Raw genomic sequence first — 114,749 nt, 5'->3', positions numbered from 1 at the left:
GAAACGACGGCAGCCGGACGATGACGCTGGACGACGGGACGACCGGTCTGCGAGAAAACTCCGGGTGGGACCCGCTCGATGCGAACACTTGCGAAGGGCTCGGATAGAGGCCGTGACGGCCTCAAGGCCGGGGCGGCACCGGCCTGTCCAGCGGTGACGTGCAGAGCCGACGGTCGCGTCCGACTCTGACCGGCGACAGCCGAGTCGGAGCGGCACAGGAGCGGGGTCGGCCGCAGTGGCAGCCCAGGTGAGCGGCTCCGACAGAGAAGTCACCCTCTGCTTGGCAGCCACCCGCGCCACATGGACTCGAACCCCGTTCCTGGCCTCTCCTGCGTGATCACCCCGCCGACGGCCCGGCCGGGTGATCACGCTGCGTTCGCCCGCCGTCAGCAGGCGCTCAGAACTCGATGCAGACCGGGCCCTCGTTGACGTTGATCAGGCCGTACTGCTCCACGAAGGAGTTGCAGGAGACAGTGCTCCGGCCTTCGTCGTCGTCCGCGCTGCCGGTGGCCCGGGCGCCGGCGTCCGCTGAGCCGAAGTTGATGCACACGGGGCCCTGATTGACGTTGATCAGGCCCTCCTGAGTGGTGAAGTCGTTGCACTGCGCGTCCAGCGCCTGCTGGACCATGTCGTCTCCGGAACCGTCGCCGGCGCAGGCCACGCCGGCCCCGGCCAGAACCGCAGCGGCAGCCAGCGCGGTGGCCGCAACGGCCTTACGTATACCCATCATGATCTCTCTCCAGAGTGTGTGCGGGGGACTTGAACAGTGATCACTCCAGCAACCCCTGGAGCCGGCCGCACGCTGGGCTGCGCCATCCGGGCCATCACTCGCTCAGCGGAGATCCCGAGGTTGCGGGCCTCCTGTTCGTTCACCTGCCGGGCCCGACCGCCGGTGACCGCACCGGCCCGGCCGGTACGCCCCGTCCCCGGTTCGGCAGCACCCGGCGTGCGCGTTCCGGCCACGGGCGGTCCACGGTTTCCCCGGATCTGGTTCGCCGTGGACTGCACCGCTCAACGCAGCTGTAGAGCAACGCAGCTGTAGAGCAACACACCTGATCAACCGTCAGCTCGGCAAAGACCCCGACACCTTCCGCGACCTGTCGGGCGAACCAGACCCGCCACCGGGCAGGTACCGGCGTCGACAGTAAGAAGGACCCGGAGGAAACGAAGCCTCAGCGCCCGGCGGGAGGCAGGCATGAACCGGCGGCAGCTCGAAGCGCTGACCGCTGCCGAAATTCTGCATGTGCGCCTGGCGCTGATCCTGGATCAACGTGGATGGCCAGCGGGCGTGTTCGCGAGGCGCGGGCGAGCTCAGGCGAGAGGCAGGGGCCCATGGAAGATTCAGGCTGAGGCGCTCTGTGGACGGCGGGCGGCCCCGAGCCGGGCGCGGAGGGTGGCGGCGAAGTCTTCGGCGCGGGCCAGTTGGAGGCGCAGATCCTCGATCTTCTGGGCGGCGGCCTGCTCGTAGGCCCCGATCCGCTCCAGGAGTGCTTCCCGCTCGTCGATGTCATCCGGCTCGTGGGAGTCCAGGTGGTCGGTGACGTCGAGGAGGTCGCGCATCTCGTCCAGGGTGAAGCCGAGCGGCTTCATGCGGCGGATGACCATGAGGCGGGCGATGTCGGCCTCGGTGTAGAGGCGGAAGCCGCCTTGGGAGCGGGCGGAGGGGATGACCAGGCCGGTCTCTTCGTAGTGGCGGATGGTGCGCAGGGACAGTTCGGTCCGTGCGGCGACCTCGCCGATCTGCATGTGCTTGCTGTCCACGCCCGTGGTCCTCACCGTTGTCGTCGCTGGTGCCGCAGCGTTCCGCCGGCCCCGCCAACCTCTACTCTAACGTTAGGGTAGAGTTGCTGATGTTGGGGGACGGCCGCCCGCCGCCTTCCGTTGTGCGGTGCGGGCTCCGTGTCCGGCCCGCTGCGATGCCGGGGCCGACGGTGCCCCCGGCGAAGATCTTCGATCCTTGCGGGAGAAACGCGTGCGCGTGTCCATGCTGCTCGGCGCCGCTGCCTGCCCGCCGTGATGCTTCGCCCTTGACGAGAGTCCCGGCCGTGTGAGAGACCGCGCTTGCCGATTCCGTCGTCACAGACTTCCGGCCCGCTGAGCGAGCCTCCCGTGAGAGGCCGGCCCGGCCTTCCGCGCCCTGCCGCACATCCCCGCCCGTCGGTGGGGCGTGCCCGAGCCCGACAGGTACCCGCTTTCTTGTCCACTTCCGCTTCCGCACTCTCCCCGGCCGCGCGCGTGCGCAGGCTGCGTCCCGACTGGCTGAACGATCCGACGGTCTGGCGCACCGAGGTCCTGGCCGGACTGGTCGTCGCCCTCGCCCTGATCCCCGAGGCGATCTCCTTCTCCATCATCGCCGGTGTCGACCCCGCGATCGGCCTGTTCGCCTCGTTCACCATGGCCGTGACCATCTCGGTCGTGGGCGGCCGACGCGCGATGATCTCCGCCGCCACCGGCGCGGTCGCCCTGGTCATCGCCCCGCTCAACCGCGAGCACGGTTTCGGCTGCCTCGTGGCCGCGGTCATCCTGGCCGGCGTCTTCCAGGTGGTCCTGGGCGCGCTCGGTGTGGCGAAACTGATGCGGTTCGTGCCGCGCAGCGTGATGGTCGGCTTCGTCAACGCCCTCGCCATCCTGATCTTCATGGCCCAGGTCCCCGAGATGCACGACGTGCCCTGGCCCGTCTATCCGCTGATCATCGGCGGTCTCGCGCTCATGGTGTTCTTCCCGAAGGTCACCACCGTGATTCCGGCCCCGCTCGTGTCGATCGTCATTCTCACGGTCATCACGGTCGCCGCCGCCATCGCGGTGCCGACCGTCGGCGACAAGGGTGAACTGCCCTCGTCCCTGCCGGTGCCGGGCCTGCCGGACGTGCCGTTCACCATGGACACCCTGACCACCATCGCCCCCTACGCGCTCGCAATGGCGCTGGTGGGCCTGATGGAGTCGCTGATGACGGCCAAGCTCGTCGACGACATCACCGACACCCACTCCTCCAAGACCCGGGAGTCGATCGGCCAGGGCATCGCCAACATCGTCACCGGCTTCTTCGGCGGCATGGGCGGTTGCGCCATGATCGGCCAGACCATGATCAACGTGAAGGTGTCCGGAGCCCGCACCCGCCTGTCCACCTTCCTGGCGGGATCGTTCCTGATGGTGCTGTGCATCGTCTTCGGCCCGGTCGTCTCCGACATCCCCATGGCGGCCCTGGTCGCGGTGATGGTGATGGTGTCCTTCGCGACCTTCGACTGGCACTCCATCGCCCCGAAGACCCTCAAGCGGATGCCGGCGGGCGAGATCGCCGTCATGGTCATCACCGTGGCCTGCGTGGTCGCCACCTCCAACCTCGCCATCGGCGTCGTCGTCGGCTCCGTCACCGCCATGGTCATCTTCGCCCGGCGCGTCGCCCACCTCGCCGACGTCACCTCCGTCACCGACCCCGGCCACACCACGGTGGTGTATTCGGTGACCGGTGAGCTGTTCTTCGCCTCCTCCAACGACCTCGTCGGCCAGTTCAACTACGCCACCGACCCCGACGAGATCGTCATCGACCTGAGCGCGGCGCACGTCTGGGACGCCTCCTCCGTCGCCGCCCTGGACGCGATCGAGACCAAGTACGCCCAACGGGGCAAGACGGTGAAGATCATCGGCCTCAACGACCCCAGCGCCGACCTCCACGGCAAGCTCACCGGCGAACTCGCCAGCCACTGACCTCACCGCCGTGACGGCCGCCCGGAAACATCGGCTCCCCTCGGGCGGCCGTCACTGTCCTGAACAGTTCGGTGCGCGAGTCGTGGCCGACGGCGATGAACAGGCCCGTCACGTCCAGGTCGCGGGTGGCGCCGGTGAGGACGTCGCGCAGCACGAGTCCGGCGAGCGTGACGACGGCCTCGGGTGCGTCGTCTCTGCCGGTCACGCTGCTCACTCCTCCTGCCTGGCGTCGATCTCGGCGATCAGCGCCTCGACGCGGGCCTTGATCTCGTCGCGGATGGGGCGCACGGCGTCGACGCCCTGGCCGGCCGGGTCATCGAGGGCCCAGTCGAGGTACTTCTTGGCGGGGAAGACCGGGCAGACATCGCCGCAGCCCATGGTGATGACGTAGTCGGACGCCTCGACGGCCTCGGTGGTGAGGATCTTCGGCTCGGCCTCGGCGATGTCCACGCCGACTTCCTTCATCGCCTCGACGGCGGCCGGATTGACCTGGTCGCCGGGGAGGGAGCCGGCGGAGCGGACGTCGATCCGGTCGCCCGCGAGGTGGTCCAGGAATCCGGCGGCCATCTGGGAACGGCCGGCGTTGTGGACGCAGACGAAGAGCACGGAGGCGAGCGGGGCGGTGGACATGCGTTCTTCCTTCAGGATCAGCGGGTGGTTCAGGCGGTCCCGGAGGTCAGCCGTCAAGGGCGAGTAGCTGGTGCGCTGCTGCCCGTCCGCGCTCCCGTCGACCGGCGCCGGGTGGTGTGGTGATCGCTCAGGTGCGCAGGTCGAGCATGGCGGACATCGCCGCGACCGCGGACGGGGCGACTCGGTAGTAGACCCACGTTCCGCGCCGCTCGGAGGTGAGCAGTCCGGCCTCGCGGAGCTTCTTCAGGTGGTGGGAGACGGTCGGCTGGGAGACGCCGACGTCGGAGATGTCGCACACGCACGCCTCGCCGCCCGCATACGAGGCGACCTTCGAGAACAGCCGCAGCCGTACCGGGTCGGCGAGCGCCTTGAACATCGCGGCCATTTTCTCCGCGTCGGCCTGCGACAGTTCCCCTGCCGTGATCGGAGGGCAGCACGGCACCGCGGCCGCAGCGTCCAGGACGGGCAGCTCCACAACCTCTGATTTCGACATGCGTCTATGTTGACACCCGTCGATACGGGTGGCAAGCTCCAGACATAGACAGGCATCGAAATAAGGGGGCGTCGTGGTCGCACTGATCCGCACCGCTCCCACCGCTGCCCGAGTTCGAGGCAGGGCTCGCCACCTGGCCGGCGTCAGCTTCCGCGTCGACTGCGCACAGGTCCGCGACGCCTCCTGCCGGGCAACGGCCCACCAGCGGCGCACCCGGTCCGCACTCTTTCATCGCCCACTGAACACGCCCCCTTCACTCAGGGAGACCGACCACCATGAGCCAGCAGCAGCTCCCCGTCGTCGTCATCGGAGCCGGCCCCACCGGCCTGGCCGCAGCCGCCCACCTCGTCGAGCGCGGCATCGGAGCCCTGGTCCTGGAAGCCGGACCGGCAGCCGCCTCCGCCGTGCGCGAGTGGAGCCACGTGCGCCTGTTCTCCACCTGGGGCGAGCTCACCGACCCGGCCGCCGAAAAGCTCCTCGCCCCGACGGGCTGGACCAAGCCCGACGCCGCCGGCTACCCCACCGGCGGCGACTGGGCCGAGCAGTACCTGCAGCCGCTGGCCGACGCCCTGGGCGACCGCGTCCGCTACGGGGCGCGCGTCACCGGAGTCTCCCGTGCCGGACGCGACCGCATCGTCGACGTCGACCGCGAAGCCCAGCCCTTCGTCCTGCACCTCACCACCGCCGACGGCCGCGAGGAGCGGGTCTACGCCCGCGCCGTCATCGATGCCTCCGGCACCTGGACCATCCCCAGCCCCGCCGGCGCCAGCGGCCTTTCCGCCCTCGGGGAGAACGCCGCCGCCGACCGCATCACCTACCGCGTGCCCGACCTCAAGGACCCGGCGGTCCGCGCCCGCTACGCCGGCAAGCGCACCGCCGTCGTCGGCTCCGGCGCCTCCGCCTTCACCGCTCTCGCCACCCTCGCCGACGTCGCCAGGGACGAACCCGGCACCCACGCGGTCTGGGTACTGCGGCGCGGGATCTCCGGCTCCACGTTCGGCGGCGGCGAAGCCGATCAGCTACCCGCTCGTGGCGCCCTGGGCCTGGCGGCGAAGGCCGCCGTCGACAACGGCTACGCCGACGCGGTCACCGGCTTCCGCACCGAAGCCATCGAGCGGACCGGCGATGGACGGCTGGTCCTGGTCGGCGAGGACGGCCGACGCCTCGAGCCCGTCGACGAAGTCATCGTGCTCACCGGCCTGCGCCCCGACCTCTCGTTCCTCTCCGAGATCCGCCTCGGTCTGGACGAGCGCCTCCAGGCGCCCACCGGGCTGGCCCCGCTGATCGACCCCAACCAGCACTCCTGCGGCACCGTCTACCCGCACGGTCACCGCGAGCTCTCCCACCCCGAGCAGGGCGTCTACCTGGTCGGCATGAAGTCCTACGGCCGCGCCCCCACCTTCCTCGCCATGACGGGCTACGAGCAGGTCCGCTCCGTCGCCGCCGCCATCGCCGGCGACCTCGACGCGGCCGACCGCGTGGAGCTCACCCTGCCCGAGACCGGAGTCTGCGGCGGCGCCGGCCTCTTCGACGCCCCCGACGCCCAGGAAGCCGGCAGCGGCGGCTGCTGCGCGCCCGCCCCGCAACTCGTCCAGATCGGCACCCCCGCCGCGGTCGCCCCGGCTGCCGAGCAGGCCCCGGCGGGTGGCTGCTGCGGCTCGTGACCGACCTCGGCCCCCGGAGGTGCCAGGCCGCGACCGGAACGGGGGACCGGTCGCGGCCCAGCGCGACCCTGCCGTCCGCGCACCACGACGGCCCGCGCCCCCTGGCCTACCGGCTGATGGACGCCGTCGGCCTGCCCCGCGGCCGCCTCACCGGCCTGGCGCCGAAAGGTGAGGACCTGGTCGAAAATGCGCGTCGAGCGAACGACGTCCGCGGCCAAAGAGCCGACCCTCATGCGTTATCGGAGATGCTTGTTCAGCGCCGCCGTGAGTGCCGCCATCGCCACCGCGGCCAGCGCGAAGCAGCCGCAGACCAAGGTCAGGGACAGCAACCAGTCAGCCGGCGCGGTGAACAACGAGACGGTGAACCGGCATCCGGCAGCGCATGCGGCTGATCCGGCCGCGCACAGCCACGTGCCGGGAGTGAGCGCCCGCCAGGCGTCGCCCGCGGCGGCGGAGCGTGCAACACGCAAGGCGACGCGTCCGGCGAGGAGCAGGCAGACAACGGGCGCGGCGATCGCCGCTCCCAGTAGGAACACCACGGGCAGGATCCAGATACCGGCGTCTTCGGACGAGAGGATCATGAAGACAGGACCCGCCTCGTGGCGGAAAGGTTGCTTCACCGATGGCGCGAGTGCGAACGAGCCTTCCTCTGTGAATGACCGACCATCCGCAGAGCGCCCGTTCCCGCCTCGGCAGAGTTGATGATCACCGGGTCGGGTCGTCGAGGGACTTGCGCCTGTCAAGGTGAACGAAACGGGTTCCCACTCGGGCCGAGGCGCCACGTGTCCACTGAAGCCAACAAAGCGCTCGTGCGTCGGTTGTACGAGGAAGTCCTCAACGGCCGGCACGTGGAAGTGGTCGACGAGCTGGCCGGCCCGGACTACGAAGAACACGATCCCCTCCCCGGCCAGGGACCGGGCCGCGAGGGTCTGAAAACCCGCGTCACCATGCTCCTGGAAGGGCTGTCTCCCAGGTTCAGGTGGCTCTGCGGACTCGTCCGATGGAGACGCTCGCCCGGGTCGCTGCGGACCGAGACACAGACGAAGACGTCCGGTTCGGCGTCTGTGCGGCTTTCGGCGGCGCGTCGGAGCCGCGGCACGGTCTGCTGCCGACGTCTTCCTGGGCACTGATGTCGCCTGCCATGCGGGCCGCGATCGGCGAAGCTGTCAGCAGGGCGCACGGGCCCGGGGCGGAGGCGAAGGCGCCGGTCGTGGTCACCCAGCGCAAGAAGCGCCGTGGTCCGGGTGGTCGTGATGGTGGTCGGTCGCGGGCCCGGGCGTCCCGCACCCGCGCACGGCCGCCTCGTGCAGCTTCTCCATCGCCCGGCAACCGGCGCCGTCCGGCTCGTTCCCCGGGAACACGACGACCACGCTGCCGTCCCGCGCCATGACGGTTGTGCGAGTTCCCCAGTCGGCACTCTCCCCGCTCCCGCTCCGCCATTTCTCGCGGCGAATGGTGAGTTCGGTCCAGCGAAACGCGCGCAGGACGTCGCCAGTGGCCACCACGACTCCGAGCTGGAAGCAGTACAGCCGGGGGGTGGGGCCGCCCGCGCGCCGCTCGTACCGGGACACGAAACAGCAGCCGATCATGAACACGGTCCAGAGTCCGCTGAGCGGGGCGAACCAGCCGTGCAACCAGCCGCCTTCTCCCTTGAAGATGTGCACGAGATCGACCGTGGTGACCCACCCCTGCAGAACGCCGAGGGGCCCGAAGAAGACCCAGGCGTGCGAATAGGCCGGGCACGCGAACCTCACATAGCTGCCGTACCCGGCGTCGTTCCCCATGGCCAACGCCTTGACCCGTTCGCGCACGACATTTCCCCCGGTCGTCGAAGCCCTGGACGGTTCCATGCCCGGAGACAGGAGCCCTCAAGCTCAGGGCATCCTTGCAGGCCTTTGCATACGTTCGGATCAGCCCTGGTGGCGGCGGGGCCGGGCTCCGGCGAGGGTGGGTGGTGTGCGGCGTCTTTGTCGGCACCCGTCCCGTCCCCTGATCCAAGGAGCATTGTCATGTCCGATCGCCACACCCTGATCCGAAGCTTGCACGACGTGGGTCTCGCAGCGTGGTTCGGGGGCTCGCTCATGGGAGCGGTCGGTCTCAACGGGGCAGCGAGGGATGAAAGCGAGACGCCCCGGGCCAGGGCGCGGATCGCCTCGTCGGGGTGGGCGAAGTGGACGCCGGTCAACGCCGCGGCGATCGGCGCGCACCTCTTCGGCGGCGGCGGACTGCTGGTGATGAACGCTCACCGGGTCGCCGCCCAGAAGGGCGTGGGGGCCTCCACCACGGCCAAAACCCTCGTCACCGCAGCGGCGCTGGCCGCCACCGCCTACGCCCGCGTTCTGGGCAAGAAGGTGGAGCTGGCTTCCTCCTCCGACCCGCAGGACGCCGAAAAGGCCGCTAAGCACCCCGTCGATCTCGACGACGCCCAGCGGCAGTTGGCCTTCGCGCAGTGGGCCGTGCCGGTCCTGACCGGGGGCCTGGTGGTGCTCAACGCCCTGCACGGTGAGCAGCAGCGTCCCGAGGAGCAGTTGCCCGGCATGTGGGAGCGGGCCCGCTCCGCGGCCACCCCCTTCATCTCGCAGCACTCTTGAGGAATCTGCTCGCGCCGCTGGGGCGGTCGTGTACGAGTCAGTTCTGCCTCTTCCGCCGCCACCTCGCGCCGGCCTCTCGGGCCCGGTCGTTCCAGTGGTCCCGCACCCATCCCCAAAACAGCGCCACCGGCGCTGCGACCAGGGCGACCAGTAGCGACTTGTCCCAGGCCATGCCGCCGCGCCCGTACCGGAACATCAACACGAGCAGCGCATAGACGCCGACGCCGAGTAAAAGAGCCTTGACCGGTTTCGAAAGATTCATGCGGTGCGGATACCCCGGTGTCCACGGATGGATCCGGCCCATTCTTCGCAGCCGTCTGACAACCGGGCCGTCGACATCTGTCGCGCGAGCGGAGGCAGGGATGGCCCGAAGTGACGTCGGTGGTGGTGGCGTTCATCGCCGACGCCGCAGGTCTCTGCGACGAGGCTGCCCGCACACAGGACGGTGATCGCGCCGCACACCAGGTGCGACCAGGTGTCGGCGCCGTCGAAGGACAGCGCCACGTCGGCGAGCGCGCCGGCCACCACCGCCATCCCGAGCAGGGTGCAGGCGATGTCTCCGGAGCTGAGCCGGGCGGCGGGTTCGGGGATCGTCCTGTGCTGCATGGTGGCTGCTACCGGGGTCTCGTGCCGGTACTTGACCCTGCAGTCGCCATAACGTTGAAGATGAAGTCATGTTGTCGATCGGTGATTTCAGCGAGATGTGCAATCTGCCGCCGCAGACGCTGCGGTACTACCACTCCGAGGGTCTGCTCGTTCCGGCGGACGTCGATGAGCGGACCGGCTATCGCTCGTACACGTTCACACAGGTCGAGCAGGCCATGCTGATCACTGTCCTGCGCGGCACGGGAATGAGCGTGAAGATGGTGGAGCGTGCCCTCAACGAGCCGGAGGCCGCTCTCGACCTGCTGCGGCAGCACACGCGGGCGGTGCAGCGGCAGCGGCAGGCCCAGGACGAGGCGATCGAGGACGCGAGGGAGTTCTTCACCTCGCCTCCCGAGGTGAGTCTGCGCCGAGTGGACCGGACGACCGTGGTGTCCAAGCCGGTGCCGAGAGCGTCGACCGGGGGCGGACGGTTCGACTGGGACGCGGCCGACGTCGCCGTGGCCGCAACAGTTGAGGACATGATCGGGGCGGTGGAGTCGTGTGGAGCCTTGGTGTCGGGAAGGCCGTGGCGGACCCTGGCCGCCGAGACCCCGGAGCAGAAGAGCCGGACGCTTGCCGGTGAGGGACCGCACTGGCTGGTGAAGATTCCCGTCACGGCGGACGAGGAAGCGCGGGCGTCCTTGCCGCGCGACGTCGAGGTGCAGACCTTCGAGGCCCGGGACGAACTGTCGATCTTCATCCCGGGCAAGAGCTCCCTGGTCAAGTACGCCACCGCGCTCTCACGTCTGTTCGCCCATCCCCTCGACGCGGCCTACGTCGACGCCTCCCGCATGCGCCAGGTGCTGCACGACGACGGCGTCGAGACCGCCGCGGCGATCCGTGGACTCGACGAGCCGGTCGCGCCGGAATGACAGGGGAGTGGCAGGATCATGCGAAACCTCCATGACGTCCCGGTGCGACGGGCGGCCTGAGACGCGGCCGCGGGAACCGCGACCCGCCCGGTACGCAACGGACGGTTCGCCGCCGCGCCGTGGCTACCCCGCGAGGACGCCCTGCTTCTCCAGTGCCCTGCGCAGTGCCCGCACGGCGTAGAAGGCGCGGCTCTTCACGGTGCCGGGTGGCACGCCGAGGTGCTCGGCCGCCTGGGCCACGCTGCATTCGAGGTAGTACATGAGACGGATGACGGTCCGCTGCTGCTCGTTCAGCTCCCGCAGGGCCGTCAGCACCGCATGGGAAGTGATCGTGGATTCCGTGCTGTCCCGGGATGCGTCCAGGTCCTCGACCGCCATCAGCTCCAGCGGTCGGTTCCGCCGGGACCGATGGTGGTCGATGACGAGGTTCCTCGCCACGGTGAACAGCCAGGGCCGAATGTGATCACCGCGGGCGCCCAGGTACCGGCCGTGCTTCCAGGCACGGGCCGCGGTCTCCTGGAGGATGTCCTCCGCCTTGTGCCAGTCACCGTCGAGCATTCGCGCGGCGTACCGCACCAGCAGAGGCCCGTACCGGTCGTAGACCTCTCGCACGAAGGCATCGCAGTCGGCGTCCGACATGTCGTGCGGGGTGTGCGTCCGAGGCGGAGCGAGGGTGGGGGTACCCGCTTCCATGGTTCCGTTCATGGGTGATGCCCGTTCCTGTCCAAGTGTTCCGTGGCCTGCTCTCCCGCGTGCGCGGTCGAGTGGCTCAACACTCGTCGGGGACCCTTGACCGAACCTTGTCGTCTTCTTGTCGTGCCCCTCGGTGTCTTCCGCCGGCCGCCCGGGCCGGGGGATGCCGCCAGCGCGACGGAGGTGAACCGCCGCGCCGTTCCGGGCGTTCACGACACAGGGGCGCACACGCACCTTCGGCGTTCCTGGCGCACGAGTGACAGCCGACGCTGCTCCGAGCCGTGCAGGGAGTGCATCCCGCCTGCGCCATGTCCCGTCGCCGCCGTCGCCGCCGTCGCCGCCGTCGAAACGAAGGAGAACGTCTGTGATCGGTTCACGGCTTCGCCGCGCCGTGCCGGACGGTACGGCGCCCGTCGGCGAGTCGGTGTCGTTCGTCGCCCCGGCGGCGCGGGTCCGCTACGGATGCGCGGACGAGCGACCCTGTGCGGAAGCGTCCCGGTGGGGGTCCTGATGCGCCGGACCACCGCTGCGGGGAACCGGGAGACGATGGTTTCCGGCCGCCCTCTCCGGCACGGGGGGCGTGGGGTTCCCATCCATGTCCAGGGCGGTGAGCCGGTCGCGGACCTGCTGAGCGCTGTGCCGCATGGCTCGCTCGCCGGCGTTCTCGAGGGCCCTGCCCCAGTCCGCTCGTGCGCCTTCGCGGTCGCCCTGGGCCAGCCGGGTGTCTCCGAGACGCATCAGTGTGCCGATGGCGTTCCTGTGGTCGCCCAGTTCCTCGAACGCCCGCGTCGCCCGCTGGTAGGTGGCCACCGACTCCTCGTAGCGGCCGAGCGCGCGGAGGGTGTAGCCCACTATGTCCCACCCCTGGGCCAGTTGCCACGGCGCGTCCAGGCGCTGGAACAAGGCGATGCCCTCCTCGCTGTACTGAAGGCTCTTCTCCAGGTGGCCCAGGTTGGAGTGGAACCAGGCGAGTTCGAGAAGGCACTCGGCCAGCCACAACTCCTCGCCGGTCTGCCGGGACAGCTCCAGTCCCCGCTCGGAGAACTCCACGGCCTCCTGGATCCGGCCGAACAGGAACAGCGCGCACGCTCTGACGTAGTGGGCTCGCGCCTGTTCGCCGGTCGCACCCAGTTCCTTGAAGATCGCGGAAGCGCGTCGCAGGTGCAGCAGGGCTTCTTCCTCGTGGCCCAGATAGCCGTGGATGCTGCCGAGATGGCGCAGGCAACGGCCCTCTTCGAGCCGGTCGCCCTTGCGTCGGGCCACTGCGAGGGCGGGGGTCAGCGCCGTGATGGCTTCGGGCCAGAACTCCTGGCGTTGGAGATGCTCCTTGAGCGACCAGGCCAGCCCGCTGCTGTGGTGGTCGAGCTTCTGGCTCACGGCCGTGTGGAGCAGGCCGTCCAGTACCCGGTGCTCGGCGGTGAACCACCGGGCTGCCTGCTTGGCGCCGGTGAACTTTTCCGGGGCGGCGCCCGGGGCGGGCGTCCCGAGATCGAGTTCGGCCGTCGTGTCCTGCTTGAGGATTTGGTTGGCCTCGTAGGCGGTGAACATGTAGTGGTCAAGGACCCGCAGGGTGGCGTCGTGGCGCTCGGGGGCCGTGTCGCTGATCTGGGTGAGTTCGCCCGCGTAGCAGCGCAGGAGGTCGTGCAGGCTGTAGCGGCCGGGCAGTGGTTGTTCCACGAGGCAGGAACTGGTCAGGGCGGCGAGTGCGCGCCGGGTCCGGGTGAGGGGGAGGCCGACCAGGCCGGCCGCGGCGGGGGCCGTGATGTGGGGGCCGGGGTGCAGGGCGAGGAAACGGAAGAGTCGGGCGGCATGCTCGTCCAGGGACCGGTAGGACCAGGAGAAGACGGTGCGCACGTCGGTGCCGGCGTCGAAGCCGGTGAAGGCGTCGAGGTCGCCGTGGGTGTGCCGCAGGTCGTCGACTATCGCCTCAAGGGGGAAGGACGGGTCGAGTTCGGCGCGGGCGGCGACCACGGCCATGGCCAGGGGGAGTCGTCCGCACAGGCGGATGATCTCGTGTGCGGCGGCGGGCTCGGCGGCCAGTCTCTCGCTGCCCAGCCGTCGTTCGAGGGCTTGGTGGGCCTCGGTCCGTGAGGGCAGCGCGAGGGTGAGGGGTTTGGCGCCGTCGGTGGTGATCAGTCCGGGAAGCTGATTGCGGCTCGTGACCAGGGTGAGGCAGCCCGCCCCCGCCGGGAGCAGGGGGCGTACCTGTTGCTCGTCACGGGCGTTGTCCAGGACCAGGAGGATCCGGCGTTCGGCGAGGAGGCTGCGGAAGAGCGTGCTGCGGGCCGGAGTGTCTTCGGGGATGCGCTGCGGGGGAACGCCGAGGGCGGTGAGAAAGCCGTGCAGAGCGGCGCCGGGGTCCACGGCGGGTGCGTGAGGGTGGAAGCCGCACAGGTTCACGAAAAGCTGCCCGTCGGGGAAAGACGAGGCGATGCCGTGGGCGTGGTGGACGGCGAAGGCGGTCTTGCCGACACCGGGAGTACCGCTGATGACGACGACCGAAGCAGTCGTCGGTCCGGGCCGGTCGGGTGCACCGCTCACAGCCGACAGCCACGCACCCTCTGCGGCCCGGCCGACGAACACCGGCAGGCTGCCGGGCAGTTGAGCCGGACGTGTCAGGGGCGACGGCGCGGTCGCCTCCTCGGCGGCCGGGGCGCGTGGTGCCTCGGAGCGGTCGGCCCCGTCGTCGGCCGCCGGTCCGGTGGGCCCCCCTGCGTCGCCCCCCTCCGGTTCCCTGGACCCGGACGGCTCGATCGGATCACGGTCCCGGTCGGCGCCCCCGCCGGGGGCGGATGCCATCCGGGATCCGTTCGGCTCACCGGACGGGTGAAGGGGTGGCAGGTCGTGGTGGAGGATGCCCTGGTGCAGGGCGCGCAGGGGCGGACCGGGTTCGAGGCCGAGTTCGTCGGCCAGGTGCCGGCGCAGTTCGGTGTAGCGCTGAAGGGCTTCGGGGTGCCTGCCGGCGAGGTAGAGGGCACGCAGCAGCAGGGCCCAGCCGGTCTCCCGCAGGGGATGCGACGTGGTCAACTCCTGTGCGACGTCCAGGGCTTCGGCGGTGCGTCCTTGCAGGAGCAGCGCGGTGGCGCGGATCTCGCGTGCGGTCAGGCGCAGTTCTTCCAGGCGGGCTGTCTCATGGATGGCGAACAGGTGGTGCGCCGCGTCGGCGAACGCGGTGCCCCGCCACAACTCCAGGGCGTTCCCGGTCTCTTCGACGACACGTTCGGGCCGCCCCTGGTCCATGAGCCGGCGCGCCCGGGCAAGGGATTGCTCGAATCGTACGGTGTCGCGGCTCTCGGGCGGCACGTGCAGGGCGTAGCCCAAAGGCTCGGTGACCAGGAGTTCGAAGCTGCCGTGCCGACGCAGGCGCTGGGGTTCCAGGACCGCGCGCACCTTGCTGATATGGGCGTGCAGCGAGTTCATCGCCGCGCCCGGGGTCCGGTCCGGCTGCTGCGGCCACAGTTCCTCGCACAGCGTCTGGGGCGCGACCGCCCGGCCGTCGGCGAGCAGCAGGCGGATCAGCAGCAGCCGCTGCCTGCGTCGACCCGGATCGAGCACCGTTCCCGCCCGCCGTACCACCAGCGGACCCAGCAGCCCGAAGTCGAGCCCCTGCCCCACAGCTGTCATCGCATCCACCCGGAATCCCGCTCGACGGCGCCACCATCGGGGGCACACACATGACCTGGCTCGCGGACATGTGCGCGACTGCTCCCGCGGAGACGGAAACCCGGCGCCGGACCCCTGCCGGACATCCGCGCGACCTTCGTCGCGCTGAGCCGTCCGCCGATGCACGGGGTGGCCGGAGGGGGTGTCCGGAGCGGCGAGGACCCCGTCGTCCGCTGCCCGCATTCCGGACACGACATTAGCAGGAGCCCGTTGGCGCGATGACTCGCAGGCGGCCGTCCTGTGACGCTGTGCGGCCCTGCGGCCTCACGCGGCGTGCGGCTCCATGCCGCGCACCGAGGGGCTGCCGCCCCCTGCCGCAGGAGCCGCTCACCCGCCGCCACGGCTCCGGTCCTCCGCCGGCCGAAGCGGCGGCCGACGCCCCTGCTGCCGGCTCGCGAGCACCCTGCACCGGACGGCGGCCCGGCCATCCGGCAAGCGGTATGAACCGACGCGAGCTCCCTGCCGTTGTGTGACCGAACGGTCGTCGTCACGAGTGGGGAAGAGCCATGGTCACTGTCGAGGGAACGAACACCGCACGGTTCGAACCGGTCCGAGCGGCGCTGGCAGCGCACCTGGAGTCCGGCCAGGAGCTGGGGGCGTCGATCGCCGTCGACGTGGACGGAGTCATGGAGGTCGATCTGTGGGGTGGGCATACCGACGTGGCGCGGACCGTTCCGTGGCGCCGGGACACGTTGGTCAGCCTGTGGTCGACCACCAAGACGCTGACGAGTCTGGCGGCCCTCGTCCTCGTCGACCGGGGTGCACTCGATCTCCACCGCCCGGTCGCGCACTACTGGCCCGAGTTCGCCGCCGAGGGCAAGCAGGACATCGAGGTACGGCATGTCCTGGCCCACACCTCGGGGCTCTCCGGCTGGCAGCAGCCCTTCACGATGGACGACCTCTACGACTGGCCCACCGCGAGCGCCCGGCTGGCCGCGCAGGCGCCCTGGTGGGAGCCGGGCAGTGCCTCGGGCTACCACGTGCAGACGCAGGGACAGCTGATAGGCGAGCTCGTCCGGCGGGTCAGCGGCCGGACCCTGACCGAGTTCGTCGACACCGAGATCGCCAGGCCGTCACAGGCAGACGTCCAGATCGGCGCACGGCAGGCCGACTGGCCGTGTATCGCCGGACTGGTGGCCCCGTCGCAGCCCTCCGGGATGCCCGCCGGCCTGGACCCCGAGGGGATCTTCACCAAGACGCTGCTCGGCAGTCCCGCCCGGGACGAGCACGTCGACACCCCCCAGTGGCGTCGTGCCGAACTGGGAGCCGTCAACGGACACGGCAACGCACGGGGTCTGGCCCGCGCGCTCTCCGTGATCTCACGACGGGGCCGGGTGAACGGCCGCCGGCTCCTCTCCGCGGACACGGTGGACAAGGTCTTCGACGTACAGGCCGACGGAGTCGACCTGTTCCTGGGCGTTCCCGTGCGCTGGGGCATCGGCTTCGCGCTCGCCGACGCGAGGACGATGCCGCACATGCCCACCGGAAGGGTCTGCTTCTGGGTCGGCCGGGGCGGATCGATCGTGATGATGGACCTCGACCGGCGCGTCACGTTCTCGTACACGATGAACCTGCTGGGTGAGGGCCTCCTCGGCTCGGAGCGCACCCACAGCTACATGAGGCAGGTCTACGAAGCCCTGGACTCCACGGACTGAACACGGACCGAGGTCCGCCCGGTCGGCCGGTCCGCGCCGGGGGCCACCGCGGAAAGCGCGTCCTGCCCGCGATCAGAGGCTCGATCACCTCGGGGGGCGGCCCGACGGTGCCTTCCTGTCTTCCCGCACCACCAGGCGACGCCCGCGAACGAAGAGCCGCGTTCTGGGGGTGAACCGAGCCGGTCCTGCCGTCGTAGGACAGAACGAAGGACACGCCCCCGACACCCGGGGGCGATGGTGGGCCGCAACCGAAGAGCCGCCCTTCTGGCCGCTGCGACGCGTCGCCCACCTCCCTCCGGTCCGCGCCGACCACTCGGCGCCGACCGAACCCACCAACTCAGTTCGTCGACACGAGAACTCGGTGCTTCTCCTCGCGAGCGCACCGCCCCATCTCGCCGGGGTCCGGTCAGGGCCCACGGCCAAGGAAAAGGATCCACCCATGCGCACCACCGCCCTCAGCCGCAGATCCGCCGTTCTCGGTGTCACCACGGCCGTAGGACTGTCCGTGGCCGCCGTCACCCTGCCCGGTGCGGCCGATGCGGCGCCCGTCCGCCCGCAGCGACCGACGATCGTCCTGGAGCACGGGGCGTTCGCCGACGCCGCGAGCTGGGACGGTGTGGTCACGCGGCTCCGGCGCGCGGGCTACCCCGTCGTGTCCGCCGCCAACCCGCTGCGCGGCCCGGCGACCGATGCCGCCTACCTGCGCAGCGTCGTCGACCACATCGACGGGCCCGTGGTCCTGGTCGGCCATTCCTATGGCGGCACCGTGATCAGCCAGGCCGCCGCGGGCCTTGAGGGCAAGGTGAGGGCGCTGGTCTACATCGCCGCATTCCTGCCCGACATCGGCGAGAGCTCGCTCGGGCTGACGAACAAGTTCCCCGGCAGCACCCTCGGACAGGCCGTCGAGTCCGTCAACTACACACTGCCCGACGGCAGTCAGGGCGTGGACGTGTACATCAAGGCGGAGAGGTTCCGCGGCCAGTTCGCCGCGGACGTGCCGGCGGACAAGGCTGCGCTCATGGCGGCGGGACAGCGTCCCATCGCCGCCGCCGCGCTGGAGGAGAAGTCGACGAAGGCCGCCTGGAAGACGATCCCCTCCTGGTCCCTGGTGACCACGGAGGACCTCAACATCCCCGTCGCCGCCCAGCGTTACATGTCGGCCCGCGCCGGGGCCCGCACCACCGTCATCGACGCGTCGCACGCGGTACCGGTGTCCCGGCCCGATGCCGTCACCCACATCGTGGAGTGCGCGGCCCGCACGGTCCGCTGAGGCACGCGACCGTCCCCGTCAGGGCCTCGGTGACCTCCGAAGCCACGCCCAGCCGCACGCCACCGACGAACCCACCCGGGCACGTCACCACCGACCGCACCTCGCGAACCGGGCAGTTCACCCACCATCGCATTTCATGGAAAGGCAGCAACACCATGGCGTTCATCACCGTCGGCCAAGAGAACTCGACCAGCATCGAGTTGTTCTACGAGGACCACGGAACCGGGCAGCCGGTCGTGCTGATTCACGGCTACCCGCTCGACGGCCACTCCTGGGAGAAGCAGTCCGCAGCTCTGCTGTCGGCAGGCTATCGCGTGATCACCTACGACCGGCGCGGCTTCGGCCGCTCCAGCCGGCCCACCACCGGTTACGACTACGACACCTTCGCCGCCGACCTGAACACGGTCCTCGAAACCCTCGACCTCGAAGACGTCGTCCTGGTCGGTTTCTCCATGGGAACCGGCGAGGTCGGCCGCTACCTGGGCACCTACGGCTCCGCCCGGATAGCCAAGGCCGCCTTCCTCGCCTCTCTCGAGCCCTTCCTCCTCAAGACCGACGACAACCCCGGCGGTGTCGACGGCGCCGTCTTCAAGGACATCGAAGGCGCCGTCACCGCCGATCGCTACGCCTACTTCACCGCGTTCTACGAGGACTTCTACAACCTCGACGAGAACCTCGGCACCCGCATCAGCGAGGAAGCGGTCCGCAACAGCTGGAACGTCGCCGCAGGATCCTCCGCGTACGCCTCCTTGGCCTGCGTGGCGACCTGGTCCACCGATTTCCGCGCCGACCTTCCCAAGATCGATGTCCCGGCCCTGATCCTGCACGGCACTGCCGACCGCATCCTGCCCATCGAGGCGACCGGCGCCCTCTTCCACCAGGCGCTTCCGCAGGCGGACTACGTCGTCATCGACGGCGCGCCCCACGGCCTGCTGTGGACCCACGCCCAGGAAGTCACCGAGGCCCTCCTGGCTTTCCTGGCCAAGTGACCGACGTCCGACGGCCTTCCCCACCGCGAGTGGGCACGCGCCCCGTCGCGCGGGGGAGGCGAGGCTGAAGCCGCTCGTCCGTGCACAGGCCGCCCGTCGGCAGGACCGTGAACCGTGCGCATCCCGCAGCGGGCTCCACGACGGCGGAATGCACGGGCGTGCGTGCGTGCGCGCGCTCGTTGCCTGGACGGTGCGATCACGGCAGGTGATCGACGAAGGTAGGGGGCGGCCGTCGGTCGGGCTGGGCTGCCGGAGGTGGACTCGTCGGGTGACCCCGACGAGTCCACCGCAGCAGCCTTTTGGCGTCGACCGGGCGGACCGAGGGCCAGGCCTACCCCCCTGACCTGCCAAGATGCGGGGCCTCGCCGGGGACCCGCCGTCGGCGGTCACCGGAACAGGTGGTCCAGGTAGTAGTCGATGGCAGCGGTGGCTTGTTCGGGCGTGCGCAGGCCCAGGACGACGGGTGGACCCTGCGAGTCGGCGAGACCGAAGAGCAGTTCCGCTTCCCTGTCGGGGTCGCGGTCGGGCGCGATGTCACCGGCTTCCTGAGCCACTCGGACGAGGTCGGCGAGGAGCCGGTAGAGGCGGGGCAGCCCGTCGACGTAGAGGGCCCGCAGTTTGGGGTTCGCGAGCATGCGGATGAGGTACGCGACGCCTACGAGCCACTCGCGGCGACGCCGGTCGTCCCTGGGGATCGTCTCCAGCAGCACCCAGCGCAGGGCCTCCCGGGGGGTGGGCTCGCCCTCCGGCCATGCCTGCTCGTTCCAGCGCTGCTGGACAAGCCAGTCCTGGTACTCGATGGCATAGGCGAGCAGTTCGTCCTTGTTGGCGAAGTAGTGCTGGATGCGGCCGGTCGAGACGCCCGCCTGCGCCGCCACGGCCCGCACGGAGATCGCTTCCAGTCCATGGTCGGCGACGATGTCCAGCAGCGCCTCGGCGATCTGGTCCCGGCGGGCCTTGTGGTCTACCTGTCGCGGCACGTCGACGGGCACCTTCCTTCTCGTGTTCGCCCCCTGGGGCGAATCAGCCTAATCTCGTTTTTGCAATACGAATGTATTGCGAAAGTGGATGGGCCGCCTGCACACTGCAGGCCATGGGGGGAGAGGACCGGACCATGCCGAAGCGACGTTCCATCGCCGGTGCCGCACTGATCGCGGCCCTCCTCGTGGCGGTGACGGGAGCGGATGCCGTGCGGACCTCGCCGGCGCCGGCCGGGCAGGACCCGTACCGGCAGCCTGCCCACGGCCGGCACCCCGGGGCCCGGCCGCACACCGCCCGTACTCGGCAGGGCCGCCTGGAAGGGGTGAGCGCCGACGGCGTCACCACCTATCGGGGGATCCCCTACGCGGCGCCTCCGGTGGGCGCGCTGCGCTGGCGGCCCCCGGCCGCGCCGCCCACCTGGACCGGCACGCGGACGGCGACCGAGCCCGGACCGGCCTGCGCGCAGCCCGAGGTGGCGGACTCCGCGGAGGACTGTCTGTACCTCAACGTCACCACGCCCGCTGACGGAGCGGGCCGCGCGGCTGCGAGACCGGTCGTGGTCTGGCTGCACGGCGGGGCCTTCAGCTCGGGATCCGGGGACCAGTACGACGCCACCCGGATGGCCCGTCAGGGCGACGTGACGGTCGTGACGGTCAACTCGCGCCTGGGCGCACTGGGCTTCTTCGCCCACCCCGACCTGCCTGACTCCGGGGCCTTCGGGCTGCAGGACCAACAGGCGGCGCTGCGCTGGGTGCGGGACAACGCAGCCGCGTTCGGCGGCGATCCCGGCAATGTCACGCTCATGGGAGAGTCCTCCGGAGGCGCGAGCGTGTGCGCCCAGCTCGCCTCGCCCAAGGCCGCCGGACTCTTCCACCGGGCCGTCATCCAGAGCGGCTCCTGCCTGCAGAACTGGCCCAAGAACACGCTCGCGCCCGGCGACCCCGCCGCCGTCTATTTCGCCTCCCGGGACGAACTGGCCGCCAAGGGCCGCGGCGCGCTGGGCTGTCACACCCTGAAGTGCCTGCGTGCCAAGTCCGTCAAAGACGTGTTGTCCCTCAACGGACGCTTCCACCAGCCCGCCTACGGGACGAGTGTCCTGCCCGAGTCCCCGGCCCGCGTGCTCGCCGTCGGCAACTTCCACCGCGTGCCCGTCATGCAGGGCAACACCCGCGATGAACACCGACTGTTCACCGCCCTGTTCACGCTGGACGGGCCGATGACGGCAGCGGACTACCGTCGCCTGCTCACCGAGACGTACGGCCGACGGCGAGCGGCCCGCATCGCCCGCGTGTACCCGCCGGGCGCCACGCCGACACTGACCTGGGCCGAAGTCGGCACCGACCGCAGCTGGGTGTGCCCCACGCTGGCCGCCGACCGGCTGCTGGCAAGGCATGTCCCGGTGTACAGCTACGAATTCGCCGACCGTCACCCACCCGCGCCCGACCTCCACCCCGACTTCCCGTTGGGCGCCTACCACAGCGCAGAGCTGCCCTACCTGTTCGGCATGGGCGACCTGCGCCTCGACGACGGGCAGTCCGCCCTCTCCCGACGCATGATCGCCGTGTGGACGACGTTCGCCAGAACCGGCGCGCCCGGCGACGACTGGCCGCTCTTCCCGCACACCCGGCGGCTGACGCGGAACAAGTTCTCCGGCGTGGACGCGGCGGCCGGACACCACTGCTCCTTCTGGTCGCGCAACTCCTGACACCCGTCACGCGCACGTCTCCCACGGACCGTACGAGCGTACGAACGAAACCCTCTGGAGGACCCCATGAACGACATCGGCACTCCGCTCGCCGAGGCCGACTACATCGGCGCCACCGCCCACGAGTTGGGCGAGAAGCGAGCAGCGGCGAAGATCGCCGCCGGCATCAGCCAAAGGACTCTCTTCCCGCGCCGCGGCCGGATCGTCCTGCACCCCGACCGGCTCGTCCTCACCGGCTGGTCCCACAACGGAGATCTCACCCTCACCCGCGCGGACGTCACCGCGGCAGAGACCCGTTTCACCCACCTCTACGGCCGTTTCCTCGGTGGCCTGCTGAACGCGGGCCGGCCCCTCATCCTCAGCACCGCCGACGTATCGGCCGGCGAGGTGTACCTGCTCATCAACCACCGTGGCTTTCTGGAGACCACGGACGACCGGGCCTGGGCGCAGCGCATCGAGCACTGGCGCCGCGGCTGAGCCGTCGGGCTGCTCGATCGATCGGGTGCCGACTCGTCTGCGGGAGGCGTGCAGCGTGTCGTCGCGAGGCCTGTCGGCCTCGGCCGGAGGTCAGCCCTCAGGGGGTCAGGCGGTCAGGCGGTGAGTGCGGTGCGCAGGCTGACGGCCATCAAATCGATGGCTTCCTTTCCGGCCTGGACCGGGCCCGTGTGGGTGAAGTAGTGGTCGACACCCTCGAAGCAACGATGCGTGACCGGAACGCCTGCGGCCTCCAAGGCTTTGGCGTAGGCGTCGCCCTCGTCGCGCAGGCGGTCGTTCTCCGCGGTGATGACCAGGGCGGGCGGCAGTCCGGCGAGATCGTCGGCCAGTCCGGGCGACACCAGCGGATGAGCGAGGTCGGCGGGGTCAGGAACGTAGGCGGCGGTGAAGACCCGCATGAGCTGAGGGGTGAGCAGGGGCTTGGCGAGCGGTGACTGCTTGGTGGCCGGGTCGGCGAGCTGGTCGAGCGGCGCCGAGTCGATGATCTGGAGACGGGGCGTGAAGGTGCCGCGGTCCCGGGCGGTGCGGCAGACCGCGGCGGTCAGGTTGGCCCCGGCGCTGTGTCCGCCCACGGCGAGTCGCGAGCCGTCCCAGTTGTTGGCAGTGCCGTTCTCGGCCACCCAAGCGGTCACGTCGTACGCCTGGGTGACGGGTACGGGGTAGGGCTGCTGCGGGGCGACGGCGTAGTCCACGTTGATCACGACGCAGCCGGCTGCGGCCGCTATGTAGCGGCAGATGTGGTCGTCCTGCTGCGGGCGGGCGACCACGAACCCCCCACCGTGGAAGTTGACGTACACAGGGGCAGGGGCAGGGGCGGCAGAGGTAGGGGCGGCGGCCGACGGACGGTAGACGGTGCAGTTCACCGGTCCGGCAGCGGTCTCCACCCGAATGGATTCCGTGTGCTTGGGGATGTCGGCGAAGCGTAGATCCTCGTGTACGCGGCTCATCATTCTGCCGAGCAGGAGCTGGACTCCTCTGGCCTGCATTCTGGGCCTGAACGGCATGAGCGGCCTCCATCACTACAAGTTTAAAGTAACAGGATTCCTGATGATGGAGGCTCGTCTCTCATCACGCAAGAGGAACCGCGAGCCGATGGCGAGGCAGACGGATGTTCCGGCAGTCGATCAGGGCGGCCTACGACGGGGTCGTCGACTTCTGTGCCTCGATGTTCACCAGTGGCTTGGAGCCGCGGCCGCTCGCGCGGAACATGATCGGCACCTTCACGGCGGGACGGCGTGAGTGAATAGGGGGCATGCTCTTCGACTTCACGCACGACCACGACGGTGAACGACTCAGCGGTGTGTACGGCGGTGACCTCTCCGGGGTCACCGCCGTAGTGCTGCATGGCGCGGGCACCAGCAGCATGGAGCGATTGCTTCCACTGGTGCGGGAGTTCGTGGCCCACGGCTGTGGCGGAATCGCCTTCGACTTCTCCGGGCACGGCGAAAGCACCGGCAAACTGACGGAGTTGAGCCTGCGACGACGGTTCGAGCAGGCCGTAGCGGTGATCGACGCGTACACGCCGGCGAGCGGGCCGCTGGTCCTGGTGGGATTCAGCATGAGCGGGCAGACGGTGGCGGATCTCGTCCGGCACTACGGGGATCGGGTGGCGGCGCTGGGGCTGTGCGCGCCCGCCGTTTACACCTCCGAGGCGTGGGACGTGCCCTTCGGGGACGGGAACGGCCGGTTCAGCGGGATCATCCGGCGGCCTGACAGCTGGCGGCAGGCGTCCGCGCTTGAGGTGCTACGGGCGTACGAGGGCCGGGCGGTACTCGCCGTTCCGGGCACGGACACGGTGATCCCGTCCGCGGTGACCGAGGCCGTACAGGATGCGCTGGCCGCGCGCGCCCAGTACACGGGGTTCGGCCTTCCGGACGCGCAGCATCAATTGGGGGTGTGGTTCCGCGACCACGGCGACGACCGGCGGGCGTTCGTGGAAGCGGTGCTGGCCGGAGTCGACGACCGCGGCTGGACGGCCACGCGTGCGTGAGTGGGCGAGCAGACTCGGCGACGGCTGCTCGGTCGCCGACGTGCTTCTGTGGCGATCCGGCCGACCGGCTCCGGACTCCGTCCCACACCGACCCCTGACGACGTCGGGTGTACTCCCGTCCGGGCGGCTCTGATGTGCGGAGTGAGGTGGTGAAGGCGGCGGGCAGGCCCGAGAGCGTGCCCGCCGCAGCAGTGGGTCATGGCGCTGCGGGCGTCACAGCGCCGTGAAGATCCACTGCAGGTTGGTGCTGGTGCCGTAGGTCCACTGCTTGGTGACCGAGCCCGAGGTGACGTTGCCGCCGCCGTCGAGGACCAGGCCGGTGGTGCGGTTGGCGATCGTGTAGCTGTTGCCGCCCCGGGTGGTGATTTTCCATGGCTGGTTGGGGCCGCCGTTCCAGGGCGCCTGCTGGGCCGGGGAGCCGTCGGCGGTGTTGCCCCAGCCGTCGGCGACCATGCCGTTGGTGCGGTTGACCAGCTTGTAGTAGCCGCCGCCCACGTCGACCGCCTGCCACTGGAGGTTGGTGCTGGAGTCCCAGCTCCACTGCTTGAGGTTGGACCCGGAGGCGACATTGCCGCCGCTGTCCAGAGCGAGACCGTCGGTGACGTTGCTGATCCGGAAATACCTCGACGGATTGAACTGCACCCTGAGCGAGGCGATCTGGTCGTTGTTGCCGGTGACCCTGAGGTCCGGGGTGTCGGCGGTGAAGGTCCAGGCGGTGCCGGTGAAGTTGTCGCCGGAGTAGCCGGTCACCTGGTAGCCGGGGGCGGGACGCAGGCTGGAGATGGTGCGGGTGCCCAGTCCGGCCGCGCTCAGGTCGGCCGCGGTGTAGTCGCCGACGGGCAACGGGGCTGAGCCGCCCGCGTAGTTGACGTCGGTGAAGGCGGAGGCGCCGGCGAGCGGGAGAAGACCGGGGATGGTGCCGGAGAAGGCCAGCTTGAGGACGTAGGCGCCCGCGCTGTACGGCGCCGAGGAGGGCAGGGTGACCGTCAGGCCGGAGGAAGTCTGCGTGGGATCGGGCAGGTCGATGTAGGTGCCGGCGGTGGAGCCGAGCAGCTTCACCGAGGTCAGCGAGGAGAGGTTGATGCGGTCCGAGCTGAGCGTCTTGATCGTCACTGAGCTGCCGGGCCAGCCCAGGACGGTGGCGTACAGGACGTTGGCCGCCTTGTTGCGGGTGAAGCGGATGTCCTGCGCGGTGCCGGCCGTCGGAGTGGTGAAGGCGCCGCCGCCCATCTTCGTCGGGCCCTCGCCGTACACGGCCCAGGCGCGTGTCGAGTACACCGACTCGCCGAAGCGCTTCAGGTGATCGCCCATGCCGAGAAGGATGTCCTTCTGCGCCTGAGGGATGGTGCCGTCGGCCATCGGCGCGATGTTGAGCAGCACGTTGCCGTTCTTGCTGACCCGGTCGAGGAACGAGTGCAGCATCTGCTTGCCGCTGTAGTAGCCGATGCCCTGCGTGTAGCACCAGCTGGAGCTGGAGATGCTGTCGTCGGTCAGCCAGTACGGGCTGGTGAGGTCGCCGGGCCCGCCGCGCTCGTAGTCGAAGACCTCGCCCTTTCCGTTGAACCCGTCCTTGTAGGTGGCGACGACCTCACGGCCCCAGGCGTTGGCCTGGTTGTAGTAGTAGGACAGGAAGTTCAGGCGCTGCGTCTCGTCGACCGCGTCCAGTTTGAAGTCCTGCCACAGGATGTCCGGTTGCGCGAGGTCGATGACTTCCTTGAGCTTGTCGTACCAGAGCTGGTTCTCCGCGGCCGCACCGAGCTGGCCGTAGAGCTTCTTGAGGCTGGGGTCGGTCTGGGCGGGGGCGAACTCGTAGAAGCCGTTGTAGTGGTACGCGTGGTGCATGGCGACCAGCAGCTTGAGGCCCTTGGCCCGGATCGCCGTGGCGAACAGCTGCAGGAGGTTGAGTTTCGGGCCCTTGGCGACCGAGTTCCACTCGTTGACCCGGCTGTTCCACATGGAGAAGCCGTCGTGGTGCTCGGCGACCGGCCCCGCGAACCTCGCACCCGCGTCGACGAACAGCTGCGCCCACTCGTCGGGGTCGAAGTTCCCGCCGGCCGACTTCAGCTTGGGCGCGAACTGCACGAAGTTGCCCGCCAGGTCCTTCGCCCCGTTGATGAAGTTGTGGTACGGCCATGCCGAGGGCTGGCCGTAGGTCGCGATGTGGTGCTGGTTGACGCTGTCGCCCGTGTGATACATGGACCGCGGATACCACTCGTTGCCGTAGGCGGGAACGCTGAAGACGCCCCAGTGGAAGTAGACCCCGAACTTCGCGTCCTGGAACCACTCCGGAGCCGGCGGGTGCTGGTCGACCGAGTTCCAGTCCGGCGTGTAGGTGCTCGGTGCCGCCTGGGCGACGCCGGCGCCCAGGCCGCCCCCGGCTATGGCTGCCGCCGCCACACAGGTGGCGGCGGACAGGAACTGGCGTCTGTTGAGCGAACGCGACATGAGGACATCCCTGAGGTAGGGGCAACGGGGACAAGACAAGGGGCAGGTGACGTGAGGGGAGGGGCAGGGCGGGGGCGGGGAGAGAGGCGGGGCGCCGACGGTTGTGGAGCGTCGGAGGTCACGCATGAAGTTCGACCATGTGACGCACTGATGTCAACGGGTGTGCAGGGATGAAAACCCGTAAGGACATTGGCTTTTGTCCATAGACAGGCGCTATCAGCGCATTGCAGTGGCGGCAAACATGGAATGTCTAGGCGCCCGACACAGGGTGCGCCACCACACGGGCAACAGCAGCTCTGCGTAAGCGACGTTGCGCGCCTCCAAGCGGCAGAGCGGCGAGGGAGGGCGGCGTCAGGAGGGGATGATCTGCCATTGCTGCCGCGTCGGTGACGCGTACGGCTGTTGCTCGATGTTGGCTCCGTCGGCGGTGCTGCCCTCGTCGACGGCGAGGCAGAGTCCGCTGTAGCGGTTGATGAGGACGTAGTAGCCGTCACCGGTGGGCGTGACGGCCCAGTGCTGCTGGGGGACGTTGGCGTCCGACCAGATGGCCACGTTGCCGCCGTCCACGCGGGACAGTCCCGCGACCTCCATGAGCTTGCCGCTGCCCATACCCTTGATCTCGTAGTAGCCGTCGCCGGTCTTGGCGAAGGTCCACTTCTGGTTCGCCTTGTCGAGCCATGGCCACTGCTGGATGTTGGTGCCGTTGGCGGTGCCCCCGCTCTGCACGTCGGCCGTCTTGCCGCTGTGCCGGGCGACCAGCCGGTAGACGGTGCCGTCGCCGGGCAGCGTGGTGGACACCAGTGCCGGTTTGGCCGTCCGGCCACCGATCCTGACCCCGCCCATGTTGGCGTAGCCGCCGGTGGCCGCGTTGGCCCGGATCCGTACGAAACCCACGTCACGGGCGGGCCATTCGGCCACCTCGGTGGCGCGGTCGCCGGCCCAGGTGCCGGTGGCCACCTGGGTGAAGTTCGTGCCGTCGGTGCTGGTGGAGATGGTGTACGAGGTGATGTCGCCGTCGGTGGTGTTGCTGCGGTTCCACTGCTTGGGCAGATACTCCAGGGTGGAGACGTTGCTCCACACCCCGCCCAGGTCGATGGTGATCGAGTGGGGCAGGGCCGAGGGCAGTCCCCACGTCGACCAGCAGGTCTCGTAGTTCCTGTCGCTGAGTCCGTCGATGGCGTTGAGCGGTCCCTCACCCGTGCGGAACGCGGTGGCGTACGCGTTGACCGGTGTGACGGGGTGCTCGGCTCGCAGCATCTGGGTCGGCAGTGGCGGCCTGGAGGTGTCGGGGCTCCATGCCGCGCCTACTTCGGCGAGCCGGTTGACGATGTTGGTGTCCAGCCTGCCGTTGCGGTTGGGCGGGCAGTTGAGGATGAACGAGGTGTACTTCGGTTCGAGGTCCGCCAGGTGGGAGAGGATCGCGTCCTTGCTCATCAGGCTCTCGGTCGGCGTGGTCGGATGCCAGAACCAGCCGTTGCTGATCGTCTGCCCCTGGGTGGCGGCGCAGGTGTTCCCGGTCGGCGAGGTGATGCCCAGCGGCTCCTCGAAGTAGATCGCGTCGCCGAGCCACGGCACGGACAGTCCACCGTGGTCGATCATGATGATGTCCGGCTGGAGCGACTTCACGTGCTCGCGGATGCGCTGGTAGGAGACTGCCTGCTGGCCCATCTGCCACGCGTAGCCGTCGGTGATGAACATGTCGATGGTGCCGTAGTCGGTGAGCAGCTCGGTGATCTGCCCGAGTATGAAGGTCATGTCGCTGGGCTGGATGGCGTCGGTGATCTCGAGGCCGGACACCTTGTGCCGGCTCTCCCACGCCTCGACGCCGAAGGTGCGGTCCCAGATCGAGTAGTAGAACGCGACCTTCAGCCCCTTCGCCCGGAAGGCGTCGCAGTACGCCTTCACCACGTCCTGCTTGTAGGAGCTGTTCGCGACGTTCTGGGTGCCGTAGGCGCTCGGCCACAGGGCGAAGCCGTCATGGTGCTTGGTCGTGAGGATGCCGTAGCTCATCTTCGCCGCCGCGGCGGCCGCCGCCCACTGGGCACAGTCCACGGCCGTGGGGGCGAACAGAGCGGGGTCCTGGTTCGGCTCAGCCCACTCCTGATTGGTGAACGTCCCCAGGTTGAAGTGGTTGAACATGCCGAACCGCATGTTCGCCAGGTTCTCCAGGTTGGTCCGGGGGTCCGCGGCGGCGGCCTGCGCCAGCAGGGGTGACAGTGCGGGGATCACGGGCAGCGCGGTCGCGGCGGCAGCAGCGCCCACGGCACCCAGCAGCGCGCGTCGGGACAGTCTTCCTGACGACATGTGGGTACTCCCGGTTCGAGGTGGGTGTGATGCTCGGGCTTGAGACAGGCGGGGGCAGCCCGCGGACGTCCCGTCTCCAGACCTTCAGGGGCGGACTCGTCAGGGCTGCAAGCCGGCCGGACGTCACGCATGAAGGTCGGTGACGTAACTGGCCCGTGTCAACAGTTGAGCGGATGAAAGTGGTCCAGCGAGGAGCAGATAGTGCGGTTTTATCCGCATAAGTGACTGTTCGTTCTGCCGTAGACCTGCCATGTTTGTGCGAGGTCGCGGACCGTCCACCGGTGCGGCACGTTGCGAGCGGACGTACGGGACACCGGTACGAGCGCGGTATGAGCGCAAGGGTCAGTGCATCACGAATGCGCATCATTGATGGGATGGATCATCCGTCCAGAAAGCCCAATGGCGACCCGGCGAGATCATCCAGTGGTCATCTCCAGCAGTTTCGCCGCGCCCACTAGACAGCCTCGCTGCCCCCGCTCTATAAACATCCCATCTCTCCGCCGACGACACGCAGCCGTCGCATCGGCGTAACAACCCGCTTCGGGACCAGCGCGAGGAAGTACCCATGAGACTCAGAACCGCACTCGGCTCCACCGCCTCCGTCGTCTGCGCACTGACGCTGCTCAGCGCCTGCAGCAGCGGCTCCGGCACCTCCGCCTCGTCGAGCGGCAAGCCGCTCGTGGGCGTCGACTACCCGCGGTCCGACACCGACTTCTGGAACTCGTACATCAGGTACACGCCCCAGTCGGCCAAGGAGCTGGGGCTGGACCTGAAGACCACGAACTCCCAGAACGACGTCGCCAAGCTGACCGCCAACGCGCAGACGTTCATCAGTCAGGGCGTCAAGGGCATCGCGATGGCGCCGCAGGACACCGCCGCCATCGCGCCGACGCTGGCGCAGCTGGAGGCGAAGAAGATCCCTGTCGTCACCGTCGACACCCGGCCCGACACCGGCACGGTGTTCATGGTGGTGCGGGCCGACAACCGCGCCTACGGCGAGAAGGCCTGCCAGTACCTCGGCACCAAGCTCGGCGGCAAGGGCAAGGTCGTGATGCTGGAGGGCGGCCTCGACTCCATCAACGGCCGTGACCGCACCGAGGCGTTCAACGACTGCATGAAGAAGGACTACCCCGGCATCAAGGTGTTCGGCGAGGCCACCAACTGGGACGGCGCGGTCGCCGCGCAGAAGCTCCAGACCGATCTGACCGCCAACCCGGACATCAAGGGCGTCTACATGCAGTCCAGCTTCGCCCTGGCCGGAACGCTCCAAGTCCTGAAGCAGAAGGGCCTGCTGGTCGACCCGAAGGACAAGAAGCACGTCTTCGTCGTGTCCAACGACGGCATCCCCGAGGAGCTCAAGGACATCGCCGCCGGCCACATCGACGCCACCGTCTCCCAGCCCGCGGACCTGTACGCCAAGTACGCCCTTTACTACCTCAAGGCCGCGATCGACGGGAAGACGTTCAAGCCCGGCAAGACCGACCACGACAGCACCATCATCCAGGTGCGCGACGGACTGCTGGAGGACCAGCTCTCCGCCCCCCTGGTCACCGTCGACGGCGGCACCTACGGCGGCGTGCCCAGCGTCAAGAGTGACGACAAGTCGCTCTGGGGCAACAACCTCGGCTGACCGACCCTCTCAGACATCCAACGGCTCACCACTACAAGGCGGTTGAAATGAGAGACGGGGAGCGAGCAGTCACCCCCGCACCCGCCCCGGCGGACGACGGACAGGCCCCCGCGACACCGCCCGTCGTCGAGGCGACGGGCATAGTCAAACGATTCGGCCCGACCGTGGCCCTGAACGGCGCCCGCATCACCATCCGGCCGGGCGAGACCCACGCACTCGTCGGCCGCAACGGAGCCGGCAAGTCGACCCTGGTCTCCGTCCTGACGGGCCTGCACGCCCCCGACGAGGGAACGGTCACCTTCGGCGGCGGCCCCGCCCCCCGGCTCAGCGACCGCGACGCCTGGCGACAGCGCGTGGCCTGCGTCTACCAGAAGTCGACGATCATCCCCACGCTGACCGTCGCCGAGAACCTCTTCCTGAACCGCCACCACCACGGCCCCCACAGGCTGATCAGCTGGACCGGAGTACGCCGCCGGGCCCAGGAGCTGCTGTCGACCTGGTCGGTGGACGTCGACCCGCAGTCCTCGGCCCGCGAACTCAGCGTCGAACAGCGGCAGTTCGTGGAGATCGCCCGGGCGCTGTCCTTCGGGGCCCGGTTCATCATCCTCGACGAGCCCACCGCACAGCTCGACGCGGCCGCGATCAACCGCCTCTTCGACCGCATTCGCGACCTGCAACGCCAGGGCGTGACCTTCCTGTTCATCAGTCACCACCTCCAGGAGGTCTACGAGATCTGCGACATGGTCACGGTGTTCCGCGACGCCCGGCACATCGTCACCGCCCCCGTCGCGGACCTCCCCCGCACCGAGCTGGTCGCCGCCATGACCGGCGAGGCGGCGGCCGACCGGCAGCAGGTGCGCTCGAGCACCCTCGACCCCGCCGCGGCCCCCGCGCTGTCCGTGCGGGGCCTGGGCAGGGACGGCACGTACGAAGACATCACCTTCCAGGTGGGCGCCGGCGAGGTCGTCGGCCTCGCCGGCGCCGCCGCCAGCGGACGCACCGAGGTCGCCGAGACCGTCGTAGGGCTGTGGGCGGCCGCCACCGGCGAGGTGGAGATCGCCGGACGGCGGCCCCGGCCGGGAAGCGTGCCCGCCGCGCTCGTCTCCGGCGCCGGGTTCGTCCCCCAGGACCGGCACCACCAGGGCTTCGTGCCCGACATGTCGATCGCCGACAACGCCACCCTGTCCGTGCCCCACCGGCTCGGCAGGAACGGCCTCCTCAGCCGTGACCGACGCGACCGCCTCGCCGACAACATGATCGAGAAGCTGGCGATCAAGACGCCGGGCCCCGAACTGCCCGTCTCCTCCCTGTCCGGAGGCAACCAGCAGAAGGTCGTCATGGCCCGCGCCCTGGCCGACGACCCGCGGCTGCTGGTCCTGATCAACCCGACCGCGGGCGTGGACGTGCGCTCCAAGGAGTTCCTCCTCGGCAAGGTCGAGGAGACCGCGGAAACCGGCACCGGAGTGCTCATCGCCTCCGACGAACTCGACGACCTGCGCATGTGCGACCGGATCCTGGTGATGTTCCAGGGCCGGGTCACGACAGAGATGGCCCGCGGCTGGCACGACCACGAACTCGTGGCCGCGATGGAAGGAGTGGACCTCGATGCCTGAAACCGTCCTCGCGGACACAGCCGCCAAGGCCGCGGAACCGAAGCAGAGGCGCACCGCGCTGCTCGGCGGCCGGATCCCCCTCGCCCGGCTGCGCGACCTCGCCCTCGTTCCCGCGATCGTCGTCATCGCGATCGTCGGCCAGATCGTCAACCCGGTCTTCCTGCAGACGGACAACCTCATCAACGTCCTGCAGACCATGTCCGAGATGGCCCTGCTGGTCCTCGCCCAGACGATGATCCTGATCGTCAAGAAGATGGACCTGTCGCTGGAGTCCACCATGGGCCTCGCGCCCGGTGTCGCGGCCTGGCTGGTCGTGCCGGCCGGCGCCGGACACGGACTCGGCCTTCTCCCCGGCGCCTGGGCGATCCCGGTCACCCTGGCCGTGGGCGTGCTCGTCGGCGTGATCAACTCAACTCTGATCATCCGCTTCGGCCTCAACGGCTTCATCGTCACCCTGGGCATGCTGATCGTGCTCCGCGGCATCCTCACCGGCATCTCCGGCGGCCAGACGTTCTTCCAGCTGCCGCAGTCGATGCTCTACCCCGGCACCGCGCAGTGGTTCGGGATGCCCGCCTCCATCTGGATCTGCCTGGCCCTGTTCGCGATCGCGATCGTGGTCCTCGGCTGGACCAGCTTCGGCCGCTCGCTGTACGCCATCGGCGGCAACGTCGACGCGGCGAAGGCGGCCGGCATCCGCACCGACCGGGTGCTGTGGATCGTCATCGTCACCGGCAGCGTGCTCGCCGCACTCGCCGGACTGCTGCTCTCCGGACGGCTGGCCTCCGTCGCCTCCGCGCAGGGCAACGGCTACATCTTCACCGTGTTCGCCGCCGCCGTCATCGGCGGGATCAGCCTCAACGGCGGCAAGGGCACCATGTTCGGCGCGTTCTGCGGCATCCTGCTGCTCTTCATGATCCAGAACGTGCTCACGCTCGGCGGCGTCCCCGCCCAGTGGATCGGCGCCCTCAACGGCCTGATCATCCTGGTCGCCCTCGCCATCTCCCGCATCACCGGCGGCAAGGTCCAGGACTGACGCGGGCGGCCGTCGCCGGCCGCCCGCCCCGCGCCGCGTTCACCGTTCGTCGCAAGGGGCCCGATTCCCCCCTTGCTCTCACAGGAGTTGCCGCCATGTCCTCCACCCTGCCCGCAACCGCCCGCATCACCGCCCTGGACGTCCTGGACGTGCGGTTCCCCACCTCCGAACACCTCGACGGCTCGGACGCCATGAACCCCGAGCCCGACTACTCCGCCGCCTACGTCGTCCTGCGCACCGACGCCGGCGACGGACTGGAGGGCCACGCCCTCGCCTTCACCACCGGCCGCGGCAACGATGTCCAGGCCGCCGCCATCGCGGCCCTCGCCCCGCACGTGGTCGGGCTCTCGGTCGAGGAGGTCTGCGCCGACCTCGGGGCCTTCTCCCGCTCCCTCGTGCACGATCCCCAACTGCGCTGGCTGGGCCCGGAGAAGGGCGCCATCCACATGGCCACCGGCGCGGTCGTCAACGCCGCCTGGGACCTGGCCGCCAAGCGCGCGGGCCGGCCCGTGTGGCGCTTCCTCGGCGAGATGTCGCCCGAGGACCTGGTCGCACAGGTCGACTTCCGCTGGCTGTCCGACGCCCTCACCCCCGAGGAGGCGCTGGAGATCCTGCGCCGTGCCGAGCCCGGCCGCGAGGAGCGCGTCGCCCGTCTGCTGGAGCGCGGCTACCCCGCCTACACCACCACCCCCGGCTGGCTCGGCTACTCCGACGAGAAGCTGGCCCGCCTCGCCCGCGAGGCCGTCGCCGACGGCTTCACCCAGATCAAGCTCAAGGTCGGCGCGGACCTGGAGGACGACGTACGGCGCATGCGCACCGCCCGCGAGACGGTCGGCCCGGACATCCGCATCGCCGTCGACGCCAACCAGAGATGGGACGTCCAGCCCGCCGTCGACTGGATGCGCGCCCTCGCCCCCTACGACCCGTACTGGATCGAGGAGCCCACCTCTCCCGACGACATCCTCGGCCACGCCGCCGTCCGCAAGGCCGTCAGCCCGATCAAAGTCGCCACCGGCGAGCACATCGCCAACCGGGTCGTCTTCAAGCAGCTCCTCCAGGCCGGCGCGGTGGACATCGTGCAGATCGACTCCGCCCGGGTCGGCGGCGTCAACGAGAACATCGCGATCCTGCTGCTCGCCGCGAAGTTCGGCGTGCCGGTCTGCCCGCACGCCGGGGGAGTGGGCCTGTGCGAGATGGTGCAGCACCTGTCGATGTTCGACTACGTCGCCCTCTCCGGCACCACCGAGGACCGCGTCATCGAGTACGTCGACCACCTGCACGAGCACTTCGTCGACCCGGTCCGCATCGCCGACGGCCACTACCTCGCGCCGGCCCTGCCGGGGCTGAGCGCGCAGATGCACCCCGAGGCCCTCAAGGAGTACACCTACCCCGACGGCCCGGTCTGGTCCGCCCGTGTCTGACGCCCAGGTCCTCGTCGACGCCCACCACCACGTGTGGGACCCGGACATCCGGCCGCAGTCCTGGCTCGACGCGCCCGGCCACGAGCCCCTGCGCCGCAGCTTCGGCGCCGACGACCTGCGCACGGCCGCGACCAGGCCGATCGCGGGCCGGCGGCTGGAGTGCACGGTGCTCGTCCAGTGCGTGGCGTCGGTCGAGGAGACCCGCGAGTTCCTCGCCCTCGCCGACGGCGACCCGCTCGTCGGCGCGGTCGTGGGCTGGGCGGACCTCACGTCCCCGGCGATCGGCGACGTCCTCGACGCGCTGCGCGCCGGGCCCGGCGGCACGTACCTGCGCGCCGTACGTCACCTCGTCCAGGACGAGTCCGACGCCGACTGGCTCCAACGGCCCTCGGTGGAGCGGGGACTGCGGGCGGTGGCCGAACGCGGCCTCGGGTACGACCTGCTGATCCGCGACCATCAGTTCCCCCAGGCGATCCGCCTGGCCGAACGCCTCCCCGGCCTTCCCCTGGTCCTCGATCACGCCGGCAAACCGCCCATCGTCCGAGGCGACCTCGGCGACTGGGAGCGGGGCGTGCGACGGCTGGCCGCGCACCCCCACGTGCGATGCAAGGTGTCGGGACTGATCACCGAGGCCGACCACGACAAGTGGACCGTCGACGACATCCGGCCGGTGTGGGAGGTCCTGCTTGAGGCCTTCGGCCCGGACCGGCTGATGTTCGGCTCGGACTGGCCTGTCTGCGTCCTGGCCGGCGGCTGGAACCACTGGGCCGCCGCCGTCGGGGAACTCCTCGCCGACTGCTCCGCCGCCGAGACCGAGGCGGTCCTCGCCGGAACCGCCACCACGTTCTACGGCCTCGACCCCGCTCCAAGGAAGGAGCGCACCGCATGCTGCTGACCGAACTCCTGCACCCGGGCATCCTCGAAGCCCTGGCGGGCGCCGGGCACGGCGCCCGGGTCCTGCTCGCCGACGGCCACTATCCGGCGAGCACCGCCACCGGCCCGCGCGCCAGGACCGTCCACCTCAACCTGGCGCCGGGTCTGCTGGACGTCACCACCGTGCTCGACGTCCTGCTGCGGGCTCTGCCCGTCGAGTCGGCGCACGTGATGGTGCCGCCCGAGGGCGAGCCGGAGCCGCCCGCCATCGCCGAGTACCGCTCGATGCTGGCGCCCGTCCCCGTCGAGACGCTCGGCCGCTTCGCGTTCTACGACGCCGCCCGCTCGCCCGACCTCGCCCTCGCCGTCGTCACCGCCGACATCCGCACCTACGCCAACCTGCTGCTCACGATCGGCGTCCGCGCCGAAGGGACCCTGAGATGACACTCGCCGTCCGCTACCTCGCCGCCCGCACCCTGGACACCGCGCCCGCCGAGAACCCGCCCCCCGGCCCCGGCCAGGTGGAGATCGCCCCCGCCTACGTCGGTATCTGCGGCACCGATCTGCACATCTTCCACGGCGACATGGACGCCCGGGTCGCCGCGCCCGCCGTCCTCGGCCACGAGATGTCCGGCCGGATCGTGCGGGTGGGCGCGGGCGTGGATGACTGGTCGCCCGGTGACGCCGTCACCGTGATGCCGCTGCGCTGGGACGACACCTGCCCGGCCTGCCGTGCCGGCCACCAGCACATCTGCCGGCACCTCGACTTCATCGGCATCGACTCGCCCGGTGCGATGCAGCAGCGCTGGACCGTGCCCGCCACGACCCTCGTACGGCTGCCCGGCTCCCTCCCGCTCGACCACGCGGCCCTCGTGGAGCCCACCGCGGTCGCGGTGCACGACGTCGGCCGGGCCCAGGTCCGCGCGGGCGAGAAGGCCGTCGTGGTCGGCGGCGGTCCGGTCGGCGTCCTCATCGCCCTGGTCGCCCGCGCCGCCGGAGCCGAAGTCCGGGTCGTGGAGCCGAGCGCCCACCGGCGGCGGCTCGCCGAGAAGTCGGGGCTGACGACCTGGGATCCGGCGGCCGACGACCTGCCCGAACTGGTCCGTGAGTGGACCGGCGACGCCGGTGCGGACGTGGCCTTCGAGGTCTCGGGCGCGCAAGGCGGGGTGGACACGGCGGTCGACGTGCTGGGGGTGCGCGGGCGGCTGTGCCTCGTGGCCATCCACCCCCGGCCCCGCGAGGTGAACCTGCACCGCTTCTTCTGGCGCGAACTCACCCTCGTCGGCGCCCGGTTGTACGACCGCACCGACTTCGAGAAGGCGGTGACCCTGGTGGCCGACGGCACCGTTCCGGCCGAGCAGCTGATCAGCAGGGTCGTCCCCATGGCGCAGGCGCCCGCCGCGTTCGAGGCCCTGGAGGGCGGCGGTGACGTGATGAAGATCCTCGTGGACTGCACCGAAGACTCGCAGGGAGCCATCCAGTGAACGCCTTCGACCTGACCGGCAGGCTCGCCGTCGTCACCGGGGCCCGGCGCGGCATCGGCCGTGCGATGGCCCGCGCCCTCGCCGAGGCCGGCGCGGACGTCATCGGCGTCAGCGCCCAGCTGGAGGACACCGGCAGCGACGTGGAGAAGGACGTCCTGGCCGCGGGCCGCACCTTCGAGGCGATCCGCACCGACTTCGCCGACCCCGAAGCCGTCCGCGCCCTCGGCGCAGACCTGGCGGGACGGGAGCGCCCGGTGGACATCCTGGTCAACAACGCGGGCACCATCCGCCGCGCCCCGGCGGCCGAACATGCCGACGAAGACTGGGAGTTGGTGCTCCAGGTCAACCTCAACGCGCAGTTCGCCCTGTCCCGCGCGGTGGGCGCGGCGATGGTGGCCCGCGGCCAAGGAAAGATCGTCTTCACGGCGTCGCTGCTCAGCTTCCAGGGCGGTATCACCGTCCCCGGCTACACCGCCGCCAAGCACGGCATCGCCGGACTGACCAAGGCCCTGGCCAACGAGTGGGCCCCGCACGGCGTCAACGTCAACGCCATCGCCCCCGGCTACATCGCCACCGACAACACCCAGGCCCTTCAGGACGACCCGGTACGCAGCAAGGCGATCCTGGACCGCATCCCGGCCGCCCGCTGGGGCGGCGCCGACGACCTCGCGGGCGCCACCGTGTTCCTCGCCTCGGACGCCGCCGCCTACGTCCACGGCGTCGTCCTGCCCGTCGACGGCGGATGGCTCGGCCGATGAGTGACACCGACCTGGCCGCCGTGCTGGACGGCGCCCGCGTGCTGCCGGTGCTGACGGTGCCCTCCGCCGCGACCGCCGGCCCGCTGGCCGACGCGCTCGTGGCGGGCGGCGCCCGGTGCGCCGAGGTCACGTTCCGCACCCCAGACGCCGAGCAGGTGCTCAAGACGATGGCCGCCCACGGAGGGCTGACCGTCGGCGCCGGTACGGTCCTCACGCCCGAGCAGGTGGACCGTGCCGTGGCGGCGGGAGCCCGTTTCGTGGTCTCGCCCGGCTTCGCCGAGGACGTCGTCGCCAGGTGCCGTGAGCTGGGCGTGCCCTTGGTGCCCGGCATCGCCTCCGCGACCGAGCTGATGCGCGCCCTGCGGTCCGGCCTCGACACCGTCAAGCTCTTCCCCGCCGAACCCCTCGGCGGCATCACGATGCTGCGCGCCCTCGCGGCTCCCTTCCCCCGGGCACGGTTCGTGCCCACGGGCGGCGTCGACGCCGCGCGCCTGCCCGCCTACCTCGCCGTCCCGGCGGTCCTCGCCGTCGGCGGCAGCTGGATGGCCACCCCCGCCCGTCTGGAGCGCGGCGAGTACGGCGAGATCCGCCGCCTGACCGCCGAGGCCGTGCACGGGAGCGCGACGTGAGCGACGTGGTGGCCCTCGGCGAGGTGATGCTCCGTCTCGACCCGGGCGAGGGCAGGATCCGCACCGCCCGCACCTTTCAGGTCTGGGAAGGCGGCGGTGAGTACAACGTCGTCCGCGGACTGCGGCGCTGCTTCGGCCTGCGTACGGCCGTCGTGACCGCCCTCGCCGACAACCAGGTGGGGCGCCTCGTCGAGGACCTGATCCTCCAGGGCGGCGTCGACACCTCCCTCATCCGCTGGGTGCCCGACGACGGCATCGGCCGTACCGCCCGCAACGGCCTCAACTTCGTCGAGCGCGGCTATGGCATCCGGGGCGCGGTGGGCGTCAGCGACCGCGCGAACACCGCCGTCTCCCAGCTGCGCAAGGGGGACGTCGACTGGGACGCGGTCTTCTCCACGGGGCCGCGCTGGTTCCACACCGGCGGCGTCTTCGCAGGTCTGTCGGACACCACCGCGGACGTCGCGGACGAGGCCATGGCGGCCGCTCGACGGCACGGTGTCGGGGTCTCCTACGACCCCAACCACCGCCCCAGTCTCTGGGCCGGCAGGGGCGGCGCCGACGCCGCCCGCGAGGTCGACCTGCGGCTCGCCCGCCACGCCGACGTCGTCGTGGGCGCCCTGGGGCTGGCGGGACCGTACCCGGGCGCGGTACGCGTCGCTGCGGACGAGGTGCGGGACGTCCTCGTGGAAGTGGCCGCGCTGCTGCCGCAGGCCGCGGTGCTCGCGACCACTCTGCGGGACGTGCCCTCGGCCGGCGTCAACGACTGGTCCTCGGCCGCCTGGTCGCCCCGTACCGGCTTCGTCCGCGGCCCGGAACTGCCCGGCCTGCACGTCCTGGACCGCATCGGCTCGGGCGACGGCTTCGCGGCCGGCCTGATCTACGCACTGCTGACCCCCGGCGGCGACGCGGCCGGACCGGCGGGCCGTGCCGCACCCGTGGCCGACCTCGACACCGCCGGACTGAGCCGTGCCCTGGCCTACGGCACCGCGCACGGCGCCCTCACCATGACCACCCCCGGCGATGTGTCCATGGCCTCGCTCGCCGAGGTCGAGGCACTCATGGCAGGCGGCTCGGCCGCCGTCAGACGGTGACAGACCCATGAGCGATCACGCCGTCGCCGCTTCCCAAGGAGCACAGTTGACACCGCACAGCATCGGGCGCCGCCAGGTCGCGAGCACCCCTGTCGAGCTCACCGGACTCGGCTTCGGGGCCTCCGTCATCGGCAACCTCTACAGAGTCACCCCGGCCCACGACGCGCAAGCAGCAATCGAGGCGGCCTGGGAAGAGGGCATCCGGTACTTCGACACAGCACCGCACTACGGGCTCGGGCTGTCCGAGCGCCGCCTGGGCGCGGCGCTGGCGGGCCGGCCACGTGACGCGTACGTCGTCTCCTCCAAGGTCGGCCGCCTGCTCCTGCCCAACGAGCACCCGCGCGGCACCGACACCGAGGGCTTCGTGGTGCGCGACGACCTGCGCCGGCAGTGGGACTTCAGCCGGGACGGAGTGCTCCGCTCCATCGAGGACACGCTGGAGCGCACCGGCCTGGACCGCCTGGACGTCGTCTACCTGCACGATCCCGACGACCACTGGAGGCAGGCGGCGGAGGAGGCCATGCCGGCCCTGGCGGAGCTCCGGGACCAGGGAGTGATCGGCGCGATCGGCGCCGGAATGAACCAGTCGGCCATGCTCGCCCGCTTCCTGCGCGAGACCGCGGCCGACGTGGTGATGCTGGCCGGCCGGTACACCCTCCTCGACCAGTCGGCCCTGGACGACGTCCTGCCCGCCGCCGAGGAACTCGGCAAAAGCGTGGTGGCCGTCGGCGTGTTCAACTCGGGACTGCTCTCCCGCGACCACCCCGCCGAGGGCATGAAGTACGACTACCAGGAGGCCCCGCCGGCGCTGCTCGACCGCGCTCGGGCGATCGCCGACGTCTGCGCGGCGCACGGCACCACCCTGCCCGCCGCCGCGATCGCCTTTCCCTCCACCCACCGCAGCATCGTCAACGTCACCCTCGGTATGCGAAGCCCGCAGCAGGTCGTACGGAACGTGGAACTCCACCGCCGGTACGTCCCCGACGGGCTCTGGGACGATCTCCGCGCCCGGGGACTCATCAGGGCGGACGTGCCCTCGGCGCACGGGCCCGGAAGGAGCGCACGGTGTCTCTGACGGACAAGGCCATCGTGCAGATCCGGGAGCTGATCCGCAGCGGAGCGCTGCCGCCGGGCTCGAAGCTCCCGCCGGAACCGGAGCTGGCCGCTCAGCTGGGCCTGTCCCGCAACCTCGCCCGGGAAGCCGTGAAGGCGTTGGCCGTCGCCCGGGTCCTGGAGGTCCGGCGGGGCGACGGCACCTACGTGACCAGCCTGCAGCCGAGCCTGCTCCTGGAAGGGCTCGGCGGCGCGGTGGAACTGCTGCAGGGCGATTCCGCCGCGCTCCAGGACCTCATCGAGGTACGGCGGCTCCTGGAACCGGTCGCCACCGCACTGGCCGCCACCCGGATCTCCGACGAGCAGCTGGCCGAGGTCGAGCAGCACCTGAACGCCATGCGCGAAGCCCAGGACGACGTGGAACGGCTCAACGCTCACGACGCCGCGTTCCACCGCGCCGTCATCTCGGCCACCGGCAACGAAACGCTCCTCACGCTCCTGGAAAGCATCTCCGGGCGCACCCTGCGCGCCCGCATCTGGCGCGGCCTGGTCGACACCCAGGCCTCCGGCCGGACCCTCGCCGAACACGAGGCGATCTTCCGGGCGCTGTCCGCCCGCGACGCCTCCCTCAGCCGGGCCGCCGCCCTGCTGCACGTCAGCAACACCGAGCTCTGGCTCAAGGCCCACCTGCGTTCGGGGGAGGCCCTTCCGTGGGGCGTGACCACAGGGCTCTGACCAGCCATTCCCGAGACGCTCTTGCGTCCGGCAGAAGCCGCCTTGCGTGCCACCGACGGCGGCCGGAACCTGTCCACCACCACGGCACGCGGGGCGAAGACGCCCCGGAGACAGGGACGTCAACCCCGTTCACACGACCGTCTTGTCCCCGATGACCAGCGACGTGCGGGCGCCTACAACCCCCGGAGGGATGTTGCCGAGTTCGGAGAACGCCCCCGCCCCGTGTCGGTGCGTCAGGACCATGACGGTGCAGCGCTGGAACGTCTGATCGATAGCATCGCGTCGCGACGTTGTGGTGGTCGACGACCTGATGAAGTGGGGGAGTTATGAGCGATGACGTTCTGTCGATCATTCCGAGTGATCCGCAGTGGCAGCCGGACCGCGACGCGGCCGATCGTGTCGCCGCGCTCGTCGGGGACCTGGCCCCTGGTGGGGTCGACGGCGTGGATGTGGAGATCGAGGTGGCGTGGCACGACGTGGTGACGGCCGTCGACTGCGGGGCGAACCTGGAGAGGATCGGCTGCCCCTTGTGCCAGGCGGCCATCGACACGGAGTGGTGGGGCGACCTACTTGACGCTCAAGGTGACGACGGGTTCACCACGCTCGCGGTCGACGTTCCGTGTTGTGGAGGCTCGACCACTCTCGACGCGCTGGATTACGACTGGCCCTGCGGTTTCGCCCGGTTCGAGATCGCCATCTGGAACCCGGAACGGATCTGGTTCAGCGAGGACGAACTGACGGCCCTGGGAGACCGGCTGGGCCATCCGGTGAAGCAGATCCGGGCCCACATCTGAACCTTCGCAGCCCAGGCGGTTGCCTGCTGCTCCGCCCGGGCCATCGTGGCGGCGCCGGTGGGCCGGACATCGCCCCTGCTGCGCGGCCGCTGGCCGGGACACGGAGCCGAACAGGGCGTCTCGGCGTGTGGCGGCGACCGAACGGCAGTTCCGGCCCGGCAGCACGCGTGGCCGCCGCCGACCGGGGGCGGTCGACGGCGGCGGCTTGTGCTGTCACCCGAGCCGTTCCGGGCGGCGGGACTCAGAAGTCGTCGGCCCCGTTGCGCAGTTCGGGAGTCCAGTAACCGGTGAGGGCCTTCGCCGGGTCGACGGCGATGCCCTCGCTGCCGGGCGCGGTGACCGCGACGACGGTGGAGTCGCCCTCCAGCGTCACGGAGAACGCCGACACGGGCTCGTTGTCCTCGTCGACCCCGCCGTCCGACAGCTTCACCAGCGCGTAGGCCGGGGCGCCCGGCGCCAGCACGACCGGCGCGGCCGGCTTGCTCTTGGCGACGGCCGGCACGTCCTGCTTGTGGCTCTCCAGGAACTGCACGTGCGGGAAGCCCGGCAGCCGGCAGGAGTGGCCGGAGGTGTTCTTCGCGGTCAGGACGATGTGGGTGGTGGGCGGACCGTCCTGTCCGGCGGCGGTGACGCGGACGTCCCGCGCGGTGCACACAGGAGTGGAGGCGGCCGCCTGCCGACCGCTCCCGCCGGCCGAACCGGCGGAGGCGGTGGAGCCCGTCGGACCCTTCGACCCCGCCGATCCCGTGGAGCCTGCCGTGCCGGCCGATCCTGCCGGACCGGAGCCGTCCGTGCCGGCGGCGGCCGTCGCCCCGGACGTCGTAGAGGTCGAGGCGACCGTGGCCGCGGGGGTCGCCGCGGGCGAGGACTTGACGCCCGAGCCGTTCTGACAGGCGGTCAGGGACAGGGCGAGGGCCGTGCCGGCGAGGGCGAGCAGGGTGGAGCGGTTACGTGCGGTGTTCATGAAACGTTCCCCGTGAGCGGTAGAGGGCCGCGGTTCGGCGCCGTCGGCCGTTGTGATGGTGTCTGTCCGGTGATCGCGGTGATCGCGGTGATCGCGGTGACCGTGGTGCTGCCGGTGGTCCCGGTGGTCAGTTGGCCTTGCCCGGCCGGTAGTCGGAGGGCAAGGTGTGGACGAATTCGCGCGGGTCGGCGTGCGCGGCTTCCAGCAGTTCCGGGACGCTGTGATAGCCGAGCGCGTAGAGGTTCCGGGAGGGGTCCCAGGTGTTGTAGGCGTACATCGCGTTGCGCTTGATCTTCATGTGCGAGCTGGGGATGTCCAGTACGTAGGCGGCGCCGTCCGCACGGTCCTGCCGGGGACGTTTGTAGGCGTAGACGTCGTTGAACCGCACATCGGAGATCGTGCCGTCGTTCATCAGCCGGTAGGCCACGTCGCTGCCCGCCTTGTGCGTCTCGGTGTGCTCCAGCCAGCCGGCGGTGAACTTGTGCGAGGCGCCGGGGTACTGCGCCGCGAGCGCCCTGACCTTCGCCTCGATCCGGTCGACCAGCTTGTTGTAGGCCGAGGTGCTGGAGAACCCGTCGTCCACGACCTTGAAGTTGATGACCTTGTCCACGCCCAGTGCCTTCGCGGACGCCATGAACTCGGCCGTCCGCGCGGCGACGATCTTGGTGGTCCCGTCGGTCGGCCAGGACAGGTTGTGCCGGCCGCCCGCGGCGCACGGATGCGGGGTGGACCACTGGGTCAGCGGGCACGGGTCGGAGTTCATCCGCACGGCAAGGTCGGGATTGCGGCCGTTGCTCACCAGGACGAGGTAGACGGGCCGGCCCGCCGCCTTGTGCTCCAGGATCGACCCGGCCAGCCCGATCGCGTCGTCGTCCTGGTGCGGGGCGTAGAAGATGGCGGGCTTGGCGGCGGCCGACGCCGCGGGGGCCCGGCCCGTCTGGTAGGCCAGGGCGGCGGCGGTCAGCGCGCCGGCGGTCAGCACGCTGCGCCTTGACGGGCCCGCGGAGTCTGCGGTGTCGCTGTTCATGTGAGAGGTCCCCGTTCGGTGATCCGACGGCACGACTGCGCGACGGCTGTCGGTGGTCGGTGGTCGGTGGTCGTCAGTCGGTGGTTGTCAGTCGTTGGTCGGTGGTACGGGCAGTCGCTCGTGGTCGGCGACGGGCGCGGGGGAGCGGGGTGGTCGGCGCCGCTTCCCTGACCGCGCCGGATCCGCCCCCAGCGGCCGTCCGGCCGGGAGGTGCCGGGCGGACGGCCGCTGGGGGCGGCGCCCCGCGTTCGTCTTCAGTCGATCACTCCCGGCGCCCCGCGCCCAGGCGGTTCTCCCGGCAGAAGTACCGTCGGCCATACTTCTGCCGGTGGCTCGCATCCGGACGAGCCGGACGATCGGGGACATCGACGGTGCGCGTCGGCACGCCTTCCACGGGGGACTTCGGGCAGCAGCTGCGGAATCTGCGGGTCCGCGCCGGATACAGCCAGGAGGCGCTGTCGCAGGCGGCCGGGGTGAGCGTCAGGGCGCTGGCCGACATGGAACGCGGACGCACCCGCGGGCCGCAGCGTCTCACCGTGCAGGCTCTGGCCGAGGCGCTGACACTGGACGACGCCGAGGCGGCGAGCCTGGAGAGGTCCGCTGCCGCCGGACGCCCGCGCCCACGTGCGGCGGCGAGCTCCGCGGGCTCCGGCAACCTGGCCCTTCCGCGCGACATCCGCGACTTCACCGCGCGGGGCCCGGCCCTGACCCGACTGATGGAACTGGCACAGGAGGCCGATGCGCACGCGGGGACGGTCACCGTCGTCGCCGGGCAACCCGGCCTCGGCAAGACCGCGTTCGCGGTGCACGCCGCGCACCGGCTCGCCCCGCACTTCCCCGACGGCCGGTTCGCCCTGGATCTGCACGGCATGGATGCCGAACCGACCACACCGCGCGATGCGCTGGCCCGGCTACTGGGGGCCGTGGGCGTCGCCGACGCGGCGATGCCCGCCGACACCGACGACCGTGCCGGCCTGTGGCGGTCCCTGGCAGGCGAGCGGCGCATGCTCCTGCTGCTGGACAACGCCGCCGCAGAGTCTCAGGTCGCCCCGCTGCTGCCGGGGGCCGGTCCGTCGCTGACGATCGTCACGAGCCGCCACGCCCTGGCGGGCCTGGAGTCCGTCCACCGCACCGACCTGGCGCTGCTGCGCCGCGAGGAGGCCGTGGAACTTCTCACCCGCATCGTCGGCCCGGACCGGGTGCGGGCCGAGGCCCAGGCCGCACGCGACCTCGCCGACCTGTGCGGGCACCTGCCGCTCGCCGTGCGGATCGCCGGCCAGCGGCTCCTGAGCCGGCCGCATGAACGCCTCGGCAAGCTCGTCGCCCGGCTGGCCGCCGAAAGCCGCAGACTGGACGGCCTCCAGGCCGGAAACCTGCAGGTTCGGGCCGCGTTCGCGCTCTCCTACCGCCAACTGGCCCCCGACGCGCGGATCCTGCTCCGGCGCGCCGCGCTGGCCGCCGGAGGGGACTTCAGTCCCGAGACCGCCGCCGTCCTGGCCGGCCTGGCCCACGACGAGGCGGTCGCCTGCGCCGAGGAACTGACCGATGCCGGACTGCTCCAGAGCGATCCCGACGCCGAGCGGTACCGCTTCCACGACCTGCTCCGGCTGTACGCCGCAGAACAGGTCGACAGCGAGGACGGCCCCGACGTCCGCGACGCCGTCCTCGACCGGACCGCGGACTGGATGCTGCGCCGGGCCACCGCCGCCGCCCTGCACTTCGACGTCGACCACGAGCGCACCGCGCCGCAGAGCGACCCCGACCCCGGCCGAGCGCCCACCGGCCGGGACGAGTCACGGGCCTGGCTGGAGGCCGAGCGGGCCCAGTGGCTCGCCGCGCTGCGCCGGGCCCATGACGCGGGCCGGCACCGGCAGGTCCTGGACACGGCCCAGGCCATGCACTGGTTCTCCGACCTCAACCAGCACTGGGAGCAGTGGGTGGAGGTCTTCCGGCGCTCCGCGGACGCCGCCCGCCGACTGGGCAGCAGGCAGGAGGAGGCCGTACACCTCAACTACCTCGCCTGGGCGCACAACCTCTGCGTGCACGACCCCCACGCCGCCCTCACCGCGGCCGACGGCGCGCTGGCGGCGGCCGGCGAGTGCGGGGACGGGCTCCAGCAGGGCTGGGCCCTCGGGTACGGCGCCGGCGCCCTGCACCGGCTGGGCCGCACCGAGGAGGCGGAGGAGCGGCTGCGCGAGGCGGCCCGCTGCCTCGCCCCGCAGGAGTCCCCCCAGGCCCGGCTGGCCGAGCTGACCATTCTCAACACCCTCGGCACCCTTCTGCGCCAGAGCGGCCGGGCAGCCGAGGCGCTCGAGATCCACCGCCGCAGCGAGCGCATCTGCCGCGCGGGGGTCCCCGGCCGCACGGACGAGGTCATCGCCCTGTACTACGCCGTCGCCCGGCAGCAGATCGGCAACGACCTCGCGGCCCTGGAACGCTGGCACGAAGCCGAGGCGCCCCTGCGGCAGGCCCTCGCCGCCTTCGACGCCGCACAGATGCCGGCCTGGTCCGGGCAGGCCCGGCTCGACCTGGGCCGGGTACTCGGCGCCACAGGACACCCGGAGGCCCGTCAGACCCTCCTCACCGCCCGCGACACCCTCGCCGCCATGCGAAGCCCCCGCCAGGCGGAGGCCGCCGAGGCCCTCACGGCTCTCGACGCACGCGACGCATGAGAGGCGCGCCGCCTTCGAGCCGTCGCCCTCCCGCCCTCAGCGACGGAATCCAACCGGTAACTGACGAAACGTCATGTGCCTTTGACCATCACGGCATTGGCGACGGTGGTCGTGGCGGTCATGGCGGTCACAGCTCGACGGAAGCGGCCGTGGAGCGGTAGCGCTGCCGAGCGCCGAAGTCCTGGTAGTCGTCGCCCAGCCATCCGGCACTGTGGTTGAGGAGCTGGCGCACGGTGACCTGCGACGACGCGAACGGGTCGGCCACGGCGAAGCCGGGGAGATATCGGCGTACCGGGGCATCCAGCGCGACCTTGCCGCGCTCGGCCAGGCGACAGGTCAGCTGAGCGGTGCGCCCAGGTCAGGACGGCCACGCGCTGGGCGCCGAGGGCGTCGTCGAGGCCCGACACGTCGAAGAAGCCCGTCGGGGTGGAACGCGGCGATCGCAGCCGCCCCGGTGGGACCGCCCCGGCGGCGTGCAGGATTCCCGGGCCGGTCACAGGCACGGCGGAGCCGAGGGGATCGAGCAGGCCGCCAGGTCGGCCGCGTCGGTCAAGGCACAGAAGGCTGTGCCACGTTCTGGCTGACTCCGGGAGCTGGTCGCCCCGTTACTGCCGGGGTGCGCTGCTCGACCGCAAGGCGGCGGGACCGCTCCGCGTGACGAGCAGGTCGTGTTCACCGCAGTGGTGTACGTGGCGACCAGCGGCTGTGCCTGGAGTTCATGATTATCGCGACGGGATGCGGATGCCGTCGCTGAACTCGCCTGGCACGTCTCATAAGGTCTCATGGGACGGCCCGTTCACCGGGACAGTGGACGGGCCGTGGGGCTGGGTGTGCAGACCTCGGGTCAGCGGGGGCCGAAGCCGCCGTAGGGCCGCAGCGGAATGATCTGGAAGCTCGACATCTCCTTTTGTGCCAGCGGAAGTGCAGCCACAGCTGTTTCGGCGTCGTGCAGCGAGTCAGCTTCGAGCAGGAAGCAGGCGCCTCGGGTATCCCCGCGGAGCCAGATCTGACGGAGTGCCCCATCGGCATAGAGCTCTCGAACCGTCTCGGTTTCCTGCGGCAGGACCGCCGCGAAGTCCTCGTCGCTGAACCGGTCGCTGTAGCGCTGTGTGATCACCATGAATTGCACATGCCGAAACTATCAAGGCATGAGAAAGCCATCGAACACAGCGACGGCTGGCAGGCTTCCCCTGGACACCTCGGCGATGCGGGCTTCGAGGGCTGCTGCGCGCCGCCCCTGGAACCGGAGTTCGCAGCTGGCGGCTTCGTGTCGTCCGTCGAGGGGAGGGCGGTGGTCGGCGGTGAGCCGGCGGACGCGCTGCTTGAGCGTGGCGTTCTCGGTGGTGATGCGTCGGATGGCTTCCTCTGCGAGGCGACCTGGCGCGAACGCGCGCTGAACGCCGAGGAGGCACTCGACACCGCCCGCTCCGACATCCTCACCCAGCCGCACCCCCATCGGCGAACTGCATGCGGTTGGCTGATGCGGACGGCGCAAGCACGGTGCCGTGTGCATCGAGCCTGCCTTGTCAGGGCTTCGGGTCGATGGCGTGGGTGCGCCGGTGGTGGTCGTAGTGGCTGGTGTGCATTTCGGCCCAGTTCTGCAGGTGTTGCAGTGCCGGGGTGGCGCTGCGGGCGAGGTCGGTCAGGTCGTACTGCACCGTGGGTGGGCGGCTGGTGTGCACGGTGCGGGTGATCAGCCCGCCGGCTTCGAGGTCGCGCAGGGTCTGCGCGAGCATCTTGTCGCTGACGCCGCCGGCCCGCCGGCGCAGCTCGGACCAGCGTTGCGGGCCGTCCATGAGGTCGACCAGGACCAGGGCGGCCCAACGAGCCGTGACCAGGTCGAACAGCTGCCTGCCGGGGCAGGCGGGATTGCGGACGTTTCCTCGCGCGCTTTCCTGCACGTGCTCACCTCACCTGAAGGTATGTACTTCCCAGAAGAAAGTAACTCGGCGAGAGTGAGTGAGCCAACCCCTGATCGTCAAGGAGTACCTGTGGTAACCGACGTTGCCGTGACCCGCGCCGTGAACACCGTGACGGTGCTCGGCGGTCCCACCGCGCTGATCCGCCTGGCCGGCTGGACGCTGCTGACCGACCCGACCTTCGACGCCGCCGGCACCGAGTACCGAGACGGCCCGGTCCTGGTGCGCAAGACCGCTGACCCGGCGCTGAAGCCCGCACAACTGCCCGCTCTGGACGCTGTCGTGGTCAGCCACACCGGGCATCAGGACAACCTCGACACCGCCGGGCGTACGGTGGTTTCCGGCGCCTCGGAGGTGTTCACCACGGTCGCCGGCGCCACCGATCTCGGGGGCGCAGCCGTCGGCCTGGAGCCCTGGCAGACCCGGACCCTGTCGAAGCCGGGCCGCACGCCGCTGAACGTCACCGCGGTCCCCGCCCGCCACGGGCCCGTCGGCACCGAGGACATCACCGGTCCGGTCACCGGCTTCCTCCTGCACACCGACGACGGCTCGGCACCGAGCGTGTACGTCTCCGGTGACACCGTCGACCTGGACGCGATGAGCGCGCTGGCCGGCCGGTACCGCGTCGACGTGGCGCTGCTGCACCTGGGTGCGGCCGGCTTCGAGGAACTCGGTGACGTACGGCTGTCGCTGACCGCGACCCAGGCCGTCGAGGCCCGCCGCCTGCTCGGCGACCCCCTCGTGGTGGCCGTGCACGCCGAGGGCTGGGCGCACTACACCGAAGACCGCGGCCACGTCCAGCAGGTCTTCGACGCCGCCGGCGTCCCGCTGCACTGGCCCACCCCGGGCGAGCCCGTCAGCCTGCCCGACCCGCACACCCGCTGACACCTCAGCCTGGGCCGCCGCCGGCGCACCGGCCCGCTCCTTCCAGGGCGCCGGTGACACGGGGGCGGCTGCGGCCACCGCACTGCATGAGGGCCTCGCCACTGTGCCGGAAAGATCATCGGTGCGCACGACGGCGCCCAGCTGTTTGTGGGGCTGAGGCCGCGCACCACCGGTCAATGGCTTACGTGGATCGACCGTTCGCGGACGGGCCCGTCCGCGAACGAAGGAAAGAAACGGAAAGAAGATGAAACCGGAAGCCGTACACGAGCGCTTCGCCCGGTACCTCAAGGACCGCGACCTCGACGGACTGGGTTCCCTGTTCGACGAGGACGCCATGTTCGTGCCGGGACCGGGACAGGAGCCCGTCCACGGAAGGGCAGGCATCAAGGAAGCGCTGAAGCCCTACCTCGCGTCGCCCAGCACCATGGAGGTGGGGGCCAGGTCGGTCCATCAGAACGGCGACTTGGCGATGGTCCAGGCGTCCTGGCGGATCACGGGCGAGAGCGGCGTCGTGGAAGGAAACGCGGTCGAGGTGATGAGGAGGACGAGCGAAGGGGACTGGGTCTACATCATCGACAACCCCTACGGGGTCTGACTCTCGTCATCCCGGCATCACCGTCGGCCGACGGAACCTCGCCCCGGCAGCGGCGGCCGTATCAACTTCAGCACCACGATCGCCCGCCGCAGTCGGGACCGGATCCTTCGCAGTCCGACTCATCCGTCCGAGCCTGGATCCAGTACCCAACCGTCGCTGCCTGATCGGCTACCCGAGCGGTTTCACGGGCAGCGGTTTGCTCGCCTTTATCGGGCGAGGGGCGACTTGTCGCGCGCAGTCAGATGACGGGCCAACACGCGGGTGGTGCTGCCGTCGTCCTCCGTGAGGTCCCGGACATGCTCGAAACCGATTCCGTCCAGCAGGGTCAGTGAGGCCTTGTTCAGTGCAGCTACGGTGGCGTAAACCTCGGTCAGCCCGAGGGTGTCGAAGCCATGAGCGACGATCGCCTCTGCCACCTCGGTCCCCAGGCCAGACCCCCATGCCACCGGAGCCAGAGCGTAGATGATCTCGTGGCCTCCGACGACGTCGGTCGGCTTGATCTCGGCATGCCCGACCAGGAGTCCCTCCCGACGGACAGCCCAGACATCGAACAGTTCCTGGGCGTAGACCTTCGTGAAGATCCGCCCGAACAGGGCCCGGTCTGCTGCTTCGGAAGCGGGGCCGTCACCCATCCACTGCGACACCCTGGTGTCCTGGAACAGGGCGACGAAGTCCTCTTCGTCCTCAGGGATGTACGGCTCCAGCAGCAGCCGCTCGGTGCGCAGAGTTGGGGTCACGGACGACGACGTTACCCACGCGGCATCCAGGTCGGCCAACCACGTTCCCCTGCGCAGAGATCGCGCTTCCCGTCGCCATGCCGCACAGCGCGGCCGGTGCCGCAGGCCGAGCCATCATGCGGAGCCACTTACATGGCCGACCAGCCGAGTCCGGACCCCTCGCGCCCTTTCGACGGGGATTCATTTCTGCCGCGGGTCGGTGAGGGCCGGCGCGCGGTTCCCCGCGCCCGTTCCGGGGCGGTGCACCGCCCGCGGATTACTCCCCAGGGAGTAATCCGCACCCGACGTCGCCCCCGGAAGTACGCGCCACCTCGCCCTCCCGCCCGACGAAAGCCGTGGCTCTCACCGGAAGTCTGGGGATCGAAGCAGACACCACCCGGAGGGAGATCGGTCAATGAGGGCCGGAAAGACAACCACGACGAGAACGGGGCGCGGGCGAGCCGTTCCATGGGCGGTGCTCGGGCTGTGGATCGCCGTGATCGCGCTCGTCGGGCCGTTCGCGGCGAAGCTCGCCGACGTGCAGCACGACAAGGTCACCGACTACCTGCCGGCGAGCGCGGACTCGACGCAAGTGGCGAAGATCGAGGAGAAGTTGCCCGGTGGCGAGACCACCGAGATGGTGCTCGTCTATCACCGCGACGGCGGGCTCAGCGCCGCCGACCGGGAGACCGCGGCCGGGCAGGTCGCGGAGATCACCCGGCAGCACGAGCTGATCGGCGGTGCTCCCCAGGGGATTCCGTCCAAGGACGGCACGACCCTGATGTACCCGATCGCCAGCAACGAGCCCGGGGCGGACGAGGAGAAGCAGAACCAGCTCGTGACCGACGTTCGCAAAGTCGCCCGGGGCGAAGGCGGGTTGAGCGTCGATGTGGGCGGCACGGGCGCGCTGGCCACCGACTCCGGCGCGGTCTACGACTCGCTCGGCGGACCGCTGCTCTACACCACCGTCGCCGTCGTCGCCATACTGCTGATCCTGATCTACCGCAGCCCCGTGCTGTGGCTCGTGCCCCTCGTCGTCGCCGGGATCGCCGACTACATGTCGATGGGCGTCGCCTACGGCCTCAACCAGGCCTTCGGCACGACCGTCTCGGGGCAGAGCTCGGGTGTGATGACCATCCTCGTGTTCGGGGCGGGCACGGACTACGCGCTGCTGCTCGTCTCGCGCTACCGGGAGGAGCTGCGGCGCGTCGAGCGACCGTACGAGGCCATGGTCGCCGCCCTGCGCGGCTGCGGGCCCGCCGTGCTCGCCTCCTCCGGCACCGTCGCCGCCGGACTGCTGTGCCTGCTCGCCGCCGACCTCAACAGCAGCCGGGGCATGGGCCCGCTCGGCGCCGTCGGTGTGCTGTGCGCGCTGATCGCGATGATCACCCTGCTCCCCGCCGTCCTCGTACTGGTCGGACGGCGGGTGTTCTGGCCGCTCGTGCCCGCCTTCGGGAGCACAACCAAGCAGCGGCGGAGCCTGTTCTCGGCGATGGGCAGCTCTGCCGGACGCAGGCCGCTGACCGTACTCGCGAGCGGTGCCGTACTGCTCGGCGCCCTCGCCCTCGGCTCACTCAACCTGCCGGGACCGCTCAAGCAGGAGGACTCCTTCGTCAAGAAGCCGGAGGCCGTCGTCGCGATGGAGACCCTTGCCAAGGCCTATCCCGGACAGGGCAGCCAGCCCATCGACGTGATCACCCCGCAGGGGCGTGCCGACGAGACCCTCGCGACCGTCCGCGGCACACCAGGCGTGGGCAGCGCGGAGAAGGAGCGTACGGGAGACGGCTGGACCGAGATCGCCGTCTTCGCGAAGAGCGCACCCCAGTCGGCGGAGGAGACCGCCACCATCAAGTCCCTGCGGCACGAACTGAAGGGCTCCTACGTCGGCGGGGACAGCGCCCAGCAGATCGACCTGGAGGTCACCAACGCCCGCGACACGAAGATCGTCGTACCGCTCGTCCTCGTCTTCGTGATGCTCATCCTCATCGGGCTGCTGCGGAGTCTGGTCGCACCGCTGCTCCTGGTGGTCGCGGTCGTCGCGGTGTGGGGCGCCTCCCTCGGGATCGGCGGACTCGTCTTCGAACCGCTCCTCGGCCTCAAGGGCACCGATCCGGGGCTCGGACTGCTGTCCTTCGTGTTCCTGGTCGCCCTCGGCGTCGACTACGGCATCTTCCTCATGCACCGGATGAGGGAGGAGTCCCTGGCGGGAGCGGAACCGGCCACGGCGGCACTCACCGCACTGCGCACCACCGGCGGCGTCATCGCCTCCGCCGGACTCGTCCTCGCCGCGACCTTCGCCGTGCTGACGAACATGGGCCTGGTCCAGCTGGTCCAGCTCGGCTTCGTGATCGCCGTCGGCGTCCTGCTCGACACCTTCCTCGTACGGACGTATCTGGTGACCAGTGCCAGCGTCGCCCTGGGCCGGAAGGTGTGGTGGCCGGGCGCGCTCTCACGGCAACCCGGGCCGGCCGAACCGGCCGGGTCGAACGGAAGGGGCGGACCGACCGAGCCGCCCCGGCAGCCGGAACCCCTCGGCGCACCCTGAACACGCTGATCGTTCACCTTGATCCGGCGAACCCGCCCGCCCAGGCGCCTCTGCTTCCGCAGGGGCGCCCGGGTTCCCGTACGAGTACTGGAAGATGGAGCCGTGGAAGAACGGGGAACGACCACAGGGGTACGCGACCGGTCGGCGGCGGAGACGGCGGCCGGTGGCGGCGGGTGGTCCCGCTGCGCCGAGCGCGTCATGTCCGCCATCAACCGCGAACCGCTGACCGCACCGCACCGCACCCGCAACGACGCGGTCCTCGCCGTGTGCGTCGCCGTGCTGGCCGTAGCCATCGCCTGTACGGGCGGCGAAGGGATCCGGCCCGACCCTCTCGGCTGGACGCTGCTGCTCGCCGGGCACGTACCCCTCGTATGGCGGCGCCGCCGTCCGGTGATGGCCCTGCTCGGGATGGCAGCCTGCATAGCTCCGTACCAGGCCCTCGACTACAACCCCGCCCCACCCATCCCCGCGACCGTCCTGGCGCTCTACACCGTCGCGGCGACGGGCGCCGTACGCCGCACGCTGCTCACCGGCGTCGCCGTCCTCGGTGCGACAGCGATCGGCAACGGCCTCGTCAACCCGATGGGGGCGCTGGAGTCCCTGGAGATCTCCGGCTGGATCATCGCGGTCCTGTTCATCGGGATCGACGTCCGTTACTACCGCCGGTACGTCGCCTCCATCGTCGAGCGGGCCGAACGGGCCGAACACACCCGGGAGGAGGAGGCCAGGCGCCGCGTCGCCGAGGAACGGCTGCGGATGGCCCGTGACCTGCACGACCTGCTCGCCCACAGCATCACGCTCATCGGCGTGCAGACGTCCGTGGCGGCCCACGTCCTCACCGCCGACCCCGAGCGCCTCGACCGCAAGGCCGTCGCCCGGGCACTGGACGACATCGCGGGGACCTGCCGGACCGCCCGAGGGGAACTGCGTACGACGCTGGAGGTGCTGCGGGCGCATGACACGGTCGTGGGAGTGGGCGCGGACCCGGGGCCCGGTTCCGCGTCCGGTTCTGTCTCCGGGGCCGAGGACATGCGGGGGCCGCTGCCCGGGATCGACGGACTGGCCGATCTCGCGGAGACCGGCCGGGTGGCCGGGGCCAAGGTCGAACTCTCCGTCCGCGCGGACGACATCCCGCCCTCCGTGGGCGCCGCCGCGTACCGGATCGTGCAGGAGGCGCTCACCAACGCCGTACGTCACGGCGGCCGCGAGGACCTCACCGTGCGAGTGGGTCTGTGGACCGCGGACGGCGCACTGCGGGTGAGCGTCAGAGACGACGGGACGGGCGGGGACGAGGGCTCGGGCGGCGGGATGGGCCCGTCCGACGGCAGGCCGGGGTTCGGGCTCATCGGAATGCGGGAGCGGGCCCGTTGCCTGGGCGGCACACTGGACGCCGGCCCGGGGCCCGCCGAGGGCTTCGAGGTGACCGCCACACTGCCGCTGTCCCGGGAGGACGAGATCCGATGACCATCCGCGTACTGCTGGCCGACGACCAGAACCTCGTCCGGGCCTCCTTCGCGATGCTCGTCTCGTCGGCAGGTGACATGGAGGTCGTCGCCGAGGCGGGCACCGGGCGGGAGGCCGTGGCGCTGGCCCGGTCCGCGCGGGCCGATCTCATCGTGATGGACATCCGCATGCCCGACCTCGACGGGATCGAGGCGACCCGGCTCATCGCCGCCGACGAGGATCTCGCGGGGGTGAAGGTGCTCGTCCTGACGACGTACGAGACCGACGAGAACATCGTCGAGGCACTGCGGGCCGGGGCGTCCGGCTTCCTCGTGAAGGACATCAGGCCGGCCGAACTCCTCGACGCCATCAGGACGGTGGCCGCGGGGGAGTCCCTCCTCTCGCCCGGTCCCACCTCGCGGCTGATCGCCCGCTTTCTGCGCGCGCCGAACACCGGGACGCCACCCGCGCTGGGCGGACCGAGCGGGCTGTCCGAACGAGAACGGCAGGTGCTCGCGCTGGTCGCGCGCGGTCTCAACAACCCCGAGATCGCCGACGCGTTGGGACTCAGCCCGCTGACCGCGAAGACCCATGTCAGCCGGATCATGGGCAAGTTGGGGGCGAGGGACCGGGCACAGCTGGTGATCGTGGCGTACGAGTCGGGGCTTGTGATACCTGGGACTGTCTGAGTTCCAGGGCGCGGCGCCGGCCGCTCCGAAGTCGCTGGGGGCGCTCCACGAGCTGTCGTCGAAGCCGGCCGTCTCCCAGGCGCTCATGACCGCCCCGCGGTGTCGGCTGATTCGGTGCATGCCGGGCGACGGTGTCGGCCTGGGGCAGCTCCGTTGCGGCCGGCACCCTCTCGGCGCGAGTCGCCGCCTGGCTACGAGGCTGCGGCCTTGCGTTCCCTGCGGGATCGCAACCACGAGCCCAGGAACCAGACGGCCACGACCGACCCGGACGTCACCGCAGTGTTCAGCCAGCCCCGGTAAATGCCCGCGAAGCCGGTGACGAAGCACATGACGATGGTGAACACGGCCCAAATCATCAACCATCGAGCCGTCTTGGCCAGTCGCCTCTGTTCTCGCACAGCGTGAGGATAACGGTGGGCCTGAACGAGAGCGGGCCAGTCGTCGAACTGTCGTGTTCCACACAAGTCGCAGACGCTCTCACCGTGCGGCAGGCACCTGTCGAGGGCGTATGGCTGCATCTGCGGTCTGTTCGCTCGTCTACGGCGCCGTGAAGAGCAGCGGGAAGCGCAGGCCCAACCAAGGTCGGCGGCCCCAGGCGACGACCTTGGCGCGGGCCATGGTGGTGCGGGCGGTCCAGCGGCCCAGGGCGAGGAGCAGGAAGGCGACGGGGTCGATAGCTATCGTGCAGTCGGGCCGGCGGGGCGGGGTGTCGGTGACCGTGGGCACACCGTCCGCGAAGGTGACGGCGAAGCGGTCCCGGCCGATGCGCAGCAGGTAGCACGCACGGTGGCCGGCCGCGCCGGCGTTCACCACACGCGGCATGGCGAGCCGCATGAAGGGCAACGTGAACGCGACCACCTCCCGGTTGACCATGTGGGGCCCGCGCAGCGCGACCGCGATGTCGTATCCGTGCCCGAGCAGGTGCGTGAGCAGGTACGAGCCGAGGGTGGTCATGTTCATCGGCCCCATCGGCGTCAGGACCGACTCATGGGGACTGCGGCCGGCCGCGGCCGCGACGAAGGCCCGGGCCGTCTCCGCCGTCTCCGCGCCGAGGACTGCCGGATCCCGCTGCGGAAAGGCGGCCAGAGCCGCACGGTTGGCCGCCGCGAGGCCGCTGGGCGTGCCATCGCCGTAGGGGCGTTCCTCGCCCGCCGCGATGTCCGCCATCAGCTTCCCGGCCAGCGCGAGGTGGGCCGCCGCCTCGCCCACCGTCCACTCCGCGCCCCGCAGCGGCGTGTGCGGGTCGGCTCCCGCCTGCAGCAGCTCCGCGATCCGGTCGGCGGTGGCGACAATGGCGTCCTCGAGTGTCATGAACGCGATCGTGTCGGCGCTCGGACGTCCTGTCCAGTGCCCTGGCGGTCCCCCTCCCGCCTCTTTTCGAAGGCCGCTTGCCGGGCGTGGACGACGGCGTGGACGCCGAACGCGCCCGAGCCGCGGCGAGGGAACTGCCGCTCGCCGGAGTCCTCGGCCCGGGTGCCCGCCTGCCCCGGCGGCCGTCGCCACGGCGCTCATCGAGCGGCTCGGGACCCGGCTGCCCCGACGTCCGGCGTTTCTCGCACGGGGAGCAACGCGTGGGACGTCGTTCGTCCGCCCGGCGCGAGTGCGTGCAGGACCGGCGGAGTCCGGTCGACGGCGGGGAACGGGCCGTCGTCAGCGCGGTCGAGGGCCGCCTGCAGAGCCCGGAAGTCATGGGGTCGGCCGGCCGCCACGGCTCCCACGGGGCGGCCGCGGGCGGTGGCCAGGGCGGCGAAGTCGAAACCGGTGAGGTCGCCCTGCACCGTCAGGCAGTCGGCGTCGGTGAACCGGCCGGCCATCTGCAGCATGACGCCATACTGGTGGGTCCACGACCAGGGGGCCGCCGTGAAAGGGACGCGGGCGCCGATCATGTTCCTGGCCACCGCGGCAGCGTGCTGCCGGGCGTGGTTCCACTGCTCCACGCGCACCCGTCGGCCCGGGGTTCGGTCGGGGCGCAGCGCCACGTCTCCCGCTGCGAAGACGCGCGGATCGCTGGAAGCGCCCATGGCGTCGACGACGATGCCGTCCCCCACGGCCAAGCCCGCCCGGGCGGCCAGTTCGACGTCGGGCCGTATGCCGCAGGCGACCAGTACCGCGTGGGCCTGCCAGCTCCTTCCGTCCCGGGCGGTCGCCACGAGCGCGCCGCCCCGCGGGGCGAGTCCCGTGAGCGTGACGCCGGTGTGCACGCGAGTGCCGTGGCTCCGGTGAAGCCGCAGGACGGCGCGGCGCAGCGGGGCGGGCAGCGACCGCCGCAAGGGCTCCGCGCCGGATTCCAGGACGGTGACGTCGATGCCCTTCGAGCGGGCGCTCGCCGCGACCTCCAGGCCGAGGAGTCCCGCACCGATGACCAGCAGCGGGCCGCCGGACTCCAGGTCGGCGCGGAGTGCGGGCACGTCACCGAGGCCGCGCAGGGTGTGGACGTGGTCGTGCCCGGCGGCGTACGGCAGGCGGCGCGCGCGTCCTCCGGTGGCCAGCAGCAGCCGGTCGTACGGCACGCGGCTTCCGTCGGAGCACTCCAGGACACCGTCGGCGATGCCCGTGGCCTTGGTGCCGGTGCGCAGTTCGATGTCCAGTTCCTCCCATGTCGTCTGCGGTTTCAGACGGAGTTGTTCGGGCGTCAGGCGGCCCTGCAGGAGGTCCTTGGACAGCGGTGGCCGTCGGTACGGGGGGTGGGGGTCGTCGCCGATCAGGAGGAGACGGCCGGCGAAGCCCTCCTGGCGCAGGGTGAGTGCCGCGGTCGCGCCGGCGATGCCGGTGCCGACCACGGCGACGGTGCGCGGCGCGGTCTCAGGCACGGGAGGCCTCGACCATCCGGAAGTCGGCCTTGGCTGCCCCGCAGTCGGGGCAGGACCAGTCGTCCGGGATGTCGTCCCAGCGGGTGCCGGGGGCGATGCCCTCGTCGGGCCAGCCCTGCGCCTCGTCATAGACGAAACCGCAGACCAGGCATTCCCAGATCTTCATGTCAACTCCTCGAAGTCGATCTTCTCGCGGACCCCGCAGTCCGGGCAGGGCCAGTCTTCGGGCACGTCCGTCCAGGACGTACCGGCGGGGAAGCCCTCGCGTGGGGCGCCCGACCGTTCCTCGTACACGTAGCCGCAGACAGGGCACGCGTAGCGGCTCATGTGCGGCTCCCGCGGCGGGTGAAGAGTCCGGATCCGGTGCGCGGGTGGACGTTGGCCCGGGTGAGGTCACCGTCGTAGTGGGCGAGGAGTCTGGGGTCCATGACCCGGCGCCACAGCGGCGGCACGACGGCGAGCAGGATCATGCCCGCGTAGCCGGTGGGCAGTTGCGGGGACTCCTCGAAATGGCGCAGGGCCTGGTAGCGGCGGGTGGGGTTGGCGTGATGATCGCTGTGCCGCTGCAGGTGGTAGAGGAAGACGTTGGAGGCGATGTCGTCGCTGTTCCAGCTGTGCTGCGGGGTGCAGCGCTCGTAGCGGCCCGAGGCTGTCCTTTGGCGCAGCAGGCCGTAGTGCTCCAGGTAGTTGACGACCTCCAGCAGACAGAAGCCGATGACCGCCTGGACCACCAGATACGGCAGCACGTCCACGCCGAACACGGCGATCAGCGCGGCGAAGAGGACCGCTGACATCGCCCACGCGCCGAGCACGTCGTTGTGCGGGGTGTACGGGCTCTTACCCAGCCGCCCGAGCCGCTGCTTCTCCAGGTGCCAGGCCGAGCGGGCGCTGCCGTGGACCGAGCGGGGCAGGAACCGCCAGAAGGACTGGCCGAAGCGGGAGCTCGCGGGATCCTCGGGAGTGGCGACCCGGACGTGGTGGCCGCGGTTGTGCTCGATGTAGAAGTGCCCGTAGCAGGTCTGGGCGAGGGCGATCCGGGCCAGCAGCCGTTCCAGCCCTTCCTTCTTGTGGCCCAGTTCGTGGGCGGTGTTGATGCCGAATCCGGCGACGATGCCGACGGTGAGGGTGAGCCCCGCCCGGTCCGCGACCGACAGATCGCCTTGGGACCACAGCCGGCAGGCCAGCACCAGCCCGGCGTACTGGAGGGGCAGGAAGAGGTAGGTGCACCAGCGGTAGTACCGGTCGGACTCGAGCCACGCGAGGACGCTGTCGGGCGGATTGTCGGAGTCCTTGCCGATCAGCAGGTCCAACATGGGGATCAGGCCGAAGACGACCGGCGGCAGGAGCCACCAGAAGAAGCCCTGGCCCGTCAGCGTCGCCAGGCCCCACGCCGCGAACGGGAAGGCGGGCAACACCAGTCCGAGCAACCACAGGTAGCGCTTGCCGTCTCGCCACGCCACCTGTGATCGCGCTCCGAGCGGATTCGAGGTCTCTGCCATGCCCCACCTCTACTGGACACTATGACGGTTAACTGTCCAGAAACTAGACAGTGACCATGTCGTTCGTCAAGGCGTGGGAGCAGCTCGTTAAGATGGGCGCCGATGACGCGCTATCGAGAGTCGGTCCGTTCCCTGCTCAAGGAACGGATCCTGGACGCCGCTCACGAGCGGGTCGCGACCGAGGGCTGGGACCGGCTGAAGATGACCCACATCGCCACCACTGCCGGAGTGAGCCGGCAGACCGTCTACACCGAGTACGGCTCCAAGGCGGCCATCGGACAAGCGCTCGTCATGCGCGAGGTGGAACGCTTTCTCACCGGCATACAGGACCAACTCCTGGCCCATGGCCAGGACATGCGGGCCGCCATCACGGCCGCGATCAGGTACACCTTGCGCACGGCAGCCGACAATTCCCTGCTCAAGGCCATCCTGACCAGCAGCCGGGGCGGCGACGACGACCTGCTCACCCACCTGACGACCCGCTCCGAGCCGTTGCTGGACACCGCCATCGGCATGCTCACCGCCTACGTCGCGGAGGCCTGGCCAGAGATCGACGCCCACTCGCGGGGCCTGGCAGTCGAGGCGGTGGTGCGCCTGACGGTCAGCCACCTCGTCCAGCCGGTCCTGCCGCCCGACCTCTGCGCCGATCGCATCGCCGAGGTCACCATGCGCGTCGCGCAAGCGTGAACGCGCGCACGGGGAGCGTATTTCGCGCGCGTTCGCTTCCACTGCGTCGGAGACGGCTCGTCGCTCGCGGTCCGATGACGGGCCGGCATGCGTGCGGTGCTGCCGTCGTCCTCGGTGAGGTCGGGGCAAGGGCGAAATCGGGACTGTCCAGCAGCGCCCCTCGCACGCCCCTATGCCCTCGGGCTCGGAGTTGGTGGGGTGGGTCAGTCGCCGACGTGGATGCCGGGGCGGCGGGTGGGGTCGGGTTCGTTGCTGCGGATGATCTCGCGGGTGACGGGGGCGGTGTCGCCGCGCCCCAGGAGGAAGTAGCGGAGCATGTGCTTGAGGGGACTGCCTTCGGCCCAGGCGAAGTAGCAGTGTGGTTTGACGCCGGTGGTGTCGCGCAGGGCGAGCAGGATGGCCGCGATGGCGTTGGGGGCGGCCGGGGCCTCGGCGCGCAGGACGCGGTAGGGGCCGACCTCGACGCCGTGGATGGTGAGGGTGTCGCTGAAGTCGGAGGGGTCGACGACGTCGATCTCGAGGAACAGAACGTCGGCGCGGCCGGGGACCGGGTTGGCGCCGCGCTGTTCGTGTTCCTTGGCCGCGTATTCGGCCTCCTCGCCGTTCTCCCTGCGGTTGGCGATGATGTTGATGGACTGGTCGTACGCGAGGGTGTCGGTGATGAAGCGGCGAGCATCGGCGTCGAACACCAGCCGGTCGGCGCGCAGTTCGGTGGTGCGCGAGACGCGGGAGACCAGCGAGACGATGATGATGCCCAGGATGAAGAAGCCGGAGATGGCGATGCCGTTGGGCTTGTCGACGATGTTGGCGATCAGTGCGTAGGACAGGACCGCGGTCAGGAGCGCGAAGCCGGTGGCGGCTGTGCGCTTGCGGTGGCGGACTACGGATACGGTCACGGCGAAGGCGCCGGAGACCATCATGGCCAGGATCCCGGTGGCGTAGGCGCCGGCCTGTTTGTCGACGTCCGCGTCGAAGGCGATGGTGATGATGACGCACAGCACGGTGTAGACGATGACCACCGGGCGTACGGCGCGGCCCCATTCGGGGGCCATGCCGTAGCCGGGCAGGTAGCGGGGGACGATGTTGATCAGACCGGCCATCGCTGATGCGCCGGCGAACCAGAGGATCAGGATGGTGCTGACGTCGTAGACGGTGCCGAACGCCTGCCCGACGTGCTCGTGCGCGAGCCAGGACAGGGCGCGGCCGTTGGCGGCGCCGCCGGGCTCGAACTCCTTGTGGGGGATGAGGATGGTGGTCGCGAAGCTGGCGGCCAGGAGGTACACGCTCATCGCGAGGGCCGCGGTGGTGAGCAGGCGGCGGGTGTTGCGGATCCTCGAGCGCAGGCGCTCTTGTGCGTCGGCGCCGTCGGCGGCGATGAGCGGCATCATGCTCACGCCGGTCTCGAAACCTGACAGGCCCAGGACCAGGAGCGGGAAGGCCAGGAGAGCAGGGCCTGCCAGGTCGCCGAAACCGCCGCCTTCACCGAGGGCGTCCTTCCAGGCGGAAACGGCGGCGGGCGTGGTGAACACGTCGTTGAGAGCGAAGGCGATGACCACCGCGTTGAGGATGAGGAAGGCGGCCACCAGCGGGATGGCCACCTTGACTGCTTCGCTGAACCCCAGGAGGAAGACCCCGCCCAGGATCAGCAGCAACACGACCGTGAGGGCGACTTGGTGGCCGTGCAGGGCCTGGGGGAAGAAGGGGTTCTCCACCACGTGGACGGAGGCGTCCGCCGTGGACAACGTGATCGTGATGATCCATGAGGTCGCGACGAACCCGAGCAGGACCAGGACGAACAGCTTCCCCCACCAGAACGGCAGCAGGTCCTCCAGCATCGCCACCGATCCGGCGCCGTGCGGGCTCTCCTTGGCGACCCGCCGGTACATCGGCAGCATGCCCAGCAACGTCAACGCCACGATCAGCAGCGTCGCCAGCGGGGAAACGGCGCCGGCCGCCAGGGCGGCGATCGCGGGCACGTAGGCGAGGCTGGAGAAGTAGTCCACACCCGTCAGGCACATCACCTTCCACCACGCGTGCGACTCGGCGGCCGCTTCTGCCGCGGGCCCGACCGGCTGCACCTGATGACGCAACATCCACCGCGTCAGACGACCGCTGGGCTCCGACCGCAGAGCCGGGCTGTCCACCACCTCGGGCAACGCCGGCGGATTCACGTCGTTCATAAGCTTGATCTGCCTTCCCTGATCTCCATTGCCGCACAGCTCATCTGCCCGATTCCCGCACACGATCACCGAGTATGACGTCCCGCAACGTCGAGGAACCGCACAGCCCAGGGGCGTTCCCTCCTGAACCGAACTGGAAGCGCCCAGCTCTGCTGATGGAGCGGGTCCAGGTGAATTGCCCGTAAGTCCAGGACTCTTCGCGGACATGGGGCTATGAGACACCCGCGTTCGGCGCACTCCAGCAGGTCTGGGATGATGGCCGGCAGTTGTCCGTACCGTCCGGATCCCGGGGCGGCGAGAAGCGGGCGGGCACAAGCAAGGGCCCGGCGGGCGGGGGAGCGGAGCGGTGCGGCACATGCCGGAGTACCCGGAATATCTCGCCGCGCTCGTCTTCGCGGCGGGCGGCGTCGTCAGCGCCCTGCTGGCGCCGCACCGGTTGTCCGCCGCTGCCCTGTTCTGTCTCGCGGTGACCTCTGCCGGGCTGGGCGTGGCTGGTCACAGTGCGGCGGCTCACCCGACCGTCGCCACCGTCCTCGCCGTCGCCGCCCTGCTCCTGACGCTCGCGGTGGGCCTGCTGCTGGTGGCCGACGGCGTTCTTCTGGTCCGGCGCTACGGACCGCAGGCAGCCCTGCTGGCGACCGGGGCCGCCGGCTGCGCGGTGCTGGCGGTGCTCGGCCTCGACGCGGTCTTCCATGCGGTCGGCGGCGAGGTGTTCGGCGCCCTGGTGGTCGCGGTGAACGCGGCCGCGGGATACCTCACCCTGCTCTTCCTGGTCTTCGCGGGCTATGTGTTCGTCCGGGGCCGCGGCGCCCCTCCACCGGAAACCACCCATGTCATCGTGCTGGGCGCAGGGCTCGACGGCGACCGGCCCGGTCCGCTGCTGACCCGCAGGCTGGAGCGCGCCCTCGCGCTCGGCGGCGCCCGCGCACCGGACATGCCTGGTGTGGTCTTCGTCGTCTCGGGCGGCCAGGGCGACGACGAGGTCCGCTCCGAGGCGGAGGCGATGGCCGACTATCTGCGCGAACGCGGAGTGCCCGCCGACCGGATCGTGCGCGAAGACCGCTCCGTCAACACCGGGGAGAACCTCCGCTTCAGCGTGGCCCTCATGGACGGCACCACTCCCGGCCGCCGTGCCACGGTGGTCACCAGCGGCTTCCACGTCTACCGCACGACCCTGCTGGCCCGCCGCGTCGGCGTGCCTGTGGACGTCGTGGGAGCGCCGACGTCCCCCGCCTACTGGCTGGCCGCGACGCTGCGCGAATTCGCCGCCATCCTGTGGCTGGACCGCCTCCTCTTGATCGGACTCAGCCTGCTGCTGGCGGCGCCGGTGGCGACGGCTGTCTTCGCACGCTGAAGCTCCGGCCGCTGCCCCCGCCGGAGTTTCGTGGCTGCCGCACCGGCGCCTTCCTGCTCGGCGAGGGCCTCGGGCCGGCCTACAGCCGCACCGCGACGCCGGCATCCACCGCGGCGGGCGACACCTTCGAGCCGGCCATCGCGGTCGCCGTCGCCACCTTCGGCGTCACCTGCCGCCAGGCCGCGTCCGGCGTCGTCGGCCCGCTCATCGAGGTCCCGGCGCTGATCGGCCTGGTCCACGTCGCCCTCGCCTGGCGGGGGAAGCTCGCCGCCGACGCGGTGACGACGGCCCCACATCACGATTCCGGCGAGAGGGGGGACGCCGGGGCTGCCGGGCGTGCGGTCAAACGATGCAGCCCCCTGCGGTCGTAGTACAGAACCATGGCGAACCCGAACACCAGGGCGAGGGCGCCGCCGATGGCGATCATGACCCAGCCGCGCGTCAAGCCGGCGTCGGCTCGGGCATCGAAGTAGAGGATTGCCCGAACGCCGTCGCTCAGTTGCCGCATCGGTTCGAACAGCGCCAGGAAGCGATAGAAGCCCGGTACGGCATGGAGGGGAATCGTCGCCCCGGAGGACGGCAGAGCCAGCGCGATGAACACGAACATGGAGACGACTTGGGCGATCCCGCCGAAGGCGGCGTTGATGGCCTGCACTCCCAGGCCCACGGCCAAGCTCGCGCAGTAGGAGAAGATCCAGAGCAGGGGCAGATGCGAGGCGTCCATGCCCAGGATCCCGACCGCAGCGATCATGAGCAGGCTGGTGGTGAGCACGAGGATGCCCGCGGTCATGAGCATCTTCAGCAGCAGCGTCTGTGTGCGGCTGATGGGCACGGTGGGGCGTCGGGTGTGCCAGGGCCCGATCTCGTTGTCGGTGTATCCCAGCCCCGCGTCGACGCCGTTGTTGATGATGTTGCCGCCGACGAATCCGGTCAGCACCAGCAGCAAGGTGAAGTAGAAGGCGCTCAGGCCGAGGCCGCTGTGGTTTCCGATGGGATGGCCCACCTTGGTGATCACGGTGACAGGGTCGCCCAGGAGCGCTCGACTCGTGGTGTCGGCGCCCTGTTCGGCAGCCTGGGCTGCCAGCTGCCGGCCGATCGTCAGAGATGCCTGGTGAGCCGCGCGCTGGGTGATCTGGCCGGCGAGGGAGGAGCCCAGGCTGCCCAGCCCCGGGTTGGTCAGAACGGTGAGGGCGGGCCGCTTGGTGGCCCGGGTGGTTGTCAGCGCCGCGACGGAGCTGGTGAAGTCGCTCGGGATCACCAGAGCGCCGTAGATCTTGCCCGACGCGAGTTGGTCCTGCATCTGACTCCGGCTGATCTGACGCCATTCGACGGTGTCCGGTGGGGTCGCGGCAGCGACCGACCGGCTCACCTGCGCGCCCAAGGTCCGCTGTTGTCCTGGCAGCGGCGGCCCCTGGTCCGAGTTGACGAGCGCAATGGGGAGATGACGCAGGTTGCCGTTCGGGTTGAGGATGCCGCCCATGTAGAGCAGCGTCAGGCACAGTGCCACCAGTGCGGACAAGACGGTCGGTACCAGCCAGAGCTTTCCGCGCCGCACCACGACGACAGCGCGTGCGAGTGAAGGCTGCTGCTTCCCGGAATCCTCGGAGGTCATGAAACTCCCATGGGGGCGCGGTCCTGCGCTGTCGGGATGACACCCGCTCGTGCATCAGCGGCGCCACTACGAGGTGGGCAGAGGGGTCCTTGAAGGATTTGCGGGACACCGGCCCCGCGAAGGGGAGGACCGTGACCGAAGACATCGCCTTCGACTCGTCCCGAGCGGGATGCCGTCGACTCTGACATCGACACGGGTGCCATTCTCCGCGGGGGCCACCTGAAACTGCCACCGGAGACGTTGCGCTGAGCGCTCGCGCAGTAGCGACCCTGTTGCGGTGCGATGCGTCAGCCTCGGGTGGACCGGAGCAAGCTCACTGACCTGGACACTTCACCTCTCAGAATGCACCGCCGCCCGGCACTGCGCACCATGTGGGCCCGGTCCGTGAGACCACGGTCGAGTAGCGTGGATGGGGCACGTGCCGTCTGCGGTGGGGCGACGGAACCGGCGGAAGGAGGCGGGTGGTGGAGTTGGAGTGGCGTGATTTCGCCGAGGCCATGGCCGAGCTCGCGCGGAACCTGCTCGCGCAGGACTCGGTGCAAGGCACTCTGGACGAGATCGCCGCGTCGGCCGTGAGACTGGTCGACGGCTGTGACGCGGCCGGGATCCTGGCGGTGCGCAAGGGAAGGTCCGTCACCCTGGCTTCATGCGGAGACATGGTCAAGGAATCCGACCGTCTCCAGGGGGAACTGGCCGAAGGACCGTGCTTCGATCTCGCCCGCCGGGCCGCAGACGGGGAGCGCGTATTCCGGATCGCGGACATGACACGGCCCCAGCGCGCCTGGCCGCGGTTCGCCGAGGCTGCCGCCGAGCTGGGCATCGGCAGCATGACCGGCGTACTGCTGTACACCCACGACCAGGACTTCGGCGCCCTGAACCTGTACGCCCGCCGGCCGGGGACGTTCGGGAAGGACATCGAGACGGCCGGTTGGCTGCTGGCCTCCCACGCCGCAGTCGCCCTGGCCGACGCTCACGCGGTCGACCAGCTCGAGGAGGCCATGAAGTCCCGGCACGCCATCGGCGAGGCCATGGGGATCCTCAGGGAACGCCACCACCTGAGTGAAGAGGAGGCGTTCAACGTGTTGCGCCGCATTTCCCAGCACCACAACGTCAAACTGCGCGACATCGCCCAGAGGGTCCGAGACGAACGCACCGATCAATCGTGATCTCCGCCCCGAGATGTCTCCTCGGCGCTCGGTGACGGGACAGGGCCGTCCGGTAGCCGGATCTGACACATCCGCCCGATGAGGTCCGCCCACCACACGCCCGGAGTGGGGGGGCGGGGACCGCCCGGGGGATGGACGGCAACGCCGGTGACGGACTTCCGGCATGCCTGCGAGACTCTCAGACGTACGGCAACCGGATCGCCCTCGACACCTGGACCATCCGGCATACCATCAAGCACGCCGGAAGCAACGCCGGTCTGCAGGACCGCATCCGCGGACAGGCAGCCGCCCTGGGCGCACTCACCGCACGTGCGGCGCTCAGCGACGCCGAGCTCGGCACCCTGGTGCCCGCCCGGCTCCTGACCCACGACACTCTCCTCGTCGATCAGCCCATGGCGCTGCGCGACATCGTCACCGGACTGGCGCAGGCAGAACTGCCCGGCCACACGAAACAGCTCCTCGCCCTCCTCACCGGGCGGCCATGACCGAGTCCCGGCGGTGACCATGACAGGTCGCCTCTCCTACCTTGCCGACGCAAGGCTGCGCTTCGCCGCAGAGGAGATATGACGCCGGGTGATCTTGGCGATCTCGTCCCAAAAGGGCTTGGCGGTGAGGTAGGTGCCGAGTGCGGCGAGAACGCCCAGGGACACGTCGACGCTGAGGCGCCCCTGCTCGGCCCAGTAGACGTCCTGCAGATCCAGCAACAGAGCGAACTCGTCGGTGATCAGAGCAGCTCCGGCGCCGTACGCCGCAGCGACCGCCGGGTGGCCCACGGCCCTGTCGTCACCGCGTACGGCGACCAGGCCGACACAGGCGAGGGTCGCGATACCGAAGTTGTAGTGGTGCAGGTGTGCGCCGCCGGCGGAGAGGTTGCCCCAGGGGAGCCAGCCGCCCCGGATGCCATGGGTGATCAGGCGTACCGTTCCCCACGTCGCGCCGAAAGACCCCCACGTGACGATCAGCGACTGCTTGGTCGGGGTGAGGTTCCGATCTGCGGCCTCGCGCCATCGCTCCACCAGGCGCGGTCGGTCGGATGAGCGTTCCACGGCCAGACCCGCCCGCGGGGGCCCTCCGTCGGTACGCCCGCTCACGCCCGCCGCTTCCCGCGTTCGGCGTCGGTCGGCACACCGGCGAGGCTTGTACCGGCCGCGGCTGCCACCTTCTCCATACAGCGCGGGCAGTAGTCCTCACGCTCCAGCGCGCCCTCGAGTGTGCGGGTCGGCCGGTCGGTCAACGGCTTGCCGCACAGAGCGCTGCCGTCGCGTTCGAGAGCATGCCAGCGCCGTCCAGGGCCGGTCACCGTCGTCGTTCGTTCGGCGCGCATGTGATGCATCAGCCACCTCCCGCACGCATGGGTCGCGCTTCACCCATCATGAGACAGTGCATTCGCCCGAACGGCGTCCTGGAGTCGCCGAACGGGTGAATCACCGCAGCCAGGCGCGTACGCCGTCCTCGGCTTCCCGAGGACCCGGTGACGGCCGTCCGGTCCGCAGTGGTCGTGCGGCCGGCGCCGGAGGACTGCAATTTTGCTTCAGCTCAAGCCGATGCACGGGCCCGTCCGGCCCTCCCGTGGACGCTGCTCCGTACGCGGGGGCCGCGCGGCGCCTGCACAGCGGCCGGCCGCGGCGTGAGCGGCTGATACGAGGCCGGCCGTGCTCCGGCCGCGCCGTTCGGGCCGGCGCGGCCGGAAGGGGATGCGCTGGAAGGTGCAGGTGGCCATGAGCACAGGTGGCCATGAGTACCGCAACGTCGGTTGGTCAGACGCGGGTCCACTTCTGGTTGGCCGCGCCGCCGCAGTCCCAGATCTGGACGTTGGTGCCGTTGGCGGTGGCGCCGCCCTTGACGTCGAGGCACTTGCTGGAGTGGACGGCCGTGATGGTGCCGTCCGCGTTCAGGCGGAACTGCTGGTTGGACTGGCCGTTGCAGCTCCAGATGTTCACGGCGGCGCCGTTGGCCGTTGCGTCGCCGACGACGTCCAGGCACTTGGCGCTGCCGTAGACCCGCAGCTCGCCCGCGCTGGTGCTGGTGAACCGCTGGTTGGCGCCGCCGTTGCAGTCCCAGATCTCGGCGAGCGTTCCGTCGGCCTGGGAGCCACCGGTGATGTCCAGGCAGCGGCCGGAGCCATGGCTCTTCAGCGAGTAGGTGCTGTTGCCGGGTGGCGTTCCGGCGCCGGAGACCACGTACATCGCGGCGCCGTGGGCGGGGACCGAGGCGCTGATGGAGCCGCTGGTCGTGCCGGTGGTGTGCGCCCACAGATCGCGTACCGAGTATCCGGACGCCGAGCCGAGGCCGATCTGCGCGGCGGAGGTGGACACGGTGGCCGTGCCGCTGCCGCGGTTCAGGAGGACCACGGCGACCGAGCCGCCGGCCATCGGCTTGGTCCACACCTCGGTGTTGCCGTTGTCGACGATGCGGTTGCCCTGCCGGCCGCCCCAGTCCTGGTTGACGCCGATGACCTCGGTGTTGGTCAGGATGGAGTTGGTGGCGGCGCTCATGGTGCGCAGGTCGTTGCCCGCGATCAGCGGTGCGTTCAGCAGCGACCAGAGGCTGAAGTGGGCTCGGGACTCGGTGTCGGACAGACCGTTGCCCACCTCCAGCATGTCCGGGTCGTTCCATGCGCCGGGGCGGGAGGAGCCCGCCCAGCCGGGCTGGGCGTCCAGGATGCCCGTCACGGAGTTCCAGTTGGCCTGGATGTCGCCGGTGGTGCGCCAGGAGTTGCCGGTCGCCGGGCCCCAGGCGCCGACCTGGTCGTTGCCCCAGTTGCAGAGCGCGAAAAGGATGGGGTGGTTCGTCCGGGCGAGCGCGTCGCGCATGGCGGTGTAACGGTTCTGCCCGCTACGGCCCTGATGGTCACCGCAGTTGTCGTACTTGAGATAGTCGATGCCCCACGACGCCCACAGGTCGGCGTCCCGCTGCTCGTTTCCCAGGCTGGCCGGGTAGCCGGCGCAGGTGGTCAGTCCGGCCGAGGAGTAGATGCCGAGCTTCAGGCCCTTTCCGTGCACGTAGTCGGCGACCGCCTTCATGCCGTTCGGGAATTTCGCAGGGTCCGCGACCAGGTTGCCGGCGACGTCACGGCTCCGTGTCGACCAGCAGTCGTCGATGTTGACGTACTGGTAGCCGGCCGCGGCCATACCGCTTGAGACCATCGCGTCGGCGGTCTGCCGGATCAGACGGTCGCTCACCTCGCAGCCGAAACTGTTCCAGTCGTTCCAGCCCAACTGAGGGGTACGGGCGAGGCCGTTGTCGAGCGCTCGGGCCTGGGGGGCGGGCAGGAGCACGACGGATACCGCGGCGGCGACCAGGATCGCCGTGGACAGCACCGCGCGGACGAGTCTGAGCATGGGTTTCCCTCGATCGGTCGTGGGTGTCGGAGATGCCGGTCCGCCGGGCACCGGCGGGGACGCGCAAGCTCTCCTCCGCCGCCTCGGTCGGATGCTCACTGTCGGAGGGTCCAGCGCTGGGTGGACGAGCCGTTGCAGTTCCCCAGAACGCTCTGCGCGCCGTTCCCGGTGCCGCCGTTGTTCGTGTCCAGGCACAGGCCGGACGGGAGGCTGGTGATGGTGCCGTCGGCGTTGACGTTCCAGTGCTGGTTCGGCCTGCCGTGACAGTCCCAGATGATGACCCGCGTGCCGGCGGAGGCGCCTGACGCCTCGGCGTCCAGGCACTTGTTGCCGTACACGCGCAGTTCTCCGGCGTCGGTGCGCGCCCACTTCTGACTGGGCCGGTCCGCGCAGTCCCACAGTCGGGCCTGGACCCCGTTGGTCTGCGCCGAGTTCGCCACGTCCAGGCAGCGGCCGGAGCCGGCGCCGACGATCTGTCCGCCGCCCGGCGGGGTGGTCGTGCCGCCCGGCGGCACGTACGGGCACTTGGTCTGGGACCGGGAGACCCCACCGGCGTCCGCAAGTGACGGGCACAGGAACTGCGTGTAGCGGGTGTCGTTGTCGAGGAAGATCTTGAGCCAGGGGATCGTACGACGTGTCACGTTCGAGTTCCCCCAGGTGGGGAAGCCGTGTCCGCCGCTGGTGAGCTCGATGTAGGCGCTCTGGGTGGGGGTCGGCATGCCGCCGTAGAGCCCGTTGAGGTAGGAGGGGGTGACCGTGCCGTCGTCCCGTGCCCCCATGATCATCGTTGGTACGCGCAGGCTGGAGAGGTTCTGCGAGGGGGAGAAGGGCGCGAGCGGCAGGGCCGCCTTCAGCGACGGCCGCCGTTCGGCCGCGCTGATGGCCCCGCCGCCGCCCATGGAATGACCGAGCACGCCCAGCCTGTTGGGATCGACGCGATCGCGCACCGGGCTCTTCTGGGTCAGGTAGTCCAGCGCGGCGAGCAGCTGCGTGCCGCGCGCTGTGTCGTAGTCGGTGGGGCTGTTGGTGTCGATGCCGATGACGACGAACCCGAAGGATGCCAGCCACGGCCCCATCCACGCGCCTTCGGCGTCCCACCGGGCGGTGTAGCCGGGCACGGCTGCCACCGCGGCCCACGTGCCCAGAGAGGTGTCCGTCGGATAGTAGATCTTGCCGCCGTTGAAGCCGTTGCCGGGCGGCACGGACACCTGCGCGGTCGCGAACGTGCCCCGCTGGGCCGCGACGCTACCCACCGTGGGAGCCGGACCTCGCTCGTACGGGTTCGCCACGGCCGACGGCGAGTGCGCCGCCGCGGGCTGGATCGCGGCCACCGCGGTGATCAGGCCGGTCAGGGCGGCGACAAGAGCTGTCTTCCAGGTGAGCCTCCTGCTCCTCCTGGCAGATCCCCTCCGGTGGGCGGGGGCGTCGCCCGACCGTGGGGCGTCGGGGATGGTCGAGTACATCGTCGTGTTCCTCCTCGTTTTCGTCCTGGTCACCGGTCCGCTCCGGACGGAGAGACGGAAATGGCGTGCGCATGACTTATGGCGAGTCGAGTCGAGTCGATGTCAATGGCGAAGCCTGGGAACGGTCGGGGGAATGGTGTCGGCGGTGCCGGCGAGGCGTGCTGCGGCCTCCTTGGCGGTGTTGTCGTCGGCGCCGCCGGTGAGACGCCGGCCCCGGCCGACGAGCTGGTGGGGATGGGGGTCGCTACCGGCTCCGGGTGCTGCACATGACCGCTGTTGACGATCCGCGATCAGCTTCGGTAGCCGGGACGAACCGTGGAGCGGCAGCCTGGGCGGCGCCCTCGATGGGCGTTTCCGTCTCGAAGTGGGCGTGGGTGAACGCGCTTGCAGGTAAGGGAGTTCGTCTCACAGGAGGGCGGCCGGGGGCGGGTGCCAACGTGCGGCGATCTTCGTGTTGCCGGAGGTGGACAGGTGTACTCCGTCGCAGGTGTCGTGTCGTAGGGGGGAAAAAGCCGGTCCACTGGTCGCCGACCCTCACCGGGGAGCCCCTCGTGCTGAAGGCCCGCGCCCAGCCGCGGATCCGCCCATCGAGGTCGACCGCTCGTCGCGCACGATCGGGACAGTTGGTGGGGTTCATAGGAAGGATCTTGGCGACCAGGATCCTCATGGCGGGGTACGACGCCCGCATCCGGGTCACGGGTCTGCGGTCGGCAGTGAGAATGCGGTCAGGTGCGATGTTGCTCCAGAGGTCGTTGGTGCCCAAATGCGTGACAACGATGTCCGAGCGGGTGGCCGAGAGGTGGGCGGGAAGCAGGTTCTGGTGCGCCACGTTGGTCACGAGCTCACCGCCGTGGCCCTCGTTGTCGCCGTCGAACGCCTGAGGGCAGCCCTGTGGGCTGAGAGTGCCGACGAAATCGATGCTCGTGCGACCCGCGCTGCGCAGGCGGTTCCACAGCTCCGCCCGCCGGCTGTCAGGGGAGCCGGTGATCGAGTCTCCCAGGGGCATGATGCGTACGGGTGCAGCGCCGGGGGCGGCGGCGACCGAGGGCGCGAAGGCCGAGCCGAGGGCGAGCAGAAGCGGTGCCAGAAGAATGCGGTGGAACGCTGAGTGTGAGGTGCCGCGCATGCCGGTCCCTTCCTGCGTGTGTAGGGAACGCTCGGAGAACGTGCGGGCCGGTGAACAGCCGTCCTTGCTTCACGCGACCGCTCGCTGCGTCGACGCGCCTGGTCCGGCCCACCGTCGGTCGGGCGGGGTTCAGGAAATGCGGACGGGGAACGGGGCGAGGAAGGGGAGTGGGCCGGCGGTCCGCGAGGAAGCAGTCGGGGTGCGGCGCTGGTCGACGGCGGTGTTCAGCCCCGTCGGTGCCCTGCTGGGTGCCGTGGAGCGGCGGGATGAGGCGTGCGGGGCCCGTGCGGCGGTGGCGATTCCGCCTGCCACTCGACCTCCTGAGGCCGGATCGTCGGTCTTCGCGGTGGCAGGCGTGGTGTCGAGGCGTGCGTCGGTCACGGGGGCCTCCGATGCGTGGGGGGTGCCGAGTGAACCTGTGCCTCTGGGGGTGCGAGGGCGATCGTTCACTCGAGCTGGCATGGGAACGCTCCCACGGACAGTAGGAAGGACCTGAAGTGCCGTCAAGGATTCTGTCGAAACTTGGTGTTCGGTCCTGCTCGGATTCGTGAAGCCGCCGCAACGGGATGTGGTGGCCTTGCACGACGGAGTTCCAACGGGGGCCGAAGCGGCGCGATGCTCCCGTCGCGTCGGCTTCGAAGAGTCGGGTGTCCGTGCGCGGAACGTTGACGGCCGAGCGGTTCGATCCTACGGTCTGCGCGACGACACGACCACTGTTCGATGACGCGAACGGTGGAGCCTCGCTGAAGGAGCGTCCGCATGAGGCCCGTCTCAGGCAAGCGCACCTCCCGAACACCCGGCACCTCACCCACCTCGACACGGATCGCGTTGATCTCGATTCCGGCCGCGGTCCTGCTCGCCCTGATCCCCACCGCCGCCTCCGCGTACCCCGACCCCGGCGCCGTCACCGGGGCCACGATCGTGCACGATCCGACCATGATCCGGACCTCCGGTGGCCGCTACCTCCTCTACGCCACCGGGGGCGGCCTGTCCTACCGCACCTCCACCGACCGCATCGCCTTCAGCGCGGGCGGCGACGCATTCCCGGCAAGGCCGGGCTGGTGGTCGTCGTACGGTACGACCGAAGCCTGGGCACCCGACATCTCGTATCAGGGCGGCAAGTACCTCATGTACTACGCCGTCTCCACGTTCGGGTCCAAGAAGTCAGCGATCGCCCTTGCCACTTCACCTTCAGGGCTGCCCGGATCCTGGACCGACCGTGGATCCGTCTATACCTCCACCCCCTCCAGCGACTACAACGCCATCGACCCGAACCTCTTCGTGGACGACGATGGCACCTGGTGGCTGTCGTTCGGGAGTTGGTCGACGGGGATCAAGATGATCCGGATCGACCCGTCGACCGGCAAGCAACTCTCCTCCGACACCGCCCGGCGCACGATCGCCGCCCGTCCCACCGGGAGCAAGGCCGTCGAGGCCCCCTATGTGGTTAAGCGCAACGGCTATTACTACCTCTTCGCCTCGTACGACACCTGCTGCGCGGGCGTCGACTCCACCTACAAGGTGAAGGTCGGCCGTGCCGGCGCGGTCACCGGTCCCTACTACGACAGGAACGGTGTCGCGATGACGAACAACGGCGGGACGCCGGTGCTGGAATCGCATGGGCGCTACATCGGGCCGGGCGGTCAGTCGATCATGCATGACACGGACGCCGACCTGATCGTCTACCACTACTACGACGGCAACGACCACGGTGCGCCCAAGCTGGGCGTCAACCGTCTGAACTGGAGCAGCGGATGGCCCATCGCCTACTGACTCCGCCGGCGCCGGTGGTGTAGTCACCCGCCTTGCTCCACCACGGCGACTGCTCCGCGCAAGAAGGAGTCGGACGGATGCCGCCATGCGGTGCATTCCCTGAGCTCGTGGCTGCGGTGATCCCCTTCGACAGGTGCACCGCTTGGTGGCGGCCAGGGGGAGCGCGGCTGTCGGACGTGGTTCGTCACCGCGGCGGACGCTCATCGGTCACGGCCGGTGGCGTCCCCGTGGCCCCGAGCCGACTGATGCTTCATGAGCCCCGTCCCGTCCTGGACGGAACCGGTCGCCGTCGCGGACGATGTCCTGCCCCGCGGGGCCACTACCGACCTCGATGATCGCCCTCTGCTCCTCCTGCCCGAGCCCGGCGACCGCACCGTCCCGAGCAAGCCGTATGCCGCCCGGCGGCGGCGCGGAGAGACCGTTTCCCTCAGGACGCCACTTCGATGCCGGCGCCGAGTAACACACAGAGACCACGGGCCACCACGCGGATCAGGTCACGCGCCGCGTTGTCGTGCGACCGGTCGCTCACCTTCCCGTCGAGGCGGTCAGGCGGGCGGCGCGCAGGCTGAGGTGGTGCCGCTCCGGGAGGCTGGCGGTGCGACGGGCGGCGGTGCGGTAGTCGGCTGCGGCGGCCTCCCGGTCTCCCGCGAGTTCGTGCAGATGGGCCCGGACTGCGTAAAGGCGGTGGTGGCCGGTGAGCGTGGAGGGCGGGTCGGCGAGCAGGGCAAGACCGGCGGCTGGGCCGTCCACCATGGCGAGGGCGACCGCGCGGTTCAGGATGATCAGCGGGTTGTCCGAGATGCGGGCGAGCACCCCGTACAGGGCGAGGATCTGAGGCCAGTCGGTGTCGGCGGCGGTGGGTGCCTCGTCGTGGACGGCCGCGATCGCCGCTTGCACCTGGTACGGGCCGACAGGACCGCGCGGCAGGGCGGCGGTGATCAGCGAAACGCCCTCGGCGATCGAGGCTGTGTCCCATCGGCTGCGGTCCTGCTCGGCGAGCGGGACGAGTTCGCCGTCCGGCCCGGTACGAGCAGCCCCGCGCGCCTCGGTGAGCAGCATCAGCGCTAGCAGGCCGGCCACCTCGGCGTTGTCCGGCAGCAGCATGTGGACGGCCCTGGTGACGCGGATCGCCTCCCGGGAGAGTGCGACGCGCCGCAGCTCCGTGCCGGCGCTACTGGCGTATCCCTCGTTGAAGATCAGATAGAGAACGTGCAGAACGGCGTCCAGGCGAGCCGGCCACTCGGCGCCGTCCGGCATGCGGAACGGAACCCCGGAGTCCTTGATCCGATGCTTGGCCCGGCTGATCCGCTGGCCCATGGTCGCCTCGGGGACCAGGAACGCCGCGGCGATCTCACTCGTGGTCAGGCCGCCGACCGAGCGCAGCGTGAGTGCTATCGCCGAGGCCGGCGACAGCACGGGGTGGCAGCACAGGAACAGCAGCGCGAGTGTGTCGTCGTGCGCGCCCTCGTTCCCGGCGTCGGCCCCGGGTACGGAACGACGGTCGGCCGGGACCTGACCGGCCACCCGCGCTTCGCGTCGGCGGCGTGCCTGCTCGCTACGGACCTGCTCGGTCATCCGGCGGCTCGCGACCTGCACGAGCCAGCCGCGCGGGTTGCGCGGCAGGCCCTCGGCCGGCCACTGCCTGGCGGCGTCCAGCAGGGCCTCCTGGACAGCGTCTTCGGCGGCCGCGAAGTCCCCGTAGCGGCGGGTGAGCACGCCGACGACCTGCGACGCGAGGGTGCGCAGCAGGTCGTCGACGGTGGGTTCCACGGGCGTCATACGGCGATGTTCACAGCTCGGTCGGCGGGGCCGCCATGACCTGGCGTACCTCGATCGGCATGTTCAGCGGCCGTCCACCCGGACCGGGCGCGGCGGAGACAGCGGCGGCGATGTCGATGGCCCGCTGTTCGGTGTCGCAGTCCACGATCCACCAGCCGGCCACCCACTCCTTGGACTCCGGGAACGGGCCCTCGGTGACGACGGGCGCGCCTCCGCTGTGGGAGCGCACGATCCGGGCGGTCTCCGGCATGGCCAGGCCCTGGGCGTCGACCAGTTCGCCGGCGGCGGTGAGGCCGACGTTGGTCTCCTTCATGAACTGGATGTGGGCCTGGAGCTCCTCGGGCTTCCACTCGTCGAGCTTGGGGAAGTCGACGTTCTTCTCGCTGAACTGCATCAGCAGCATGTACTTCATGGTTCCGCTCCTCGTTCGTCCTGCCCGCTCTGGGCGGGGCCTGTCACAGGTAGGTAGAACCACGGTCGCCGTTTTCGACGGCCTCGACAGGATTCCTCGAAAGAACTTCACCAGTCCGCCTGCCAAGGCCCTGACCAGAACTCATCCTGATGTGATCAGTAGGGGGGTCTTCCCCGCGGGGCGCTTGCGGCCGGCGGTCCACGCCGGTGCGACGAGCCCGTTTTCGCGAGCCGACCGGAGCCGAATACGGGCGGCCGATACCGGGACCCGCCCGCCCGCGAGAGCCGTGCGCAGTGGGCAGAGCGCAGGGCGGGCCCCGATCAGTCGGCCGACGTGTGCCGTGTCGTCTCGGCTGCCTCGGTGATGGCGCGTTGTCTGAGATCGCCGAACAGCTGCATCGTGACGGCGGCCAGGACGTCGTCCCCGGCAACGGTGCGCCTGTCCCCGCGACGGGTGGACAGGGCGACGAGGGGGTCCTTGAGCAGCGGGGCCGGGGCCGGCTCGCCCGGCGCCACCGGACTGACCGTCCCGAACCGCTTGACCCCGCCCTCGCGGACGACCTTGGCCGCGTCACGGGCCAGGGCCGTGAGGAACACGCTCGCGATGCCGTCCAGGTCGCGGACCATCGCGGGGACCGCCCTCACCCCCCGGCCCGCCAGCAGCCTTCTCACCCCGGCCTCGAAGCGGTGGGCGCCGGCCACGCCACTCGGTGTGCGCGCTCCGCGGCGCTCACGAAGGGACACGAGCGCACCGTCGGCGTCGCGCATCTCGCCCATCAGGCCGTGGAAGGTCGGGCTGTGCAGGTACCACGCCGATCCCACCTCCACCTCGACGTTCCGGTCGATGGCCGAGATGAGGTCTCGGGGAATGAGCCTCGTCCTGGTCTCCTCGGCCGCCGCGCCTCTCGCGCCGTCGATGATCTCCGTCAGGACGGTCCGAGTGACCGACGCGGCGGTCCACGCGGCCGGCCGGGAGACGTGCAACGAGGTCACGTCCCTGAACACCGCTTTGACGAGCTGAGGCTTGAACGGCATGTCGGTCATGACGGAGGCGGTCCGCGGACCGCTGCGGTCGCTGCGCCGGGGTGGTGTGGTCATCGAAGAATGTGCCTTCTGCTGTCGGAGGTGTCGGTGGTCCACGCCGCACCGGACGGCGAGACCACCGGGCTCTGCGGAGGGCGCCGAGCCGGCACAGGGCCTGCGGGGCGGGGCCGCCGGCACACGGAGGTGCAGGCGGCCCCGCCCCGATTCTCGGCGTTCCGGCGGGCGGCGGGGGCCGGCCGGGCGACGCGCTGAGGTGCGGCGCGGTGTCGGTCAGGCGACCTGGTACCTGCCGACTTCCAGGAAGTGGCGCAGTGCTTCAGGTGTGTTGTCGTCCAGGGCGGCGTTGGCCGCCGCGCGCAGAGCCGGGCTGATGGACGCATCGGCGAGGATGCGGGCGATGGCGAAGCGGTCGTCCTCGGCCTGGGCGATGCGGTAGCGGGTCTCCAGCCAGGCGCGCATCGCGTCGGGGTCGTTGGCGTCCAGGAGGGCGTTGGCTTCTCGTGTCACACACCGGCCGCTGTCCGGGTCGGCGAGGATCCGCGCTATGGCCACCCTCAGATCGTCGGCGTCCGGCGCGTCCGCGGACGAGGACGCTGCGGGCGCCGTCACCGCGGTCGGTGCCGCCGTGGCGGCGAAGGACGGGGTGACGAGCAGGAGGGCCGGGGCAAGGATGCCCGCGGAGATGCCGGGCGCTACGCGATGCAGTCGCAAGGGAATGCTCCTCTTCGTTCGCGACGGAGATGAGTTGAGGACGCCTCAGGGCGTTCACGTCGACGATGCTGCCACCTGGGTCTGACAGTGGCAGTGGTCCCGTCGCGGTCGCAGGGTGCTGTCGCCGCGGACGTGGCCGAGGTTCCCTGGCGACGCGCCTTCCGCTCGCCGCGCGCGGCCTGCGTCTACTCGTCCGGTTCGGCGACCCGTTGCGCGCCGGTCGTGCCCGCGCAGTCCGACGACGCCGCCTCGCCCGAGCCAACCGATGTTGTCGTGCTGCCTGGGCTACTTCGTGGCTCCCTGCGAGAAACCGTTGTATATGTGGCGCTGAAGCAGGAGGAAGGCGATCAGGGTCGGCACGATGACGAGAACGGTGCCGGCCGAGATGTTCTCCCAGTGCGCGCCGAACGGGCCCTTGAAGCGGAACAGCGCGGTGGACATCGTCCCCAGATCCTCTGACGGCATGTAGAGGAACGGGATGTAGAAGTCGTTGTAGACGGTGATCCCCTTGATGATCACGACCGTCGCCACGGCGGGTTTGAGGAGAGGCAGGATGATCTTCCAGTAGACCGTCCAGGCGTTCGCCCCGTCCAGCCGGGCCGCCTCGTCGAGAGACGTCGGTATGCCGCGGATGAACTGCAAGAAGATGTAGATCGACAGGATGTCGGTGCCCATGTACAGGAGGATGGGCGCCCACCGCGTGTCGAACAGGCCGAAGCTGTTGACCACCTGGAACGTGGCCACCTGCGTGGTCACTCCGGGGACGAGTGTGGCCACGAGGAAGAGTCCCATCACCAGCTTCCTGCCGCGGAAGACGTAGCGGTCGATGGCGTACGCGGTCATCGAGCCGATGATCACCGTTGCGGTGATCGAGAAGAACAGGATGAAGGCAGTGTTGCCGAACGCCGTGAGCAGGTGGCCGTCGGTGAAGGCGGTGGCGTAGTTGTCGAAGTTGAGCCAGTGCCGTGGCAGGCTCAACGCCCCGCTGCCGTCGGTGACTTCACCCGACGTCTTCAACGAGGTGAGGAACACCACGACCAGCGGCGTCAGAACGACCAGCGAGGCGATGACCAGGGAGCCGTAGGTGAACGTCCGGGACAGCAGGCGGCGGCCGGCGGGAATCCGGGAGCCGGAGGGCACGCGAGAAGGAGGGACGACGGAACTCATACCAGGTCCACCTTGTCGTCGGGCAGGATGCGGCGCTGCAGCCAGGTGATCAGCAGGACGATCACCAGGAGCACGACCGCCGCGGCGGACGCCAGCCCCGTCTTGTTGAACTGGAACGCCAGCTTCACGGTCTGAATGACGAAGGTCGAGGTACCGGTCGCCCCGCCTGTCATGATCCAGGGGATCTCGAAGACCGAGAGGGAGCCGGATACGGCGAGCATGACGCTGAGGCCGATGACGGGTCGGATGCCCGGGAGGATCAGGTGACGGAACTGCTGCCACCGGTTCGCTCCGTCGAGTTCCGCCGCCTCGTACTGCTCACTCGGAATCGACTGGATCGCTCCCAGGAACAGGACGAAGTTGAGGCCGGTGAACCGCCAGACCGAGACGCCGGCGAGCGAGACGTTGGCGGATTCGGCGTCGCCCAGCCATGGATGGTCGGACCCCACGCCGAACAGGGACAGCACGGTGTCCAGCGTCCCGCCGTCCTGGAAGAAGTAGAGGAAGACGAACCCGATGGCGACGCCGTTGATCAAGTAGGGGAAGAACAGGATCCCTTTGAACAGGTTGCGCAGACGCACGTCGAAGCTCAGGAGCGCGGCGAAGTAGAGGGCGGCGGCGATCTGCACCACGGACGCCGCGAGGTAGTAGAAGCTGACGAAGAACACGCGGAACAGCTCCGGTCGCGTGAAGATCTCGGTGTAGTTCTTCAGGCCGGTGAAGTTGCGGTCGGGGCTGACTCCGTTCCAGTCGGTGAAGCTGTAGAAGATCATGTTGCCCACGGGCACGTAGGTGAACGTGATCAGCAGGCCCAGCGGAACCAGCAGGAAGAGCCAGGGAGTTGCCTTCCGCAGCGGGTGGCCGCGCCAGGAGCGGGGGGCCGGCTGAGGTGACTCCTTGTGGGCTGCCTGATGGGCGCCGGCCGGTGGGGATGCAGCCGCCGGAGCCCGGGTGCTGTGTGACATGGGAGGCCTTTCCTCGTCCGTGGGGGCCGGGGGAGGGGTGCGGGGCCCGGCCGACGCTCGGCGTGCTCGGGCCCCGTCACGGTTTCCTCAGGAACTGACGGTCTTCCTGGCCTGGGCCCATCGCTTGTCGAGATCGGTGAAGAAGTCCGGCAGGTTCCCCTTCTGCGCGCCGCGGGCGAGGTCGACGAGCTTCTGCCGGTAGTCGGGCTTGTTGAGCCCGATCTCCGCCGCGTCGTCGATGGCGTTCACCGCGGCGGTACCCGACTCCGAGCGCTCCACGAACTGGACATCGTTGTCGGCGTAGGCCTTCAGCGTGCTCGGCATGGGCGCTGACTTGAGGGCGGAGACCGCTCCCTCCTTCTCCGCGTAGCCCGACTTCTCGGTGAACCAGTCGATCCAGGCCCGGGCGGCGGCCTTGTGCTCGGAGTGGGTGTTGACCGCCTGCTGGTAGTCGGACAGCAGGGTGGCGCAGAACTTCCCGTTCTTCTGTACGGGGAAGGGCATGAATCCGATGTCGTCGGGGTTCTTCCCGGCCTGCCGTGCCGCGTCCTGCATCTGGGTGATGGCCCATGAGCCGAGCTGCATGCTCGCGATCTTGCCGCGCGCCAGCAGGCCCTTGGAGTTCTCCCAGTTCGTCGTCGTCGGGTCCTTCTCCGACAGCTTCTGTTGCACGGTGTCGTACAGGAGGGTGTCGATGACGTTCAGGTCGCTCCCCTTGGACCACGGGGCGTCGGTCGCGGCCAGCTTGTTGCTCGACTGAGGGTCGCAGCTGACGGAGCCGAGACTGTTGGTCCACGCGGTCAGCGGCCAGCTGTCCTTGAAGTTCGTGTAGTACGGGTCGGCGTCCGTCTTCTCCCGGATCTTCCGCAGGTCGTCGAGGAACTGGGCCGGCGTGGTGGGCCAGTCGGTCACACCGGCCCGCTTCCACACCGCCTTGTTGTAGACGAAGCCGTTGGCGGTGCCGAAGCCGGCGATGCCGTACGCCGTGCCCTTGACATCGGTCTTGTCCATGAACCGGTACTTGGAGCTCAGTTGGGCGGTGTCGCCCAGCGGCGCGAAGAACTTCGGGTAGTCGTCCTTGGCTATGGCTGCTGGGATCATGAGGACGTCGCCGTAGTGCTCCGTGTTCATGCGGATCTTGACTTCGCCCTCGTAGTCGGTGATGCCCTCGAACTTCACCTTCACCTTCGGGTACACCTTGGCGAACTCGGCGGCGTACTTCTTCATGGCGCCGTTGTGCACCAGGTCCGTCCGCTGCGTCAGGACGGTGATGTCCCCGGACACGCCGGCGGCGTCGGCGGGTGCGGAGGCTGCTTCGCCGGACGACGGTGCCCCTGCCCCGCTGCATCCGGCGAGTGTGAGTGACGCTGCGGCGAACACGGCGGTCGCCATCGACTTCCTTGCCATGTGCCCGGCTCCTTCCAAGGTCGCGGCTCGGTTCCCCCGAGCGGGCTGCCGGGAACTATGGCAGCGACCGTATGAACCGGTAAAGGCGGTGCGCTCGTGGCGTTGCCGAATCGTTACCGGTTGTAAGATCTGGCAGGTAGTTTTCGCAGTTAGAAGGCGAATGATGGGTGATGGAACCGAGGCCGCCGTCTTCTTAACCGGTTTATGGACATGTGGTGAGCGGACGGGCTAGCGTGCCTTCAGCCCGCGGACCTGGCAGCGGGCATCCGGTGAGGGGAGTTGCGCTATGAGGGACGTCACCCTGCTCAGTGAGGGGTGGAGTCTGCACCACGAGGGGAGAGCGCTGAGTGCCCGGGTTCCGGGCTGCGCGCACGACGACCTCCTCGCCCACGGGCTGCTGCCCGACCCTTACCTGGGCAGCAACGAGGAGGACGTCGCCTGGGTGGGCAGACGCCCGTGGACGTACTCCCGCCGGCTCGACGCCGGTACGGCGCACGAGCGCACGGATCTGGTCTTCGACGGCCTCGACACAGTGGCCGAAGTGGGTCTCGCCGGCCGGGAACTGGGCCGCACCCGCAACATGCACCGCTCGTACCGGTTCGACGTCACCGGATGCTCCGGTGAGCTGACCGTGCGGTTCGTCTCGGCCTACGGGGAGGCCGAAGCCGTACGGGCCCTCGTCGGCGAGCGGCCGAACGTCTACCCCGCTCCCTCCCAGTACATACGCAAGATGGCGTGCAGCTTCGGCTGGGACTGGGGCCCCACGCTCGTCACCGCGGGCATGTGGCGGCCGGTCCGGCTCGAACACTGGTCGACCGCGCGCATCGCCCGGACGCGGCCGCTGGTCACCGTGGCGCAGGAGACGGGACGCGTCGACGTGCACCTGGAGGTGGAGAGGACCGCGACCGGCAAGGGACGTCGGCTCACGGCCCGCGTCACCGTCGCCGGCGTGCGGCAAGAGACACAGTTCACCGGGGACGAAGCGGTGGTGAGCCTCGAAGTGCCCGACCCGGAGCTGTGGTGGCCCCGCGGCTACGGCGAGCAGCACCTGTACGACCTGGAACTGACCCTGTCGGACGGTGACGAGGTTCTGGATGTGCGTCGTCATCGCATCGGCTTTCGCACGATCGAACTCGACCGCGCGGCGGACGAGCACGGGACGGCGTTCACGCTCGTCGTCAACGGCGTACGCCTCTTCGCCCGAGGAGTGAACTGGATCCCGGACGACGCCCTTCCCTCCCGCGTCACCGCCGAGCGATACCGCCACCGGCTCCAGCAGGCCGTCGAGGCCAACGTCGACCTCGTCCGCGTGTGGGGCGGCGGGATCTACGAGGACGACGCCTTCTACGACGTCTGCGACGAGTTGGGCCTGATGGTCTGGCAGGATTTCCTGTTCGCGTGCGCCGCCTACCCCGAGGAAGAACCCCTGCGGGGCGAGATCGAGGCCGAGGCACGCGAGAACGTCGTACGGCTGATGCCTCACCCGTCTCTGGTCCTGTGGAACGGCAACAACGAGAACCTGTGGGGGTTCCGGGACTGGGACTGGGAACCCGAGCTGGCGGGAGCCTCCTGGGGCGAGGGCTACTACCTGGGCCTGCTGCCCCGGATCGTCGCCGAACTCGACCCGACCCGGCCCTACGCCGCCGGAAGCCCCTGGTCGGGAAGCTGGGACCACCATCCCAACGACCCCGATCACGGCACCCACCATTCCTGGGAGGTCTGGAACCGCCGCGACTTCGCCGAATACCGCGAGAGCGTGCCCCGGTTCGTCGCCGAATTCGGCTGGCAGGCGCCACCGGCCATGGCCACCCTGCGGCGGGCCCTGCCGGGCGAGGCTCTGGCCCCCGGCTCACCGGGAATGCTGCACCACCAGAAGGCGGAGGACGGCCAGGACAAACTGAAGCGGGGAGTGAGCCGGCACTTCGTCCTGCCCGAGGGCGACTTCGACCGCTGGCACTACCTCACGCAATTGGTGCAGGCGCGCGCGATCGCCGCCGGCATCGAACACTGGCGCTCGAACTGGCCGGTCTGTGCGGGCACCGTCGTGTGGCAGCTGAACGATTGCTGGCCGGTGACGTCGTGGTCGGCGATCGACGGCGACGGCCGGCTCAAGCCGCTGTACCACGAGCTTCGCCGCCTGTACGCCGATCGCCTGCTCAGCCTCCAGCCCGGCCCCGAAGGGCCGGTGCTCGCCCTGGTGAATCAGACGGCGCACACCTGGAGCACCGAGGTCTGCCTGCGGCGGCTGTCCGCGGACGGCGGAGTCCGTGGCGAGCACACCCGGCGTGTCGAGGTCGGAGCCCGTTCCGTCGTCCGCACGCCGATCCCGCAGTGCGTGGCGATCGCGCCGGGGTCGGCCGAGGAGTATCTCGTCGCGGACGCGGACGGGCTGCGGGCGCTGCACTTCGCGGTACCCGATCGCGACTTCGCCTACCCCCGGCCCCGCTTCGACGTCCAGGTCGAGCCCGTGGCGGGCCAGGGCGATAGGGTCGACATCGTGGTGACGGCACACACTGTGGTACGTGATCTCCTGCTGCAGCCCGACCGGCTCGCCCCGGACGCGGAGGCGGACCGCGGGCTGACCAGTCTGCTTCCCGGAGAACAAGCGCGCATCCGGGTCCGAGGCTGGTCCGGGACCGATTCGCCGACAGCGCGAGCCGCCCTCTTCTGCGTGGAACCCGCGTGAGCGTCTCACCCAGCCGCGTCACCATCAGAGAGGTCGCCCTGCGGGCCGGGGTTTCCAAGGGCGCGGTGTCGCTGGCCTTCAACGCCAAGCCCGGGGTCTCCCCGGCCACCCGCGACCGGATCTTCGAAGCCGCCCGGGAACTGGGCTGGACGCCGAACACCAGGGCCCGGAGCCTGGCCGGTATCCGGGTCGACACCGTGGGACTGGCGATCTGCAGGCCGGCCCGGCTGCTCGGCCTCGAACCGTTCTACATGGAGTTCATCTCCGGAATCGAGAGCGTCCTGAGCGAGCGCTCCTGCTCGCTGCTCCTGCGTCTGGTGCGCGACCTCGACGAGGAGGTCGGGCTGCACAGGCAGTGGTGGCAGGGGCGCCAGGTCGGTGGATCCATCCTCGTCGACTTCCAGGCCGACGATCCGCGCACCGGCACTCTCGAGGCGCTCGGTCTGCCCGTCGTGGCGGTCGGCCATCCGTCTCTCACCGGTGGCCTCACGTCTGTCTGGACCGATGACGCGACCGCGGTGACCGAAGCCGTCCGCTACCTGGCGGCGCTGGGGCACCGGCGCATCGCACGGGTGGGCGGCCCGAGCGGCCTCGGACACAGCCTGATCCGTGCGGAGGCGTTCGAGACGACGATGCGCGGCCTCGGCCTGGAGAGCGCCTCGCAGGTGGCGACGGGATTCGCGGGCGAGGAGGGAGCCCGGGCCACCCGCTCGCTGCTCCTGGCTCCCGAGCGGCCGACCGCGATCGTCTACGACAACGACATCATGGCGGTGGCCGGCGCGGCCGTGGCTCAGGAGCTGGGGTTGAAGGTGCCCGGCGACCTGTCCCTCGTGGCGTGGGACGACTCCCAGCTGTGCCGTCTGACCCACCCCCCGCTGTCGGCGATGAGCCACGACGTGCACGGGTTCGGGGCCGAAGTGGCGCGGACGCTGTTCGCCGTGATCGACGGCCAGGCGCCCGCGTCGCACCAGGTGCCCACGCCGACACTCACTCCCCGCGGGTCCACCGGGCCACCGCCGTGAGGGGCGGTGCCGCTTGCGGGAGGGCCGTCAGGCCCCGGCATGTCAGGGACCTGCCCCCCGGGTCTGCCGGCGTGCCGTTGAAGCCTCCCGCCGACAGCGGCGGTGCGCGCAGAAGAAGCAGTTGATGCAGACGGTTGACGCGGAGCGGGGCGGTGCCGTGGATATCCGGCACCGTCCCGCGGGCCGGCCGCCTGCCTCGGGCCACGCGTGCCGACGGGCCGGCGTGCGCGAGCCGACAGGGGGAGCCGACAGAACGTCAGCCGCGCGCCGGACGACGTCCTGGAGCAGTCTCTCTTCGGTCATGGGGATGACGGAGGTTTCGCCTCCGACTACGGCTCCGCTCCTTCACCACTGTTTCCGGCGGTTGTCACCAGGGGACGAACCCGCTTCCCCCGAAGACTCATCTCGCGCACATGAAACGACGATCCCCTCGGCTCCGCCCCCGCCCGCTGCCATATTCGAAGCCACTTTCGGAGGTGGCTGTGACGCGAGAGGCGACGACATCCCGGGGACGGGAGTCGGTTACGGCGGCGCGGGCGCCGGACGGCACTGCCGCACGCCTCGCCGGACTGGAGAGGCGGCGGTCCCGGGCACTGGCGCCGGGCGGGCCGCGCCGGCGTGGCGAGCACGGCGCGCGCGAACGGATCAACCTGCTGCTGGACGTGGACTCGTTCACCGAGACCGGACTGTTCGTCCGGGGCCGGCCCGGCGCCGACGGCGCCCGCGGACCCGACGGCGACGGCGTGGTCACCGGCTACGGCACGGTCGACGGACGTCCGGTGTGTGTGTTCGCCCAGGACTCCACGGTGTTCGGCGGCAGCATGGGCGAGGCGTTCGGCGAGAAGACGGTCGCCCTGATGGACCTCGCCCTGAAGACCGGCTGCCCGGTCGTCGGGCTCAACGACGGCGGCGGCGCCCGCATCCAGGAGGGCGTCTCCTCGCTCGCCCTGTACGCCGAACTGGTGCGCCGCAATGTCAGGGCGTCCGGGGTGATCCCGCAGATATCCGTCGTCCTCGGACCGTGCGCCGGCGGTGCCGCCTACTCGCCGGCCATCACCGATTTCACCGTCATGGTGGACGGCGCCTCGCATATGTTCGTCACCGGCCCCGACGTCATCGAGGCCGTCACCGGCGAACGCGCCACCGCCGAGGACTTGGGCGGCGCGCGCACCAGCAACAGCGTCAACGGCAACGCCCACTTCCTCGCCGTGGACGAGGTGGACGCTCTGGACACCGTCCGCGACCTGCTGTCCTATCTGCCCGCCAACAACCGCGAGCAGCCCCCGCGGTACGCGCCGACGGCCGCGCCGCCCGCCGCCGTGCTCGACGGGATCGTGCCGGACCGGCTCGCGCAGGCCTACGACATGCGCGACATCCTGCGCGCCGTCGTCGACGACGGCGAACTCCTGGAGATACACGAGCTGTTCGCGCCGAACATCGTCTGTGCGCTGGCCCTCGTAGAGGGGGCTCCCGTCGGCGTCGTCGCCAACCAGCCGCTGCACGCCGCCGGGGTCCTCGACATCGACGCCTCCGAGAAGGCCGCGCGCTTCGTGCGGTTCTGCGACGCGTTCGGTATCCCCCTGCTCACCTTCGCCGACGTGCCCGGCTATCTCTCCGGGGTCCGCCAGGAGCAGGCCGGGATCATCCGGCGCGGCGCCAAACTGCTGTACGCCTACGCCGAGGCGACCGTCCCGAAGGTCACCGTGGTGGTGCGCAAGGCCTACGGCGGCGGGTACGCGGTGATGGGTTCCAAGCACCTGGGCGCCGACATCAACCTCGCCTGGCCCACGGCCCGGATCGCGGTCATGGGGGCAGAGGGCGCCGTCGGCGTCCTGCACCGGCGTGAACTGGCCGCCGCCGACGACCCCGACGCGTTGCGCGCACGCCTCGTCGCCGCGTACGAGAGCACCCACGGCACCCCCTATCCCGCAGCCGAACGCGGGTACGTCGACGCCGTCATCGCCCCGCGCGACACCCGCGCCCACGTCTGCCGCGCCCTGCGCGCGCTGCGCGGCAAGCGCGCCCCGATGCCGGAGCGACGGCACGGCAACATCCCGCTCTGACCGTGTGAGGAGCCATCCAGTGACGGACACCCCCCACCTTCCGCCCGCACCCGCCCACCGGAGCCTGCCGGAGTACGTGCGGCATTGGGCCGAGGCCACCCCTGACCGCCGGGCGTTCACCTTCGTCGACCATCGCGCCACGCACTCGCGCGGCGTCCACCGAACCCTGACCTGGCGCAGGCTGGACCTCCGGGTGCGGGCACTGGCCGCACGGCTCGCCGAGGAGGCCGGGCCGGGAGAACGCGTCGCGCTGCTGTGCCCGCAGGGTACGCAGTACGTCACCGCGTTCCTCGCGGCCCTCACCGCCGGGCTGGTCGCCGTGCCGCTGTATCCGCCGGGGCTGCCCGGCCACGACGGCCGTCTTACGGCCGTTCTCGCCGACGCGGCTCCGGCGGTCGTCGTCACGACGGGCGGCGCCCTCGAAGAGGTGCGGGAGTTCTGCGCGGGCGCCGCGGTGACGGTCGTCGCCGCCGACCAGGTGCCCGACACCGCCGCCGCGGGCGTGCGGCCGGTCCCGCCGGGCGCCGCCGACGTCGCCTATGTGCAGTACACCTCCGGCTCGACCCGGACGCCCGCGGGCGTGGAGATCACGCACGCCAACGTCGTCGCCAACGCCCGGCAGGCACTGTCCGCCTACGGCGCCGACGAGCGACCGGTGACCTGCGTGGGGTGGCTGCCGCTGTACCACGACATGGGGCTCGTGCTGAGCGTCGCCGCCCCGGTCGTGCGAGGAGCGCTGTCGGTGCTCATGGACCCGGCCGCGTTCCTGCACGAGCCGGCGCGCTGGCTGCGGCTGCTCACCGCCCATCCGCACGCGGTGAGCGCCGCGCCCAACTTCGCCTACGACTACTGCGTCTCGGCCGTCACCGACGCGCAGAAGGCGGATCTGCGGCTGGACCGGGTGGCTGCGCTGATCAACGGCAGCGAGCCGGTCCGGCCCGGCACCGCCGACGCCTTCCAAGCCGCCTTCGCCGCCCAGGGGCTCGCGCCGCAGACCCACTGCCCGTCGTACGGGCTCGCCGAGGCCACCGTCTTCGTCAGCGCCGCCCGCCCATGGGAGCCGCTGCGCCGCTTCGCCCTCGACCGCGACGCCCTCGCCGCCGGGAAGGCTCTGCCCGCGCGGCCCGGCGATCCGGCGTCCGTGCAGCTCGCGGGCTGCGGCGCCCCGGCCGGACAGCAGGTCGCCATCGCCGACCCGGTGTCGTGCACCTCGCTGCCCGAGGGCGAGGTCGGCGAGATCTGGGTCCGGGGGCCGAACGTCGGGCGCGGCTACCGCAACCAGGACGGGCTGTCGCGACGCGTGTTCGGCGCGAGATTCGCCGATCCGGCGGACGACGCCCTGCCGTCCGGTCCGGTGAACGGCACCACCACCGCCGCGGATACCGGTCAGGTGCTCGCCGGCGCGGCGGACGGCGCCGTCACCGGCGCCGGGGACGACGCAGCGGGCCGTTTCGTGATCGGCGACGGGGGAGAGGCGGGCGGCTGGCTGCGCACAGGAGACCTGGGAACGGTCCTGGACGGTCAGTTGGTCGTCACCGGCCGGCTGAAGGACCTCATCGTCGTCGACGGCCGCAACCACTATCCGCAGGACGTGGAGGCGACCGCCCACGAGGCGCACCCGGCGGTGCGGCGCGACCGGCTCGCCGCCTTCGCCGTGCCGGGCGCCGGGGGAGAGCGGGCGGTCGTCGTCGCGGAGCACGTGCGCACCACGGACCTCGCCGACATCGACACGGCGGCCCTGGTGCGCGAGATACGGGCGGCCGTGTCCGCCAGGCACGGCCTGCGGCTCGCCGAGGTCGTGCTCGTGCCGCCGGGCACGGTGCCCCGCACGTCCAGCGGCAAGGTGTCGCGGGCGCTGACCCGCGAGCGGTATCTGGCGGGCGCCTACCGGGCGGGAACGGCCCGATGAGCGCCGTCGACGAGGCGGCGCTGCGCCGGCTGATCGCGTCACGGGCGGCCGCCTGGAACGGCACGTCCGCCGCCGCCGTCCCGATGGACCGTCCGCTGGCGGACCTCGGGATGTCCTCGCGCGAGGCGGTGGTCCTGGCCGGGGAGCTCTCCGCGGCCGTCGGGCGTGAGCTGCCGGCCACCCTGCTGTGGGAGGCGTCCACCGGCGACGCCCTCGTCGCGCACCTGTGCGGCGACCCGAGGGCGAGGCCCGCCGACCCGGCCCCGCCCGCGCCGCCGGGACCGTCCGGCGAGCCCGTCGCGGTCGTCGGGGTCGGCTGCAGGCTGCCGGGGGGCGTGCACGGGCCCGACGACTACTGGCGACTGCTGTGCGAGGGCGTCGACGCGGTCCGGCGGGTGCCGCAGGACCGGTGGCGGGACTTCACCGCGTTCCCGCCGGCCGAGGCGCCGCGGCACGGCGGCTACCTCGACGACGTCGCCGGGTTCGACGCGGACTTCTTCCACGTCAGCCCGCGCGAGGCCGCGGTGATGGACCCGCAGCAGCGCATCCTGCTCGAGGTCGTCCACGAGACCCTCGACCACGCGGGTGTCCCGGCCGCGTCCCTCGCCGGCACGGCCACCGGCGTCTTCGTCGGCGTCTCGGCCCCGGAGTACGGCTCGCTGACCGGCGCCGACCCGGCCGCCGTGGACCCCTGGGCGCCGGCCGGCGGGGCGTTGAGCGTGACCGCGGGGCGCGTGGCCTACGTGCTGGACACGCGGGGGCCGAGCATGGCCGTCGACACCGCCTGCTCGTCCTCGCTGGTCGCCGTCCACCACGCGTGCGTCAGTCTGCGCACGGGCGAGGCCGATGCGGCGATCGCCGCCGGTGTCAACGTGCTGCTCTCCCCCACCGTCACCGTCGCGTTCCGGCGGGCCGGCGCGCTGGCCCCGGACGGCCGCTGCAAGCCGTTCTCTCCCGCGGCCGACGGCATCGGGCGCGGCGAGGGCTGCGCGGCCGTGCTGCTGAAGCGGCTGTCGGACGCCGAACGCGACGGTGACCGCGTGCTCGCCGTCATCCGCGCCACCGCCGTCAACTCCGACGGCCGCTCGGGCGGCCTTCTGGCGCCCAACCCGGCGGCCCAGCGGTCTCTGCTCGCGACGGCGTACGCACGGGCCGGGCTCGATCCGGGGTGCGTCGACGCCGTCGAGGCGCACGGCACGGGCACCCCGCTCGGCGACCCCATCGAGGCGGGAGCACTGGAGGCCGTGCTGGGCGCGGGCCGCGACCCCGACCAGCCGCTGCTGGTGGGCTCCGTCAAGGGCAACCTCGGACACCTGGAGTCCGCCGCGGGCATCGCCGGCCTGGTCAAGACGGTGCTCGCGCTGCACCACGACCTCGTTCCGCCGTCGCTGCACTGCGGGCGGGGCAGTGTCCTGGGGGACGGGCCGCTGCGGGTGGTGAGCGAGCCGGAGCCGTGGCCGCGCTACGGCGGGACCGCCACTGCCGGAGTCTCGGCGTTCGGCTTCGGCGGAACGAACGCCCACGCGGTGCTGGAGGAACCGCCCGCCACGGTCCGGCCCTCGCCCACCGGGGTGGGACCGGCCGCCCGGCTCCACCTCCTCTCCGACGTCGACGGCGTCCGCGTCCGGGACACCGCGGGCCGGCTGGCCGCGTGGCTCCGCACGCCCGAGGGGAGCACGGCGGACCTCGCCGACGTGGCGCGCACCCTCGCGGGACGCACCGGGCGCGGCCGCGCGCGGGTCGCCGTCACCGCCCGCGACAGCGGCGAACTCGCAGACGCTCTGGAGGCGGTGGCCCGGGACCTGCCCCACCCCCGGGTGGCCGCCGGCGACCGCTCGCCGATCGGACCTGGACCGGTGTGGGTGTTCTCCGGGTACGGCAGCCAGTGGGCCGGCATGGGGCGTCGACTGCTGGCCGAGGAGCCCGTCTTCGCCGCGGCTGTGGAGAAGCTCGACGGTCTGCTGGCCCCGCTGTGCGGGATGTCCCTGTACGACCGGCTGGCGTCCGGCGCTCCGCTCGACCGGGTGGAAGTCGTCCAGCCCGTCTTGTTCGGGACGCAGTTGGCGCTGGCCGAGCTGTGGCGCGCGCAGGGCGTGGAGCCCGCCGCCGTCATCGGGCACTCGCTCGGTGAGGTGGCGGCCGCGGTGTGCGCGGGCGCGCTGGAGGTGTCGGACGCGGCCCGGGTCGTCGCGGTGCGGGCCCGGCTGCTCGGCGGGCTGCGCGGGGGCGCGATGGCCGTCGTCGACCTCGACGACGAGGCGTGCGACGCGCTGGCCGAGGAGTTCCCCGGCGTGCGGGTCGCCGTGCACTCCTCGCCCCGCCAGAAGGTCGTCACCGGCGAGGAGGAGGCGGTGGCCGCCCTGGTGCGCGAGCTCGGGCGGCAGGGGCGGGCCGCCCGCGCGATGGGAGTGGCAGGCGCCGGGCACTCACCCCAGGTCGATCCGCTGCTGCCGGAGCTCACCGAGGCCCTGGCCGGCGTCCGCGGCGGCCGCCCCCGCGTCCCCGTGTACTCCACCGTGCTGGACGACCCGCGCGGAACGTCCGTGTTCGACGCCGCGCACTGGGCGGCGAACCTGCGCCGGCCCGTGCGTCTGGACCGGGCGGTGACGGCGGCCGCGGCCGACGGCCACGCCGTGTTCGTCGAGATCTCGCCCCATCCGGTGCTCACCCGGGCGGTCGCCGACTGCGCGCCCGGCGCCCTCACGCTGGGCACGCTCCGCCGCGACGCCGGCGACTTCGCGGCGTTCCTCGGCCAGGTGGGGGCCCTGTACGCGGCCGGCGCACACCTGCCGCCGCCTCCGGGCCGCGTCATCGACCTGCCCGCACCGCGCTGGCGGCACACGCGGCACTGGTGGACGGACGGGCGTGCGGCGGCCGCGCCGGCACCGGCCGAGGAGGTGCCGGCGGCCCCGCAGGACACCTCCGTCACCGGCCGGCTCCGCCAGTGCGTCGCCGCGGTGACCGGGCATCCGGCTTCCCGGATCGCGCCCACCGTCGCCCTGGCCGACCTGGGCCTGGACTCGCTGATGGCCATCCGTATCCGCACCGCCCTGGAAAACGAGTTCGGCGTCCGGCTGCCGCTGCGCGACCTGCTCGGCGCGGGCACCGTCGAGGAGGCCGCCGAACGGATCCGGCAGGCCCTCCCGGGCGGGAATCCGGACTCCCCGCTGCGGACCCTGCGCTCCGGCGGCGCCCGGACGCCGCTGTTCCTCGTGCACGCCGCCGGCGGCACGACCGACGTCTACCGGGCGCTGGCCGACCGGCTCGGCGGCGACCGCCCCGTGTACGGGCTGGAGCGTGTCGAGGGGGCCCGCACGGTGGCCGAGGAGGCGCGCCGCCATGCCGAGGCCGTCGCCGTCGCCTGTCCCGACGGGCCGTGCGCGCTGGGCGGCTGGTCCTTCGGCGGCTTCGTCGCCCAGGAGACCGCGCGGCTGCTCGCCGCCGCCGGACGGGACGTCGAGCTGGTGGCGCTCCTCGACTGCGTACGCCCGCGCGTCCTGCCCGGCGTGACCCCTGAGGACCGGATCCGCGCCCACCTCACCGGCTTCGCCCGGCACGTCGCCGACGCCTACGGGGCCCGGCTGGAGCTGCCGTACGACGAGCTCGTGGCGACCGCGGACGACGGCGAACGCATCGACGCCGTGTTGCGGGCGCTGCGCGCGGCCGCCGACGTGCCGCCGCCCGTGCTGGAGCACCAGCGCACGTCCTACGTGGACCTCAGAAGGGGCGAGGCCCACCGGCCGGGCCCCTACGACGGTCCGGTGGTCCTGTACCGGGCCGCCGAACCCGCCCCGCACACCGTGCGCGACCCCGCCTACGAACGCGACGACGAGGCGCTGGGCTGGGACGTGTTGTGCCCGCGCCTGACGGTCGTCGCGGTCCCCGGCCACCACCTGTCGCTGCTCGACCCCCCGCACGTCGACGAGCTGGCCGCGCATCTGCGGCGCGCGCTCACCGAGCAGAGCCGCTGAACCGGACGACGAGGAGCCCCCCATGTCCCATCCCAGCACCGGACTGTCCCGGCGTGCCGTCGGCAGAACCGCGGCGGCCCTCGGTCTGAGCGCGCTGTTCGGCGCCCGGACCGCCGCCGCGCGGGCCGCGACCCGGCTCGGCCCGCGCACGCTGGACGTGTCGGTGCCGTCCGCGGCGCTCGGCCGCAGCGCACCGCTGCGGCTGATCCTGCCGTCGGGCTTCGGCTCCCGGCCCGGGCGCACCTACCCCGTCCTGTACCTGCTGCACGGCGCCCACGACGACTACACCTCCTGGACCCGCGAGACGGACATCGAGGCCTTCACCGAGGGCCGTGACCTGATCGTGGCGATCCCGGACGCGGGCCCGACGGGCATTCCCACCGACTGGCGCGGCGGTCCCGACTACGAGACCTTCCAGGTCGAGGAGATCCCGGCGCTGCTGGCCCGGGACTACCGGGCCTCCGAGGTGCGGGCCGTCGCCGGGGTCTCCACCGGCGGCTATGGAGCGATGGCGCACGCGGCACGGCATCCCGGCCGGTTCGCCGCGGCGGCCTCCTACAGCGGCATCCTCGACACGACCGCGCCCGGCGTGCCGCCGATCGTGGACGCCATCGTCGCCCGCGAGCGCCTGCTGCCGCCCACGTTGTGGGGCAACCCGGTGTTCGACCTGCGCACCTGGCGTGACTTCAACCCGCGGGCGCGGGCGGCGGGGCTGCGCGGCACCAGCCTGTACGTCTCCAGCGGCAGTGGTGTGGCGGGCGGCAGCGGCGACTGGCTGCCCGAGGCGCTGGAGAGCGCCCTGTGGCCGTCCGCCCACGGCTTCACCGACACGCTCGCGCTGCTCGGCATCCCCGTCACGGCCCACTACTACGCGGGAGGAGGACACAGCTGGACGTACTGGAAGCGGGAGTTCATCACGTCGTGGCCGATGCTCGCCCGTGGGCTGGGGGTGCCGGAGTGAAGCCGGTGGCGCCGGGGCACGGAACGGAGCGCAGGGGTCGTCCGTCCAAGGCGGGACTGTCTCCCCGTCCCCCGGGCAACGGCCCGCGGGTGAGCCGCTTCCGGGTGGAAGGAGTGTCCGCCGTGGCTTCTCCCACTCCGCACGGCGTGCCGCAGAGCCTCGGCGCCTCCGCTGTGCCGCCCGATCTGGCCGGACTGCTGCGCGACGGCCTGGAAGCGGTGGCCGACGAGGTGGAGAAGGAGGTCCGCAGCCAGGTCCCGGAGTACGCCCGGCTGGACGACGGAACGTACCGCGCGCGTCTGCGGGGCGGCGTCGTCCAGGCCCTCACGCTGTTCGTCGACCACATCGCCGACCCGCGCGGGCAGGGGAACGCCATCGCGGCGACCTACTACGAGATCGGCCGGGACGAAGCCCTGGAGGACCGGAGCCTGGACGCCCTGCAGTCCGCGCTGCGCGTCGGCGGCCTGGCGGCCTGGCGGCAGTTGAGCCGTACCGCCGGGGAACTCGGGCTGGACTCCACGGTCGTGGCGGCCCTGGGCGAGCTGGCGTTCCGCACCGTCCACGAGGTGGCGGAGGCGGCCGCCGCCGGCTACGCGGAGGCCCGGCTGCGCAGCTCGGACGAGCTGGAGCGCCGCCGCAAGCGGCTGCTCGACCTGCTGCTCGGCGACGGCCCGGTGTCACCGGAGGCCTTGCAGGACCTGGCGCACGGCGCACGGTGGTCGGTGCCGCCGCGTGTCGCGGTCGTCGCACTGGCGGCCACGCCGGAGCAGCGCGAGGAACGGCCGCTGGCGGCCGCCGGTGCGCTGGTGGACATGGAGTCCCGCCCGCCCAGGATGCTGGTGCCCGACCCGGACGGTTCCGGCCGGTTCGCCGGGCAGGCCTTCACCCTCGCGCTGCGCGGCCGGCCGGCGGCGATCGGCCCCACGGTGCCGCTCATCGAGGCGGCCCGGTCGCTGCACTGGGCCACCCGAGCGCTGGGGCTGATGGGCCGTGGGGTGCTGCCCCGGCAGGGCGTGGTGCGGTGCGTCGACCATCTGTCGACCCTGCTGCTGCACGGCGACGAGCCGCTGCTCGCCCACTTGGAGTCGCAGGTCCTCGCGCCGCTCGGCGCCGTGTCCGAGGGACAGCGCCCGCGGCTCGCGGAGACACTGCTGGCCTGGCTGCTCAGCGGCAGCAACGTGCCCGACGTCGCCGCACGGCTGCACGTGCACCCCCAGACGGTCCGCTACCGCCTGCGCCAGCTGGAGAAGCTGTTCGGCGACGCGCTGCACGAACCCGCCGCCCGGCTGGACCTCATCCTGGCCCTGCGCGCCGAGGAGCTGCGGCGCCCCCGCGACTGCGCGACCTAGCCGATTCGGCGCCAGCCGGCGGTCGCCCGGCTTTGCCTCACTCATATCGGCAACAAAACTGCGGGAGTTTCTGCATTCCCGTCCATAACAGCTCGGCATGACAAGCGAATACGTTCGCGGTGTCCTTTCCCCCAGGCGCTTCAAAGCGCCCCACCCGCAAAGGATCCCCATGCGTATTCGCTCCTGTCTGACCGCGCTCTCCCTGCTCGGCGGGGTCGCGCTGGCCGGCCTCACCGCGCCCGCCGCATCGGCCGCGGCCTGCTCGGACATCGACGTCGTGGCCGCTCGCGGCACCTTCGAGCCGGGCACACTCGGTCTCATCGTCGGCGACCCGGTCTATTCCGCTCTCCAGCGGAAACTGACGGGTAAGAACCTCTCCAGCTACAGGGTGAACTATCCGGCGGACCTTTCGCTGACTTCGGCCGCGCAGGGCAACGCGGACGTGGTGAACCACGTCAAAAGCCAGGCGGCGGCCTGTCCGAATCAGCGCTTCGTCCTCGTCGGTTATTCGCAGGGCGCGAACGTGGTCGACAACTCCATCGGCGTCAGCAGCGCCGGCGCGGTGGTCGGCAGTCCCATCGTCGCGACGATCCCCGCGGCACTGGAGCCGCGGGTGGCGGCGGTGCTGCTGTTCGGCAACCCGATCCGGGCCCTCGGCAAGAGCGTCACCGGTGCTTACCAGAGCCGCACGGTCGACTTCTGCGCTCAGGGCGATCCCATCTGCCAGAACGGCGGGGGAGACGTGCTGGCGCACCTCGGCTACACCGCGAACGCCGAGGCGGCGGCCGTCTTCGCCGCGGGCAGGATCTGAGCGCCGGCTCCGGACGAAGTCCCTGCGGCCGGTCGCAGAGGCAGGCTCACGGGGGGGAGGGGCCCGGGAGGCGAACAACCTCCCGGGCCCCTCCGTGTGGCGGGGACGTGGTCAGCGGGGGGCGCGTGCGAACGCAGTCAGAGCGGTCGAGACGGGCTCGGGCCGGCCGTCGTTCTGCACGGGAGCCGCGGTCAGCACGTCGAGGTGCTGGTAGCCGTCGGCGACCAGGGGGTGCAGGTCGGCCGGGATGCGGCCTGCCAGCAGTCCGTCACCCGCGAGCACGGTGAGCACGGGCCGCGCGGTGAGTCCTTCCGGGTACGCGACGAGCCGCTTCACCTGCGGGGAACCGGCGAGTTCGAGGTCGGTGACGAGTTTGGTCGGGAAGTACTGCTCGGTGAAGTCCAGCGGCTGCTCGGCGAGACTGCGGGCCAGTTCCCCCAGCGCGGTGACCTCCTTGCCGGCGGCGGTGAACGGCGTCCCGTCGGCAGACCGGTACCCCGGGTCGTCGGGGTCGCCGACCCGGTCGTAGTCGCGCCAGGTGTACAGCGGCCCGTGCGGCCGGTCCGGGATGGCCTTGTACGCCGTGCCGAACAGTCCCGGCTGCTGCGTGCCGCCGTTGGCGACGGGGAAGCTCTTGTCGGCGACCGGCCCTCCGTCGAAGAAGCCGACGCTGCTCTGCAGGAACGCCAGGGGCACGGAGTTGTCGTCCATAAGCGCCCCCAGTACCGCCGCGTTGGTGAGGCGGAAGTCCTTCACCGCGGGCGAGCCGGTGAGGAACGCGCCGGCGTCCTTGGAGAACAGGAAGCGGTTGGTGGCCTCGATGTTGGCGCCGGAGGGCAGGTAGGACGGCAGATCGGCTCCACCGTCCGGATCCCGCACGGCGCCGAGACCGGCGACGGCCAGCAGTGTCATGGTCTCGGGGTTGAGCAGGACCGGCGCGGACAGCGAGCGCGGCAGCACACCGCTGTCGAGCCCGGCTTGGACGACACCGTAGCCGAGGCCGATGTCGGGCAGGTTCGTGTCGTCCGGGATGCTGCCGCTGAGGTCGCCGAGCGTGGTGGAGACGGTCGTGTCGAGGGCGAAGTAGCCGGCGCACTGGCGGTAGCCGGCGTCGGCGGTGGTGGCGCGGTCGCCGTCGAAGTCGGCGGTCGCGAAGTACCCGGTCACGACTCCGCCGAGCGAGTGGCCTCCGCACAGCACCTTGCGTGCCCGCACGGCCGGGTCGGGCAGTTCGGCGACGAGCAGCTCGTACTGGTCGCGCACGGTCTGCTCGATGCCCAGCCGGGCCATCCACCCCAGCCGCTCGTTGCCGGCGAACCCGGCGAAGGTGCGCCCGCCGACCGGCCTTCCCCGGTAGTAGTAGTCGACGGCCGCGTGCTGGTCTCCGGACTCGATGCCGGTGTGGTCCTCAAGGCAGTTGGAGCGCCGGTCCAGGGCCCAGAACTCGATGTGCAGGCCCTGCTCGGCGGCGCGTGCGACGGTGTTGCGGGCGACGCTGTCGAAGGCTCCGGCGCCTTCCAGGATGCCGGGCTGGGCGACGAGGATCCGGTCGGCGTCGGCCGCGGCCGCGGGGCCGTCGGACGAGCGGTAGCGCAGGTACGACAGCCAGTCGCACGCTGCTGGGCGTGCTCCGAAGAACGCCGGAAGCGGCGCCTTCACACGTACCGCCGACTCGGTCACCCCCATGACGGGACCGGACGACACGACGGGCGTCTCGGTCCGGCCGGTGAGCCCCTGGGCGTCCGGTGCGGCCCCGTTGAGGGCTCCGGCGGTCAGCAGCACCGCGAGCGCGGCACTGCGCAGGGCTTGCGCGGTTCTTCCTCTGCGACTCGTGTCCATGGCTGGACGGTAGGGCCGCGGGGAGCGGGCGACCGGGCCTTGCTCACAACAACGCAGCGACCGCCCGGGCTTTTGTCAGTGCCGCACGAGGGGATGTGGACCGCAGCGGGCCCCCGCATGCCGGTTCGCGTACGGGGGCCCGCCGGAGGGGCTGCCGGGAGTGGGGTGGCGGCTCGCACGGAGCCACCACCCGTTCTCAGCCGGCCGGCACGGCGGTGAGGTCACCCGCCGTCGAGCGGGCGCGCCGGGCGTCTCGCAGGGCCGCGTCCAGCTCAGCCGCGCCCTTCTGCAGGATTGACGCGGTCGACGCCGGGGACGCGGTCGACGGCGACACACCACCGCCCGACGGCGGTGGTCCGCCACCCGTGTTGGGATCCGACGGCGGAGGTCCGCCACCCGTGTTGGGATCCGACGGCGGAGGTCCGCCACCCGTGTTGGGATCCGACGGCGGAGGTCCGCCACCGGTGTTGGGATCCGACGGCGGCGGGCCCGGAAGGGAGACGCAGTTCGACCTGCCGGACTCGGCCGCGCCGTTGATCGCGGTGACGCAGAACTCGAAGTTCCAGTAGCCGGGGAACAGGAAGGCGATGCCCCGGCCGGTGTCGTCGGTGACGTACTCGTCGGATGTGAAGGCGCCGTCCTCGGTGGCGTTCCGTACCCAGACCCGGTATCCGGCGGCCTCCTTCGAACCCTTCCAGTCCAGCTGGACGGTCGTGGCATCGACGGCCCTGGCCTTCAGGTCCGTCGGGGTGGGCGGCGTGCCCGCACCCACGGTGACCGAGCGGGCCACGCCGGGCATGCCGCCGCCCGCCCGGTTCCAGGTGACCACCGCGACGAGGTAGTGGTGGCCGGGTTCCAGACCGTCGACGTGCGCCGACCTCCCCTTGACGGCCGTGCTCTGGAAGAACGCGCCGGGGGTGTCCTTGTCCCAGAGGATGATCTCGTAGCGGTCGATCGTGTCCGTGTACGGGCCCTTCGGGGCGTCCCAGGACACGTCGACGCCCGTGGCGGTGGCACGGGTGACGATCCTCTCGGGCGGGGCCGCCGTCCTGGGGTCCGCGACAGCGCTGACCGTCGGGGACCACGCGGACGTGCCGTCGTCACCGTTGTCGGTGCGGACCTGGTACTCCCACTTCCAGCCGTCCATGGTCCAGGTCGTGTCGAAACGGTTCGTCGCGACCGGCAGCTCGCTCCACACGGCGCTGCCCGCGATCCGGCTGCGGACGGTGTAGCCGTGGGCGCCGAAGACCGGCTGCCAGGTCACCTTGATCCCGCTCGGGACGGCCTCGGCGACGAGACGGGACACGGCGGGCGTCTGCCTGGCCGGGGCCGTGCGGGGAGCGTCGGGCACGAATCTTCCGATCCCGAAGTGCCGGTGCAGGGTCTGCTCGAAGGCCCGGGCGATCTGGAACTCGCCCAGGGCGTTGGGGTGCAGACCGTCGTACGCCGCCGGACACGCCTTGGGGGCGCAGTCGTACGCGCCCGCCCAGTCGACCAACTCGGCCGGGGAGGTGAGGGTGCTCCAGGAGGGGATCGCCTTGGCGAGCATGTCGTTGTACGCGGCGGTCGTGACGGGCAGGTCCTCACGGCCCCCGATGGCGGACCGCTGGGGGACGTTGGCCACGGCGAACCGCAGGTCGGGTTTGGCGGCGCGCGCGTTGTCGACCAGGGTCTTCACGCTGTCGAGCGTGCCCTGGGCGCCGCTGACGAACCACCCCATGTCGTTGAATCCGAGGCCGACGAGCAGCAGGTCGGGCCTGTACTGCGTGACCATCGAGCCGATCAGCTTCTTGTCCTGGGCCGCCTGGCGCCCCCAGACCGCGAAGTGGTCGCTGTCGAAGCCCTCGTCCACCCCGGCGGCGTACCGGCCCGAGACGGGCGGGTTCTCGACGGAGGGGCGGGCGGGCTCTCCCTGGAGCGGCGGCACGGGGGGACCGACGGGGTCGGGATGGTTCTTGGTCCCCTTGTACGGGCCGACGAAGTCGACGTCGACGTGCTGGCTCCTGAACCACTGCCACAACCGGTAGCGCCAGGTCCAGTCCCCCTCGTCGCCCTGGGACATGGAGTCGCCGACGACCATCACCCGCAGCGGTGTGGCGGTCCCGCCGATCCCCCTCAGCCGTTCGAGGGCCTCCAGGAGCTTCGGCCCCATCCCCTCCATGCTGCCGGCCATGAACGTGAGCACGTCGCCGAAGGCCTTGATCCTCGTTGCGAAATGCCGCAGGGAGACCTGGATCCGCGTGATCAGGGAGGTGGTGCCGGCAGCGGCCCAGTTCATCAGCTGTCCTGCGAAGGCCCCGCCGACCGCGCCCCACATCGCGACGGCCAACGCCTCCTTCCAGACCTCGGCGTCGCCGAGCGACCTGCCGTCGAAGTAGGCGTTCATCAGCTCGCCGACGAGCGCGCCGAGCGCGCCGCCCACGGCTCCGCACACCGGGGCGGCCGCGGGCGCGCCCACGTTGAAGGCGAGCAGACACACCGCCGAGGACGCGATGGTGATGCCCAGAGAGACGCCGGCGGCGATCCACTTCTGCCACCAGTTCGCCGCGGTGCCGATGCCGCCCGCCGGGGCGATCAGCACCATGCTGTCGTCGACGGCGTGCACCTGCCCGTCGAAGTCGGGGCCTCCGCCCTGGGGCGGATAGACCCCGACGCTGTCGCGCTGGGCGCGCTTGGTGAACGACTCCGCCAGGCTCATTCCCGCGCGCTGGTCGGCACGCGTCTCCTCGACCAGCGTCCTGGCCAGGTCGCGTGCCTGCTGGCGGCGTTCCGGCACGTGGAAGTCGAAGGACATGACGAGGTCGTCGTCGCTCTTCGCGAGCGGGCGAAGGGCCCCCGCGTCCTGCGCGCAGCCCATGCGCAGGGTCACGGGCCCACCGTCGCCGGAATCGGCGGTGAAGGAAGTGGCGTGTGTGGCGCACGCCTTGACCTGCGCGGCCTCGGGGCCCTGAGCCGCGGCGGGTTCGGCGGCCGTGGTGAACATCAGCGCCAGCGAGGCCAGCAGAACCAGTAAGCCGTCGCTCACGGAACGTCGCGCCCGGCGTCTCTTCCGTAGCGCTCCTGAAGTGCGCACGTCGGCGCTCCTTTCGCATTCCTCGGGGCGGACTTCGACAGACGCGCGAACAGCGCTTCTCATGGGCGTTCCGCCCGGCCGCGGGTCCTGGATCGACAACGCTGTCGATCTTTCCGCGCGAGCGAGCCGCCCCACAATGAGCTCCGAGTGCAAGAATGAGGGCAGCACCGGGCGCGCTCAGACCTCCACGAAGCGCGAGAGCGGCTCCTTGCGGACCTCCGCCCTTCTGTGCGGGCTTCAGGGAGATCCGCCGCAGACGCAGGCGCAGGCGCGACAGCCGATCGTCACCGACTGGACCACCACTCTCACTCGCTTTGTACTGAGTTGAGCGAGCCGCACGTGAGCCCGGACCGGCCGTGTGCCGAGGCGTCGTCCTGGGGTCATTCCTTTGCGGCACGGGACATCGACCCACTGCGCGTCGATCGACGCTGACCCAGCCTTTACGATCTTCACATGAGTGACCGGGACCCGGCGGCCGATGAGCTGCAGACGAGCCGGCTGTCGCTACGACGTCCGACCGAAGCCGACATCGATGCGATCTTCACGATCCATCATGATCCCGCGACCTGCCTGCACAACCCCTCCGATGCGCTCACCCGGCGCGACGAGGCCGAAGAGCTGTATCGACGCTGGAACGAGCAGTGGCAGCGCCACGGCTACGGGTACTGGGTCGTCCGGCGCCACGACCGCGATCAACAGTTGGGCTTCTGCGGGATCAAGCCCATGGAACTGCAGAGCCAGAAGGTCCTCAACCTCTTCTACCGCTTCGCCACTTCGGCCTGGGGCCAGGGCTACGCCGGTGAAGCCGCCACCGCGGTGACCGCCTGGGCGTCCCGCCACGTTCCCGAGCTGCCGCTGATCGCCCGTGTCCGGCCGGCCAACACCGCTTCCCAGCGCGTGGCGATCCGCGCCGGCCTGACTCGGGCAGAGCACCTCGACGACACCGGATACGACGGCTACGACTGGATCTACGCAGCGAAGCTGACGAACTGATGTGCCTGTGACCCAGGGGCCGCGGGTGCTCTGCCTGCTGCACTGGCACGGCGAGCCCCCCTACGGGCTGACCGCCCTGGGCATCGCCCCGGACCGGCTGACCGAGGCCGAGGAGAAGGCCGCGGCGGCCCTGGCCGGCCTGGCCCTTCCCGGTTCATGGGTGGACGCGGACCCGGCACTGCGGCGGCACCTCGTCGCCGCGTGCCGACCGGTTCCGACGGCCGGCCTCTGGCACGTCACGGACGACCGTCCGGCCCTCGACGAAAAGCACGCCCGGCACGACTGCCTTCGCGCCCTGACCGCCGAGTGGCCCGGCACCGAGGCTCTGCCGACCGTAAACGCCGACCGGCTGCCGGGGCTGACCGCCCTCGCCCGGCTCACCGCCCTGGTCTGCCGGATGCGGCCGGAGGTGTGGCTGGAACCCGAGGAGGACCTCCTCGACATCTACGACACCTACACGGTCGGTGCCCTGCCGTAGCCACGACTCGGCCGGTACGCGAAAGGTGTCGCGTGCGTGGGGCAGGTGGCGTCGACGCATTCGCCCCGACCTTGTGGTCGCCGAAGCGCATTCTTGCCTCACTCGGTGCCGCGGCGGGTGCCGGCGGCTGGCGCGGTCGCCCTGACGCCGGCGAGCGCGTCCGCGGCGAGCGGCTGGGGCTGCCACTTGGTCTCCAACCACGCAGACAGCCACACCAACTCCTCACCTCCAGGCCGAGATGCTTTTCCGTCGCGCCTGCCGTGTCGATGTCCTTGCTGGCTCGAATTGCGCCGTTCGTGTTGATGCGGGCGGCGGCAGCACCAGCCAGTCCAATGGCACGAACAGGGGAAGAGCGCCTCGCAGTCCACTTTCGCTGAGGCGCACCCAAAGGGTGGCGGAGGCAGAGGCCCTGAGGGGTCGGCACACCGGGGAGGGCTGCTTTTCAGGGCACCGGCGCCGTTGCCGTGGACGCACTCAGTGCATAGGAACGTGCCAACGTGGTCCAGGCCGTACCACGCGCTCGGGCCGCGTGACGGCGAGAAGCGGTCGTCGAGCAGCCTCCCGAGGAGAGGTTGTAGTGGACGCCGGCCACGGTCGCCATCGCACCGCCCACCACCGCAGTCCACTTGTGCAGAGCGTCCAGGCCAGGGTCAGGCGGGTCCCGGCGCCGTGGCGGGGTGGGCGCTCAGCGCGGCGTCGGTGTCGGGGTAGGACGGCATGATGGTGCTGAGGCCGGCCAGGGCGAGCATCCGCAGGAGGCGATCGGGAACTGCGGCCAGGGTCAGGGAACCGTGTGCGGTCATCGCGCAGCGCATGATGCCGATCAAGGCGTTGAAGCCGGAGGAGTCGCAGAAGGTGACCCCGCTCAGGTTCAGGATCATCTGGGGATGTCCTTGGACGATGATGTCCAGGGCTTCCTCGCGCAGCGCGGCAGCGGTGTGCAGGTCGATCTCTCCAGCGACGCGGAGGATGGCCAGGCGGCCGTCGGTGTGGGTGGTCGTGAGGGTGAAGGCAGCGGTCACGGGTCAGTGCTCCTGGCCGGTGCGAGCGGCGTCATCGACGGGCGGGGCGGCCAAGGTGCAGGCAGTCGACGCGGTGGACGGTTGCCCGGGGGCCGGCGTCAAGGGCACCGACAGCGCGAGCAGGGCGACGTCGTCGCCGGGACCTGCGGGCAGCCCGGCGATGAGGGCGATGGTGTCCTCGATCAGGCGGCCGGCGTCGGGGGCGGTGCGGTTGGCGAGAAAGGCTGCCACGCCTTCCTCGCCCAGCATGCTTCCGTCCGCGAGGCGGGCCTCGGTGAGCCCGTCGGTGTAGAGCAGCAGGCCGTGGCCGGGGCCGAGGAGGAAGGTGTGGGCGGCGAACCGGGCGCCTTCCAGGGCGCCCACGAGCGTGCCGCCGAGGGGGCGCACCCCCTGCACCACCAGCCCGGCCTCCTCGCCCTGCGCGTGCTGGACGTGAAAGGCGGGAGGATGGCCCCCCATGGCCACGGTCACGGTGAAGCCGCCGCCGGGGGCGCCCTGCAGGGTGCCGAAGACGCAGGTGCAGTACCGGCTGCCCATGGAGGGATCCAGCAGCAGGGCGCTGTTGAGGGCGTCCAGGACGTCGGTGGGATCCTCGTGGTGCTGGGCGGCCTCACGCAGGGTGTATCGAGTCAGGCTGGTGACGACGGCGGCTTCGGCGCCCTTGCCGCACACGTCGCCGAGGAAGAACGCCCAGCGCTGTCCGCCCAGGGGGAAGACGTCGTAGAAGTCGCCACCCACATCCCGTGGCGAGTCGGTCTGGTAGTGGCAGGCCAGCTCCAGCCCCGGCACCACCGGCAGAGCTGGGGGCAGCAGCGTCCGCTGGAGGGTGGTGGCGAACGCGGTGATCGCCTCCGTGTCCCGCTCCGCTCGCGCCCGCGCCTCTTCCTCCCCCTTACGGCGCTCCTGCTCCTCGCGCAGCAGCCGCAGGCCCGACAGCCGCAGTTCCATGGCGTCCAGGACCATCGCGGCCAGGTCGGCCAGAGTTGCGGTGTCGGCCTCGGTGATCAGGCGTGGCTTTGTGTCCAGGATGTTGACCGTGCCCAGCCGGTACCCGTCCGACGTGATGATGGGTGCCGCCGCGTAGAACCGCACTCTCAGGGGCCCGGTGACCAGCGGGTTGGTACAGGCGACCGGATCAGTCAGAGTGTCGGGGATCACCAGAGTGTCATCGCGCATGATCGCCGAGCCGCACAGCCCGGGATCCCGCCCGATCTGCGCGATCCCGTCCAGCCCGTGAATGGCCTTGAACCAGATCCGGTCGGTATCGACGATCGTCACGCTCGCCACGGCAACGTCGAACAGTCGGGCGGCCATCGCCGCGACCCGGTCGAACGCCCCGTCGGGCGGGGTGTCGAGGATGTCGTAACGGCGCACCGCCTGCATACGCGCCGCTTCCGCATCAGCCGGTGGTACGGGCTTCAGCCGAGGACCATCCGGCGAAACGGCAGGGACACCTGACATCGCTCAGCTCCTGCTCTGCGCAACGGAACCGGTTCAGCGCCCAGCCCTCGAATCCAGACCCTACGGCAGCAGGGAAGAGGCCGGCACCCACATTCCCGTCCCGCCGTCTCCGTGATGCGGTGTACTGCCGGGTTCGGCGTGCCGGGCCGGCTGCGACCCCCGTCGCAGCCGGCCCGGCACACCGGCCGGGACGCCACGATCCCTGGGGCCGGCCTTCCCCTCACAGGCACCCTCATGACCGGCACCGGGATACCGAGGGCGACGAGTTAGTCGGTGACTGATCTCCTGGATGGGGCAGCGCCATCCGCCTGCGCCGCAGGACTGGCGGGCCGCCCCCTGGATGCGACAACGACCCCTGGCGGCTGCGCCCGAAGTGCACGGCTTTGTCGATGATCAGTCAGCCGTGGGTACGGGTGCCAGGCGTCGCATGAAAACCGCCTGGACGCCGCCGTCGAGGAGGTCGTCCGAGCGGGCGAGGAATTCCTCGAGGTGCGGCCGTTCCAGGTTGGCGGCGTGGTCCTGCCGATTGCGCCAGACCTCGTGGAAGTGGAACGAGGCCGGGTCGTTCACGTCGACGTGCAGGTCGTAGCTGATGCAGCCGGGTTCGCTCAACGTTTGCGGCACGAGGGCAGTCAACGCTTCCCGAAGTTCCTGTTCCCGTCCAGCCCTTGCCCGCAGCCGGGCGACAACGGTCAGGCCTTCGTGATTCACGGATGACATCAGTTGGTGCTCCTGGTATCTGGCCTGGCACGAGCGCCGGGCTTGCGAACACCGACGCTAGAAAGAACCGGTCCGGGTGTACAGTCCAATCGCGTGCCTGCTGACCGGACCAATCGCGCCACCGGCCTGCTCGTGGAGCTCCCCGACGACGGCCGTCCGATGCACGAGCGCCTTACCGGCGCGATCAGGCTCGCCATCGGGCAGGGTCGGCTCGGACCCGGGCATCTGCTTCCCTCCAGTCGTACGCTCGCCGCGGAGCTCGGCTGTTCCCGGTGGGTCGTCAACGAGGCGTACGGCCAACTCACGGCCGAGGGCCAGCTGCAGGCCCAGCGCGGTTCGGGTACCCGGGTCGCCGGCACCAGGAGCGAGCCGGCACCGAAGCGGAGCGCCGCTCCCGAGGTCCCGCCGTGTCGGGCAGACCTTCGGCCCGGCGCCCCGGACATCAACGGATTCCCCGCCGCTGCCTGGACGCGGTCCCTTCAGCACGTGCTCACGGTCGCCGACTGGTCGCCGCCGGTCTTCCCGCCCGCAGAAGGCGTGCCTCGCCTCCGCGAGGTGGTCGCGGCCTACCTCGGGCGGGCTCGAGGTATCCGGGTGGAGAGCGAGGAGGTATTGATCACCTGCGGCACGTCGCACGGGATGGCCGCCGTCGCGCGCGTGCTGAGCACCGGGGCGGATTGCGGGGTGGCGGTTGAAGATCCCGGTTGGTTCCGCCTGCGGGAGGTGGCCGCCGCCGCGGGCTTGCGCACCGAGCCGGTCAACGTGGACTCTTCAGGTGTCGACGTCGAGGCGGTGCGCCGGGCGGATGTCTGCGCGCTGGTCTGCGCGCCGGCCCACCAGTTCCCTACCGGAGCCGTGCTGTCGCCCGACCGTCGTCGGGCCCTGCTGGCCTGGGCTGCGCAGAGTTCTCGCCTGATCGTGGAGGACGACTACGACGCCGAGTTCCGTTACGACGGCAGGCCGGTCGGCGCGTTGGCCGGTCTCGGGCGCGAACATGTCGCCTATCTGGGTTCGGTCAGCAAGACATTGCACCCCGGTCTGCGGCTGGGCTGGCTGGTGCCGCCCGCCGGCCTGCTCAGGCCGCTGCTTTCGGCCCTGGAGACGACCGGCGGCGGCCCCAGCACGCTCGAACAACTCACCTTCGCGCATTTCGTCGAGACCGGCGGCTACGACCGGCATCTACGGCGGACCCGTAAGGCGTACCGCACCCGACGCGACGCTCTGGTCGCCGCCCTGACGAGACACCTCGCGATCAGCCCCGACGGAATCGCCGCCGGTCTGCATCTGACGGTGCCGTTGCCGCAGGGCACCGATGAGCATGCCGTGGTCGCACGGCTGAGTGAGCTGGGCGTCGCGGTGGTGCCGCTCGCCCGGTACACGATCAGCCCGAAGGCGCCTGCCCTCGTCATCGGGTACGGCCGGCTCGCCCCATCTCGGGCGGTGTGGGCTGCCGACCGGATCGCTGAGGCCGTTCGTGAGTGCGGGTGAACCGAGGCCGAGCGCGTGAGTGCGCAGCTCGGCCATGCGTCCTCCGATACCGGCGACGCGCAGAACCCCGCGAACCTGAAGACAGTCGGTCCGGATGTAGCCGGACCGGCACACCGGCCCACCCGCGATCGCCTTTTTGCGCAGGTCGACGACGACGCCTGAACCGCTTCGAGAGCGCCCGCCGCCGGGTCTGCCTGACGACGAGGCTCGCCGACGACAGCGCCCTGGCGCCACCGGGCCGGGATCACCGCTCGCCGAGGTCGGCGGCGCTGCCCGGCGTGACGGGCCTCCAGCGCCGACCAGGCGTTCGCCGACTGCTGCTGGACGAGGCCCCTGTTCCCGAGCCCCGGTCCGGGCTCAGGCGCGCTGTGCCCAGTCCTGGTCCAAGCGGTCGCTCAGGCCCGCGGCGGCGAAGGCCGCCTCCAACTCGTCGCGGCCCTCGGTGAAGTGGGCCCAGCTGTCGTGGTGGACCGGGACGACGCGGCGGGCGTCAAGAATCCGGGTGGCCTCGGCGGCCTGGGCGCTGTCCAGGACGACGGGTCGGCCGTCGAAGAGCATGGGGAAGCGCGGTGCTCCGGCGAACAGCAGGGCGGTGTCGATCGGGGCGAAGCGGTCGGCAGTCTCCCTGACCGCGTCGAGCGAGGCGTTGTCGCCGCTGACGTAGACCGTCGGCAGGCCCTCGCCCGTCAGGACGAAGCCGACGACCTGGCCGGTGAGGGGCTCGATCTCCTCCCGCGCTCCGGGGCCGTGGATGGCCGGGACCGCGGTCACGGTGATGGTGCCGCCGTCCGGGCGCTCCAACTCGGTCGACTCCCAGTCGGCCAGGCCCTGGGCCTTCGCCCCGAGGCGCTCGCCGCCACCGGGCGTGGTGAGGGTGAGAGGGACGTCGATGAGCAGAGCGCGGCCGGAGGTGTCGAGGTTGTCCGCGTGCTCGTCGTGGGAGAGCAGGACCACGTCGATGGGACCGAGGTCTGCGGGGGCAGCGGTGGAGGGGGCGGTCTTGGACAAGGTCGGGCCGCCGGGCGAGGCGTAGTCGCCGGGGCCGTCGAAGGTCGGGTCGGTCAGGAAGCGCACGCCGCCGTACTCGAACAGGGCGGTGGGACCGCCGAATGTGCGCACCGGGAACTGGCCGTGGTTGAGCTGGGACATCGTCATCACCGTTTCTCACGAATAAAACCTGCTTTTAGCGTGACTGAAGGCTAGGCAGGCATCACGGAAAAACGCAAGCGCTACCATGACAGGTATGGACGACACCCTGGCCGCCGACGTGGCACCGACCGCTCTGCCTCCGGTGCCGGGTGCCGACCGGTACCCCTCCCTGGACTTCGCCGACACCGCTGCCACCCTCCCGGCCGGCCAGAGCTACGACCTGCTCGCCGCCCCGGAATCCGCCATGCGCTGGCTCGCCGTCCGTGACCTGACCACTCCGGACGTGCAGCTGTACGAGGTGTGCGCGCAGCGGATGCGCACGCTGCGCGCGCACATCCGCGCCCTGTTCGCCGCCCGCGTCGACACCACCACCCCGCCCGAGGACTCCCTGCGCGCGGTGAACGAGGCCCTCACGGCCGTGCCCACCGCCCCCCTCCTCGCCTGGGACGGGGCGCGGGGGCTGCGTCGCGTCCAGGCGCACCCCACCGACCAAGCCGTCAACCACGCACTGGCGACCCTCGCCGCCGATGCCGCCGACCTGCTCACCGGTCCCGACGTCGACATCCTCGCGGCATGCGGATCAGCCCCCTGCGACCGATTCCTGCTGCGCACCCACGGCCGGCGCCACTGGTGCTCCACACGCTGCGGCGACCGCGCCCGCGCGGCCCGCGCCTACGCCCGGCGCAGCGGCGGCTCGGACTGACGCACCCTCCATGCGGGCGCGAACCGTAGCGGCCCTCCGTCGGTTCTCGACGGCGTCCACAACCGCATCGCGGAGGGCTGCCACCACGCCCCGAACGGCAGGTCGCAGCCGAGCCCCACCAGCAGAGCTCCGCACAGTGATCGTCATGCGGTCGTCACCGCCGTCGGCACTGCCGGCGCGCAGCTCGCGAAGTCCGAGATTCGCTATCGGGTCGCTGACGACCGCGAGCTCCAGGAGACCGTTCTCCAAGAGGCCCAGGACCGGGTAAGGCGGGGTCCGCCCTCGGAGACGTGGCTGTTCACGGGCCGTTCCAGCCGCTCGTCCTCGGTATCCGGCCAGGCCCGATGGCTTTGTGCCATTCGTCGGCAACTGCCCTGCGACATCACAGAGCCGCGGCTACACAGAAGGCTGGGGATGGCGTGCCGCTGTCTCCACAAGGTGATGCCCGGCGCGTTGTCGTGGCAGGAGTTCGAAACGTACATCGCCGATCTGTGCCGACGGGACGGTTGCCGAGGCGTCGTCAGCGGCAGGAGCGGCGACCTGGGTGCGGTCGTCGTCGGCTGTCTGGCCGACGGCCGCAAGCTGGTCGTCCAGGTGAAGAAGTACGCACTGCAGTGTGTCTTCGTCGGACATGCAGAAGTTCGTCGGCACCGCCCGCCTCGAACACGGCGCGGATGTCGCGCTGTTCGTCACCACCTGCCGCTCATTCACGAAGGCTGCCCTGGGCCTGGCGCTGCGCCAGGACGTCGTGGCCCTGCACCGCGACCTGTTGGGCTCCTGGGTCAAGGGCGCTCATCTGGAGACCCTCACCCCGCTGAGCGGCAGCGGCGGCGGTACCAGGTCGCGCTCCTCCGCCTGACCGGCAGGCTGCTGTCCGGACGGCCAGGGCATTGCCGGCGGCAGGACGGGGCCGGTGCCGAGCATGAGCGCGGTCAGTGTCGGCGCACGGGTGCCCCGGTCTGGCATCGGCGCGATCGGCGCGACGGTGGACACGGAGACCTGCGGCAAGCCACGCTGCCCCCATGGCCCGGGGATGCCCAGAGTGGTTGCCCGGCCCGGCGCCAGGCAGGTAGCCAGGGTCAGCAGTGCCCGGGATGATGCAGACGATGGCTCGGTCTCCTCGTGGGCCGAACAGGGGCAGGGTCTCGACAGTGTTCATGTCCTGGGGCCGAACCGGTGTGGGGCTCGGTGGTGTCGAACTCGGCCGCTTCGCTGGGCCGCAGCGTGAAGTCCTGGCCCCGCGAGGACGAGGCGTAGCCGGCCGGCGAGGACGGAGAGCCGTTCGTAGCCCTCGTGAGCGATCAGTTCCGGCTGGCGGGGGGTCAGTACTTGCTGCGCAGCACGGGCAGCCGGGGCCCCATGTCATCGAGAATCTGTTCCAGCTCCGCATTTCGGGGCTCGGTGTTCATGGATCCATTTTTGCGGTGTCAGCAAAATTGGTGGGCTTCGACTCTCGTTCGGGCCGAACCTTGCCGGGCACTGTTCCCCGACATCAGAGGTAGACCGTGACCGCGACGACACCCCTGGCTCAACCCGTGCTGAGTGCGCGCAGGCGTTGGACGGTCTTGGCCGTCTGCTGCCTGAGCATGTTCCTGGTGGGCCTGGACACCACCATCGTCAATGTGGGCCTGCCGGCCATCGGGAGCGGCCTGGACGTCGACACGCGCGGTCTCGAATGGATCGTGGACGCCTACACCCTCGTCCTGGCCAGTCTCCTGATCTCCTCCGGCGCACTGGCGGATCGCTTCGGACGGCGCCGGGTGTTCCAGTGCGGGCTCGCCGCGTTCGGCGCGGCCTCGCTGGCCTGCGCGCTCGCGCCGTCGGCGGGCGTACTCATCGCGGCCCGCGCTCTGCAGGGCGTCGGCGCCTCGATGCTCAGCCCCGTGGCGCTGGCGATCGTGGTGAACGCGATGCCGGACCCGAAGGAACGGGCGCAGGCGATCGGCATCTGGGCGTCAGTGTTCGGGCTGAGTATGGCCGCTGGTCCCGTCACGGGCGGTGCGCTGCTCGCGGGGCTCGGCTGGCGGGCGCTGTTCTGGATCAACGCACCGGTCATCGCGGCCGCTCTGCTGCTCAGCGCGGTGTTCGTGCCGGAGTCCCGGGCACCGCGGGCCCGGCGCCTCGACCTGCCCGGCCAGGTCCTGCTGACCGTGATTCTCGCGGTCGTGGTCGGCGTCCTGATCGAAGGGCCTCGCATCGGCTGGACATCGCCTGCGGCGCTGGCGGGATACGCAGCGGCTGTTGTGGCGACAGCCGGATTCGTGTGGGTCGAATCCCGCCGACGTGAGCCGCTGATAGATCCGCGGATCTTCAGGAGCCCGGTCTTCAGCGGTGCCGTCCTGGGCGCGGTGGCGGTCTTCGTCGCTCTGACCATGACACTGCTGCTGAACACCCTCTACCTGCAGCACACCCGGGGATGGACGCCGCTGGCCGCCGGAGTGGCGACTTTGCCCCTGGCCATCGGAGCGACTCTCTGCGCCCCCTGGTCCGGCCGCATGGTCGGCCGCACGGGACCGCGGCTGCCGCTGCTCCTTGCCGGTGGTTTCCTCACGGCCGGCGGGCTCTGCATGGTCCGGCTCACTCCACACACGAGCGTGTTCCTGCTGCTGGCCGCATACTCGCTCATCGGCGCCGGGTTCGGCTTCGCCAACGCCCCGATCACCAACACCGCGGTCAACGGACTGCCACCCGCCCGTGCCGGCGTGGCCGGGGCGATCACCTCCACCGCACGGCAACTCGGCTCCGCCCTCGGCATCGCTCTCGCCGGCGGCCTGGTCACGGCCACCAGCCCGACGGGGCTGGCACATGCGTCCCGCCCGGGCTGGATCCTGGTCGCCACCTGTGGCGTGCTGGTCTTCCTCGTCGCCCACGTATCACGGCCGAAGGAGGCCACCGCCGGCCCAGTCTCCCCGCAAGGGCGGTGAGCTACCCGGGTTTCTCCGCGCCCACGACCGGATCAACGTGCGCATGGAGGTGCTGTTGCCGGTGGGCGCGTCAACCGTCTTCATCGCTCTCTTCACCCGGCCCTCGGAGCGGGCGATCGGTGTCGGGGTGGTCGTTGTCGGCCTGCTCGACGACCTGATGCGACAGGTAGCCGCCGGCTGTCCGGACCACGGGGGACACGCGGGTGATGCCCGGCTCGACCGGTCCGGGTCCTACCGTTGCCCAGCCTTCCCAAAGGGCACCCCCGTTCGCGATGCCCCCAGCCCGAAGGCGGACGACCCGGCCGCCGGCCCGGCCGCCGCGCTGCGGGCGCCGCCGGAATGCCACACCGTCGACCGTACTACCTCTTCGGTTCGAAGGGCACCTGCTGCAGCGGCGTGAACAGCACCTACTACACGGCGGTCGGACGGTCCACCAGCATCACCGGCCCCTACCTGGACCAGAACGGCACGGACATGGCGTCCGGCGGCGGGACCACCGTCCTCACCGGCGCCTACCCCAGAGTGGCCGCCGGTGGTGCCGACGCCTACGACGACGGCACCTCCAAATTCCTCGCCTACCACTACTACGACGGCGACGACTCGGGGCAGGAGACCCTCGACATCCGACAGGTGACCTTCACGAACGGCCGGCCCGTCCTCGCCGGTCCGCTCGGCGCCGCCAACAACCACCTGCTGAACCGCAACAGCGCCAAATGCGCCGACGTCTGGGGCCTGAGCACGGCCGACGGGGCGGCGGTGGACTCCGGCAACTGCAACTCCGGGGCGAACCAGCAATGGGTGCCCACCGCCGTCGGCTCCCGCTACCAGTTGGTCAACGTCAACAGCGGCAAGTGCCTGCAGATCTCCGGAGGGTTCACCGCGAATGCGGCCGTCGCCGTCCAGTCGACGTGCACCGGCGCCTCGCACCAGCTGTGGACGAAAACGGCGGTCATCGGCGGCTTCGTCACCCTCACCAACGTCAACAGCGGCAAGTGCCTCGAGGTCGCCGGAGAGTCCACCGCCAACGGTGCGGCCCTGGACCAGGCAACCTGTGCCTCCGGCGCGAACCAACAGTGGATGGTCGTCTGACACCGCCACATCCCTGAGCCCACGGAAGGATTCATCCCGTCTCGCAGGGCCCCCATACAGCCAGCCGGCCCTGCGGCCGTCCCCCGTGCACGAGTGCCACCATGCCCCACGTCACCCGTCGGTTCGGTCGGTTCCGGGTTCCGCCTCGAAGGTTTCACACGTTGGTCCGAGGCACGCACCCCCGTCCGGCCTCGCCCGTCGGCGGTGCCGGCCTGACCCCGGCGTCAAGTCGAACGGCGGCGCCCGGCTGGGTGCCGCCGCTCCGGGTGACGTCAGTCGGCGCCCCGCTCCGCGGGCGAGGCGACGTTCTGAGTGGTGGACCAGGAGGCGAGCAGGCGCAGGCCCTCCTCGTCGACCGAGCCGGGTTCGGCGGTGTAGACGGTGAGGGTGAGGCCGGGTGCGGCGGCCATCTCCAGGCCCTCGTAGGCGAGGGTGAGGTCACCGACGGCGTGATGGTGGAAGCGTTTGGTGCCGGTTCCGTGGTGGCGGACGTTGTGGGCGCCCCAGCGGGTGCGGAACTCGGCGCTGCGGGTGGACAGCTCGCCGACGAGGTCGTGCAGGTCCTTGTCGTGGGAGTTGCGGCCGGCTTCGGTGCGCAGGATGGACACCACGACGTCGGCGGCCTGGTCCCAGTCGGGGTAGAAGCGGCGGGAAGCAGGGTCGAGGAACTGGAAGCGGGCCAGGTTCGCCTGGTTGCCAGGCGTGGCGTAGGCGTCGTCATAGAAGGCGCGGGCGAGCTGGTTGGCCGCGAGCAGGTCCATGCGTCCGTTGCGGACGAAGGCCGGGCCGGCGGTGACGGCGTCCAGGACCCACTGCAGGCTGCGGTGCGCCTTCCACTGCGTGCCGCGGCGCCGGGGGCGGGTGAGGGCGTCGGAGCCGTCGGCGGCCTGCGCGAGGTTCAGCAGGTGGGCGCGTTCGGCGTCGTCGAGCCGGAGGGCGCGCGCGACAGCTTCGAGGACGGCCGGTGAGGCGCCGGCGAGGTTGCCGCGCTCCAGCTTGGCGTAGTACTCCACGCTGACATCGGCGAGCGCGGCGACCTCACTGCGACGCAGGCCCGGCACCCGTCGGCGGCTCCCGGAGGGCAGGCCCGCCTGCTCGGGATTGATCTTGGCTCGCCGCGAGGTCAGGAACTCGCGGACCTCTGCTTGGTTGTCCACGCCTTCGACGGTACGTCCCGCCCGCGT

General features: G+C 70.8%; 97 protein-coding genes and 4 pseudogenes. 52 read left to right on the top strand and 49 right to left on the bottom strand.

All coding sequences use genetic code 11. The annotated features are described in order from the left end of the window. Positions 1-397: 397 nt before the first annotated feature. Entirely contained in the window at positions 398-730 is a 333-nt protein-coding gene (locus ACGFSH_RS27055; protein WP_393353120.1) for a hypothetical protein, read from the bottom strand. A 611-nt stretch (positions 731-1,341) separates the two neighbouring features. Continuing rightward, on the bottom strand, positions 1,342-1,761 hold the full coding sequence (locus ACGFSH_RS27050; RefSeq protein WP_393353119.1) for a MerR family transcriptional regulator: 420 nt from the start codon (positions 1,759-1,761) through the stop codon (positions 1,342-1,344). A gap of 435 nt (positions 1,762-2,196) precedes the next feature. Here ACGFSH_RS27050 and ACGFSH_RS27045 point away from each other — a divergent pair, with 435 nt between their 5' ends. After that, positions 2,197-3,705: a SulP family inorganic anion transporter gene (locus ACGFSH_RS27045; protein WP_393353118.1), complete on the top strand. Its 1,509-nt coding sequence runs from the start codon at positions 2,197-2,199 to the stop codon at positions 3,703-3,705. 58 nt (positions 3,706-3,763) lie between these two features. Here ACGFSH_RS27045 and ACGFSH_RS27040 read toward each other — a convergent pair. The 3 genes and pseudogenes from ACGFSH_RS27040 to ACGFSH_RS27030 form a co-directional block, all read right to left on the bottom strand. Continuing rightward, a pseudogene (locus ACGFSH_RS27040) lies at positions 3,764-3,871 on the bottom strand (thioredoxin-disulfide reductase); the annotation flags it as partial. A 44-nt stretch (positions 3,872-3,915) separates the two neighbouring features. After that, on the bottom strand, positions 3,916-4,335 hold the full coding sequence (locus ACGFSH_RS27035) for an arsenate reductase ArsC (RefSeq protein WP_393353117.1): 420 nt from the start codon (positions 4,333-4,335) through the stop codon (positions 3,916-3,918). Between the two features lie 127 nt (positions 4,336-4,462). Beyond that, complete coding sequence (locus ACGFSH_RS27030; RefSeq protein ID WP_393353115.1) at positions 4,463-4,828, bottom strand: metalloregulator ArsR/SmtB family transcription factor; 366 nt, start codon at positions 4,826-4,828, stop codon at positions 4,463-4,465. Positions 4,829-5,103: 275 nt separating this feature from the next. On the opposite strand from ACGFSH_RS27030, the gene ACGFSH_RS27025 reads away from it, so the two are divergent. Further along, positions 5,104-6,492 (top strand): NAD(P)-binding domain-containing protein, encoded by a 1,389-nt coding sequence (locus tag ACGFSH_RS27025; RefSeq protein WP_393353113.1) that lies wholly within the window; start codon positions 5,104-5,106, stop codon positions 6,490-6,492. Positions 6,493-6,728: 236 nt separating this feature from the next. On the opposite strand, the gene ACGFSH_RS27020 is transcribed toward ACGFSH_RS27025, so the two are convergent. Then, positions 6,729-7,073: a hypothetical protein gene (locus ACGFSH_RS27020; RefSeq protein ID WP_393353111.1), complete on the bottom strand. Its 345-nt coding sequence runs from the start codon at positions 7,071-7,073 to the stop codon at positions 6,729-6,731. Positions 7,074-7,706: 633 nt separating this feature from the next. Next, on the bottom strand, positions 7,707-8,303 hold the full coding sequence (locus ACGFSH_RS27015) for a hypothetical protein (protein ID WP_393353109.1): 597 nt from the start codon (positions 8,301-8,303) through the stop codon (positions 7,707-7,709). Positions 8,304-8,501: 198 nt separating this feature from the next. On the opposite strand from ACGFSH_RS27015, the gene ACGFSH_RS27010 reads away from it, so the two are divergent. Next, on the top strand, positions 8,502-9,083 hold the full coding sequence (locus ACGFSH_RS27010; protein ID WP_393353108.1) for a hypothetical protein: 582 nt from the start codon (positions 8,502-8,504) through the stop codon (positions 9,081-9,083). Between the two features lie 37 nt (positions 9,084-9,120). On the opposite strand, the gene ACGFSH_RS27005 is transcribed toward ACGFSH_RS27010, so the two are convergent. Together ACGFSH_RS27005 and ACGFSH_RS27000 are read right to left on the bottom strand one after the other, a co-directional pair. Next, positions 9,121-9,345 carry a hypothetical protein gene (locus ACGFSH_RS27005; protein WP_393353106.1) on the bottom strand — a complete coding sequence of 75 codons (225 nt, stop codon included), beginning with the start codon at positions 9,343-9,345 and terminating at the stop codon, positions 9,121-9,123. After that, on the bottom strand, positions 9,342-9,617 hold the full coding sequence (locus tag ACGFSH_RS27000; RefSeq protein WP_393353104.1) for a hypothetical protein: 276 nt from the start codon (positions 9,615-9,617) through the stop codon (positions 9,342-9,344). Before ACGFSH_RS27000 ends, ACGFSH_RS27005 begins: the two co-directional genes overlap by 4 nt. A 140-nt stretch (positions 9,618-9,757) precedes the next feature. Between ACGFSH_RS27000 and ACGFSH_RS26995 the strand changes: the two genes are divergently transcribed. Next, the gene (locus tag ACGFSH_RS26995) at positions 9,758-10,600 is read left to right on the top strand and encodes a MerR family transcriptional regulator (protein WP_393353102.1); all 843 of its coding nucleotides are present in this window, start codon (positions 9,758-9,760) and stop codon (positions 10,598-10,600) included. A gap of 123 nt (positions 10,601-10,723) precedes the next feature. On the opposite strand, the gene ACGFSH_RS26990 is transcribed toward ACGFSH_RS26995, so the two are convergent. Both ACGFSH_RS26990 and ACGFSH_RS26985 read right to left on the bottom strand, forming a co-directional pair. Further along, entirely contained in the window at positions 10,724-11,293 is a 570-nt protein-coding gene (locus ACGFSH_RS26990) for a sigma-70 family RNA polymerase sigma factor (RefSeq protein WP_393353100.1), read from the bottom strand. Positions 11,294-11,749: 456 nt separating this feature from the next. Continuing rightward, the gene (locus ACGFSH_RS26985) at positions 11,750-14,917 is read right to left on the bottom strand and encodes a BTAD domain-containing putative transcriptional regulator (RefSeq protein ID WP_393353098.1); all 3,168 of its coding nucleotides are present in this window, start codon (positions 14,915-14,917) and stop codon (positions 11,750-11,752) included. Between the two features lie 545 nt (positions 14,918-15,462). Here ACGFSH_RS26985 and ACGFSH_RS26980 point away from each other — a divergent pair. From ACGFSH_RS26980 to ACGFSH_RS26970, 3 genes are all read left to right on the top strand, one after another. Then, positions 15,463-16,611: a serine hydrolase domain-containing protein gene (locus ACGFSH_RS26980; protein ID WP_393353097.1), complete on the top strand. Its 1,149-nt coding sequence runs from the start codon at positions 15,463-15,465 to the stop codon at positions 16,609-16,611. A 439-nt stretch (positions 16,612-17,050) separates the two neighbouring features. Then, a complete protein-coding gene (locus tag ACGFSH_RS26975; RefSeq protein ID WP_393353095.1) occupies positions 17,051-17,881 on the top strand; it encodes an alpha/beta fold hydrolase in 831 nt (276 codons plus the stop codon). Between the two features lie 155 nt (positions 17,882-18,036). Next, a complete protein-coding gene (locus tag ACGFSH_RS26970; protein ID WP_393353094.1) occupies positions 18,037-18,870 on the top strand; it encodes an alpha/beta fold hydrolase in 834 nt (277 codons plus the stop codon). Positions 18,871-19,256: 386 nt separating this feature from the next. Here the strand turns inward: ACGFSH_RS26970 and ACGFSH_RS26965 are convergent, their stop codons facing one another. Then, a complete protein-coding gene (locus ACGFSH_RS26965) occupies positions 19,257-19,850 on the bottom strand; it encodes a TetR/AcrR family transcriptional regulator (RefSeq protein ID WP_393353093.1) in 594 nt (197 codons plus the stop codon). 134 nt (positions 19,851-19,984) lie between these two features. On the opposite strand from ACGFSH_RS26965, the gene ACGFSH_RS26960 reads away from it, so the two are divergent. Then, positions 19,985-21,556 carry a carboxylesterase/lipase family protein gene (locus ACGFSH_RS26960; protein ID WP_393353092.1) on the top strand — a complete coding sequence of 524 codons (1,572 nt, stop codon included), beginning with the start codon at positions 19,985-19,987 and terminating at the stop codon, positions 21,554-21,556. Between the two features lie 66 nt (positions 21,557-21,622). Continuing rightward, positions 21,623-22,033, top strand: coding sequence for a hypothetical protein (locus ACGFSH_RS26955; protein WP_393353091.1), 411 nt, complete (start codon positions 21,623-21,625; stop codon positions 22,031-22,033). Positions 22,034-22,146: 113 nt separating this feature from the next. Here the strand turns inward: ACGFSH_RS26955 and ACGFSH_RS26950 are convergent, their stop codons facing one another. Further along, positions 22,147-23,055 carry an alpha/beta hydrolase gene (locus tag ACGFSH_RS26950; RefSeq protein ID WP_393353089.1) on the bottom strand — a complete coding sequence of 303 codons (909 nt, stop codon included), beginning with the start codon at positions 23,053-23,055 and terminating at the stop codon, positions 22,147-22,149. Positions 23,056-23,303: 248 nt separating this feature from the next. On the opposite strand from ACGFSH_RS26950, the pseudogene ACGFSH_RS26945 reads away from it, so the two are divergent. Beyond that, positions 23,304-24,038, top strand: a pseudogene (locus ACGFSH_RS26945) (alpha/beta hydrolase); the annotation flags it as partial. Positions 24,039-24,254: 216 nt separating this feature from the next. On the opposite strand, the gene ACGFSH_RS26940 reads toward ACGFSH_RS26945, so the two are convergent. After that, a complete protein-coding gene (locus tag ACGFSH_RS26940) occupies positions 24,255-26,486 on the bottom strand; it encodes an alpha-L-fucosidase (protein WP_393353088.1) in 2,232 nt (743 codons plus the stop codon). Between the two features lie 351 nt (positions 26,487-26,837). Beyond that, complete coding sequence (locus ACGFSH_RS26935; protein ID WP_393353086.1) at positions 26,838-28,790, bottom strand: RICIN domain-containing protein; 1,953 nt, start codon at positions 28,788-28,790, stop codon at positions 26,838-26,840. A gap of 565 nt (positions 28,791-29,355) precedes the next feature. Between ACGFSH_RS26935 and ACGFSH_RS26930 the strand changes: the two genes are divergently transcribed. From ACGFSH_RS26930 to ACGFSH_RS26870, 13 genes are all read left to right on the top strand, one after another. Continuing rightward, positions 29,356-30,420: a sugar ABC transporter substrate-binding protein gene (locus tag ACGFSH_RS26930; RefSeq protein ID WP_393353085.1), complete on the top strand. Its 1,065-nt coding sequence runs from the start codon at positions 29,356-29,358 to the stop codon at positions 30,418-30,420. Positions 30,421-30,467: 47 nt separating this feature from the next. Next, the gene (locus ACGFSH_RS26925; RefSeq protein WP_393353084.1) at positions 30,468-32,033 is read left to right on the top strand and encodes a sugar ABC transporter ATP-binding protein; all 1,566 of its coding nucleotides are present in this window, start codon (positions 30,468-30,470) and stop codon (positions 32,031-32,033) included. Then, on the top strand, positions 32,026-33,066 hold the full coding sequence (locus tag ACGFSH_RS26920) for an ABC transporter permease (RefSeq protein WP_393353083.1): 1,041 nt from the start codon (positions 32,026-32,028) through the stop codon (positions 33,064-33,066). The genes ACGFSH_RS26925 and ACGFSH_RS26920 overlap by 8 nt, the downstream gene beginning before the upstream one ends. Positions 33,067-33,161: 95 nt before the next feature. Beyond that, the gene (locus ACGFSH_RS26915; protein WP_393353081.1) at positions 33,162-34,487 is read left to right on the top strand and encodes an L-fuconate dehydratase; all 1,326 of its coding nucleotides are present in this window, start codon (positions 33,162-33,164) and stop codon (positions 34,485-34,487) included. Then, entirely contained in the window at positions 34,480-35,382 is a 903-nt protein-coding gene (locus ACGFSH_RS26910) for an amidohydrolase family protein (RefSeq protein ID WP_393353080.1), read from the top strand. Before ACGFSH_RS26915 ends, ACGFSH_RS26910 begins: the two co-directional genes overlap by 8 nt. Continuing rightward, positions 35,373-35,804 (top strand): RbsD/FucU domain-containing protein, encoded by a 432-nt coding sequence (locus ACGFSH_RS26905; RefSeq protein ID WP_393353078.1) that lies wholly within the window; start codon positions 35,373-35,375, stop codon positions 35,802-35,804. Before ACGFSH_RS26910 ends, ACGFSH_RS26905 begins: the two co-directional genes overlap by 10 nt. Further along, on the top strand, positions 35,801-36,844 hold the full coding sequence (locus ACGFSH_RS26900; protein ID WP_393353077.1) for a zinc-binding dehydrogenase: 1,044 nt from the start codon (positions 35,801-35,803) through the stop codon (positions 36,842-36,844). Before ACGFSH_RS26905 ends, ACGFSH_RS26900 begins: the two co-directional genes overlap by 4 nt. Next, positions 36,841-37,602 carry an SDR family NAD(P)-dependent oxidoreductase gene (locus tag ACGFSH_RS26895; RefSeq protein ID WP_393353076.1) on the top strand — a complete coding sequence of 254 codons (762 nt, stop codon included), beginning with the start codon at positions 36,841-36,843 and terminating at the stop codon, positions 37,600-37,602. The genes ACGFSH_RS26900 and ACGFSH_RS26895 overlap by 4 nt, the downstream gene beginning before the upstream one ends. Beyond that, entirely contained in the window at positions 37,599-38,231 is a 633-nt protein-coding gene (gene eda / locus ACGFSH_RS26890) for a bifunctional 4-hydroxy-2-oxoglutarate aldolase/2-dehydro-3-deoxy-phosphogluconate aldolase (protein ID WP_393353074.1), read from the top strand. Before ACGFSH_RS26895 ends, eda begins: the two co-directional genes overlap by 4 nt. Then, positions 38,228-39,322 (top strand): sugar kinase, encoded by a 1,095-nt coding sequence (locus ACGFSH_RS26885; protein ID WP_393353073.1) that lies wholly within the window; start codon positions 38,228-38,230, stop codon positions 39,320-39,322. Before eda ends, ACGFSH_RS26885 begins: the two co-directional genes overlap by 4 nt. Positions 39,323-39,368: 46 nt before the next feature. Next, positions 39,369-40,397 (top strand): aldo/keto reductase, encoded by a 1,029-nt coding sequence (locus ACGFSH_RS26880; protein WP_393353072.1) that lies wholly within the window; start codon positions 39,369-39,371, stop codon positions 40,395-40,397. Further along, positions 40,388-41,110 (top strand): FadR/GntR family transcriptional regulator, encoded by a 723-nt coding sequence (locus ACGFSH_RS26875; RefSeq protein WP_393353070.1) that lies wholly within the window; start codon positions 40,388-40,390, stop codon positions 41,108-41,110. Before ACGFSH_RS26880 ends, ACGFSH_RS26875 begins: the two co-directional genes overlap by 10 nt. A gap of 326 nt (positions 41,111-41,436) precedes the next feature. Next, positions 41,437-41,904: a hypothetical protein gene (locus ACGFSH_RS26870; RefSeq protein WP_393353069.1), complete on the top strand. Its 468-nt coding sequence runs from the start codon at positions 41,437-41,439 to the stop codon at positions 41,902-41,904. A 241-nt stretch (positions 41,905-42,145) separates the two neighbouring features. On the opposite strand, the gene ACGFSH_RS26865 is transcribed toward ACGFSH_RS26870, so the two are convergent. Both ACGFSH_RS26865 and ACGFSH_RS26860 read right to left on the bottom strand, forming a co-directional pair. After that, positions 42,146-42,868, bottom strand: a complete 723-nt coding sequence (locus tag ACGFSH_RS26865) for a DUF4232 domain-containing protein (protein WP_393353068.1) — start codon at positions 42,866-42,868, stop codon at positions 42,146-42,148. 127 nt (positions 42,869-42,995) lie between these two features. Then, positions 42,996-43,895 (bottom strand): PIG-L deacetylase family protein, encoded by a 900-nt coding sequence (locus tag ACGFSH_RS26860; RefSeq protein WP_393353067.1) that lies wholly within the window; start codon positions 43,893-43,895, stop codon positions 42,996-42,998. 371 nt (positions 43,896-44,266) lie between these two features. Between ACGFSH_RS26860 and ACGFSH_RS26855 the strand changes: the two genes are divergently transcribed. Continuing rightward, positions 44,267-46,567, top strand: coding sequence for an ATP-binding protein (locus ACGFSH_RS26855; protein ID WP_393353065.1), 2,301 nt, complete (start codon positions 44,267-44,269; stop codon positions 46,565-46,567). A 127-nt stretch (positions 46,568-46,694) separates the two neighbouring features. Here the strand turns inward: ACGFSH_RS26855 and ACGFSH_RS26850 are convergent, their stop codons facing one another. The 4 genes from ACGFSH_RS26850 to ACGFSH_RS26835 all read right to left on the bottom strand — a co-directional run bounded on the left by ACGFSH_RS26850 (position 46,695) and on the right by ACGFSH_RS26835 (position 48,468). Next, positions 46,695-46,907 (bottom strand): serine hydrolase, encoded by a 213-nt coding sequence (locus ACGFSH_RS26850; protein WP_393353284.1) that lies wholly within the window; start codon positions 46,905-46,907, stop codon positions 46,695-46,697. 504 nt (positions 46,908-47,411) lie between these two features. Continuing rightward, positions 47,412-47,687 carry a hypothetical protein gene (locus ACGFSH_RS26845; protein WP_393353062.1) on the bottom strand — a complete coding sequence of 92 codons (276 nt, stop codon included), beginning with the start codon at positions 47,685-47,687 and terminating at the stop codon, positions 47,412-47,414. 21 nt (positions 47,688-47,708) lie between these two features. Continuing rightward, the gene (locus ACGFSH_RS26840; RefSeq protein ID WP_393353060.1) at positions 47,709-48,023 is read right to left on the bottom strand and encodes a hypothetical protein; all 315 of its coding nucleotides are present in this window, start codon (positions 48,021-48,023) and stop codon (positions 47,709-47,711) included. A gap of 70 nt (positions 48,024-48,093) precedes the next feature. Further along, the gene (locus ACGFSH_RS26835; RefSeq protein ID WP_393353058.1) at positions 48,094-48,468 is read right to left on the bottom strand and encodes a winged helix-turn-helix transcriptional regulator; all 375 of its coding nucleotides are present in this window, start codon (positions 48,466-48,468) and stop codon (positions 48,094-48,096) included. A gap of 90 nt (positions 48,469-48,558) precedes the next feature. Between ACGFSH_RS26835 and ACGFSH_RS26830 the strand changes: the two genes are divergently transcribed. Continuing rightward, positions 48,559-49,371, top strand: a complete 813-nt coding sequence (locus ACGFSH_RS26830) for an MBL fold metallo-hydrolase (RefSeq protein WP_393353056.1) — start codon at positions 48,559-48,561, stop codon at positions 49,369-49,371. A 244-nt stretch (positions 49,372-49,615) separates the two neighbouring features. Further along, a complete protein-coding gene (locus ACGFSH_RS26825) occupies positions 49,616-49,966 on the top strand; it encodes a YybH family protein (protein ID WP_393353054.1) in 351 nt (116 codons plus the stop codon). Between the two features lie 206 nt (positions 49,967-50,172). Here ACGFSH_RS26825 and ACGFSH_RS26820 read toward each other — a convergent pair whose 3' ends face one another. After that, the gene (locus ACGFSH_RS26820) at positions 50,173-50,703 is read right to left on the bottom strand and encodes a GNAT family N-acetyltransferase (protein ID WP_393353283.1); all 531 of its coding nucleotides are present in this window, start codon (positions 50,701-50,703) and stop codon (positions 50,173-50,175) included. Between the two features lie 394 nt (positions 50,704-51,097). Here ACGFSH_RS26820 and ACGFSH_RS26815 point away from each other — a divergent pair, with 394 nt between their 5' ends. The 3 genes from ACGFSH_RS26815 (at position 51,098) to ACGFSH_RS26805 (ending at position 55,359) form a co-directional block, all read left to right on the top strand. Beyond that, complete coding sequence (locus ACGFSH_RS26815; RefSeq protein WP_393353052.1) at positions 51,098-53,227, top strand: MMPL family transporter; 2,130 nt, start codon at positions 51,098-51,100, stop codon at positions 53,225-53,227. 102 nt (positions 53,228-53,329) lie between these two features. Then, the gene (locus tag ACGFSH_RS26810) at positions 53,330-54,691 is read left to right on the top strand and encodes a sensor histidine kinase (protein ID WP_393353049.1); all 1,362 of its coding nucleotides are present in this window, start codon (positions 53,330-53,332) and stop codon (positions 54,689-54,691) included. Continuing rightward, positions 54,688-55,359, top strand: a complete 672-nt coding sequence (locus ACGFSH_RS26805) for a response regulator (protein WP_393353046.1) — start codon at positions 54,688-54,690, stop codon at positions 55,357-55,359. Before ACGFSH_RS26810 ends, ACGFSH_RS26805 begins: the two co-directional genes overlap by 4 nt. 191 nt (positions 55,360-55,550) lie before the next feature. Here the strand turns inward: ACGFSH_RS26805 and ACGFSH_RS26800 are convergent, their stop codons facing one another. The 6 genes from ACGFSH_RS26800 to ACGFSH_RS26775 form a co-directional block, all read right to left on the bottom strand. Continuing rightward, the gene (locus ACGFSH_RS26800; RefSeq protein WP_393353044.1) at positions 55,551-55,703 is read right to left on the bottom strand and encodes a hypothetical protein; all 153 of its coding nucleotides are present in this window, start codon (positions 55,701-55,703) and stop codon (positions 55,551-55,553) included. A 193-nt stretch (positions 55,704-55,896) separates the two neighbouring features. Further along, the gene (locus ACGFSH_RS26795) at positions 55,897-56,670 is read right to left on the bottom strand and encodes a maleylpyruvate isomerase family mycothiol-dependent enzyme (protein WP_393353042.1); all 774 of its coding nucleotides are present in this window, start codon (positions 56,668-56,670) and stop codon (positions 55,897-55,899) included. A 197-nt stretch (positions 56,671-56,867) separates the two neighbouring features. Further along, positions 56,868-58,169 carry an NAD(P)/FAD-dependent oxidoreductase gene (locus tag ACGFSH_RS26790; RefSeq protein WP_393353040.1) on the bottom strand — a complete coding sequence of 434 codons (1,302 nt, stop codon included), beginning with the start codon at positions 58,167-58,169 and terminating at the stop codon, positions 56,868-56,870. Beyond that, positions 58,162-58,335, bottom strand: a complete 174-nt coding sequence (locus ACGFSH_RS26785) for a rubredoxin (protein WP_393353038.1) — start codon at positions 58,333-58,335, stop codon at positions 58,162-58,164. Before ACGFSH_RS26785 ends, ACGFSH_RS26790 begins: the two co-directional genes overlap by 8 nt. Beyond that, entirely contained in the window at positions 58,332-58,496 is a 165-nt protein-coding gene (locus ACGFSH_RS26780; protein ID WP_393353036.1) for a rubredoxin, read from the bottom strand. The genes ACGFSH_RS26785 and ACGFSH_RS26780 overlap by 4 nt, the downstream gene beginning before the upstream one ends. Further along, positions 58,493-59,668 carry an alkane 1-monooxygenase gene (locus ACGFSH_RS26775; protein ID WP_393353034.1) on the bottom strand — a complete coding sequence of 392 codons (1,176 nt, stop codon included), beginning with the start codon at positions 59,666-59,668 and terminating at the stop codon, positions 58,493-58,495. Before ACGFSH_RS26775 ends, ACGFSH_RS26780 begins: the two co-directional genes overlap by 4 nt. 102 nt (positions 59,669-59,770) lie before the next feature. Between ACGFSH_RS26775 and ACGFSH_RS26770 the strand changes: the two genes are divergently transcribed. After that, a complete protein-coding gene (locus tag ACGFSH_RS26770) occupies positions 59,771-60,355 on the top strand; it encodes a TetR family transcriptional regulator (RefSeq protein WP_393353032.1) in 585 nt (194 codons plus the stop codon). 203 nt (positions 60,356-60,558) lie between these two features. Here ACGFSH_RS26770 and ACGFSH_RS26765 read toward each other — a convergent pair whose 3' ends face one another. Further along, positions 60,559-62,535, bottom strand: a complete 1,977-nt coding sequence (locus tag ACGFSH_RS26765; protein ID WP_393353030.1) for an amino acid transporter — start codon at positions 62,533-62,535, stop codon at positions 60,559-60,561. A 355-nt stretch (positions 62,536-62,890) separates the two neighbouring features. Here ACGFSH_RS26765 and ACGFSH_RS26760 point away from each other — a divergent pair, with 355 nt between their 5' ends. Together ACGFSH_RS26760 and ACGFSH_RS26755 are read left to right on the top strand one after the other, a co-directional pair. Continuing rightward, a complete protein-coding gene (locus tag ACGFSH_RS26760) occupies positions 62,891-63,889 on the top strand; it encodes a YdcF family protein (RefSeq protein WP_393353028.1) in 999 nt (332 codons plus the stop codon). 44 nt (positions 63,890-63,933) lie between these two features. Continuing rightward, positions 63,934-64,182 (top strand): annotated as a pseudogene (locus ACGFSH_RS26755) (arsenical-resistance protein); the annotation flags it as partial. Positions 64,183-64,184: 2 nt separating this feature from the next. On the opposite strand, the gene ACGFSH_RS26750 reads toward ACGFSH_RS26755, so the two are convergent. Further along, complete coding sequence (locus ACGFSH_RS26750) at positions 64,185-65,501, bottom strand: YhgE/Pip domain-containing protein (protein WP_393353025.1); 1,317 nt, start codon at positions 65,499-65,501, stop codon at positions 64,185-64,187. Between the two features lie 470 nt (positions 65,502-65,971). On the opposite strand from ACGFSH_RS26750, the gene ACGFSH_RS26745 reads away from it, so the two are divergent. Both ACGFSH_RS26745 and ACGFSH_RS26740 read left to right on the top strand, forming a co-directional pair. Beyond that, complete coding sequence (locus tag ACGFSH_RS26745) at positions 65,972-66,667, top strand: GAF and ANTAR domain-containing protein (RefSeq protein ID WP_393353282.1); 696 nt, start codon at positions 65,972-65,974, stop codon at positions 66,665-66,667. A gap of 131 nt (positions 66,668-66,798) precedes the next feature. Further along, on the top strand, positions 66,799-67,152 hold the full coding sequence (locus ACGFSH_RS26740; RefSeq protein ID WP_393353022.1) for a hypothetical protein: 354 nt from the start codon (positions 66,799-66,801) through the stop codon (positions 67,150-67,152). 36 nt (positions 67,153-67,188) lie between these two features. On the opposite strand, the gene ACGFSH_RS26735 is transcribed toward ACGFSH_RS26740, so the two are convergent. The 5 genes from ACGFSH_RS26735 to ACGFSH_RS26715 all read right to left on the bottom strand — a co-directional run bounded on the left by ACGFSH_RS26735 (position 67,189) and on the right by ACGFSH_RS26715 (position 72,477). After that, positions 67,189-67,713 (bottom strand): hypothetical protein, encoded by a 525-nt coding sequence (locus ACGFSH_RS26735; protein WP_393353020.1) that lies wholly within the window; start codon positions 67,711-67,713, stop codon positions 67,189-67,191. A 41-nt stretch (positions 67,714-67,754) separates the two neighbouring features. After that, positions 67,755-67,991, bottom strand: a complete 237-nt coding sequence (locus ACGFSH_RS26730) for a hypothetical protein (RefSeq protein ID WP_393353018.1) — start codon at positions 67,989-67,991, stop codon at positions 67,755-67,757. A gap of 433 nt (positions 67,992-68,424) precedes the next feature. Further along, positions 68,425-70,008, bottom strand: coding sequence for an RICIN domain-containing protein (locus tag ACGFSH_RS26725; RefSeq protein ID WP_393353016.1), 1,584 nt, complete (start codon positions 70,006-70,008; stop codon positions 68,425-68,427). 95 nt (positions 70,009-70,103) lie between these two features. After that, positions 70,104-71,471 carry a ricin-type beta-trefoil lectin domain protein gene (locus ACGFSH_RS26720; protein WP_393353014.1) on the bottom strand — a complete coding sequence of 456 codons (1,368 nt, stop codon included), beginning with the start codon at positions 71,469-71,471 and terminating at the stop codon, positions 70,104-70,106. A gap of 244 nt (positions 71,472-71,715) precedes the next feature. Further along, the gene (locus ACGFSH_RS26715) at positions 71,716-72,477 is read right to left on the bottom strand and encodes a GDSL-type esterase/lipase family protein (RefSeq protein ID WP_393353281.1); all 762 of its coding nucleotides are present in this window, start codon (positions 72,475-72,477) and stop codon (positions 71,716-71,718) included. 879 nt (positions 72,478-73,356) lie between these two features. Between ACGFSH_RS26715 and ACGFSH_RS26710 the strand changes: the two genes are divergently transcribed. Beyond that, a complete protein-coding gene (locus tag ACGFSH_RS26710; protein WP_393353012.1) occupies positions 73,357-74,370 on the top strand; it encodes an arabinan endo-1,5-alpha-L-arabinosidase in 1,014 nt (337 codons plus the stop codon). Positions 74,371-74,895: 525 nt separating this feature from the next. On the opposite strand, the gene ACGFSH_RS26705 is transcribed toward ACGFSH_RS26710, so the two are convergent. From ACGFSH_RS26705 to ACGFSH_RS26675, 7 genes are all read right to left on the bottom strand, one after another. Next, positions 74,896-76,149, bottom strand: coding sequence for an RNA polymerase sigma factor (locus ACGFSH_RS26705; protein WP_393353010.1), 1,254 nt, complete (start codon positions 76,147-76,149; stop codon positions 74,896-74,898). Positions 76,150-76,159: 10 nt separating this feature from the next. Next, entirely contained in the window at positions 76,160-76,561 is a 402-nt protein-coding gene (locus tag ACGFSH_RS26700) for a YciI family protein (RefSeq protein WP_393353009.1), read from the bottom strand. A 320-nt stretch (positions 76,562-76,881) separates the two neighbouring features. Continuing rightward, a complete protein-coding gene (locus tag ACGFSH_RS26695) occupies positions 76,882-77,658 on the bottom strand; it encodes a hypothetical protein (protein ID WP_393353007.1) in 777 nt (258 codons plus the stop codon). A 216-nt stretch (positions 77,659-77,874) separates the two neighbouring features. After that, positions 77,875-78,315 (bottom strand): hypothetical protein, encoded by a 441-nt coding sequence (locus ACGFSH_RS26690; protein ID WP_393353004.1) that lies wholly within the window; start codon positions 78,313-78,315, stop codon positions 77,875-77,877. A gap of 285 nt (positions 78,316-78,600) precedes the next feature. Continuing rightward, a complete protein-coding gene (locus ACGFSH_RS26685) occupies positions 78,601-79,482 on the bottom strand; it encodes a carbohydrate ABC transporter permease (protein WP_393353002.1) in 882 nt (293 codons plus the stop codon). After that, a complete protein-coding gene (locus tag ACGFSH_RS26680; protein WP_393352999.1) occupies positions 79,479-80,447 on the bottom strand; it encodes a carbohydrate ABC transporter permease in 969 nt (322 codons plus the stop codon). The genes ACGFSH_RS26685 and ACGFSH_RS26680 overlap by 4 nt, the downstream gene beginning before the upstream one ends. A gap of 87 nt (positions 80,448-80,534) precedes the next feature. Further along, complete coding sequence (locus ACGFSH_RS26675) at positions 80,535-81,854, bottom strand: ABC transporter substrate-binding protein (protein WP_393352997.1); 1,320 nt, start codon at positions 81,852-81,854, stop codon at positions 80,535-80,537. Between the two features lie 286 nt (positions 81,855-82,140). Here ACGFSH_RS26675 and ACGFSH_RS26670 point away from each other — a divergent pair, with 286 nt between their 5' ends. From ACGFSH_RS26670 to ACGFSH_RS26635, 8 genes are all read left to right on the top strand, one after another. Beyond that, positions 82,141-84,540, top strand: coding sequence for a glycoside hydrolase family 2 protein (locus ACGFSH_RS26670; protein ID WP_393352995.1), 2,400 nt, complete (start codon positions 82,141-82,143; stop codon positions 84,538-84,540). Further along, positions 84,537-85,562: a LacI family DNA-binding transcriptional regulator gene (locus ACGFSH_RS26665; protein ID WP_393352993.1), complete on the top strand. Its 1,026-nt coding sequence runs from the start codon at positions 84,537-84,539 to the stop codon at positions 85,560-85,562. Before ACGFSH_RS26670 ends, ACGFSH_RS26665 begins: the two co-directional genes overlap by 4 nt. A 476-nt stretch (positions 85,563-86,038) precedes the next feature. After that, entirely contained in the window at positions 86,039-87,625 is a 1,587-nt protein-coding gene (locus ACGFSH_RS26660) for an acyl-CoA carboxylase subunit beta (RefSeq protein ID WP_393352992.1), read from the top strand. 19 nt (positions 87,626-87,644) lie between these two features. After that, positions 87,645-89,534 (top strand): fatty acyl-AMP ligase, encoded by a 1,890-nt coding sequence (locus ACGFSH_RS26655; protein WP_393352990.1) that lies wholly within the window; start codon positions 87,645-87,647, stop codon positions 89,532-89,534. Then, a complete protein-coding gene (locus ACGFSH_RS26650; RefSeq protein ID WP_393352988.1) occupies positions 89,531-93,505 on the top strand; it encodes a beta-ketoacyl synthase N-terminal-like domain-containing protein in 3,975 nt (1,324 codons plus the stop codon). The genes ACGFSH_RS26655 and ACGFSH_RS26650 overlap by 4 nt, the downstream gene beginning before the upstream one ends. Positions 93,506-93,527: 22 nt before the next feature. After that, complete coding sequence (locus tag ACGFSH_RS26645) at positions 93,528-94,466, top strand: alpha/beta hydrolase (protein WP_393352985.1); 939 nt, start codon at positions 93,528-93,530, stop codon at positions 94,464-94,466. A gap of 122 nt (positions 94,467-94,588) precedes the next feature. Continuing rightward, positions 94,589-95,815 (top strand): helix-turn-helix domain-containing protein, encoded by a 1,227-nt coding sequence (locus tag ACGFSH_RS26640; protein WP_393352982.1) that lies wholly within the window; start codon positions 94,589-94,591, stop codon positions 95,813-95,815. Positions 95,816-95,984: 169 nt separating this feature from the next. Continuing rightward, positions 95,985-96,626, top strand: coding sequence for a cutinase family protein (locus ACGFSH_RS26635; protein WP_393353280.1), 642 nt, complete (start codon positions 95,985-95,987; stop codon positions 96,624-96,626). A 111-nt stretch (positions 96,627-96,737) separates the two neighbouring features. Here the strand turns inward: ACGFSH_RS26635 and ACGFSH_RS26630 are convergent, their stop codons facing one another. Together ACGFSH_RS26630 and ACGFSH_RS26625 are read right to left on the bottom strand one after the other, a co-directional pair. Continuing rightward, complete coding sequence (locus tag ACGFSH_RS26630; RefSeq protein ID WP_393352980.1) at positions 96,738-98,465, bottom strand: hypothetical protein; 1,728 nt, start codon at positions 98,463-98,465, stop codon at positions 96,738-96,740. Between the two features lie 196 nt (positions 98,466-98,661). After that, positions 98,662-101,490 carry a fibronectin type III domain-containing protein gene (locus tag ACGFSH_RS26625; RefSeq protein ID WP_393352977.1) on the bottom strand — a complete coding sequence of 943 codons (2,829 nt, stop codon included), beginning with the start codon at positions 101,488-101,490 and terminating at the stop codon, positions 98,662-98,664. A gap of 501 nt (positions 101,491-101,991) precedes the next feature. Between ACGFSH_RS26625 and ACGFSH_RS26620 the strand changes: the two genes are divergently transcribed. Next, positions 101,992-102,531 (top strand): GNAT family N-acetyltransferase, encoded by a 540-nt coding sequence (locus ACGFSH_RS26620; RefSeq protein WP_393352974.1) that lies wholly within the window; start codon positions 101,992-101,994, stop codon positions 102,529-102,531. Position 102,532: 1 nt separating this feature from the next. Beyond that, the gene (locus tag ACGFSH_RS26615) at positions 102,533-103,009 is read left to right on the top strand and encodes a hypothetical protein (protein ID WP_393352973.1); all 477 of its coding nucleotides are present in this window, start codon (positions 102,533-102,535) and stop codon (positions 103,007-103,009) included. Between the two features lie 650 nt (positions 103,010-103,659). On the opposite strand, the gene ACGFSH_RS26610 is transcribed toward ACGFSH_RS26615, so the two are convergent. The 3 genes from ACGFSH_RS26610 to ACGFSH_RS26600 form a co-directional block, all read right to left on the bottom strand. Beyond that, positions 103,660-104,031: an STAS domain-containing protein gene (locus ACGFSH_RS26610; protein ID WP_393352971.1), complete on the bottom strand. Its 372-nt coding sequence runs from the start codon at positions 104,029-104,031 to the stop codon at positions 103,660-103,662. 3 nt (positions 104,032-104,034) lie between these two features. Then, complete coding sequence (locus tag ACGFSH_RS26605) at positions 104,035-105,414, bottom strand: PP2C family protein-serine/threonine phosphatase (protein WP_393352969.1); 1,380 nt, start codon at positions 105,412-105,414, stop codon at positions 104,035-104,037. A 471-nt stretch (positions 105,415-105,885) separates the two neighbouring features. Beyond that, positions 105,886-106,212 carry a putative quinol monooxygenase gene (locus ACGFSH_RS26600; RefSeq protein WP_393352967.1) on the bottom strand — a complete coding sequence of 109 codons (327 nt, stop codon included), beginning with the start codon at positions 106,210-106,212 and terminating at the stop codon, positions 105,886-105,888. Positions 106,213-106,305: 93 nt separating this feature from the next. On the opposite strand from ACGFSH_RS26600, the gene ACGFSH_RS26595 reads away from it, so the two are divergent. Together ACGFSH_RS26595 and ACGFSH_RS26590 are read left to right on the top strand one after the other, a co-directional pair. Next, positions 106,306-107,700, top strand: a complete 1,395-nt coding sequence (locus tag ACGFSH_RS26595) for a PLP-dependent aminotransferase family protein (protein ID WP_393352965.1) — start codon at positions 106,306-106,308, stop codon at positions 107,698-107,700. A gap of 15 nt (positions 107,701-107,715) precedes the next feature. Further along, positions 107,716-107,862 carry a hypothetical protein gene (locus ACGFSH_RS26590; protein WP_393352963.1) on the top strand — a complete coding sequence of 49 codons (147 nt, stop codon included), beginning with the start codon at positions 107,716-107,718 and terminating at the stop codon, positions 107,860-107,862. A gap of 195 nt (positions 107,863-108,057) precedes the next feature. Here the strand turns inward: ACGFSH_RS26590 and ACGFSH_RS26585 are convergent, their stop codons facing one another. Further along, positions 108,058-108,855 (bottom strand): MBL fold metallo-hydrolase, encoded by a 798-nt coding sequence (locus ACGFSH_RS26585; protein ID WP_393352962.1) that lies wholly within the window; start codon positions 108,853-108,855, stop codon positions 108,058-108,060. A gap of 88 nt (positions 108,856-108,943) precedes the next feature. Here ACGFSH_RS26585 and ACGFSH_RS26580 point away from each other — a divergent pair, with 88 nt between their 5' ends. The 5 genes and pseudogenes from ACGFSH_RS26580 to ACGFSH_RS26560 all read left to right on the top strand — a co-directional run bounded on the left by ACGFSH_RS26580 (position 108,944) and on the right by ACGFSH_RS26560 (position 113,565). Further along, entirely contained in the window at positions 108,944-109,552 is a 609-nt protein-coding gene (locus ACGFSH_RS26580; RefSeq protein ID WP_393352959.1) for an ABATE domain-containing protein, read from the top strand. Between the two features lie 414 nt (positions 109,553-109,966). Further along, positions 109,967-110,411: pseudogene (locus tag ACGFSH_RS26575) on the top strand (restriction endonuclease). 646 nt (positions 110,412-111,057) lie between these two features. Further along, a complete protein-coding gene (locus ACGFSH_RS26570; protein WP_393352957.1) occupies positions 111,058-112,476 on the top strand; it encodes an MFS transporter in 1,419 nt (472 codons plus the stop codon). 43 nt (positions 112,477-112,519) lie between these two features. After that, a complete protein-coding gene (locus ACGFSH_RS26565) occupies positions 112,520-112,876 on the top strand; it encodes a hypothetical protein (protein ID WP_393352955.1) in 357 nt (118 codons plus the stop codon). Next, positions 112,873-113,565 carry an RICIN domain-containing protein gene (locus ACGFSH_RS26560; RefSeq protein WP_393352952.1) on the top strand — a complete coding sequence of 231 codons (693 nt, stop codon included), beginning with the start codon at positions 112,873-112,875 and terminating at the stop codon, positions 113,563-113,565. Before ACGFSH_RS26565 ends, ACGFSH_RS26560 begins: the two co-directional genes overlap by 4 nt. Before the next feature lie 272 nt (positions 113,566-113,837). Here the strand turns inward: ACGFSH_RS26560 and ACGFSH_RS26555 are convergent, their stop codons facing one another. Further along, the gene (locus ACGFSH_RS26555; protein WP_393352950.1) at positions 113,838-114,722 is read right to left on the bottom strand and encodes a helix-turn-helix transcriptional regulator; all 885 of its coding nucleotides are present in this window, start codon (positions 114,720-114,722) and stop codon (positions 113,838-113,840) included. Positions 114,723-114,749 lie beyond the last annotated feature (27 nt).

Source organism: Streptomyces sp. NPDC048481, from assembly GCF_043200075.1.
GTDB lineage: Bacteria > Actinomycetota > Actinomycetes > Streptomycetales > Streptomycetaceae > Streptomyces.
The sequence above is the reverse complement of the archived record's forward strand: the minus strand, read 5'-3'. Positions and strand labels throughout refer to the sequence as shown.

Coding starts and splice junctions, on each gene's coding strand:
- ACGFSH_RS26915 (WP_393353081.1), top strand. CDS start 33,162: ATGTCCTCCACCCTGCCCGCAACCGCCCGCATCACCGCCCTGGACGTC.
- ACGFSH_RS26565 (WP_393352955.1), top strand. CDS start 112,520: ATGGAGGTGCTGTTGCCGGTGGGCGCGTCAACCGTCTTCATCGCTCTC.
- ACGFSH_RS27010 (WP_393353108.1), top strand. CDS start 8,502: ATGTCCGATCGCCACACCCTGATCCGAAGCTTGCACGACGTGGGTCTC.
- ACGFSH_RS26970 (WP_393353094.1), top strand. CDS start 18,037: ATGGCGTTCATCACCGTCGGCCAAGAGAACTCGACCAGCATCGAGTTG.
- ACGFSH_RS26710 (WP_393353012.1), top strand. CDS start 73,357: ATGAGGCCCGTCTCAGGCAAGCGCACCTCCCGAACACCCGGCACCTCA.
- ACGFSH_RS26940 (WP_393353088.1), bottom strand. CDS start 26,486: ATGTCGCGTTCGCTCAACAGACGCCAGTTCCTGTCCGCCGCCACCTGT.
- ACGFSH_RS26730 (WP_393353018.1), bottom strand. CDS start 67,991: ATGCGCGCCGAACGAACGACGACGGTGACCGGCCCTGGACGGCGCTGG.
- ACGFSH_RS26650 (WP_393352988.1), top strand. CDS start 89,531: ATGAGCGCCGTCGACGAGGCGGCGCTGCGCCGGCTGATCGCGTCACGG.
- ACGFSH_RS26740 (WP_393353022.1), top strand. CDS start 66,799: ATGGACGGCAACGCCGGTGACGGACTTCCGGCATGCCTGCGAGACTCT.
- eda (WP_393353074.1), top strand. CDS start 37,599: ATGAGTGACACCGACCTGGCCGCCGTGCTGGACGGCGCCCGCGTGCTG.
- ACGFSH_RS26785 (WP_393353038.1), bottom strand. CDS start 58,335: ATGAAGATCTGGGAATGCCTGGTCTGCGGTTTCGTCTATGACGAGGCG.
- ACGFSH_RS26765 (WP_393353030.1), bottom strand. CDS start 62,535: ATGAACGACGTGAATCCGCCGGCGTTGCCCGAGGTGGTGGACAGCCCG.
- ACGFSH_RS26715 (WP_393353281.1), bottom strand. CDS start 72,477: ATGCCCCTGGGAGACTCGATCACCGGCTCCCCTGACAGCCGGCGGGCG.
- ACGFSH_RS26815 (WP_393353052.1), top strand. CDS start 51,098: ATGAGGGCCGGAAAGACAACCACGACGAGAACGGGGCGCGGGCGAGCC.
- ACGFSH_RS26870 (WP_393353069.1), top strand. CDS start 41,437: ATGAGCGATGACGTTCTGTCGATCATTCCGAGTGATCCGCAGTGGCAG.
- ACGFSH_RS26805 (WP_393353046.1), top strand. CDS start 54,688: ATGACCATCCGCGTACTGCTGGCCGACGACCAGAACCTCGTCCGGGCC.
- ACGFSH_RS26620 (WP_393352974.1), top strand. CDS start 101,992: ATGAGTGACCGGGACCCGGCGGCCGATGAGCTGCAGACGAGCCGGCTG.
- ACGFSH_RS26775 (WP_393353034.1), bottom strand. CDS start 59,668: ATGGCAGAGACCTCGAATCCGCTCGGAGCGCGATCACAGGTGGCGTGG.
- ACGFSH_RS26695 (WP_393353007.1), bottom strand. CDS start 77,658: ATGACCACACCACCCCGGCGCAGCGACCGCAGCGGTCCGCGGACCGCC.
- ACGFSH_RS26585 (WP_393352962.1), bottom strand. CDS start 108,855: ATGACGATGTCCCAGCTCAACCACGGCCAGTTCCCGGTGCGCACATTC.
- ACGFSH_RS26955 (WP_393353091.1), top strand. CDS start 21,623: ATGAACGACATCGGCACTCCGCTCGCCGAGGCCGACTACATCGGCGCC.
- ACGFSH_RS26930 (WP_393353085.1), top strand. CDS start 29,356: ATGAGACTCAGAACCGCACTCGGCTCCACCGCCTCCGTCGTCTGCGCA.
- ACGFSH_RS26995 (WP_393353102.1), top strand. CDS start 9,758: ATGTTGTCGATCGGTGATTTCAGCGAGATGTGCAATCTGCCGCCGCAG.
- ACGFSH_RS26780 (WP_393353036.1), bottom strand. CDS start 58,496: ATGAGCCGCTACGCGTGCCCTGTCTGCGGCTACGTGTACGAGGAACGG.
- ACGFSH_RS26905 (WP_393353078.1), top strand. CDS start 35,373: ATGCTGCTGACCGAACTCCTGCACCCGGGCATCCTCGAAGCCCTGGCG.
- ACGFSH_RS26580 (WP_393352959.1), top strand. CDS start 108,944: ATGGACGACACCCTGGCCGCCGACGTGGCACCGACCGCTCTGCCTCCG.
- ACGFSH_RS26720 (WP_393353014.1), bottom strand. CDS start 71,471: ATGTACTCGACCATCCCCGACGCCCCACGGTCGGGCGACGCCCCCGCC.
- ACGFSH_RS26980 (WP_393353097.1), top strand. CDS start 15,463: ATGGTCACTGTCGAGGGAACGAACACCGCACGGTTCGAACCGGTCCGA.
- ACGFSH_RS27025 (WP_393353113.1), top strand. CDS start 5,104: ATGAGCCAGCAGCAGCTCCCCGTCGTCGTCATCGGAGCCGGCCCCACC.
- ACGFSH_RS26990 (WP_393353100.1), bottom strand. CDS start 11,293: ATGGAAGCGGGTACCCCCACCCTCGCTCCGCCTCGGACGCACACCCCG.
- ACGFSH_RS26920 (WP_393353083.1), top strand. CDS start 32,026: ATGCCTGAAACCGTCCTCGCGGACACAGCCGCCAAGGCCGCGGAACCG.
- ACGFSH_RS26825 (WP_393353054.1), top strand. CDS start 49,616: ATGAAACCGGAAGCCGTACACGAGCGCTTCGCCCGGTACCTCAAGGAC.
- ACGFSH_RS26900 (WP_393353077.1), top strand. CDS start 35,801: ATGACACTCGCCGTCCGCTACCTCGCCGCCCGCACCCTGGACACCGCG.
- ACGFSH_RS27005 (WP_393353106.1), bottom strand. CDS start 9,345: ATGAATCTTTCGAAACCGGTCAAGGCTCTTTTACTCGGCGTCGGCGTC.
- ACGFSH_RS26845 (WP_393353062.1), bottom strand. CDS start 47,687: ATGGTGATCACACAGCGCTACAGCGACCGGTTCAGCGACGAGGACTTC.
- ACGFSH_RS26680 (WP_393352999.1), bottom strand. CDS start 80,447: ATGTCACACAGCACCCGGGCTCCGGCGGCTGCATCCCCACCGGCCGGC.
- ACGFSH_RS26600 (WP_393352967.1), bottom strand. CDS start 106,212: ATGTCATCCGTGAATCACGAAGGCCTGACCGTTGTCGCCCGGCTGCGG.
- ACGFSH_RS26840 (WP_393353060.1), bottom strand. CDS start 48,023: ATGGGGGTGCGGCTGGGTGAGGATGTCGGAGCGGGCGGTGTCGAGTGC.
- ACGFSH_RS27020 (WP_393353111.1), bottom strand. CDS start 7,073: ATGATCCTCTCGTCCGAAGACGCCGGTATCTGGATCCTGCCCGTGGTG.
- ACGFSH_RS26950 (WP_393353089.1), bottom strand. CDS start 23,055: ATGCCGTTCAGGCCCAGAATGCAGGCCAGAGGAGTCCAGCTCCTGCTC.
- ACGFSH_RS26935 (WP_393353086.1), bottom strand. CDS start 28,790: ATGTCGTCAGGAAGACTGTCCCGACGCGCGCTGCTGGGTGCCGTGGGC.
- ACGFSH_RS26605 (WP_393352969.1), bottom strand. CDS start 105,414: ATGCAGGCGGTGCGCCGTTACGACATCCTCGACACCCCGCCCGACGGG.
- ACGFSH_RS26675 (WP_393352997.1), bottom strand. CDS start 81,854: ATGGCAAGGAAGTCGATGGCGACCGCCGTGTTCGCCGCAGCGTCACTC.
- ACGFSH_RS26865 (WP_393353068.1), bottom strand. CDS start 42,868: ATGAACACCGCACGTAACCGCTCCACCCTGCTCGCCCTCGCCGGCACG.
- ACGFSH_RS26750 (WP_393353025.1), bottom strand. CDS start 65,501: ATGACCTCCGAGGATTCCGGGAAGCAGCAGCCTTCACTCGCACGCGCT.
- ACGFSH_RS26975 (WP_393353095.1), top strand. CDS start 17,051: ATGCGCACCACCGCCCTCAGCCGCAGATCCGCCGTTCTCGGTGTCACC.
- ACGFSH_RS26860 (WP_393353067.1), bottom strand. CDS start 43,895: ATGAACAGCGACACCGCAGACTCCGCGGGCCCGTCAAGGCGCAGCGTG.
- ACGFSH_RS26630 (WP_393352980.1), bottom strand. CDS start 98,465: ATGGACACGAGTCGCAGAGGAAGAACCGCGCAAGCCCTGCGCAGTGCC.
- ACGFSH_RS26705 (WP_393353010.1), bottom strand. CDS start 76,149: ATGACGCCCGTGGAACCCACCGTCGACGACCTGCTGCGCACCCTCGCG.
- ACGFSH_RS26770 (WP_393353032.1), top strand. CDS start 59,771: ATGACGCGCTATCGAGAGTCGGTCCGTTCCCTGCTCAAGGAACGGATC.
- ACGFSH_RS26670 (WP_393352995.1), top strand. CDS start 82,141: ATGAGGGACGTCACCCTGCTCAGTGAGGGGTGGAGTCTGCACCACGAG.
- ACGFSH_RS26925 (WP_393353084.1), top strand. CDS start 30,468: ATGAGAGACGGGGAGCGAGCAGTCACCCCCGCACCCGCCCCGGCGGAC.
- ACGFSH_RS27055 (WP_393353120.1), bottom strand. CDS start 730: ATGATGGGTATACGTAAGGCCGTTGCGGCCACCGCGCTGGCTGCCGCT.
- ACGFSH_RS26795 (WP_393353042.1), bottom strand. CDS start 56,670: ATGACACTCGAGGACGCCATTGTCGCCACCGCCGACCGGATCGCGGAG.
- ACGFSH_RS26985 (WP_393353098.1), bottom strand. CDS start 14,917: ATGACAGCTGTGGGGCAGGGGCTCGACTTCGGGCTGCTGGGTCCGCTG.
- ACGFSH_RS26635 (WP_393353280.1), top strand. CDS start 95,985: ATGCGTATTCGCTCCTGTCTGACCGCGCTCTCCCTGCTCGGCGGGGTC.
- ACGFSH_RS26685 (WP_393353002.1), bottom strand. CDS start 79,482: ATGAGTTCCGTCGTCCCTCCTTCTCGCGTGCCCTCCGGCTCCCGGATT.
- ACGFSH_RS27030 (WP_393353115.1), bottom strand. CDS start 4,828: ATGTCGAAATCAGAGGTTGTGGAGCTGCCCGTCCTGGACGCTGCGGCC.
- ACGFSH_RS26725 (WP_393353016.1), bottom strand. CDS start 70,008: ATGCTCAGACTCGTCCGCGCGGTGCTGTCCACGGCGATCCTGGTCGCC.
- ACGFSH_RS27000 (WP_393353104.1), bottom strand. CDS start 9,617: ATGGCGGTGGTGGCCGGCGCGCTCGCCGACGTGGCGCTGTCCTTCGAC.
- ACGFSH_RS26760 (WP_393353028.1), top strand. CDS start 62,891: ATGCCGGAGTACCCGGAATATCTCGCCGCGCTCGTCTTCGCGGCGGGC.
- ACGFSH_RS26645 (WP_393352985.1), top strand. CDS start 93,528: ATGTCCCATCCCAGCACCGGACTGTCCCGGCGTGCCGTCGGCAGAACC.
- ACGFSH_RS27035 (WP_393353117.1), bottom strand. CDS start 4,335: ATGTCCACCGCCCCGCTCGCCTCCGTGCTCTTCGTCTGCGTCCACAAC.
- ACGFSH_RS26700 (WP_393353009.1), bottom strand. CDS start 76,561: ATGAAGTACATGCTGCTGATGCAGTTCAGCGAGAAGAACGTCGACTTC.
- ACGFSH_RS26960 (WP_393353092.1), top strand. CDS start 19,985: ATGCCGAAGCGACGTTCCATCGCCGGTGCCGCACTGATCGCGGCCCTC.